General features: G+C 64.2%; 106 protein-coding genes and 1 pseudogene (2 of these 107 cut by a window edge). 56 read left to right on the top strand and 51 right to left on the bottom strand.

Features of this window, described 5'->3' with window-relative positions; translation table 11 throughout:
* A protein-coding gene (locus tag V1280_RS42045; RefSeq protein ID WP_148778718.1) for a hypothetical protein crosses the window boundary here: on the bottom strand, positions 1-112 show its 5' portion. It extends 77 nt beyond the left edge of the window; the window shows 112 of its 189 coding nt (coding positions 1-112); it begins with the start codon at positions 110-112; its stop codon lies beyond the left edge, outside the window.
* A 252-nt stretch (positions 113-364) separates the two neighbouring features.
* On the opposite strand from V1280_RS42045, the gene V1280_RS42040 reads away from it, so the two are divergent.
* Positions 365-1,342 (top strand): DUF2336 domain-containing protein, encoded by a 978-nt coding sequence (locus V1280_RS42040; protein WP_334536729.1) that lies wholly within the window; start codon positions 365-367, stop codon positions 1,340-1,342.
* Between the two features lie 185 nt (positions 1,343-1,527).
* Here V1280_RS42040 and V1280_RS42035 read toward each other — a convergent pair whose 3' ends face one another.
* The 5 genes from V1280_RS42035 to V1280_RS42015 all read right to left on the bottom strand — a co-directional run bounded on the left by V1280_RS42035 (position 1,528) and on the right by V1280_RS42015 (position 5,053).
* On the bottom strand, positions 1,528-1,872 hold the full coding sequence (locus tag V1280_RS42035) for a DUF1491 family protein (RefSeq protein ID WP_334536728.1): 345 nt from the start codon (positions 1,870-1,872) through the stop codon (positions 1,528-1,530).
* Positions 1,873-1,875: 3 nt separating this feature from the next.
* The gene (locus V1280_RS42030; RefSeq protein ID WP_334536727.1) at positions 1,876-2,169 is read right to left on the bottom strand and encodes a BrnA antitoxin family protein; all 294 of its coding nucleotides are present in this window, start codon (positions 2,167-2,169) and stop codon (positions 1,876-1,878) included.
* Positions 2,150-2,410: a BrnT family toxin gene (locus tag V1280_RS42025; RefSeq protein WP_334536726.1), complete on the bottom strand. Its 261-nt coding sequence runs from the start codon at positions 2,408-2,410 to the stop codon at positions 2,150-2,152. The genes V1280_RS42030 and V1280_RS42025 overlap by 20 nt, the downstream gene beginning before the upstream one ends.
* A 107-nt stretch (positions 2,411-2,517) precedes the next feature.
* The gene (locus tag V1280_RS42020; RefSeq protein ID WP_334536725.1) at positions 2,518-3,231 is read right to left on the bottom strand and encodes a peptidoglycan-binding domain-containing protein; all 714 of its coding nucleotides are present in this window, start codon (positions 3,229-3,231) and stop codon (positions 2,518-2,520) included.
* A complete protein-coding gene (locus V1280_RS42015; protein ID WP_334536724.1) occupies positions 3,224-5,053 on the bottom strand; it encodes a PAS domain-containing sensor histidine kinase in 1,830 nt (609 codons plus the stop codon). The genes V1280_RS42020 and V1280_RS42015 overlap by 8 nt, the downstream gene beginning before the upstream one ends.
* Before the next feature lie 407 nt (positions 5,054-5,460).
* On the opposite strand from V1280_RS42015, the gene V1280_RS42010 reads away from it, so the two are divergent.
* Both V1280_RS42010 and V1280_RS42005 read left to right on the top strand, forming a co-directional pair.
* Positions 5,461-5,904 (top strand): DUF5330 domain-containing protein, encoded by a 444-nt coding sequence (locus V1280_RS42010; protein ID WP_334536723.1) that lies wholly within the window; start codon positions 5,461-5,463, stop codon positions 5,902-5,904.
* A 69-nt stretch (positions 5,905-5,973) separates the two neighbouring features.
* The gene (locus V1280_RS42005) at positions 5,974-6,402 is read left to right on the top strand and encodes a SufE family protein (RefSeq protein WP_334536722.1); all 429 of its coding nucleotides are present in this window, start codon (positions 5,974-5,976) and stop codon (positions 6,400-6,402) included.
* A 132-nt stretch (positions 6,403-6,534) separates the two neighbouring features.
* Here the strand turns inward: V1280_RS42005 and V1280_RS42000 are convergent, their stop codons facing one another.
* Complete coding sequence (locus tag V1280_RS42000) at positions 6,535-6,948, bottom strand: MucR family transcriptional regulator (RefSeq protein ID WP_148778724.1); 414 nt, start codon at positions 6,946-6,948, stop codon at positions 6,535-6,537.
* Positions 6,949-7,109: 161 nt separating this feature from the next.
* Positions 7,110-7,982, bottom strand: coding sequence for a DUF308 domain-containing protein (locus V1280_RS41995; RefSeq protein WP_334536721.1), 873 nt, complete (start codon positions 7,980-7,982; stop codon positions 7,110-7,112).
* A gap of 313 nt (positions 7,983-8,295) precedes the next feature.
* On the opposite strand from V1280_RS41995, the gene V1280_RS41990 reads away from it, so the two are divergent.
* Together V1280_RS41990 and V1280_RS41985 are read left to right on the top strand one after the other, a co-directional pair.
* Positions 8,296-9,945, top strand: a complete 1,650-nt coding sequence (locus V1280_RS41990) for a glycosyltransferase family 39 protein (protein ID WP_334536719.1) — start codon at positions 8,296-8,298, stop codon at positions 9,943-9,945.
* Between the two features lie 220 nt (positions 9,946-10,165).
* Entirely contained in the window at positions 10,166-10,945 is a 780-nt protein-coding gene (locus tag V1280_RS41985) for a class II aldolase/adducin family protein (protein WP_200468899.1), read from the top strand.
* Positions 10,946-11,164: 219 nt separating this feature from the next.
* On the opposite strand, the gene V1280_RS41980 is transcribed toward V1280_RS41985, so the two are convergent.
* From V1280_RS41980 to V1280_RS41970, 3 genes are all read right to left on the bottom strand, one after another.
* Positions 11,165-12,583, bottom strand: coding sequence for a M20/M25/M40 family metallo-hydrolase (locus V1280_RS41980; protein WP_334536718.1), 1,419 nt, complete (start codon positions 12,581-12,583; stop codon positions 11,165-11,167).
* A gap of 25 nt (positions 12,584-12,608) precedes the next feature.
* Positions 12,609-13,937 (bottom strand): glycosyltransferase family 87 protein, encoded by a 1,329-nt coding sequence (locus V1280_RS41975; protein WP_334536717.1) that lies wholly within the window; start codon positions 13,935-13,937, stop codon positions 12,609-12,611.
* A 141-nt stretch (positions 13,938-14,078) separates the two neighbouring features.
* Entirely contained in the window at positions 14,079-15,701 is a 1,623-nt protein-coding gene (locus V1280_RS41970) for a helicase HerA-like domain-containing protein (protein ID WP_334538563.1), read from the bottom strand.
* A gap of 343 nt (positions 15,702-16,044) precedes the next feature.
* On the opposite strand from V1280_RS41970, the gene V1280_RS41965 reads away from it, so the two are divergent.
* From V1280_RS41965 to V1280_RS41885, 17 genes are all read left to right on the top strand, one after another.
* A complete protein-coding gene (locus tag V1280_RS41965; protein WP_334536716.1) occupies positions 16,045-16,410 on the top strand; it encodes a DUF2267 domain-containing protein in 366 nt (121 codons plus the stop codon).
* Positions 16,411-16,434: 24 nt separating this feature from the next.
* Positions 16,435-16,842 carry a DUF4332 domain-containing protein gene (locus tag V1280_RS41960; RefSeq protein ID WP_148776501.1) on the top strand — a complete coding sequence of 136 codons (408 nt, stop codon included), beginning with the start codon at positions 16,435-16,437 and terminating at the stop codon, positions 16,840-16,842.
* A gap of 229 nt (positions 16,843-17,071) precedes the next feature.
* Complete coding sequence (gene folP / locus V1280_RS41955) at positions 17,072-17,932, top strand: dihydropteroate synthase (RefSeq protein ID WP_334536715.1); 861 nt, start codon at positions 17,072-17,074, stop codon at positions 17,930-17,932.
* The gene (gene folB, locus V1280_RS41950) at positions 17,929-18,297 is read left to right on the top strand and encodes a dihydroneopterin aldolase (protein ID WP_027533885.1); all 369 of its coding nucleotides are present in this window, start codon (positions 17,929-17,931) and stop codon (positions 18,295-18,297) included. The genes folP and folB overlap by 4 nt, the downstream gene beginning before the upstream one ends.
* 1 nt (position 18,298) lies before the next feature.
* Complete coding sequence (gene folK / locus V1280_RS41945; protein WP_334536712.1) at positions 18,299-18,790, top strand: 2-amino-4-hydroxy-6-hydroxymethyldihydropteridine diphosphokinase; 492 nt, start codon at positions 18,299-18,301, stop codon at positions 18,788-18,790.
* 82 nt (positions 18,791-18,872) lie between these two features.
* Positions 18,873-20,744: a methylmalonyl-CoA mutase subunit beta gene (locus V1280_RS41940; RefSeq protein WP_334536711.1), complete on the top strand. Its 1,872-nt coding sequence runs from the start codon at positions 18,873-18,875 to the stop codon at positions 20,742-20,744.
* On the top strand, positions 20,741-21,205 hold the full coding sequence (locus V1280_RS41935; protein ID WP_334536710.1) for a GFA family protein: 465 nt from the start codon (positions 20,741-20,743) through the stop codon (positions 21,203-21,205). The genes V1280_RS41940 and V1280_RS41935 overlap by 4 nt, the downstream gene beginning before the upstream one ends.
* A gap of 24 nt (positions 21,206-21,229) precedes the next feature.
* The gene (locus V1280_RS41930; protein WP_334536708.1) at positions 21,230-21,421 is read left to right on the top strand and encodes a hypothetical protein; all 192 of its coding nucleotides are present in this window, start codon (positions 21,230-21,232) and stop codon (positions 21,419-21,421) included.
* On the top strand, positions 21,418-23,574 hold the full coding sequence (scpA, locus tag V1280_RS41925; RefSeq protein WP_334536707.1) for a methylmalonyl-CoA mutase: 2,157 nt from the start codon (positions 21,418-21,420) through the stop codon (positions 23,572-23,574). Before V1280_RS41930 ends, scpA begins: the two co-directional genes overlap by 4 nt.
* Before the next feature lie 217 nt (positions 23,575-23,791).
* On the top strand, positions 23,792-24,553 hold the full coding sequence (locus V1280_RS41920) for an RsiV family protein (protein WP_334536706.1): 762 nt from the start codon (positions 23,792-23,794) through the stop codon (positions 24,551-24,553).
* A gap of 108 nt (positions 24,554-24,661) precedes the next feature.
* Positions 24,662-25,651, top strand: coding sequence for a tripartite tricarboxylate transporter substrate binding protein (locus tag V1280_RS41915; protein ID WP_334536704.1), 990 nt, complete (start codon positions 24,662-24,664; stop codon positions 25,649-25,651).
* Positions 25,652-25,772: 121 nt separating this feature from the next.
* Positions 25,773-26,087, top strand: a complete 315-nt coding sequence (locus V1280_RS41910; RefSeq protein ID WP_334536702.1) for a nucleotidyltransferase family protein — start codon at positions 25,773-25,775, stop codon at positions 26,085-26,087.
* Positions 26,088-26,432, top strand: coding sequence for a HepT-like ribonuclease domain-containing protein (locus V1280_RS41905; protein WP_334536700.1), 345 nt, complete (start codon positions 26,088-26,090; stop codon positions 26,430-26,432).
* Positions 26,433-26,453: 21 nt separating this feature from the next.
* A complete protein-coding gene (gene meaB, locus V1280_RS41900; RefSeq protein WP_334538562.1) occupies positions 26,454-27,440 on the top strand; it encodes a methylmalonyl Co-A mutase-associated GTPase MeaB in 987 nt (328 codons plus the stop codon).
* A complete protein-coding gene (locus V1280_RS41895) occupies positions 27,437-28,093 on the top strand; it encodes a pyroglutamyl-peptidase I (RefSeq protein ID WP_334536698.1) in 657 nt (218 codons plus the stop codon). The genes meaB and V1280_RS41895 overlap by 4 nt, the downstream gene beginning before the upstream one ends.
* 201 nt (positions 28,094-28,294) lie before the next feature.
* Entirely contained in the window at positions 28,295-29,665 is a 1,371-nt protein-coding gene (locus tag V1280_RS41890; RefSeq protein ID WP_334536696.1) for a TIGR03808 family TAT-translocated repetitive protein, read from the top strand.
* A gap of 237 nt (positions 29,666-29,902) precedes the next feature.
* Complete coding sequence (locus tag V1280_RS41885) at positions 29,903-30,211, top strand: GIY-YIG nuclease family protein (protein ID WP_334536694.1); 309 nt, start codon at positions 29,903-29,905, stop codon at positions 30,209-30,211.
* Positions 30,212-30,336: 125 nt separating this feature from the next.
* Here V1280_RS41885 and V1280_RS41880 read toward each other — a convergent pair whose 3' ends face one another.
* The 4 genes from V1280_RS41880 to V1280_RS41865 form a co-directional block, all read right to left on the bottom strand.
* A complete protein-coding gene (locus V1280_RS41880) occupies positions 30,337-30,978 on the bottom strand; it encodes a TIGR03809 family protein (RefSeq protein WP_334536692.1) in 642 nt (213 codons plus the stop codon).
* A gap of 480 nt (positions 30,979-31,458) precedes the next feature.
* Positions 31,459-33,141: a S8 family serine peptidase gene (locus tag V1280_RS41875; protein ID WP_334536690.1), complete on the bottom strand. Its 1,683-nt coding sequence runs from the start codon at positions 33,139-33,141 to the stop codon at positions 31,459-31,461.
* Positions 33,142-33,157: 16 nt separating this feature from the next.
* A complete protein-coding gene (locus tag V1280_RS41870; RefSeq protein ID WP_334536689.1) occupies positions 33,158-33,850 on the bottom strand; it encodes a hypothetical protein in 693 nt (230 codons plus the stop codon).
* Positions 33,847-34,416, bottom strand: coding sequence for a sigma-70 family RNA polymerase sigma factor (locus V1280_RS41865; protein ID WP_187437318.1), 570 nt, complete (start codon positions 34,414-34,416; stop codon positions 33,847-33,849). The genes V1280_RS41870 and V1280_RS41865 overlap by 4 nt, the downstream gene beginning before the upstream one ends.
* A 438-nt stretch (positions 34,417-34,854) precedes the next feature.
* Here V1280_RS41865 and V1280_RS41860 point away from each other — a divergent pair, with 438 nt between their 5' ends.
* Both V1280_RS41860 and V1280_RS41855 read left to right on the top strand, forming a co-directional pair.
* Positions 34,855-36,012, top strand: a complete 1,158-nt coding sequence (locus V1280_RS41860; protein WP_334536685.1) for a GGDEF domain-containing protein — start codon at positions 34,855-34,857, stop codon at positions 36,010-36,012.
* Between the two features lie 63 nt (positions 36,013-36,075).
* A complete protein-coding gene (locus tag V1280_RS41855; RefSeq protein ID WP_334536683.1) occupies positions 36,076-37,176 on the top strand; it encodes a DUF2336 domain-containing protein in 1,101 nt (366 codons plus the stop codon).
* Here V1280_RS41855 and V1280_RS41850 read toward each other — a convergent pair.
* A complete protein-coding gene (locus tag V1280_RS41850) occupies positions 37,173-37,811 on the bottom strand; it encodes a DUF1109 domain-containing protein (RefSeq protein ID WP_334536682.1) in 639 nt (212 codons plus the stop codon). The genes V1280_RS41855 and V1280_RS41850 overlap by 4 nt on opposite strands.
* 2 nt (positions 37,812-37,813) lie before the next feature.
* Positions 37,814-38,359, bottom strand: a complete 546-nt coding sequence (locus V1280_RS41845) for a sigma-70 family RNA polymerase sigma factor (protein WP_334536681.1) — start codon at positions 38,357-38,359, stop codon at positions 37,814-37,816.
* 289 nt (positions 38,360-38,648) lie between these two features.
* On the opposite strand from V1280_RS41845, the gene V1280_RS41840 reads away from it, so the two are divergent.
* Positions 38,649-39,344: a hypothetical protein gene (locus tag V1280_RS41840; RefSeq protein ID WP_334536680.1), complete on the top strand. Its 696-nt coding sequence runs from the start codon at positions 38,649-38,651 to the stop codon at positions 39,342-39,344.
* 136 nt (positions 39,345-39,480) lie between these two features.
* A complete protein-coding gene (locus tag V1280_RS41835; RefSeq protein WP_027533908.1) occupies positions 39,481-40,260 on the top strand; it encodes an enoyl-CoA hydratase in 780 nt (259 codons plus the stop codon).
* A gap of 4 nt (positions 40,261-40,264) precedes the next feature.
* Here the strand turns inward: V1280_RS41835 and V1280_RS41830 are convergent, their stop codons facing one another.
* Positions 40,265-42,124, bottom strand: coding sequence for an acetyl-CoA hydrolase/transferase C-terminal domain-containing protein (locus V1280_RS41830; RefSeq protein WP_334538561.1), 1,860 nt, complete (start codon positions 42,122-42,124; stop codon positions 40,265-40,267).
* 227 nt (positions 42,125-42,351) lie between these two features.
* On the opposite strand from V1280_RS41830, the gene V1280_RS41825 reads away from it, so the two are divergent.
* On the top strand, positions 42,352-43,782 hold the full coding sequence (locus V1280_RS41825) for a TolC family outer membrane protein (RefSeq protein WP_442895196.1): 1,431 nt from the start codon (positions 42,352-42,354) through the stop codon (positions 43,780-43,782).
* A gap of 447 nt (positions 43,783-44,229) precedes the next feature.
* Here the strand turns inward: V1280_RS41825 and V1280_RS41820 are convergent, their stop codons facing one another.
* Entirely contained in the window at positions 44,230-44,793 is a 564-nt protein-coding gene (locus V1280_RS41820) for a TetR/AcrR family transcriptional regulator (protein ID WP_334536678.1), read from the bottom strand.
* A 128-nt stretch (positions 44,794-44,921) separates the two neighbouring features.
* Between V1280_RS41820 and V1280_RS41815 the strand changes: the two genes are divergently transcribed.
* From V1280_RS41815 to V1280_RS41780, 8 genes and pseudogenes are all read left to right on the top strand, one after another.
* Positions 44,922-45,620, top strand: a complete 699-nt coding sequence (locus tag V1280_RS41815) for a glutathione S-transferase family protein (RefSeq protein ID WP_334536677.1) — start codon at positions 44,922-44,924, stop codon at positions 45,618-45,620.
* A 55-nt stretch (positions 45,621-45,675) separates the two neighbouring features.
* Positions 45,676-46,050, top strand: coding sequence for a tautomerase family protein (locus V1280_RS41810; protein WP_334536676.1), 375 nt, complete (start codon positions 45,676-45,678; stop codon positions 46,048-46,050).
* Between the two features lie 449 nt (positions 46,051-46,499).
* Entirely contained in the window at positions 46,500-46,676 is a 177-nt protein-coding gene (locus V1280_RS41805; RefSeq protein WP_442895195.1) for a hypothetical protein, read from the top strand.
* Positions 46,664-46,860: pseudogene (locus tag V1280_RS41800) on the top strand (TolC family outer membrane protein); the annotation flags it as partial. The gene V1280_RS41805 and the pseudogene V1280_RS41800, both read left to right, overlap by 13 nt.
* A 109-nt stretch (positions 46,861-46,969) precedes the next feature.
* The gene (locus tag V1280_RS41795; protein ID WP_334538560.1) at positions 46,970-47,260 is read left to right on the top strand and encodes a type II toxin-antitoxin system RelE/ParE family toxin; all 291 of its coding nucleotides are present in this window, start codon (positions 46,970-46,972) and stop codon (positions 47,258-47,260) included.
* A complete protein-coding gene (locus V1280_RS41790; RefSeq protein ID WP_442895269.1) occupies positions 47,260-47,613 on the top strand; it encodes an addiction module antidote protein in 354 nt (117 codons plus the stop codon). Before V1280_RS41795 ends, V1280_RS41790 begins: the two co-directional genes overlap by 1 nt.
* A gap of 29 nt (positions 47,614-47,642) precedes the next feature.
* Positions 47,643-48,200 (top strand): hypothetical protein, encoded by a 558-nt coding sequence (locus V1280_RS41785; RefSeq protein ID WP_334536672.1) that lies wholly within the window; start codon positions 47,643-47,645, stop codon positions 48,198-48,200.
* A 40-nt stretch (positions 48,201-48,240) separates the two neighbouring features.
* A complete protein-coding gene (locus V1280_RS41780; protein ID WP_334536670.1) occupies positions 48,241-49,152 on the top strand; it encodes an amidohydrolase family protein in 912 nt (303 codons plus the stop codon).
* 162 nt (positions 49,153-49,314) lie between these two features.
* Here V1280_RS41780 and V1280_RS41775 read toward each other — a convergent pair whose 3' ends face one another.
* From V1280_RS41775 to V1280_RS41765, 3 genes are all read right to left on the bottom strand, one after another.
* Positions 49,315-52,431 carry an efflux RND transporter permease subunit gene (locus tag V1280_RS41775; protein ID WP_334536669.1) on the bottom strand — a complete coding sequence of 1,039 codons (3,117 nt, stop codon included), beginning with the start codon at positions 52,429-52,431 and terminating at the stop codon, positions 49,315-49,317.
* A gap of 27 nt (positions 52,432-52,458) precedes the next feature.
* Positions 52,459-53,703, bottom strand: a complete 1,245-nt coding sequence (locus V1280_RS41770; protein WP_334536668.1) for an efflux RND transporter periplasmic adaptor subunit — start codon at positions 53,701-53,703, stop codon at positions 52,459-52,461.
* Between the two features lie 140 nt (positions 53,704-53,843).
* Positions 53,844-55,247 carry a CoA transferase gene (locus V1280_RS41765; protein ID WP_334536667.1) on the bottom strand — a complete coding sequence of 468 codons (1,404 nt, stop codon included), beginning with the start codon at positions 55,245-55,247 and terminating at the stop codon, positions 53,844-53,846.
* 113 nt (positions 55,248-55,360) lie between these two features.
* Here V1280_RS41765 and V1280_RS41760 point away from each other — a divergent pair, with 113 nt between their 5' ends.
* Positions 55,361-55,648 carry a hypothetical protein gene (locus tag V1280_RS41760; RefSeq protein WP_234681297.1) on the top strand — a complete coding sequence of 96 codons (288 nt, stop codon included), beginning with the start codon at positions 55,361-55,363 and terminating at the stop codon, positions 55,646-55,648.
* A gap of 33 nt (positions 55,649-55,681) precedes the next feature.
* On the opposite strand, the gene V1280_RS41755 is transcribed toward V1280_RS41760, so the two are convergent.
* From V1280_RS41755 to V1280_RS41740, 4 genes are all read right to left on the bottom strand, one after another.
* On the bottom strand, positions 55,682-56,383 hold the full coding sequence (locus V1280_RS41755) for a hypothetical protein (RefSeq protein ID WP_334536664.1): 702 nt from the start codon (positions 56,381-56,383) through the stop codon (positions 55,682-55,684).
* Between the two features lie 137 nt (positions 56,384-56,520).
* Positions 56,521-59,895, bottom strand: a complete 3,375-nt coding sequence (locus V1280_RS41750; protein WP_334536662.1) for an error-prone DNA polymerase — start codon at positions 59,893-59,895, stop codon at positions 56,521-56,523.
* Entirely contained in the window at positions 59,892-61,472 is a 1,581-nt protein-coding gene (locus V1280_RS41745) for a Y-family DNA polymerase (protein ID WP_334536660.1), read from the bottom strand. Before V1280_RS41745 ends, V1280_RS41750 begins: the two co-directional genes overlap by 4 nt.
* The gene (locus V1280_RS41740; protein ID WP_334536659.1) at positions 61,372-62,175 is read right to left on the bottom strand and encodes an ImuA family protein; all 804 of its coding nucleotides are present in this window, start codon (positions 62,173-62,175) and stop codon (positions 61,372-61,374) included. The genes V1280_RS41745 and V1280_RS41740 overlap by 101 nt, the downstream gene beginning before the upstream one ends.
* 162 nt (positions 62,176-62,337) lie before the next feature.
* Between V1280_RS41740 and V1280_RS41735 the strand changes: the two genes are divergently transcribed.
* The 3 genes from V1280_RS41735 to V1280_RS41725 all read left to right on the top strand — a co-directional run bounded on the left by V1280_RS41735 (position 62,338) and on the right by V1280_RS41725 (position 66,753).
* On the top strand, positions 62,338-63,573 hold the full coding sequence (locus V1280_RS41735; RefSeq protein WP_334536657.1) for a putative DNA modification/repair radical SAM protein: 1,236 nt from the start codon (positions 62,338-62,340) through the stop codon (positions 63,571-63,573).
* Positions 63,573-65,015 carry a UdgX family uracil-DNA binding protein gene (locus V1280_RS41730; RefSeq protein ID WP_334536655.1) on the top strand — a complete coding sequence of 481 codons (1,443 nt, stop codon included), beginning with the start codon at positions 63,573-63,575 and terminating at the stop codon, positions 65,013-65,015. Before V1280_RS41735 ends, V1280_RS41730 begins: the two co-directional genes overlap by 1 nt.
* A gap of 115 nt (positions 65,016-65,130) precedes the next feature.
* Positions 65,131-66,753, top strand: a complete 1,623-nt coding sequence (locus V1280_RS41725) for an inorganic phosphate transporter (RefSeq protein WP_334536653.1) — start codon at positions 65,131-65,133, stop codon at positions 66,751-66,753.
* Between the two features lie 76 nt (positions 66,754-66,829).
* Here the strand turns inward: V1280_RS41725 and V1280_RS41720 are convergent, their stop codons facing one another.
* Entirely contained in the window at positions 66,830-68,002 is a 1,173-nt protein-coding gene (locus tag V1280_RS41720) for a M20 aminoacylase family protein (protein WP_148776535.1), read from the bottom strand.
* Between the two features lie 175 nt (positions 68,003-68,177).
* On the opposite strand from V1280_RS41720, the gene V1280_RS41715 reads away from it, so the two are divergent.
* From V1280_RS41715 to V1280_RS41690, 6 genes are all read left to right on the top strand, one after another.
* A complete protein-coding gene (locus V1280_RS41715; protein WP_334536650.1) occupies positions 68,178-69,797 on the top strand; it encodes a GMC family oxidoreductase in 1,620 nt (539 codons plus the stop codon).
* A 12-nt stretch (positions 69,798-69,809) separates the two neighbouring features.
* Positions 69,810-70,694: an alpha/beta fold hydrolase gene (locus tag V1280_RS41710; RefSeq protein WP_334536649.1), complete on the top strand. Its 885-nt coding sequence runs from the start codon at positions 69,810-69,812 to the stop codon at positions 70,692-70,694.
* A 178-nt stretch (positions 70,695-70,872) separates the two neighbouring features.
* Positions 70,873-71,817, top strand: coding sequence for a metallophosphoesterase family protein (locus V1280_RS41705; RefSeq protein WP_334536647.1), 945 nt, complete (start codon positions 70,873-70,875; stop codon positions 71,815-71,817).
* Positions 71,818-71,841: 24 nt separating this feature from the next.
* Positions 71,842-72,171, top strand: coding sequence for a cupredoxin domain-containing protein (locus V1280_RS41700; RefSeq protein ID WP_334536645.1), 330 nt, complete (start codon positions 71,842-71,844; stop codon positions 72,169-72,171).
* A 139-nt stretch (positions 72,172-72,310) separates the two neighbouring features.
* A complete protein-coding gene (locus V1280_RS41695; protein WP_334536643.1) occupies positions 72,311-72,859 on the top strand; it encodes a sigma-70 family RNA polymerase sigma factor in 549 nt (182 codons plus the stop codon).
* Positions 72,856-73,620 carry an anti-sigma factor family protein gene (locus V1280_RS41690; protein WP_334536641.1) on the top strand — a complete coding sequence of 255 codons (765 nt, stop codon included), beginning with the start codon at positions 72,856-72,858 and terminating at the stop codon, positions 73,618-73,620. The genes V1280_RS41695 and V1280_RS41690 overlap by 4 nt, the downstream gene beginning before the upstream one ends.
* Positions 73,621-73,743: 123 nt before the next feature.
* Here the strand turns inward: V1280_RS41690 and hpnO are convergent, their stop codons facing one another.
* Positions 73,744-75,135, bottom strand: a complete 1,392-nt coding sequence (gene hpnO / locus V1280_RS41685; protein ID WP_334536639.1) for an aminobacteriohopanetriol synthase HpnO — start codon at positions 75,133-75,135, stop codon at positions 73,744-73,746.
* A gap of 142 nt (positions 75,136-75,277) precedes the next feature.
* On the opposite strand from hpnO, the gene V1280_RS41680 reads away from it, so the two are divergent.
* Positions 75,278-75,916 carry a DUF2147 domain-containing protein gene (locus V1280_RS41680; protein WP_334536638.1) on the top strand — a complete coding sequence of 213 codons (639 nt, stop codon included), beginning with the start codon at positions 75,278-75,280 and terminating at the stop codon, positions 75,914-75,916.
* Here the strand turns inward: V1280_RS41680 and V1280_RS41675 are convergent.
* Entirely contained in the window at positions 75,884-78,472 is a 2,589-nt protein-coding gene (locus V1280_RS41675; RefSeq protein WP_334536636.1) for an MMPL family transporter, read from the bottom strand. The genes V1280_RS41680 and V1280_RS41675 overlap by 33 nt on opposite strands.
* A gap of 460 nt (positions 78,473-78,932) precedes the next feature.
* On the opposite strand from V1280_RS41675, the gene ispH reads away from it, so the two are divergent.
* Together ispH and hpnH are read left to right on the top strand one after the other, a co-directional pair.
* The gene (gene ispH / locus V1280_RS41670) at positions 78,933-79,859 is read left to right on the top strand and encodes a 4-hydroxy-3-methylbut-2-enyl diphosphate reductase (protein WP_334538559.1); all 927 of its coding nucleotides are present in this window, start codon (positions 78,933-78,935) and stop codon (positions 79,857-79,859) included.
* Between the two features lie 35 nt (positions 79,860-79,894).
* Positions 79,895-81,055, top strand: coding sequence for an adenosyl-hopene transferase HpnH (gene hpnH, locus V1280_RS41665; protein ID WP_334536634.1), 1,161 nt, complete (start codon positions 79,895-79,897; stop codon positions 81,053-81,055).
* Between the two features lie 782 nt (positions 81,056-81,837).
* Here the strand turns inward: hpnH and V1280_RS41660 are convergent.
* On the bottom strand, positions 81,838-82,509 hold the full coding sequence (locus tag V1280_RS41660; protein WP_334536632.1) for a transposase: 672 nt from the start codon (positions 82,507-82,509) through the stop codon (positions 81,838-81,840).
* Positions 82,510-82,746: 237 nt separating this feature from the next.
* On the opposite strand from V1280_RS41660, the gene V1280_RS41655 reads away from it, so the two are divergent.
* A complete protein-coding gene (locus V1280_RS41655) occupies positions 82,747-83,343 on the top strand; it encodes a tetratricopeptide repeat protein (protein WP_334536630.1) in 597 nt (198 codons plus the stop codon).
* 37 nt (positions 83,344-83,380) lie between these two features.
* Here V1280_RS41655 and V1280_RS41650 read toward each other — a convergent pair whose 3' ends face one another.
* The 7 genes from V1280_RS41650 to V1280_RS41620 all read right to left on the bottom strand — a co-directional run bounded on the left by V1280_RS41650 (position 83,381) and on the right by V1280_RS41620 (position 91,420).
* Positions 83,381-85,063 carry a methyl-accepting chemotaxis protein gene (locus tag V1280_RS41650; protein WP_334536629.1) on the bottom strand — a complete coding sequence of 561 codons (1,683 nt, stop codon included), beginning with the start codon at positions 85,061-85,063 and terminating at the stop codon, positions 83,381-83,383.
* 201 nt (positions 85,064-85,264) lie between these two features.
* Positions 85,265-86,014: a phosphorylase gene (locus tag V1280_RS41645; RefSeq protein ID WP_334536627.1), complete on the bottom strand. Its 750-nt coding sequence runs from the start codon at positions 86,012-86,014 to the stop codon at positions 85,265-85,267.
* Positions 86,011-87,963, bottom strand: a complete 1,953-nt coding sequence (gene shc, locus V1280_RS41640; protein WP_334536625.1) for a squalene--hopene cyclase — start codon at positions 87,961-87,963, stop codon at positions 86,011-86,013. The genes V1280_RS41645 and shc overlap by 4 nt, the downstream gene beginning before the upstream one ends.
* Positions 87,964-88,026: 63 nt before the next feature.
* Positions 88,027-89,283, bottom strand: a complete 1,257-nt coding sequence (gene hpnE, locus V1280_RS41635; protein ID WP_334536623.1) for a hydroxysqualene dehydroxylase HpnE — start codon at positions 89,281-89,283, stop codon at positions 88,027-88,029.
* Positions 89,283-90,122: a presqualene diphosphate synthase HpnD gene (hpnD, locus tag V1280_RS41630; RefSeq protein ID WP_334536621.1), complete on the bottom strand. Its 840-nt coding sequence runs from the start codon at positions 90,120-90,122 to the stop codon at positions 89,283-89,285. Before hpnD ends, hpnE begins: the two co-directional genes overlap by 1 nt.
* Positions 90,112-90,996, bottom strand: coding sequence for a squalene synthase HpnC (gene hpnC / locus V1280_RS41625; protein WP_334536619.1), 885 nt, complete (start codon positions 90,994-90,996; stop codon positions 90,112-90,114). The genes hpnD and hpnC overlap by 11 nt, the downstream gene beginning before the upstream one ends.
* Before the next feature lie 190 nt (positions 90,997-91,186).
* A complete protein-coding gene (locus V1280_RS41620; RefSeq protein WP_148774503.1) occupies positions 91,187-91,420 on the bottom strand; it encodes a hypothetical protein in 234 nt (77 codons plus the stop codon).
* Positions 91,421-91,901: 481 nt separating this feature from the next.
* Between V1280_RS41620 and V1280_RS41615 the strand changes: the two genes are divergently transcribed.
* Both V1280_RS41615 and V1280_RS41610 read left to right on the top strand, forming a co-directional pair.
* Complete coding sequence (locus V1280_RS41615) at positions 91,902-92,399, top strand: hypothetical protein (protein ID WP_092229874.1); 498 nt, start codon at positions 91,902-91,904, stop codon at positions 92,397-92,399.
* Positions 92,400-92,575: 176 nt separating this feature from the next.
* Complete coding sequence (locus V1280_RS41610; protein WP_334536617.1) at positions 92,576-93,322, top strand: hypothetical protein; 747 nt, start codon at positions 92,576-92,578, stop codon at positions 93,320-93,322.
* A 10-nt stretch (positions 93,323-93,332) separates the two neighbouring features.
* Here V1280_RS41610 and V1280_RS41605 read toward each other — a convergent pair whose 3' ends face one another.
* The 5 genes from V1280_RS41605 to V1280_RS41585 form a co-directional block, all read right to left on the bottom strand.
* Positions 93,333-94,124, bottom strand: coding sequence for a class I SAM-dependent methyltransferase (locus V1280_RS41605; RefSeq protein ID WP_334536615.1), 792 nt, complete (start codon positions 94,122-94,124; stop codon positions 93,333-93,335).
* A gap of 57 nt (positions 94,125-94,181) precedes the next feature.
* Positions 94,182-96,548 (bottom strand): efflux RND transporter permease subunit, encoded by a 2,367-nt coding sequence (locus V1280_RS41600; RefSeq protein WP_334536613.1) that lies wholly within the window; start codon positions 96,546-96,548, stop codon positions 94,182-94,184.
* A gap of 207 nt (positions 96,549-96,755) precedes the next feature.
* Positions 96,756-97,538 (bottom strand): ethanolamine ammonia-lyase subunit EutC, encoded by a 783-nt coding sequence (eutC, locus tag V1280_RS41595; protein WP_334536612.1) that lies wholly within the window; start codon positions 97,536-97,538, stop codon positions 96,756-96,758.
* Complete coding sequence (locus V1280_RS41590; RefSeq protein WP_334536610.1) at positions 97,535-99,121, bottom strand: B12-binding domain-containing radical SAM protein; 1,587 nt, start codon at positions 99,119-99,121, stop codon at positions 97,535-97,537. The genes eutC and V1280_RS41590 overlap by 4 nt, the downstream gene beginning before the upstream one ends.
* A 171-nt stretch (positions 99,122-99,292) precedes the next feature.
* Entirely contained in the window at positions 99,293-100,675 is a 1,383-nt protein-coding gene (locus V1280_RS41585; protein ID WP_334536608.1) for an ethanolamine ammonia-lyase subunit EutB, read from the bottom strand.
* Positions 100,676-100,950: 275 nt separating this feature from the next.
* Between V1280_RS41585 and V1280_RS41580 the strand changes: the two genes are divergently transcribed.
* From V1280_RS41580 to V1280_RS41565, 4 genes are all read left to right on the top strand, one after another.
* Positions 100,951-102,681 (top strand): methyl-accepting chemotaxis protein, encoded by a 1,731-nt coding sequence (locus tag V1280_RS41580; RefSeq protein WP_334536607.1) that lies wholly within the window; start codon positions 100,951-100,953, stop codon positions 102,679-102,681.
* A 333-nt stretch (positions 102,682-103,014) separates the two neighbouring features.
* Positions 103,015-103,152 carry a hypothetical protein gene (locus V1280_RS41575; RefSeq protein ID WP_334536605.1) on the top strand — a complete coding sequence of 46 codons (138 nt, stop codon included), beginning with the start codon at positions 103,015-103,017 and terminating at the stop codon, positions 103,150-103,152.
* A gap of 105 nt (positions 103,153-103,257) precedes the next feature.
* Positions 103,258-103,713 carry an arsenate-mycothiol transferase ArsC gene (locus tag V1280_RS41570; protein ID WP_334538557.1) on the top strand — a complete coding sequence of 152 codons (456 nt, stop codon included), beginning with the start codon at positions 103,258-103,260 and terminating at the stop codon, positions 103,711-103,713.
* Positions 103,714-103,792: 79 nt separating this feature from the next.
* Positions 103,793-105,283: a M81 family metallopeptidase gene (locus V1280_RS41565; protein WP_334536603.1), complete on the top strand. Its 1,491-nt coding sequence runs from the start codon at positions 103,793-103,795 to the stop codon at positions 105,281-105,283.
* 262 nt (positions 105,284-105,545) lie between these two features.
* Here V1280_RS41565 and V1280_RS41560 read toward each other — a convergent pair whose 3' ends face one another.
* The 3 genes from V1280_RS41560 to V1280_RS41550 all read right to left on the bottom strand — a co-directional run bounded on the left by V1280_RS41560 (position 105,546) and on the right by V1280_RS41550 (position 107,872).
* Positions 105,546-106,064, bottom strand: a complete 519-nt coding sequence (locus V1280_RS41560; protein WP_334536601.1) for an AAA family ATPase — start codon at positions 106,062-106,064, stop codon at positions 105,546-105,548.
* Positions 106,065-106,200: 136 nt separating this feature from the next.
* Positions 106,201-106,620 (bottom strand): (R)-mandelonitrile lyase, encoded by a 420-nt coding sequence (locus tag V1280_RS41555; RefSeq protein ID WP_334536599.1) that lies wholly within the window; start codon positions 106,618-106,620, stop codon positions 106,201-106,203.
* A 22-nt stretch (positions 106,621-106,642) separates the two neighbouring features.
* Positions 106,643-107,872 carry an MFS transporter gene (locus V1280_RS41550; RefSeq protein WP_334536598.1) on the bottom strand — a complete coding sequence of 410 codons (1,230 nt, stop codon included), beginning with the start codon at positions 107,870-107,872 and terminating at the stop codon, positions 106,643-106,645.
* A gap of 132 nt (positions 107,873-108,004) precedes the next feature.
* Here V1280_RS41550 and V1280_RS41545 point away from each other — a divergent pair, with 132 nt between their 5' ends.
* On the top strand, positions 108,005-108,913 hold the full coding sequence (locus V1280_RS41545) for a LysR family transcriptional regulator (protein WP_334536596.1): 909 nt from the start codon (positions 108,005-108,007) through the stop codon (positions 108,911-108,913).
* A gap of 8 nt (positions 108,914-108,921) precedes the next feature.
* On the opposite strand, the gene V1280_RS41540 is transcribed toward V1280_RS41545, so the two are convergent.
* The 6 genes from V1280_RS41540 to V1280_RS41515 form a co-directional block, all read right to left on the bottom strand.
* Positions 108,922-109,539, bottom strand: a complete 618-nt coding sequence (locus V1280_RS41540; protein WP_334536594.1) for a septal ring lytic transglycosylase RlpA family protein — start codon at positions 109,537-109,539, stop codon at positions 108,922-108,924.
* A 212-nt stretch (positions 109,540-109,751) separates the two neighbouring features.
* Positions 109,752-110,423: a hypothetical protein gene (locus V1280_RS41535; protein ID WP_334536592.1), complete on the bottom strand. Its 672-nt coding sequence runs from the start codon at positions 110,421-110,423 to the stop codon at positions 109,752-109,754.
* A 45-nt stretch (positions 110,424-110,468) separates the two neighbouring features.
* Positions 110,469-111,698 (bottom strand): acyl-CoA dehydrogenase family protein, encoded by a 1,230-nt coding sequence (locus tag V1280_RS41530; protein WP_334536590.1) that lies wholly within the window; start codon positions 111,696-111,698, stop codon positions 110,469-110,471.
* Between the two features lie 193 nt (positions 111,699-111,891).
* Positions 111,892-113,103 (bottom strand): ABC transporter substrate-binding protein, encoded by a 1,212-nt coding sequence (locus tag V1280_RS41525; RefSeq protein ID WP_334536588.1) that lies wholly within the window; start codon positions 113,101-113,103, stop codon positions 111,892-111,894.
* A gap of 117 nt (positions 113,104-113,220) precedes the next feature.
* Positions 113,221-113,796, bottom strand: coding sequence for an HdeD family acid-resistance protein (locus V1280_RS41520; protein WP_334536586.1), 576 nt, complete (start codon positions 113,794-113,796; stop codon positions 113,221-113,223).
* 108 nt (positions 113,797-113,904) lie between these two features.
* Positions 113,905-114,126: the 3' end of an FAD-dependent oxidoreductase gene (locus V1280_RS41515; RefSeq protein ID WP_334536584.1), read on the bottom strand. 1,302 nt of this gene lie beyond the right edge of the window; 222 of the gene's 1,524 nt are visible here — the last part of the coding sequence; its start codon lies off the right edge, out of view; its stop codon occupies positions 113,905-113,907.

Raw genomic sequence — 114,126 nt, 5'->3', positions numbered from 1 at the left:
GCTCGATACGGATGACGGGAAGGATCAAAATCGTCCCCATGTCCGCGCGCGGTGTGACGTCCCCCGACGAGCCCACCCGGCGACCGGCCGGAAATTCGATGATGGTCCCCATGTCAGCTCTCTCAATTGCCGCGCGACAAAATGCGCCCTGCAACATGCGGGTCATTAGGATCAGTTTATGGTTAACGGGGTGTAAACATGGCCTTTGGACCGTAACCCCACGGGCCGGCCCGCGCGTCCCGCTGCGACACGAAAACGGCTGGAATGAGCGGGTTTGCTTCACACCTCGTTTTCCTTAACGAGCCTTTAAAGGAACCCCTGATAGGCTGAGGCAACAGTTTCTTCCAAGTTGCGTACGCCTCCAATGACCAAGTCGCTGTTTCCCGGATTCGACGGGCTGATGACCCTCTCCCGTCGCGAGGGCGTCGATGTTCGTCCGACGCTGCTGCGGGTGCTGACCGATCTGTATGTCCAGGCGCCCACCCACAGCGAGGACGAGCAGCGGCAATTCATCGAGCTCGCCACGCGGCTGATCGATCAGGTCGACGACGCGACACGCGCTTCCGTCAAGGCGAAGCTAGCGATCTATCCGCACACGCCGGTCCCAGTCCTCCAGAAGCTCGGGCTGGTCGCAGCGCAGGAAGGCCGCAGGGTGCCGCTGGCGCGCGAAATCCCGCGTGCCGGGTCCGCCCCCTCGCCTGCCCGCACGCCGACCGATGCCGAGCAGCGCATGGCCGCCAATATGGCGATGCAGCCGAAGGAAGCGGCAGAGATCCACGACATGTTCTTTGGCGCCGATGCGAACCAGCGCGCGCTGATCCTGCACAATCTGGCGCAGACCCCGCTGAAGGCTGCGCCGCGGATTCCGACCGTGCGCGCCAAGCGCGCGATCCAGATCCTGGAGATGGCCGCGATCGCGGGCGATGTCGAGAACTTCACCTATGAGCTCGGCGACAGCCTGATCCTGCCCTCGCGCGTCGCAGCAGAGATCGTCGACGACGCCGGCGGCGAAGCGCTCGCCATCGCCGCGCGCGCGCTCGACATGCCGAGCCCCAACTTCCAGCGCATCCTCTTGTTCTTCAAGCCGGAGATCGGCAATTCGGTCGATGCGGTCTACCGGCTGTCGCGGCTCTACGACCGCCTCAGCGACCGCTCCGCGCTGGTAATGCTCGCCGCCTGGCGCGGCTCGACGCTCGCCGTCACGCGTGCGAAATACCAGCCGTCGCTGCACGACAGCGACCGCCAGCGCGCTCGCGCGGGCGCAGGCCAGTCGCGGCCGAATGTGCAGCCGGGGTCGAGCCCAGCGGTGCGAACGAACTCAGGCGGGTCGACGGAGCGTTAGGTCACTCACGTTCAAACGCCGACGCTGAGCGTGAGGCGCGCGACGCGCCCCAAGCTCGTCATTGCGAGGAGCTCTTGCGACGAAGCAATCCAGAATCCCTCCGCGGAAAGACTCTGGATTGCTTCGCGGAGCCTGTCATCGGGCCGCGCTTCGCGCGGACCCGTTGGCTCGCAATGACGGATGGGCTAGGTCTTCGCCAGTTCCAGAAAATGCCGCCCCGCGCGGTCTTCGGTCTCGACGATCCAGGCATCGGGATCGAAGCGGAGCTCCTTGGTCAGGCGCTCCTCCACCGCGGATTCGGGTTGAGCTTGCGGCGCGGCCGGTACGAAGAAGCGATCGACCGGGCGACCGTCGTCATAAACGGTCTGCGGCGCCGGCACGTAGAGCATCGCGTTGCCGTCGAGCAGCGCGACCTTGACGAACACCGCCCCCGCCTCCTCGGCGCCGCGATGGCGCACGGCGCCGAACACGCCCTCGGTCTGGCACCGGCGCAAGTAAGCTGAGACCCAGATGTTCGATTTCAAACGCATGCGTTAGCCTGCGGCGGCGCTACGCTTGCGCTTCACCACCTTGACGAGGGCTTCGTCAATCCGGCTTTGCCAACCCGGACCCTCAGCCTTGAAATAGTCCACCACGGAAGGGCTCAGGCGCAAGGTCACCTGTCGCTTTGTGGGGGCCTTATTGGGACCGCGGCCCTTCCGCATGCCCGGGAAGACCTCGTCGAAAGTCTTGGCCCTGGCAAAGTCACCCTTGGTCCATTCCGGATTGTCGCTCACCGCACGCAGGTCGCGCGCCGTGTAACCCTTCTTAGCGGCGGCTTTTTTCATAGAGCTCCCTTTCCTTCTTGCTGGCAGGGCGCATGCTGACAATGCTGACGCCCTCGGTTCCGCGCGTTGCAAAGATAACCGAGACGACACCGCGACTATTGATGCCTATCGCACGCCAGCGGTTGCCATAAGTGGCCAAAACCAAAGCGTTGTCGAAGAAGGTCTCGTTGAGATCGGCGAAATCCATCCCGTGCTTGTCGAGATTGGCTCGGCGCTTTGGCTCGTCCCAAACGATCTTCACAAGACTATTTTGTAGCTACAAAATAGCCTGCGGTCAATTATAATCGCCCTCCGCCGTGCAAGGATCGCGAGGGCGAACAAGATGATGGGTGCGTGCAAGCTTGACGATTACTCGACCGGATGTCCGATCGCGGCGGCAAGTTCGCGCAGCAGGCGGTCCGACACCTGGCCGGTGACGGGCATCTTGCGCTGGCGCTCGAATGTCTGGATCGCCGACTGGGTCTCGCCGCTCATGGTGCCCGTGATCTTCAAATTCCCATAGCCGTATTCGGACAGCGCGCGCTGCACGCCGGCGAGGCGACGCGCCGCCGGGCTTTGCTGCACCGGGATCGGTGCCGGCGGACGTGCGACGGCGACCGCAGACGGTGCCGGTGTGGGCGTCGTGGCCTTGATGACCAGATTGGTCATGGGATCGCCCGCGCGCGGCGTCGAGGCCGTCGTCTCGGCAGGCTTTTCCGGCGCCTTCTCGACGGATTTCGGCTCGACGCGAAACTCGGTCGCCTTCGGCTCGAGCGGCGAGGTGTCGGCGCCGACGGGACGCGGACGCGGCATGGGATTGGCCAACGGCATGGACGACGGCGCGGGAAGATTGATCACGGTGCCGAACATCGGCGCAGGATGCCGGCCGGTCTGCAGGAACAGCGCATTCGCAACGATGGCGCTGACGGCCGCGGCGGCGACGAGGCCGGCCAGCGTGTCCTTGGGGCTGTGCAAGAGCACGCGCATCACGAGATTGCGCTCGGTCTCGACATCCACGACCGCGGCCTTGGCGCCACGGCGGCGCGGAGCAGGTTCGTCCTTTGCAGCAGACTTTCTAGGCACTTTTCTTCACCAGAGCAGGTTGGTCCTGAACTTCATGACGCAGCACCGGCGTCAGCGTCGCGATCTTGCTCTCCGCGGGTTTTGCCTGCGGCGGCGTGTAGACCAGCGGCAGCTTGACGGTGACGGCGGTGCCCTCGCCGAGCTTGCTTTGTACCGTCAATTCGCCGAGATGCAACGCCACCAGGCTCTTCACGATCGACAATCCGAGGCCGGTGCCCTCGTGACGACGCTGATAGGTCTTGCCGCACTGGAAGAACGGCGCGCCGATGCGCTTGAGATCGTCGGGCGCGATGCCGACCCCGGTGTCGCTGATGCGCAGCGTCAGCTGCGAAGCGGATGCCGCCGCAGACACCGTGACCTGGCCGCCGCGTTCGGTGAACTTGACGGCATTGGCAACGAGATTGAGCACGATCTGCTTGAACGCGCGCGGATCGCCGGTCATCACAGGCAGATCCTGCGGCGCGTCGGTGATCAGATCGACGGCGTTCTCGCGCGCCTTCAGCGCCAGCAGATTGCAGCAATGCATCAGCGAGGCGCGCGGCGCGAACGGCTCCGACGCAATCTCGAAATTGCCCGATTCCATCTTCGACATGTCGAGGATGCCGTTGACGACCGAGAGCAGATGCTGGCCGGACGCGTTGATCAGCTCGGCATATTCCTTGCGCTGGGGAGCGCCCAGCATCAAGGTCTGCTCCTGCGCGATCATCTCGGAGAAGCCGATGATGGCGTTGAGCGGCGTGCGCAGCTCATGGCTCATGGTGGCGAGGAAGCGCGTCTTGGCGGCGTCGGCGGCTTCCGCATCACTGCGGGCCTGATCGAGCGCCTGCTCCTGGAGCTTGCGATCCGTGACGTCGCGCATGACGCCGACGACTTCGGCCTCGCGCGCGTGATCACGGCCCAGGTCCTGATCGAGCGGCCGGCAGCGCATCTCGACCCAGATGAAATCGACCTGACCGCGCTCGGAACCGGTGGGCTCGCGCCGCAACCGGAATTCGACGCTGCGCACGTCACCGCGCGCGGCGTCCGACAGCGCAGTGAGATAGGCCGGACGGTCGGCGACATGGACGCGATCGAACAGGCCATGGCCAAGCATCTGCGCGACCGGCATGCCGAGCATCGCCTCCGCGGCCTGTGAGATGAACTGCACCGCGCCGTTGCGCTGATGCCGCGAGATCACGTCGCTCATGTTGCGCGCCAGGAGGCGATAGCGCTCCTCCTCGCGCGACAGCAGCGTCACGCTGGTGCGCGCGAGCGACTCGGCGCCGAAGGCGAGGCCCGCGGCATAGAGCGTTGCGGAGGCGACGCCGAACGCCATCATCACGCCGCGTTGCGCAGCGCTGACATGTTCGGACGGCAACCAGCCGAACTGGCTGACCAGGATCAATATCCCGGCGCAGGACAGCGCCAGCAGCGAGGCAAAGGCCGCGACGCGGCGCGAGGCCGACAGCGCGGCTTCGAGGGGAACCACGACCAGCCAGATCGCCGCGAATGATTCGATGCCGCCGGTCGTGCTCGCAATCGCCATGATCAGGCCGGCGAGCGCCAGCGACGACAGCACATGGGCGCCTTCGTAGCGGCCGGTGCGCGACAGGAACCAGGACAGCATGATCGGCGCGATCAGCCAGGCGAAAGCGGCGACCTCGATCGCGCTCGGCGCGCCACGCAGGACGAGATAGACGGGAAATGCGGCAAAGGCAGCCAGGCTTCCGAGAAGCCGCGGCGCCATGAAGGCACGATGGCGCGCACGCGTCAGCGCATCGTAACGCGCGGAGGGATGCAGCAGCGCATCGAGACAATCGCGGATGATACTCAAAACTGTCACGGGTCTCGCGCTTCGGCTCAATCGTCGTTGAAGACGTGCCGGAACGCCTCCTTGTCGTTGAGCCAACGTGTCAGAGCGACCTTAAACGAGTGCTAAGGCGATCCGGCCTGCGGCTCGACACCGCGTCATCGCGGAGATTTTTAGGCAATTTGGCGATGTCATCATCGGGGATGGTGAACACAGGGTTTCGCCTGCCCTGTCATGGTTTCGAATTGGTGGATGCGCGAGGTCCGGAACACCACGGGCGCAGCTATCAATCGAAAATTTACGAGACCTCACATCGCGAAGATTTTTGCGTAGATTTTCCGCGAATTAAGCGGAAGGCAATCACTTGCGATTTATCGAGAGTTGCTAGGTCCGACCTCGCGGAGATCGCCGCGACGGGATCTAACGTACAGGTTCGCAAGATGCGCTTTCTGCTCCGCATCACATTCTGGCTCGGGCTGGTGCTGGTGCTCCTGCCGCGGGACAAGTCACCCGAATCGGGCAAGCTGCCGAACATCGGCGCTGCCGACGCGGTGCAGGCTGCGACCGCGGCCGTCTCCGACATGAGCCAGTTCTGCAAGCGCCAGCCGGCGGCCTGCGAGGTCGGCGGACAGGCCGCGACCATCATCGGCCAGCGGGCGCAGGACGGCGCGAAGAAGATCTACCAGATCATCAACGACAAGAAAGACCAGATCACCAACGAGAAGAACGACAAACCCGACAAGCCCGACAAGAAGGCGCCCGACCACACCGGCTCGATCACGGTCGCCGGTGAAGGCGACGCCGCTGCGACCGAAGCACCGCGCGACACGCTGACCCAGGACGATCTCGCGCTGGAATGGCACGGACCGGAGACGGCGAATTAGGGCCCAAATCCTATCGATTTCGGCAGTCCCCGTCCCTATATTGGCGTGAACGGGAACCACGGGCCATCAATGACTGCGATTGACGAGATCAGGGACAATTTCGAGCTCCTCGAAGACTGGGACGACCGCTACCGCTACGTCATCGAGCTCGGCCGCACCCTGGAACCGATGCCCGAGGCGGAACATTCGGCCGAGAACAAGGTGAATGGCTGCGTCAGCCAGGTCTGGCTCCAGAAGCTGGTCGATCGCGGCAACGGCGCGCCGATCCTGCAATATCGCGGCGACAGCGACGCGCATATCGTGCGCGGGCTGGTCGCGATCGTGCTCGCGCTCTATTCCGGCCGCACGCCGCAGGAGATTCTCGCGACCGATGCGATCTCGGTGTTCGACGAGTTCGGCTTCCGCGACCATCTGACGCCGCAGCGCTCCAACGGCCTGCGCTCGATGGTCGAGCGGATCAAGACCGACGCGAAAGAGGCGCTCGCGGAAGCGTCGTGAGGACACGGGCCCGGCTGCCGTAGGGTGGGCAAAGCGTAGCGTGCCCACGACCTGAATGTGATTAACGAGAATTGGTGGGCACGGCGCAAGGGCGCCTTTGCCCACCCTACGGCAGCTCGCCGAATGGCCAGACTACTTCCGCTTCCGCTGCTGCTGTCCCAGGCCCATTTTCTTCGCCAGCTGCGAACGCGCCACCGCGTAGTTCGGCGCGACCATGGGATAGTCGGCCGGCAGGCCCCATTTCTCGCGATATTGCTCGGGCGTCATGCTGTACTGGGTGCGCAGATGGCGCTTCAGCGACTTGAAGCGCTTGCCGTCTTCCAGACACACCAGATAGTCCGGCGCGATCGACTTCTTCAGCGAGACCGCAGGCTTTGCCGGCTCGAGCGGCGCTTCGACGCGGCCCGACGACACCCGCGTCAACGCGCCGTGCACCTGGCTGATCAGGTTCGGAATCTCGGCGGCCGGCGTCGGGTTGTTGCTGACATAGGCCGAGACGATGTTGGCCGTCAGCTCGATGAAATTTTTAGCCCCGACATCCGACATGGGCTCGACCTCTCTCCAATGACTCCGTCGCATTGCATTGGCGGCGGTGAAGTATTCTCTGTCAACAATACGTTTGGCCGAAATACGACGACTGGAAAATATGAACCGATTACTGATCTCGCGACCACAATTGCGGGACTTTACTTGAACGCTGCGAAGCTTCAGCCGCGCTGGTCGAGATGGGAGCGCAGCTCGTCGATCGAGGCGAAGCGCATCATGCCCTCCGGCATCTGCGCCTCGATCGAGCCGTCTGAATAAAGCGAATAGGCCATGCCGTCGACGATGCCGGATTTGAGCACCGTCACCGGCGACTGTTCGGCCGGCGGCGGCTCGGGTGCCGGCGGAGGTGCGGCAGGCTGAGGTGCTGCAGGCTCGAAGGTCGACGCCGGCCGTGGCGGCGGGCGACGCACTGAGGGCGTCTCCGGCGGGCGCGCACGGTCGGCCTTCGGCCAGGCATCGTCAAAGCTCGCGGGCGGAGCCTCGTCGGGCTCCGCGGGCTCGATGTGCGGTTGCGGCGGCAGACCGTCCGCGGTCTTGGCCTCGGCACGCTCTCGCTCCTTGCGCGAGCTCGAGGCGAACAGCAGGTTGCGCCGGCGTGGCGTCTCCGGAGCTGCGGGCGGCGGTGGAGGCGCTTCCGGCTCAGCCGGTGCCTCGGCCCGCGGGCGCTCGCGTGCGGGCGCTTCGGCCTGCCATGGCGGTGCAGCGGCCGAAGGCTGTGGCTCGGCTCGCAGCGCCGGAGCCAGATCCGGCGCAGCCGCGCCTGGTGCATTTGGCGCAGCGAGGCCCGGCGGCAGCACCGGCCTCACGCGAACCTCCGACGGCGCGGCCGTTCCGGCCAGACGGCGGGCGATGCCTTGCAGCTCCAGCAGCACGACGTAGAGGCCGACCAGTAACATTCCGGAGCAGACGCCAATCGTTCCGCTCGTTATGAGCGTGCTGCCGAGGCTGAAATCCCTGATCGAATAGCCAAAAGCGACCGCAAGGAGGCCCGCCACCACGGCGAAAATCCCTACGATCAACAACGCCAAGCTCATCGAACCCATCCCCGTCCGCGCATCCGCGCGCGGCACCCGTTACGCCACGATACCGTCATACTGCGTTCCTCGCCAACGACCAATTACCGCCGCCGTTCCTAAAGGGAAGGATATCAGGGACTTATTCACATTCCCTTCAGCAACGGTCAGCTAGCTGTAATCTGCTCCCACGCTATCGGAAATTGCTGCGTCGCATCAGGAATTTAGCCATAATGCCCAATTACTTGGTAATGGAACTGCGCTATAGGGATTCCGGGGAACAGGCCCGCGCGCGCCAGCAGGGCCAAGAGGGGATTCCGGGTCACCAATAGCCATGACATCCATCACGACTTCGGCGATCGACACGCCTCTCGGGCGCTCGGTTGAACGGACTTGCGACGACCTCGCCATGCTGGTGCTGGCTGCCGTCGCCGTCATCGCTGGCCTGACCTTCCGCGACTACGGGCTCGGCTGGGACGACTATACCCATGCCGAATATGCCGACCTGCTGCTGCGCATGTACGGCTCCGGCTTCAGGGACATTTCTGCCCTCTCCTTCGCCAACCTCTATATGTACGGCGGCGGCTTCGACATGGTCGCAGCCCTCCTGCACAAGATTCTCCCGCTCGAGCTGTTCGAGACGCGACGCCTGGTCGGCGCGATCGTCGGTGTGATCGGGCTTGCGGTCACGTGGCGGCTCGGCCGCCGCATCGGCGGACCGCTTGCCGGCCTTGCCGCGCTCCTGCTGCTGGCGCTCTGCCCGATCTTCTACGGCCACATGTTCATGAACCCGAAGGATGCGCCCTTCGCGGTGGCGATGATCATCCTGATGCTCGGCCTGGTCCGGCTCGCCGAGGAATATCCAAAACCCTCGCCGCGCACGATCCTGATCGTCGGCCTCGGTGCCGGCTTGTCGATCGGCTGCCGCATCCTCGGCGGGCTCGCGCTGGTCTATGCGATGGTCGGCTTCACGCCGCTGTTCCTGGAAGAGCTGCGCACCGAGGGTGCGCGCGAGGCTATCAGGCGTTTCGCCCATGTCGTCTACGTGCTGCTGCCTGGGCTGGCGTTCGGCTATCTCGTGATGGGCCTGATCTGGCCGTGGTCGATCATGGAGCCCGGCAATCCCTTCGAGGCCCTGACCTATTTCTCGCACTTCTTCGAGAAGCCCTGGAAGGAGATGTTCGACGGCGCGATCGTGTCCGTGCCCGACATGCCCTGGTCCTATCTGCCGACGCTGTTCGCGCTGCAGCTGCCCGAAGTGATGCTGGTGTTTATGGCCGGCGCCGTGTTCAGCACCTTCGCGATGCTGCCGCGTCGCGAGGTTCCGGCGCGCCGCAAGACCATCCTGCTGATGCTGACGCTGGCGGCCACCCTGCCGCTCGCGATCGCGATGGTGAAGCGTCCTGCGCTCTACAACGGCATCCGCCATTTCGTCTTCGTGATCCCGCCGATGGCGGTGCTCGGCGGCGTCGCCTTCGCCTGGACCATGGAGCGCCTGCGCACCAACCACCGCGCCTGGCAGCCGGCCGTGCTCGCCCTGTTCTGCTTCGGCCTGGCGCTGCCGCTTGCCGAGATGATCCGGCTGCATCCCTATCAATACACCCACTTCAACCACATCGCCGGCACGGTGCGCGCCGCCGACGATCGCTACATGCTGGACTATTGGGGCCTCGCGCTGAAGCAGGCCTCCGACGAACTGCGTGAGCAGCTGGTCGAGCGCCAGGAAGTGCCGCCGCGCAATCGCAAATGGAAGGTCGCGGTGTGCGGTCCGCAGCGCCCGGCGCAGGTCGCGCTCGGCCCCGACTTCACCATCGGCTGGGATTCCAATGCGGCCGATTTCGCCATGACGCTCGGCGAATTCTACTGCAAGGGCCTCACCGCCCCCGTGCTGGTCGAGATCAAGCGCGATGACGTGGTGTTCGCCCGCGTCTACGACATCCGCGGCCGCGGCATTTCCAGCCTGCTGTCGATCCCCGCGCCGTGATAATTTTCTCCGGATCCGTAGCCCGGATGGAGCCAACGGGTCGGCGCGAAGCGCCGCCCGATGACAGGCTCCGCGAAATGCGGGATCTTTGTCACAGCCCCGCATTACGCTGCGCTCCATGCGGGCTACGCTTGGCTGCTTGCGATTTGACCGCCTTGCTGCCGACCTCACCCGAGACTAGGCTCCCTCCCCGCAACAACGAGGTTCGGAGAGATTTGCCATGTCACCAGCGGAAGCGCGCCTGAAGGAAGTACCGTCGAACATGACGGAGGTCGAGTGGCAGCAACGGGTCAATCTCGCCGCCTGCTATCGTCTCGTCTCGCTGTACGGCTGGGACGATCTGGTCGACACCCACATCTCCGCGCGCGTGCCCGGCCCCGACCATCACTTCCTGATCAACCCCTATGGGCTGATGTTCGACGAGATCACGGCCTCAAGCCTGGTCAAGGTCGATCTGCACGGCAACCAGCTCAGCGAGAGCGAATACAGCATCAACCCGGCCGGCTTCACCATCCATTCGGCGATCCACGAGGTGCGTGAGGACGCGATCTGCGTGCTGCATCTCCACACGCTGGACGGCACCGCGGTGTCGAGCAGCGCCGAAGGCCTGCTGCCGCTGAACCAGACCGCGCAGCTCGTCACCCACGACCTCGCCTATCACGACTATGAGGGCATCGCGCTCGATCACGACGAGCGGCCGCGGCTGCAGAAGGATCTCGGCGACCACAACCACATGCTCCTGCGCAACCACGGCACGCTGACCGTCGGCCGCTCGGTCGCTTCCGCCTTCGAGCGCATGTACCATCTCGAGCGCGCCTGCTCGATGCAGGTGCGCACCCGCGCGCTGGGCACGCCGGTCTATCCGGTCGAGGAAATCGCGATCGAGAAGAACACCGAGCTGCTCGCCAACCGCGACCGCGCCGAGCTGCGCGCGACCAACCTGGTGTGGCCGCCGCTGCTGCGCAAGCTCGACCGCGAGCTGCCGGGCTACCGCTCTTGAGATCTACGGAGTTTGGTGTAGACTAGCCGTCAACACCCTCTACACATTTCGGCATGAAACGCCGCCCAATTCCGGGCGGCGTTTTTATTTGCAAGGTCTCGTTACGGAAACGGAGCCGTAGGGTGGGCAAAGCGAAGCGTGCCCACGTCTTCTTTTTTCGTCATCACTGAGCGATGGTGGGCACGGCGCTGCGCGCCTTTGCCCACCCTACGGCACCGTCTACTTCACGTCCGCCAGCGCCGCGAGGATCCGCGCCCAGGAGCGGATGCCCTTCTGGAAGCTGCGCAGATCGTACTTCTCGTTCGGCGAGTGGATGTTATCGTCGTCCAGGCCAAAGCCGACGAGCAGCGAGTCCAGCCCAAGCGCGCGCTTGAAATCGGCGACGATCGGGATCGAGGCGCCGGAGCCCATCAGCACGGTCTCCTTGCCCCATTCCTCGGTCAGCGCCTGCCTCGCGGCGGCAAGCGGCTTCATGTTCCAGTCGAGCGCAACGGCAGGTGCTGAGGAATGGTCGCCGAACGCGACCTTGCAATCGCCCGGAATCCGGGCGGTCACGTAGTCGCGGAAGGCCTTGCGGATCTTCTGGGGGTCCTGCCCCTGGACCAGCCGGAACGAGACTTTTGCCGAGGCATGCGACGGGATCACCGTCTTGGAGCCCTCGCCGATATAGCCGCCCCAGATGCCGTTGACGTCGCAGGTCGGACGAGTGGAGGCCTGCTCGACCATCAGCCGCCCCTTTTCGCCGGCCGGGATCGACAGACCGACCGGCTTGAGAAACGAGTCCGGCGTGAAGTTGAGCTTCTTCCACTGCTCCAGAATCTCCGGCGGCGTGTCCTTCACGCCGTCATAGAAGCCGGGAATGGTGATGTGGTTGTCGTCGTCGAACAGTCCGCCGAGGATTTTGGTCAGCACGCGGATCGGGTTCATCGCCGTGCCGCCGAACACGCCGGAATGCAGATCGCGGCTGGCGGCGGTGATCTTCACCTCTTCATAGACCAGGCCGCGCAGCGCCGTCGTGATCGCCGGCGTCTCCGGGTCCCACATGCCGGTGTCGCAGACCAGCACGTAATCGGCCTTGAACTCGTCCTTGTTGGCCTCGACGAACGGCACGAAGTTCTTGGAGCCGACCTCCTCCTCGCCTTCGATCAGGAAGGTGACGTCGATCGGTAGCGAGCCCGTGACTTTCTTCCAGGCGCGGCAGGCCTCGACGAAGGTCATCACCTGGCCCTTGTCGTCCTCGGCGCCGCGCGCGACGATGATCTTGCGGCCGTCGGCATGATCGGCGACGGCGGGCTCGAACGGCGGACGGTGCCAGAGCTCGAGCGGATCGACCGGCTGCACGTCGTAATGGCCGTAGAAGATCACGTGCGGCCTTCCGCCCGCCTTGTCGTCCGCCGTGTCGCTCCCCTTGGACTTGCCGACGACGGCAGGATGGCCGGCGGTCGGCCTGACCTCGGTCGCAACGCCGATGCTCGCGATGTCCTTGGCCAGATGCTCGGCCGCCGCCTTGCAATCCCCGGCATAGGCCGGATCCGCGGAAATCGATTTGATCCGCAACAGCGAGAACAGGCGCTCGAGGCTGTTATCGAAGTCCTTGTCGATGTGGTCGAGCACGGATTGGAGCTGCGCATTGGCCATGGTCGGATGTCCCACTTTTCGAGGCTCAAGATGGTCGTGGTTTTAGCCCTGCCGCGGCCTTGGAGCTAGCCGCAACCGGCGGATGCCGGATGTGCCAGGCGAGCGTAACGGCGAGGACCGCCGTGGCGATGAGGTTGTTGCCCCAGGCCTGGATGGTGTTGGGGAACGGCGGCAGCGACAGCAGCATGAGAATGCCGACAGCGGCAAGCGCGAGCCAGGTTCCCAGCCGCACATTCGGCCGCAGGTCGAAGGCGGCCCGATGCATCAGCACCGTGAACGGCAGGAACAGCCACATGAAGTAATATTGTCGCGCCAACGGTGAGGCGACCGTCATCAGGCAGAACAGGATGCCGAGCTCCTCGGCGTCCGATCGCGCCGTTCGCTGCGCTTGCCGCGGCATGACCGCAATAAAGCCGAGCCCCAGCAACACCGATACCGCGAGCACGATCCAGTTCGCCGTCTTGTAATCGACGTCGATGATATTCATCGTGCGCACCGGCTTGCTGGGATCCTCCAGATTGTAGTTGATCGGCCGGACCAGCCGGTGCGTCACCGCGATGATGGACTGGTTGACCCACGACCAATTCTGCTCGTCGCGCTGGCCAAAGCCCTTTTCCGAACTCGAGCCGACCATGCCCTGGTACCAGGTTTTGAGCTCGGCCGCGTTACGCTCGAAGCCACGGATCGGCGCCGGCACCACGTAGAGCAGGACGCCGATGAAGGCGATCATGCTGACGGCGGCCGCCCACTGCCTCCGCCAAACCAGATAAGGCAGCACGGCGATTGGAAACACCTTGATGGCGGTGGCGAGGGCGAACATGAAGCCTGCCAACCAGGACCGCCGATGCTGGAGGCTCCAGAAACCGTAGAGCATCATCGCCAGCAGAACGAGGTTCGGCTGGCCGAGATCGAACATGTCGAACACGAAGGTCACGGTGGCGATCGCCGGCAGCGCTTCGAGCCACGGGCCCGGCTTGCGGTCCGAGCCGGTCATGGCATTGGAGAGAACGCCCGTGGAAAACCACGCCACCGCATTGAGGATCGACAGAACAACATAGAGCGGGATCTTGCCGAACCAACTCGGGATCGCCAGCAGGATTGCCGGCAGCGGCGGATAGATGAACTCGAACGGGCGATCCATATCGATGGGATAGAGCGCGCCGCCATGCAGCACCTGCTGCCCGGCCCAGTACCACAGCGAGTAGTCCTTGGTCTTGCCGCGGCCGAAGATCTCCGGACCGAGGACATCCGCGGTCAGGATCAAGCAGCAGACCAGGAAGAGCAGGTCGAGCGGCGCGCGCAGTGAGAGAGTTCGGAGCGCGCCGGGCTTATCTGATGGATTCGATAGAGTCACATGATGTCCTGTCGGAAACAAATAGCACGTAGCAGACCGACGGACGCTTGGAGAGTCCCCCTCACCCGAATTTGTGCCTTGCAAAGACCCCGATTCCCGCGCCACCGTGGCGGACCACTGGCCCGCAACCGGGCAGTCTGCCTACCTTCGCAGCAATCCGCCGAGCGCGCCGCGGACGAGCGCGCGACCGACCGAACCGCCGAGCTGGCCGCCGACCGATTTGCCGAGATCGGCCACGACGCCGCCGACCACCTTGCCGGCGACCGTGCGCGTGACGTCGCGCGCGATGCGCTGTCCCGTCGTCAGCCGGTTACGTCCGGTGTTGGTGCCGAAGATGGTGCCGACGATCGAGCCGATCTGGCCGAGGATGCCGCCACCGCCTGCACCCGCCTGGCCGTCGGCCGGCGCCGCGGTGCCGGCGATGCGCTTCTGGAGGATCTCATAGGCGGACTCGGAATCGATCGCGGTGTCGTATTTGCCCTTCACCGGGCTCGCATCCATGATCGCCTTGCGCTCCTCCGGGCTGATCGGCCCGATGCGGGCCGACGGCGGGCGGATCAGCACGCGCTCGACCATTGCCGGCGTGCCATTGCCTTCGAGAAACGACACCAGCGCCTCGCCCTTGCCGAGCTCCATGATCACCTTGGCGGTGTCGAGCTTCGGGTTGGGCCGGAAGGTCTGGGCCGCAGCCGCGACCGCCTTCTGGTCGCGCGGCGTGAAGGCGCGCAACGCATGCTGCACCCGGTTGCCCATTTGCCCGAGCACGCGATCGGGCACGTCGATCGGGTTTTGCGTGACGAAATAGACGCCGACCCCCTTGGAGCGGATCAGGCGGACCACCTGCTCGATCTTGTCCATCAGCGCCTTGGGCGCGTCGTTGAACAACAGATGCGCCTCGTCGAAGAAGAACACCAGCTTGGGCTTGGGAAGGTCGCCGACCTCGGGTAATTCCTCGAACAGCTCTGACAGCATCCACAGCAGGAATGTCGCGTAAAGCCGTGGGCTCTGCATCAGCTTGTCGGCAACGAGGATGTTGACCATGCCGCGGCCGTCGCGGTCGGTCTTCATGAAGTCCTTCAGGGTCAGGGCCGGCTCGCCGAAGAATTTGGTGGCGCCCTGGTTCTCCAGCACCAGGAGCTGGCGCTGGATGGTGCCGACGGTGGCCTTGGTGACGTTGCCGAACCCTTGCGCGGCTTTCCGGATCGGCCCGAGCGGATCGTCGTCCGCGTCCGGTCCCTTCTTGCCGCTGTCAGGCACGATCGCGTCGAGCAATGCCCGCAGATCCTTCATGTCGATCAGAGCGAGACCGTTGTCGTCGGCAACGCGGAAGGCGACGTTGAGCACGCCTTCCTGCACGTCGTTGAGATCGAGCATGCGCGCCAGCAGCAGCGGCCCCATCTCGGTGATGGTGGCCCGCACCGGATGGCCCTGCTCGCCGAACACATCCCAGAACACCGTCGAGAACCGGTCGGGCTGGAACGTCAGCCCCATCTCGGTGGCGCGCTTGACGATGAAGTCCTTTGCCTCCCCGACCTCGGAGATGCCGGAGAGGTCGCCCTTGATGTCGGCAGCGAATACCGGAACACCGGCCCGCGCAAATCCTTCCGCCATCACCTGCAGCGTGACCGTCTTGCCCGTTCCGGTCGCGCCGGTGACGAGGCCATGGCGATTGGCGAGCGCCAGCGTCAGCCAGGCCTGCTCGTCTCCCTTGCCGACGAAGATCTTGTCGTCGGTATCGCCGAGCTTGTTGTCCTGCGCCGTCATCATTCTCTCTATTGTTTGTTTCGCGTATTGAAACTCGAGCCCACCAGTTCCGTAGTTTAACGCATGTCGCAAGCCGATTGAAACCGTTCAAGGCGGCACCGACATGCGACATTGTCGGAGAAAGCGCACGCGGCATGCGCTGAAAGTCGGAGCGATGCATTCGCACCGCGGCAATTTCTCACGAATTCCTTCTTTGATCTTGCATCGCTGCAACACTTTTCGCGTCTTCGCGAATGAATCGGAACTTGCGTGCGTTCATCGCTTGTATTTCACATCGCACCGGCTCAAGATCATTTTTCGAAAATAATCTCCGGCATGTGAACCGGCTGAGGGGCAGGCCCATATGGACGAGCTGATCGGACGGCTGGCGACAAACGCCAGCATAGATAGTGCTGTCGCTGAAAAGACCGTCGGCATTATTCTGGGATTCCTCCGCAGTGAAGGTCCTTCCGACAGCGTGCAGGCCCTGATCGACCATATCCCTGGTGCAGAAGGGGCGATCGAAGCGTCCAAGAGCGGCGGCGGACTGTCGCGGCTGATGGGCGGCGGCCTGATGGCCGTCGGCACGCGCCTGATGGGCCTTGGGCTTGGCATGTCCGACATTCAGACGATTGCCCGTGAACTTTTTCGGTTCGGTCGAGACAAAATCGGAGCGGATCAGATGGGCAAGATCATCGCGGGCACGCCGGGCCTCAGCCAGTTCGCCTGAGCGACGCATTTCATATTGAGTATCATGACATATCCGATCTCCGAGATTGAGGGCCTGCCGGCCTTTGCCGCCAACAAGTTGAAGGCGCAGGGAATCCGCACCACCGACGCGCTGCTGGAAGCAGCGAGCACCGCCAAGGGCCGCAAGGCGCTCTCGGCCAAGACCGGCATCAGCGAGCAGCAGCTCTTGGAGTGGGCCAACGTCTCCGACTACATGCGCATTCCCGGCATGGGCCGGGCCAAGGTCGGCCTGGTCCGCGCCGCCGGCGTCACCACCGTGCGCGAGCTCGCTTATCGGAATCCGGCAAGATTGGCGCAGAGCATGCGCGAGGCCAACGATCGCAGGAAGCTCGTCCGCATCCTGCCGTCGGAGAAGTCGGTCGGCGATATCATCGCCAAGGCCAGGAAGCTGTCGCCGAAGATTACGTATTAGGGCGCAAACTCTCCCCGTCATCCTGAGGTGCGAGACGTGCGGCGCGTAGCGTCGCAGGGGGAGCCTCGAAGGATGCACGGCCACGCTACCTCTACACCGAGAGAGCCGGGCCGTCGCCCTTCGAGGGCCGCTGAAGAAGCGGCCACCTCAGGGTGACGGTTACAGAGTGGCGCATTTGCGCCCCTCTCCCGTCTTGACTCCCCCTCCCCGACCGCGCAAAGCCACGCGCATGAATGCCTCGCCCTCCCCATCCGTCCCGCCGGCCGGCTCGGCCGGGCTAGATGCGCTGCGGACACTGCTGGAACGGCCTCTGCCGGCGGTGATGGGCGTGCTCAACGTGACGCCGGATTCCTTTTCCGACGGCGGCGATTTCATCGCACCGAACCAGGCGCTGGCACGGGCGCGGGCGATGATCGAGGCCGGCGTCGACATCATCGATATCGGTGCCGAGTCCACCCGGCCCTACAAGGGCGCCCAGCCGGTGACAGCGGCGGACGAGCTTGCCCGGCTGAAGCCGGTGCTACCTGATATCGTCGCGCTCGGCGTCCCCGTATCGATCGACAGCATGAAGGCGGAGGTCGTGGCCTTCGCACTCGACCGGGGCGCGGCCATCGCCAACGACGTCTGGGGGTTGCAGCGCGATGCCGATATGGCGCCGGTGGTCGCTGCAAGAGGCGTCCCCGTCATCGTCATGCACAACCGCGACAGCGTGGATTCCACCATCGACATCGTCGCGGACATGAAGGCGTTCTTCCTGCGCTCGCTCGACATCGCCGCGAAGGCCGGCATCGCGCGCGAAAAAATCGTGCTGGATCCCGGCATCGGCTTCGGCAAGACAGCCGAGCAGAGCATGATCGCGCTGGCGCGGCTGCACGAGCTCGACATATTCGGCCTGCCAATCCTCGTTGGCGCCTCGCGCAAGCGTTTCATCGCGTCCGTGTCGCCGTCGGAGCCGAAGGAGCGGCTCGCCGGCTCGATCGCCGCGCATCTGATCGCAGCCCAAAAGGGCGCGAAGATCATCCGGACTCATGACGTCGCCGAGACCTTGCAGGCCCTGCGGGTCGCCAACGCAATCGAGAGCAAGCAATGACCGATACGATCTTCGTCACCGGCCTGTCGATCCATGCACGCCATGGCGTGATGGATCACGAAACCGAAGTCGGCCAGCGCTTCGTCATCGACCTCGAGCTCTACACCGACCTGTCGGAGCCGTCGCGCAGCGACCGCCTCGCCGATACCGTCTCCTATGCCGACGTGGTGGCGACCACGACGGCGGCGTTCAAGAACACCAATTACAAGCTGCTGGAGCGCGCGGCGGGCGCCGTCGCCGACGCGATCCTGTCGCACTTCCCGCGCATCCGCGCCGTGAAGATCACCGTGCACAAGCCGCATGCGCCGATCGCCGCGATCTTCGACGATGTCGGCATCATGCTGACCCGTTCGCGGCACCCCTGACATGGCGAGCGTGCTGATCGCACTCGGCGGCAATGTCGGCGATGTCCGCGCGACATTCCGCAAGGCGATCGCCCATATCTGCGGCATGGCGCAAGCCGCGGTGATCGCGCGTTCGTCGGACTATACCACGCCGCCCTGGGGCGACGAGGACCAGGATCCCTTCATCAATGCCTGCGTCGAGATCGAGACCGACCTCGATCCGCACGCGCTCTTGTTCGTCATGCAGAAAGTCGAGCAGAAGTTCGGCCGCACGCGCGACAAGGACCGGCGCTGGGGTCCGCGCACGCTCGATCTCGACATGATCGCCTATGGCGACGTCAGCCTGCAAGTATCCGATTTGATACTGCCGCATCCGCGGCTGTTCGAGCGCGCCTTCGTGCTGGTGCCGCTGGCCGAAATCGCGCCCGACCGCGTGATCTCGGGCATCCGTGTGCGTGACGGCCTCGCCAGCGTCTCGACGCAAGGCATTGAGCGGCTTTCGGATACCGGTTAACCAAAAACAACCGTTTGCAGGGAGGACCGGCCGTGGCAATTTCGCCTGCGTATAACGCGACGTTTTGGGAGCTCCTGGCCGTATGACCTCCGTGACTGACAATCTGCCGCTGGCGGCCGATTTTCCCAAGGCGACGGACGCGGACTGGCGCAAGCTGGTCGACGGTGTGCTGAAGGGCGCGCCGTTCGAGAAGCTGGTCGGCAAGACCTATGACGGCGTGAGGATCGAGCCGCTCTATCCGCGCGCCAAGGGTGCTGCGCCCGTGGTGGGACGGCCGGCGGCCGCGCCATGGCAGATCATGCAGCGGATCGACCATCCGGATGCGGCGGCCGCGAATGCACAAGCGCTGACGGATCTGGAGAACGGCGCCACGGGACTTTCGCTGGTGTTCGCCGGCGGCAATGGCAGTCACGGTTTCGGCCTGGAACCGACGGCCGACGCGGTCGCGAAGGTCTTGAAGGACATTCATCTTGATGCCGGCATCGGCATCGAGCTCCAGGTCGGTCCGCAATCGCGGATGGCGGCGATCCATGTCGCGGAATATGTGAAGAGCAGGGGCATTGATCCCGCCGCCTGCGATATCCGCTTCGGGCTCGATCCGCTTGCGGCCTGCGCGGTGTGGGGCAACAGCCCCTATAGCTGGGAGGAGATCGTTCCCGCCGTCACTGGTGGTATCAAGGGCCTTGCAGCGCTGGGCTTCCAGGGACCGTTCGCCTCGGCTGATGGACGCGTGATCCACGATGCCGGCGGCTCCGAGATGCAGGAGCTTGCCTTCGTGCTCGCCTGCGGCGTCGCCTATTTGCGCGCGATCGAGAGCGCCGGCGTTCCGCTCGAGCAGGCGCAGAGTATGGTGTATGCGCGACTAGCGGCCGATGCCGATCAGTTTTTGACCATGGCAAAGTTCCGCGCGCTGCGGTTGCTGTGGGCGTGCATCGAGACGGCGTGCGGGTTGACGCCAAAACCACTGTTCGTTGCCGCCGACACGGCCTGGCGCATGCTGACGCAGCGCGACCCCTACGTGAACATGCTGCGTGCAACCATGGCGACATTTGCGGCCGGGCTCGCCGGCGCCAATGCGATCACGGTGCTGCCGCACACGCTCGCGCTTGGGCTGCCCGATCCGTTCGCGCGCCGCGCGGCACGCAACACGCAACTTCTGCTTCTGGAAGAGAGCAATCTGGCCAAGGTCAGCGATCCCGCAGCAGGCTCCGGCGGAATCGAGACGCTCACTGCACAGCTCTGCGACGCCGCCTGGGCGCTGTTCCAGGAGAGCGAGAAAGCCGGAGGCGCCTTCGCGTCGCTTCAGCAGGGTCTGTTCCAAGGCAAGGTCGCAGCCGCACGGAAAGCACGTGACGCCAACATTGCCAGGCGCCGTGACGTGCTGACCGGTGCCAGCGAGTTTCCGAACTTGCACGAGCGCGAGACGACGGTGCTGAAAGCTACGCCCATCGCGCTCGCACCTTATGGCGAGCAGAAGTTCAAGTTCGATGCGCTGGTGCCGATGCGCCTCGCCGCGCCGTTCGAGGCGCTGCGCGACAAATCCGATGCGGCGCTGAAGGCGCGCGGAACACGGCCCAGCGTGTTCCTGGCCAATCTCGGCACGGCTGCCGATTTCACCGCGCGCGCGACATTCGCAAAAAGCTTCTTCGAGGCCGGCGGCATTTTGGCCGTCGACAGCGAGGGTTTTGGCGATCCCACCAAGCTGGCCGCTGCCTTCAAGGCCTCCGGCGCCGCGCTCGCCTGCCTCTGTTCCAGCGACAAGGTCTATGCGGAACACGCCGAGGCCGCGGCAAAGGCCCTGCAAACGGCGGGCGCACGACATATCTATCTCGCAGGCCGTCCGGCTGAGGCCGAGGCGACCCTGCGCGCAGCCGGTGTCATCGGCTTTGTGTTTGCCGGCGGCGATGCGCTCACCACGTTGCAGGACGCTTATTTGCGGATGGAGCAGGCATGACCGACGTCAGCAAACCCGTTCTCACCGGCGGCTGCCAATGCGGCGCGATCCGCTTTGCGATTTCGGCGGCGCCGAACAAGGTGTCGATCTGCCATTGCCGGATGTGCCAGAAGGCGAGCGGCGCGCCGTTCGCCTCATTCGCCGACATCAACCGCACGGATTTCGCCTGGACCAAGGGCGAGCCGTCGTTCTTCCGCTCGTCCTCGATCGCCGACCGCGGCTATTGCGCCGCCTGCGGCACGCCACTCAGCTTCGGCCGCATCGACGGCGACCGGATCGAGATCATGACCGGCGCATTTGATCGGCCGGACAGGCTGGTGCCGACGCGGCAATATGGAAGCGAATCCCGCCTCGGCTGGGTGGTCGGCGTCGCCAACCTGCCGAGTCAGACCACGCAGCAGAATTACGGACCGGAGAAGATGGCGACCATCGTCAGCCATCAGCATCCGGATCATGATTGAAGTCAACCCGTGATAGGCTATGCCATGCTTCAGGCGCTGGGAGAAATGCTGCTAGGCTTGATAGAGTGGAAGGCGAACGTCGGGAAGCTGCTCGCCCGGCTTCTGTGGAGCGGGACCGGCATGATGACTGAGAACCGGTCGGATGATCCCGCTTACAAGAAGAATTTGCAGAGGCTGATCGAGCATCACCGCAGGTTTGAGGAATCCAAGGAATGACCCGCATTCCCAATTTCGCCGATGTCGCCTTCGAGCGGACCGCAACCACCGCACCGTCAGGCAGCGCCGAGCCGTGGCTGACGCCGGAGGGCATTCTCGTAAAGCCCGCCTATGGCGAGGCTGATCTGGCCGGGCTCGATTTCCTCGAGACCTATCCGGGCATCGCGCCGTTCCTGCGCGGCCCTTACCCGACCATGTATGTCAACCAGCCCTGGACGGTGCGGCAATATGCCGGCTTCTCCACGGCGGAGGATTCCAATGCGTTCTACCGACGCAATCTGGCTGCGGGACAGAAGGGCCTTTCGGTCGCCTTCGATCTCGCCACCCATCGCGGCTATGACTCTGATCATCCGCGCGTCGGCGGTGACGTCGGCATGGCCGGAGTCGCGATCGATTCCATCTACGACATGCGCACGCTGTTTGCCGGGATTCCGCTCGACCAGATGAGCGTGTCCATGACCATGAACGGCGCGGTGCTGCCGATCCTCGCGCTGTACGTCGCCGCCGCCGGCGAACAGGGCGTCGCGCCGGAAAAGCTGTCGGGCACCATTCAGAACGACATTCTGAAAGAGTTCATGGTGCGCAACACCTACATTTATCCGCCTGCGCCCTCGATGCGGATCATCTCGGACATCTTCGCTTACACCTCGCAGAAGATGCCCAAGTACAATTCGATCTCGATCTCCGGCTACCACATGCAGGAAGCCGGCGCGACGCAGGATCTCGAGCTTGCCTATACGCTCGCAGATGGCGTCGAATATCTGCGTGCCGGTCTTGCCGCAGGCCTGGATGTCGACCGCTTCGCGCCGCGGCTGTCGTTCTTCTGGGCGATCGGCATGAACTTCTTCATGGAAGTCGCCAAGCTGCGCGCCGCGCGGCTGCTGTGGGCGAAGCTGCTGAAACCCTTTAATCCAAAGGATCCGCGCTCGCTGTCGCTGCGCACGCATAGCCAAACCTCGGGCTGGTCGCTGACCGCGCAAGACGTCTTCAACAACGTGATGCGCACGACGGTGGAGGCGATGGCGGCGACGCAAGGCCATACCCAATCGCTGCACACCAACGCGCTCGACGAAGCGCTGGCGCTGCCGACCGACTTTTCGGCGCGCATCGCCCGCAACACGCAGCTCTTCCTCCAGCAGGAGAGCGGCACCACGCGCATCATCGATCCCTGGGGCGGCTCGTATTATGTCGAGCGGCTGACGCGCGATCTCGCCGCGAAGGCCTGGGGCCACATCCAGGAGGTCGAGGAGCTCGGCGGCATGGCCAAGGCCATCGAGGCTGGTGTGCCCAAGCTGCGCATCGAAGAAGCCTCTGCCAAGACGCAGGCCCGGATCGATGCCGGCAAGCAGGCGGTGATCGGCGTCAACAAGTACAAGCCGACCGACGAAGCCGCCATCGACATCCTCAAGGTCGACAACACCAACGTACGCCGGCTTCAGATCGACAAGCTGACACGGCTGAAATCAGAGCGCAGCCAGAAGGACGTCGAGGCCGCGCTCGCCGCACTGACGCGCTCGGCCGGCGAAGGCAACGGCAATCTGCTCGCGCTCGCGATCGACGCGGCACGGGCCAAGGCAACCGTTGGCGAAATCTCTGACGCAATGGAGAAAGTGTTCGGCCGGCACCGCGCCGAGATCAAATCCATCACCGGCGTCTACAAGCGGGAGGCGTCCACCATGGGTAACCGGGTCGAGAAGGTTCAGGCGCTGATCGACGCCTTCGAGGAGGCCGAGGGCCGCCGCCCGCGCATCCTGGTCGCAAAGATCGGCCAGGACGGCCACGACCGCGGCCAGAAGGTGATCGCCTCTGCCTTCGCGGATATCGGCTTCGACGTCGACATCGGGCCGCTGTTTGCCACCGCCGACGAAGCCGCGCGCCAGGCCGTCGAGAACGACGTCCACATCCTCGGCGTTTCCTCGCTCGCCGCCGCCCATCTGACCGCTGTTCCTGAACTCAAGGCTGCGCTGAAGAAGCAGGGCCGCGAGGACATCATGATCATCATCGGCGGCGTCGTGCCGCCGCAGGATTACGACGCGCTCTATGCCGCCGGCGCCGAAGCGATCTTCCCCCCGGGCACGGTGATCGCGGAAGCGGCCGAGGAGCTGATCCGCAAGCTGAATGCCCGGCTCGGGCATAGCGAGGCGGCGGAGTAATTCCGCCGCCCCTTGGGCTCCCCGTATCAAACCGGCAGGCGAGCTGTTGCGACCAATCTTCACGTGTTGGTGTTGGCACCGCGCGTTCTGCGCCGGTTCATCTTGCGATCATTACGCTCACGCTGATGTCCGAACGCGTCGACGGCGATCGGATGCAAAATTGATGGATATTGAAGTGACATATCATCGTGCAAATGTGCGCGCAGGATTGCTCGCGATGCTTTCTGCCGTCGCTGCGATCGCCCTTGCCTCCCCCTCTCTCGCGGCCGATGCAAAGTCCGACGCCGTCATCAAGAACAGGAACATCGAGGCGCGTGTCTTCCTCGACGACAAGATCAAGGCCGACACGGCGCTGGCGGCCGATTGCCTGGCCGAAGGCAAGAAGTGGCTGGACAAGAACGCAGCCGACGCAGCCAGCTCGCGCAAGCAGGATCCGCAATTCTTCAAGGACGGCGGCTGGGATTTCGAGCGCAAATATTCGATCCGCTCGGTGGTTGCCGACCGCTATGTCAGCGTCCTGCGAGACGACTACATGGACACCCATGGCGCACATCCCAATTCGGACGTGAACACGGTCCTGTGGGACAAGTCCGAGAGCAAGCGCATCTCGATCCGCCCGTTCTTCACTGAGACCGCCGACAATGGGCCGACCATGAAGGCGATGATGAAGGCCGTGATCGCCTCGCTCAGAATCGAGAAGAAGAAGCGCGACACCAGCGAGACCGCGACCGAGGAATGGTTCAAGGGCCTCACACCGAGCCTGCTCAAGATCGGCGCCGCGACGCTCGCGCCGTCGACCGAAGCAGGCAAGAGCTCCGGCCTCACCTTCCACTACCCACCCTATGCGGTCGGCCCCTACGCCGAGGGCCAGTATGTCGCATTCATTCCGTGGGAGACATTGAAGCCCTATCTCACGCCGGAGGGTGCACGCATCTTCGGCGGTGCGCGGCCAAAGGGCGACGCTGACGAGCAGCAGTAAGTTGCCGTTGCTCACGGCGCCGTCGGGCGGCCGCTTGCGACATCCATGCAAAGCCGCGTAGCATATTGCATTGACGAGCCCGATTCCCGAGGGCCGCCGGGATCATTGATGCCAGGAATCACGCGCCGCATTTTCGCGGCCTCTTCGGTGGCCGCCGCCACGTCCGCCCTCCTCTCGCCCGCGCGCGCGCAAGCCTATCCGGCGCGGCCGGTGACCTTGATCGTGCCGTGGGGTGCGGGCGGCGGCTCGGATGCGACTGCGCGCATCGTCGCGACGCTGCTGGAGAAGGAGCTCGGCCAGCCGTTCAACGTCGTCAATCGCACCGGCGGATCCGGCGCCGTCGGCCACGCCGAGATCGCAGCCGCAGCGCCGGATGGCTACACGATCGGCATGCTGACCGTGGAAATAGCGATGCTGCATTGGCAAGCCCTGACGCAGCTGACGCCACGGAATTTTACGCCGCTGGCGCTGGTGAACGAGGACCCGCCGGGCATCCAGGTGTCCGCGTCATCGCCATACAGGACGGTGAAGGAGCTGATGGATGCCATCAAGCTGGCGCCTCCGGGACGGTTCAAGGCTTCAGGCACCGGACAAGGCGGCATCTGGCATCTCGCCCTCGTCGGCTGGATGCAGGCGATGGGATTGCCGGCAAACCAGGTTGCGTGGTCGGCGTCGAATGGCGCAGCCCCGGCCATGCAGGATCTCGTCGCGGGCAGCCTCGATCTCACCACCTGCTCGGTGCCGGAGGCGCGCGCCACCCTTGAGGCCGGCCGGGCCCGGAGCCTCGCGATCATGGCGCACGCGCGCAATCCGATCTTCCCCGACGTCCCGACGCTGAAGGAGACGCTCGGCGTCGATTTTTCCACCAGCTCATGGCGCGGCATCGGCGGCCCCAAGGGCTTGCCTCCGGACATCGCCGCCACGCTGACCGCCGCCTTGAAGAAGGTATACGACTCCCCTGCATTCAAGGACCTCATGACCGGACGCGGATTCGGCACCGTCTGGCGCGATGCCGGTCAGTTCGAGACCTTCATGGACCAGGCGGATAGCCAGATGGGTCAGGCGATGAGGGCGGCCGGATTTGCCAAGGCCTCTTGAGGTTTCGTGCTCAACGCGGAAACCGCCGCATCATCCTTTTGACCTCGCCTGGCCCGCTGGAGCGCCTAACAGGCCCTGACGGCGCTGGGCGGGTTGACGACCCTGTGCTAATATGTGGGCTATGACTGATGTCGTCGACATTCCGCTCCAGACGCTCGTCGGGAAGCTGAGGGAGCTTGCACCCGCCTTGAGGGCTTCGGGCATCACGCGCCTGTACCTGTTTGGATCCCGTGCGCGCGGCGACGCACGGCCCGATAGCGATCTGGACATCTTGGTCGAGACAACTTCGCGCGAGGAATCGCCGCGATTTGACTATTTCAAAGCTCTCCACTTGATTGAAGACCATCTCGACCTTCGGGTGCAAATATCGATGCGAGATTTGCTGAAACCGCGCATGGCAGAGCGGATCGCGGATGACCTGATCGAGGTCTTCTGAATGCCGCCGACCGTGGAAGACCGGCTGCGGGATATTCTGGAAGCCATCACTGACATCGAAAATGCCGTGAGGGACTTTACGTTGGATCAATTTGTCGCCGAGAAAACAACCCGGCTGGCAATCGAACGTCTCCTCGAAATCATCTGCGAAGCGTCGAGATTTATCCCCGACGATCTAAAGCGGGCCGAGCCAGAGATCGACTGGCGCAAGATGATCGACTTCGGAAACCTGCTGCGCCACGCCTATCATATGACGAAGGCCGAGATCGTTTGGGACATCGTTCAAATCCACCTTCCACCATTGAAATCTTGCGCTGAAAGACACATTCGCATGTCGGGCCGCTAGCGGCTGGATGCGAAGACCATGATGACCAATAGCAAGACCATCAATATCACCGCCCTTGCCCGCGACCTCCGCGCCGGCCATCGCGCGGCGCTGGCGCGCGCCATCACGCTGGTGGAGAGCCGGCGCGGCGATCATCAGGCGCAGGCGCGTGAGCTGGTGCAGATGCTCCTGCCCGATACCGGCAAGGCGGTTCGCGTCGGCATCACCGGTTCGCCCGGCGTCGGCAAATCCACCACCATCGATGCGCTCGGGACCTATCTGATCGAGCAGGGCAAAAAGGTCGCGGTGCTCGCGGTCGATCCGTCCTCGGCACGCAGCGGCGGCTCGATCCTCGGCGACAAGACGCGGATGGCGCAGTTGTCGGCGTCCGACGATGCCTTCATCCGCCCCTCGCCGTCGTCAGGCACGCTTGGCGGCGTCGCGGCCAAGACGCGCGAGGCGATGCTGCTGTGCGAGGCCGCCGGCTTCGACGTCGTGCTGGTCGAGACCGTCGGCATCGGCCAGTCCGAGACCGCGGTCTGCGACATGACCGATTTCTTCCTCGCGCTGATGCTGCCGGGCGGCGGCGACGAGCTGCAGGGCATCAAGAAAGGCCTCGTCGAGCTCGCCGACATGATCGCGATCAACAAGGCCGACGGCGACAATCTCAAGCGCGCCAACATCACCGCGGCCGACTATCGCGGCGCGCTGCATATCCTGGCGCCGAGGTCCGAACATTGGCACCCGCCGGTCGTAACCTATTCGGCGCTGGCCGGCACCGGCATTGGCGAGCTCTGGCAGAAGATCCTCGAACACCGCACGGCCATGAACGCATCCGGCGAGTTCGCCGCGCGCCGGCGCGACCAGCAGGTGAAATGGATGTGGTCGATGCTGGAGCAGCGCATGCTGGCGCGGCTGCGCAGCGAGGCATCGGTGCGGGCCAAGGTCCGGAAGATCGAGTCCGAAGTGGCCGGCGGCCATCTCACGCCGGCGCTCGCCGCCGGGCAGATATTGGAGTTGCTGCAATGAGCGACAAGCTCCGCATTCTCCTCACCGGCTTCGGCCCGTTTCCCGGCGCGCCGCATAATCCGACCCAGCCGCTGGTGGCGCGGCTGGCGCAATTGCGCCGCCCTGCGCTCGATGATGTCGCGCTATCGCGCCATATCTTTCCGGTGACTTACGCCGCGGTGGACCGGCAATTGCCGGAGGTGCTGGCGAAAGTGAGGCCGGATGCGCTCTTGATGTTCGGCCTCGCCGCGCGCACGCCTTACCTGCGCATCGAGAGCCGCGCGCGCAACGCCGTCACTATGCTCTGGCCCGATGCCGCCAACACCCGCTCGAGCAAGCGCGGCATCGCCGGCCATGCCGACGCCATGACCTTCGGCCCGCACACGGCAAGGCTCTTGCGCGCCGCGCGGCTCACCGGCATCGATGCGCAGCCCTCGCGCGACGCGGGCGCCTATCTCTGCAATTATCTCAGCTGGCGCGCGATCGAGAATGTCAGGGCGGGCGGGCCGGGGCTCGCGGCGTTCATCCACATTCCCCTGCTCGCGCGCAGCGGCGCCGTGCGGCGCAAGGGCGCGCCGCGGATTACGCTGGACGAATTGGTGGATGCCGGGGAAGCGATGCTGATGGAGATGGTGGGTTTGGCGAGGAAGCGGCGGAACACTCAGGTTTCGTAGGGTGGGCAAAGGCGCAAAGCGCCGTACCCACCACATGTCAGCGTTTGCAGCGAGAATGGTGGGCACGCTTCGCTTTGCCCACCCTACGGCACCTCCGCTGCGGTAAACATTTAACCCTACCGCGAACAATCCTCACGGCGCTCCCCCGCCCTGCGCTACCTAACGCTCGCGGACTCCCCCGCGTCCGCCGAAGGACGCGTCATGGACCTCAATCGCCGTCATCTCATTGGAGCTTCGACCGCCGGCATCGCCGGTGCGCTCGCCATGCCTGTTGACGCCGCGCGCGCAGCGCCGCTGACGTCACTGCTTGGCCGCGATGCGACCCAATATGGCGTGCGGCCCGGCAGCGGCGAAGATCAGACGCGCGCGCTCCAGCGCGCGATCGACGAGGCCTCGCGCGCGCAGATGCCGCTTGCGCTTCCGCCCGGACACTACCGAACCGGACTGCTGCGGCTGCCGAATGGCGCGCAACTGATCGGCGTGCGCGGCGCGACAAAGCTTATCTTCACCGGCGGGGCGTCTGCGATCCGGAGCGACGGATCGGACTCGATTGGACTGACCGGCCTCACCTTCGACGGCGGCGGCATTCCGCTGCCCACGCGGCGCGGACTGATCCATGTCCTCGGCGGCCGCGACGTCCGCATCACCGATTGCGAGATCACCGGTTCCGGCGGCAGCGGCATCTGGCTCGAGCAGGTCGCGGGCGATATCTCCAGCAACATTTTTAACAACATCGCTGTGACGGCGGTGGTCTCGTTCGATGCCAGGGGCCTCAGCGTGTCCCGCAACACCATCGTCGGCACCAATGACAACGGCATCGAGATCCTGCGCACCGCCATCGGCGATGACGGCACGCTGGTCGCGGACAATCGCATCGAGGACATCAAGGCCGGCCCCGGCGGCTCCGGCCAGTACGGCAACGCCATCAACGCCTTCCGCGCCGGCAACGTGATCGTGCGCGGCAATCGCATCAAGAATTGCGATTACTCCGCCGTGCGCGGCAACTCGGCCTCGAACATCCACATATCAGGCAACAGCGTCAGCGACGTGCGCGAGGTCGCGCTCTATTCCGAGTTCGCGTTCGAGGCCGCGGTGATCGCCAACAACATTGTGGATGGCGCCGCCGTCGGCGTCTCCGTCTGCAATTTCAACGAAGGCGGCCGCATCGCGGTGGTTCAGGGCAACATCATCCGCAACCTGATCCCGAAGCGGCCGATCGGGACCGCACCCGACGACAATGCCGGCGTCGGCATCTATATCGAGGCCGACACCTCGGTGACCGGCAATGTGATCGAGAACGCGCCGTCCTACGGCATCGTCGCCGGCTGGGGCAAATATCTGCGCGACGTCGTGATCTCGGGCAACGTGATCCGCAAGGCGCTGGCCGGCGTCGGCGTCTCCGTCGTGCCGGGCGCGGGCACCGCGCTCGTCAACAACAACATGATCTCGGAAACTCCGCGCGGCGCCGTGGTCGGCCTCGATCACGCGCGGGCCGTCACGGCGGACCTGTCAGCGGACGGCGCCCAACGCTTTGCGCAGGTAATGGTCGGCGGCAACGCGGTACGGCAGTAGGCAGGGCCGTGGCAGTCGGGCTGTTCATCCTTCGAGGCTCTCCAAGCGGCCCGGTGCGCCGCTTGGCTCGCACCTCAGGATGACGGATCGAAATGCTCAGTTCTAGGAAACCGCGAAATTCGACGACACACTCAAAAGTTGCTTCATCGCGCATTGACAACACGCACGCGGCCGTCATCCTGAGGTGCGAGCCCGGCGGTGCGCAGCACCGTCCGGGGAGCCTCGAAGGATGGTGTCGTGGGCATCTATGTCTACATGCTGCGATGCGCGGACGGTTCTTTCTACATTGGCAGCGCCACCGGTGAGGACACATCCAAGCGCGTCGATGGGCACAATGCCGGTGCTTATCCGGGATACACCTTTTCGAGACGTCCGGTCGTTCTGGTGTGGTCCGAATATTTCGACCGTATCACGGACGGCATCGCGGCCGAACGGCAACTGAAGGGCTGGAGCCGCGCCAAGAAGGAAGCGCTCATTCAGTCGGATTGGAAGGCCGTGCGCCAGTTTGCTCGGCGGCGGGCGGGAGCGCCTAGGCCGAAAGAGTGATCTCGGATACGGCTGCAGATGGGCCGTGCATCCTTCGAGGCTCTCCATAGGACGCGTTGCGTCCCATGGAGAGCACCTCAGGATGACGGGGTTGGAGAAGGCGCGGAGGCTTCCGAAGACAGGCCCTAGAACGTATTCCGCAGCAGCGGGTACTTCGCCTCGATGCCGTCGAGGCTGAAGGTGAATTCGACCACGCGCTCGGGGGCCGCGACGATTTCGGCGGCGGGTGGCGAGAAGGTCTGCAGGAACGAGGCAATCGACGCCACTGGCGCGGTCGGAGCGGCCGGTGCCATCCGAACGGCCGGTGCAGGCGGAGCGACCGGCGCAATCGGGGCGACCGGTGCGGTCGGGGCCTCCAGGATCTCGGCGAGCACGTCCAGCGTGGGTTCGAGCCCGACCGGAACGGCGGTCTCGGGCGCGATATGCACGGCCTTGGGCTGCATGGCCTTGGGCTGCAAGGTCTGGGGCTGCGTGGTCTGGGCCTGCTCGCGCGGAAACACGCGCGGCATGGTCGCGGGCGACCAGCCGAATGCGGAGGTCACGCTCGCGGCGGCCGCGGCGACGTCCCCGCCATTCGCAAGGGCGCGCCAGGTCTGGACCGCGCGCTTGGCTTCCTGGATGTTTTCGAGGAATGCGAGTTCGCTGTGATAGCGGCGCCAGCGTCCGGTCTCGAACATTTCGGACAGATGTTCCAGCCGCTGTTCGGCGAGAGCGCACCATCGTGTTGCAAGCTCGCGGCTTCCAGCCGCGCTGTGGCGATGAGTCATAAATCAGCCCGTCAGGAGAAAATACGGACGCGACGCAACGCACACGAATCAATTTAGGAGCGACATGAATATTTTGTGGAAAAGTTTTGACTTGTCCAGCAACGACACGGCCCTCGTCACAAAAGTCCGTAGTCGTGCGGAGTTTTCAGGGCTTTTCGAGTCAAGCTTCACGCAAGCATAGCGGACTTGCCACGCGCCGGCGCCGACCCATCACGACGATCGCGCCGACGGGCTCAACCGCAAGCTGATCTCGCATCACGCTTCAAGAAATCGGACGCCCAAAAAGAAAAGACCCGTCCGGGGGGACAACCGGACGGGTCGAGCCATATGGGCGCTTGGGGTGGATGGGCGCTCGCGCCTAATATGACTGATGGGGAGGGATGACCGCTCCCACATAAATTGGTCGTGGCAGCTGGCTGAACGTTCAAAGCGGCGTTCGATTTTTTAACCTTTGGCCGACGCGCAAGGTTGTCGCAGGCGCTATCGCCCCGCCGGCTTATCCGCCTGAGAAACCGTGGCTTTATCGCCCGCGCTCGACAGCGAAGGTTGTTCGATTGCGCGGCTGCCGGGATCGTCGCGACGCTTCTCGGCATCTTCACGTTTAGTTGTACCGGACGCAGCCGCGACCGGCGTCGTGCTGTCGACCGGAACGGCCATGACCGCGGCGAACGCATCGGGCTCGCCGTCGCCGAAGAGATCATCACGCCCGGGTGAACCGAGGTCACGCGCGGTCTTCGACAGTGTCATGCGCAGCGCTTCCGGCTTCAGGGAATAGTTGCGCTCGAGCAGCAATGCCGCGACGCCGGAGACATAGGCCGCCGAGAACGAGGTGCCCGACGTCATCTGGTATTTGCCGTCCGGCGCCGGCAGGAAGATGTCGACGCCGGGTGCGGCCAGCGCGATGTAATTGCCGCGGTTGGACGCGGTGAACAGTCTGTCCTGCTGGTCGGTCGCACTGACCGCGATCACGTTGGGATTGGCGGCCGGATAAAGCGGCGGCGATTTGGCGCCGGCATTGCCGGCGGCCGCGACCAGCACCAGGCCGCGCGCGGCAGTTGCCGCGATCGCCCGCTCGATCACCGCGTCCTTCGGACCGGCAAAGCTCATATTGACGATCTGGGCGCCGTGCTCGGCTGCGTAATTGAGCGAGCGCAGGATGATGTAGGACGAGCTCTCGGCGCTGCCGGTGGTGCCGCCGAAGGCGCGAATGGCGATGATGCGCGCTTCCGGCGCGCTGCCCATCAGCTTCGCATGCGCCACGATGGCCCCCGCAATGCCGGTGCCGTGGATATGGGGGCCCTCGCTGCTGCCGAGCGCGTCGAAATTGTCGGCGATGGAGTTGGCGAGTTCGGGGTGCCTGGCGTCGATGCCGGAATCGATCACGGCGACCGTGACATTGGCGCCGTGCGCCAGCGTGTGCGCCTGCGGCAGGCGCAGCTTCGCCAGCACGTATTGCGCCGGATCGCCCTCGGTCGGCACCGCCGACTTCTGGTCCTGGAGCACGTAGCGGAAGTTCGGCTGGAGCGAACGCACACTGCCGTCGGCGGCAAATTCGCGCCGCACCGTCTCATACGGCCGGCCGTCGGCGATGCGGAACAGGCCGACCGTGGCCCCGATCAGCGGGAAGTTTTCCGAAGAGACGCGCCTCAAACCGTGACGCCGCGCGAGCTCATCGGCCTCGGTCAGCGACAGCGCGCTGTCGATCTCGGCCACGAACTCGTTGGCGAAGCTGCGCAGATTGATGGCGACCGGCGTGTTGTTGCCCCGCCCCTTGCCGGCGCTCTTCCTGGCCGATTTGCCGGAGCCGTCGCCGCTTCCGTTCGCCTGTGCCAGGCACTCGCCGTCGGCGTCGCGATAGGCCGCCGTGCAGGCCGGATAGAGGTTCGGCGAGTAGCGCGCATAGGGCAGCACCGGGTTCGTCGCCATCCGCGCCGAGATCCGGGCTGTCGTCACCACGTGCGGACCGTGATCGACACTCACCGCCCTGGCAGAAATGCTGGGACTGATGGTCGGCGTCCGCGAGGGAACGCTGATGGTCGGCGTGCGCATGATCGCCTGAGCGTGCGCCACCTCGATGCCGAGGCAGGCGGCAAGCAGCAGCGCGGCTCCGACCGACGAAGCATAGGCCCCGGCTCGCAACTGACTCTCGGACTTGCGTGTCATTGGTGCAGCGGCGCGTTTAAGGCGCCGCCACGGCGAGGTTGACGAACTTCTCGCGCTGCATCCTGCCGAGCAGCACACTGAGTTCGTCCTGGCTCATCGCCTTGTCGAACTGCAGGCGGAACATGCCGCCCCTTGCATCGCCGATGATCGAAGCCTGGTAGCTATCGAGCAGCGCGGTGATGTCGGCGACGCGCGCCTCGGGCGTGAAGCGCACCAGCGCCCGCGAAGGTGCAGCCGCCCCGAGCTCGCGCGTGATCGGCGCGCCGGTCGAGAGCGATGCGGTCTGGAAGGTCGAGGTCTGGGTCTTCATCAGCACGGCGCCGATGATGCCGGCTTGGAGCAGCAGCGCGATGGCGCCAAGGCTCGCCGACCAGGCGAGCGTGCGCGGCGACAGGCTCGAGAAGAACGCAGCGATGCGCGCCGACAGCGGCAGCGAACCGGTCGCCTGCGCCGGCTCGGCGTCGATCGCGGCGAACAGCTTCTGCATCGCGCGCGCCGACGGAGCGCCCAGGCTCTCGTTCAAATGAATGGTCTCTTCGTATTCGCCGCGGATCGCCGCATATTGCCTGGCGAGCGCCGGATCGCTGGCGAGCGCTTCCTCGACGCGGCGGGCATCGCGGGCATTCAGCGTGCCGGCGGCGTGCCACGGCAGCAGCAATTCAATTTCACTGGGCTGTTGCTCCAGCATCTTCTTGCTCAACGCCATCATGGCCAGCCTCGCTCAATGCCGGCTGCCTTCAGCAGTTCGGCCAATTTCTTGCGCGCATAGAATAGGCGCGTCTTTACCGTGTTCTCCGGGATCCCGACGATCTCCGCCACCTCTTCCACGGACTTCTCGTGGTAGTAGACGAGGTCGACGATTTCCCGATGGTCCGCCGAGAGGCCCGTCAGACACTCCCGCAACGCTTCACTGGTATCCTTTTTCTGGACCACCGTTTCTGGATTGTCGGACGAATCCTCGATCGCATTGGCGGCCTCGTCGTCCAGTTCAAAATCCTTTCGGCGCCGAAGCGCAGACAGGGCCTTGAATCGGGTGATTGCCAGCAGCCAGGTGGAAACGGCGGATCGGCCCTCGAACTTGCCCGCTTGACGCCAGACGTCCAGAAATACCTCGCTGATGAGGTCTTCCGCCGTCTGCTCGTCCCGCACGAGCCTGAGCCCGAACCTGTAAACCCTGACATGGTGCCGCCCGTACAGCACCTGCATGGCAAGCCGATCACCTTGGGCGATCCTGGCGATAAGGACCTCGTCCGTAGCCGCCTGTGTCACGCTCAAAGGCCGTCTCGCAAAGTTTGTCGGGGCGATGCGGCGGACGGTTCGACGGGCGGGGTCAAATTCTTCAACCTACCGCAGTCATACGGGGAACTGTGTGATCTACCACACATACGCGCAATTTCCTTGTCCCACCCGTGGCGGTCGGCCGCTTCTCTGCAGAACGGTAACATAATACGGAAACACTCTCTCGCGGATTTGGCGTGAGCCCGCGTCGACGGCCCGGTCGAGCCCGGTCCTTGACGCGACCCTGTGCACCTTATGTCGCACGGAGCAGGCTTTGGTCCGCGATATCGCCTGCGATGCCTAACTGGCTGCAAAATTCCGCGCTGCACGAACCCCTCACTGTGCCGCGTTCCCCCGGATTCGGTGCAAAAGGATACCAAACCTAAAGGCTTGCCACGTAGATTTTTTCGGCTGACATCCACTATTGGCGGGACCATGAGCACGGCCGCGACGTCCTTTCCGGAGAGGAATGCCGCAGAGGTTGCGGATCTCGTCCTCACGTCCGGGGCGGCCGCACCCGAGGTGCTGGCGCGCCGGGTCCGCCAGCGCCGGCAGATGTATGTCGGCCAGGTCGTCAGCTACTCCCTCGGCGCCTCGGTCCTGCTGCTCTACGCCTATGACGGCGCCGTTCACATCAACGTTCCGTCGCTGTTCTGGGTCGGCGGCCTCCTGATCATCGGCATCTTCGTCGTGATGTCGGAGGCCGGCGTCGGCGACAAGCACAACGACCACTACCTCACGGTGTTCCAGATCTCGGCGCATATGGCGCTGCAGTTCGTGTTCCTGGTGTCGGTGCCGACGATCGGCATCGCTTTCATCAGCGTGCTGTTCCTGATCTTCGCATTCGGCACGCTGCGCATGACCTCGGCCCAGGCGATGCTCACATGGGCGATCGCGACCAGCGCGCTCGCGGCCGTGTTCCTCGCCTCCGATCTGCCGATCGGCATGCCCGTTGCGACGAGGCTGCAGCGGACCGCCGCGATGTTGTGTTTCGCGCTGGTGATCGGCCAGTGCGCCTTCCTCGGCCTGTTCGGCGCCACCCTGCGCAAGATCCTGTACCGGCGCAGCATCGAGCTGAAAGATGCCTATCAGCGCATCGAGGAGCTCGCCGAGCTCGACGAGCTGACCGGCTCCTACAACCGCCGCTGCATCATGCGACTTCTCGACGCAGAGATGGAGAAGTCGCGGCAGGCGGCCGCGCCTTGCGCCATCGCACTGATCGATCTCGACTGGTTCAAGCGCATCAACGACGCCCACGGCCATCCCATCGGCGACGAGGTACTGCGGACCTTCGCCATCACCATCTTCGCCAATATCCGGCCCGACGACCGTTTCGGCCGCTATGGCGGCGAGGAATTTCTGCTGCTGCTGCCCGGCGCCGCAAGCGAGGCCGCATCGCGCATGCTCGATCGACTGCGCAGCATCGTCGCCGAGCTCGACTGGAGCGCATTCTCGCCCGGTCTGCGCGTGACGATTTCCGCCGGCGTCGTGACGCTGCGCGACAACGATACCGCCGACACGTTTCTGGCGCGCGCCGATAGCGCGCTCTATTCCGCCAAGGCGCAAGGGCGCAACCGTATTGCAACCAGTTGACCAATCCATTTGCTGCCGGCGCGTGAGAAGACGCCGCCGGATCGAATGCTCCAGGACAGGGCCATGAGAACCAAATCCGTCAAGTCATCCGAGAATTTGCTCGAGGAATTGCAGTCGGCACTCTCGCACGGCACCGTCGCGCGCCGGGTCGAAACGCTGCGCCGGGTCACCGACCTCTTCGTCAACAACGCGGTGGATTATTCCGACGATCATATCCGCGTCTTCGACGACGTCTTTCAGTGCCTGATGGAGCAGATCGAGACCTCTGCGAAGGCGCTGCTCGCCGACCGGCTCGCGCCGATCCCAGCCGCACCGCCCAAAATCATCCGGACGCTCGCACTCGATGACGTCATCGAGGTCGCCGGTCCCGTGCTGACGAAGTCGGAACGGCTGGACGAGACAACCCTGATCGAGATCGCGCGCAGCAAGAGCCAGGCCCATCTCAGGGCGATCTCGTTGCGTCGGGTGCTTTCGGAGGCGCTGACCGACGTGCTGGTGGCGCGCGGCAACGAGGACGTCGTGCAGTCGACCGTCGGCAACCCGGGCGCGCAGCTCTCCGAGGGCAGCCTCACCGATCTCGTCACCCGCGCCGAACGCGACGACGATCTTGCCGCCTGCATCGGCGTGCGGCCCGACCTGCCGCGCCATCATTACCTGAAGCTGATCGCCAAGGCCTCCCTGAGCGTGCGCAGGAAGCTGGAGGCCGCACATCCGGAACTCGCCGACGAAGTGTCGAGCGTGGTCCAGGAAGCGGCGCAGCGAGTCCGTAACGCAGCCATGACCCGGCAGACCGAGTTGGCACGCGCGCTGGTGAAGTCACTTCACGACGACGGCCGTCTCAACGAATTCCAGGTCACGTCCTTCGCCGAGCAGGGCAAGTTCGACGAGACCAATGCCGGACTCGCAGCACTGGCCCGCGTCGCGGTCGAGACCGCCGAGAACATGATGATCGAGAGCCGCACCGAGGGCGTGATGATCCTCGCCAAGGTCGCCGGCATGCAATGGTCGAGCGTGCGCGCCATCATCGCCATGCGCGAAAAGCTCTCGGGCGGCTCGCAGACCGACATGCTGATGCTGCGCGATACGTACGAAGCCCTCCGCAGCTCCACCGCCCAGCAGGTGCTGCGCTTTCACCGCATGCAAAGCACGACGTCCGCAGCTTAATACCTCAAAACCCTCGACCCCACCGCAGCGCCGATCGCGGTCACCACCGCGGTCGCGATCGTGTACCAGGTCGCGACGAACAGCGGCGAGTCGTCGGTGCAATGCGAGGCGTAGAGCGTCGCGGCGAGCCCGGCCGACAGCAGGCCGGCGAGTGCACCCGCAAGCGCCGGCTGCGACGGCGCGCCGTGGCGCAGGCCGAACAATGCGCCCGCGAGCAGCGGCAGCGACATCGCGGGGATCGCCAACATGCACCACCGCGAGTTCTTGCCGACCAGCCGCATCGTCATCGGCATGGCCGGCGCCATCATCGCTTCGCTGCCGATCGCGACGGCAAGCAGCCCGACGGGAAGCAGCAGGAGCCAGCCCCAACCGCGCATCAAGGCTTCGGGCCGCGACAGATGCAGGCTGATGATGATAGCGGGGATCGCGAGCGACAGCGTGACTGCGAACTTCATGTCGAAGAACGGGTTGTGCATGGCGCTCATCACGTCGGGCCGCACGCCGAGGAACGTCGCGAAGATGAGGATCGACAGCGGCGCCGCCACGAGAAGTGCCATGGTCAGCATCGCGCCGACGCGCGGGGCGCGGTGGGCGTTGTCGGCCGAGAGCGTACGAATGAGTTGATCGGTGTCCATGACTAGTGGTCCCGTAGTTTGGCCGTCAGGGCCGCAAGGCCCCGGTGCAGTGCGACCCGCACTGCACCTTCGCTCATCGAGAATTTAGTCGCCGTATCCTTGATCGAGGCACTATCCACCGCGATCGACTGCAACACGTCACGCTGGCGCTGCGGCAGCGAATTGAGCTGCGCGGTGACCTCGCCCGTCGAGGCCGTCTCCTGCGGCGTCTCGCCGGGCAGCGTCTCGGCGAAATCGTCGATGTTGACGAAGACGCGCCGGCCGCGACGCCTCAGCGCATCGATCAGCTTGTTGCGGCCGATCGCAAACAGCCACGGCGCGAAGGGCGCTTCGCTGTCCCAGGTGTGCCGCTTCAGATGCACCGCCAACAAAATCTCCTGCACGATATCCTCGGCCTGATCGCGAGGCTGCCCAGCCCTCGCCAGGCCGCGCCTCGCGGCAGCGCGCAGCACCGGCGTAACCGCCCTCAACAGGCGATGATACGCCGCATCATCGCCTGCCATGGCCGACCGCATCAGGCCGGTCCACTCGTCCTCACGTCCGCGCACGCGCGCCCCTCACCATTGCAATTCGGCCGCTCTTTCAATTTGTTACGTCGGGACCCATGCGATCACGAAGTCGTGATCAACGCAGATCCCTGCCCCGAAGCAGCCGCAGAAACTCTGTCAGGGCTCATAACACCGATCGGTCCCTGCCGCATCCGGCCGCCGCTGCATCCGGCCGGTTTGCCCCGGTTTTGCCCGGTGTGGCCCGAAGATTCCCATTTTTTGCCCCGCTGTCGTCATGGGCCGGGGTCTCTGTTCGCCCCGGGACGGGTGAATTGGGGAGATCGTCAACATGATGAAAGCCAGCGGGCGCGCGGCATTGGTGGTTCTGACCGGACTATTGCTGCTGTTTGGAGCTTCGGTGCAGGCCGCGCCGAGCTCTGCGAGCACGAAGCCGGACGGCGCAAGCAAGCAGGCCGATACGGTCAAGCCGGACAAGCAGCGACGCCATTCGTCGCGCCGCCACACCGACAGCAAGACGGCGCAGAAATCCGACGACAAGGCTGACAAGTCGGATGCCACGCCGCAGGCCGACGAGGCCAAGACTGCCAACAAGACTGCCAACAAGGCTGGCAAAGAGGCCAGCACCGACGTCCCTGCCTCGAGCCAGATGCCGCCGGAAGTCGCCAATGCCAACGCGCAACTCGCCGCCACCGATACACCGCCTGCGGCCGCAGCTTCGGCGATGACGGGTCGCGCCAACGACAATGTGCAGGCTGCAGCCGACGGTCCCGCGGCGCCCGGCGCCGAAAACCAGGTCGTCCCGCCTGACCAGCTCAACGACCTCGATCGCGCCCTGCAGCAGGACAACCCGCCCGTGCAGAAAGCGGTCGTCGCCGCAACCGACGCGCAGCCGCGCCCGGCGCCGGTGATGGCAAGCAGCCAGCCGAGCTCGGCCTGGGACCAGAGCTCCCTGATCGGCAAGATCTTCATTGGCGTCGGTACGCTGCTGACGCTGGCCTCCGCCGCGCGAATGTTCATGGCCTAATTCTTGGCCACCTAATTCTTGGCCTGACGGCTCATTTCGGGGCGCGCCGTGTGCGCGTCCCGGCGGCCTTTGGCCCCCTTGAAGCCCACCCCGCCAGCGGGCACATTGCCCGCCCAATCAAACGCGTGGGTGGAGCATGAGCACGTTCGAACACATCATCGTCGAAAGCAAAGGCGCGGTCGGCATCATCAAGCTGAACCGGCCAAAAATGCTCAACGCGCTCTCCTTCGGCGTCTTTCGCGAGATCGCTGCCGCCGTCGACGATCTCGAAGCCGATGACGCCATCGGCTGCATCGTCGTGACCGGCAGCGAGAAGGCCTTTGCCGCCGGCGCCGACATCAAGGAGATGCAGCCGAAGGGCTTCATCGACATGTTCTCCGAGGATTTCGCCGCAATCGGCGGCGACCGCGTCGCGCGCTGCCGCAAGCCGACCATCGCGGCGGTCGCCGGCTACGCGCTCGGCGGCGGCTGCGAGCTCGCCATGATGTGCGACTTCATCATCGCCGCCGACACTGCCAAATTCGGCCAGCCCGAGATCACGCTCGGCACCATCCCCGGCATCGGCGGCACCCAGCGCCTCACCCGCGCGATCGGCAAGTCCAAGGCGATGGATCTCTGCCTCACCGGCCGCATGATGGATGCGGCCGAGGCTGAGCGCAGCGGCCTCGTCAGCCGCATCGTGCCGGCCGACAAGCTGATGGACGAGACGATGGCGGCCGCCGAGAAGATCGCCGCGATGTCACGGCCTGCGGTGGCAATGGCCAAGGAAGCGGTCAATCGCGCCTTCGAGACCACGCTCGCCGAGGGCATGAGCGTCGAGCGCAATTTGTTCCACTCGACCTTCGCGCTCGAAGACCGCTCCGAGGGAATGGCGGCGTTCATCGAGAAGCGCAAGCCGGTGAACAAGAACCGGTAAGGGCTTAAGCTGCGCGGCTCTCCACGAGGGCCGCGCTGACGAGCGCGCGATAGAAGCGCTCCGGCCAGGTTTTGGGGCGATCAAGGCCGAGGCGTGCGAGACACGCCTCGTCGTCTGTATCAGGCTTTCGCAACAATCCCTGCCACAGCAGACCCGCCAGCGCGCGCGATGAATGTTGCGCGGCTTGCAGGACCTCCAGCGCCGGAATGAGGCGCTGCTCCACCTCGGTGAAATCGCAGCCGAACGGGAACGACGGCAATAGCCCGGCGTCGCGCGCGGGCTTGAGCGCTGCGGCGATCCGCTCGGAATGGTTTTCGCGGTGGGCGGGCGGGATCTCGTAGCACCGCGGCAGTTTGCCGGAGTCCTTGGCGACCCGCGTCAGCTCGTCCTGGAAGCGGGAGTCAGCGATCTCGAGCATTCCCGCGATCACACCGGCGTCCGATTTTCCCCTGAGATCGGCAACACCGTATTCGGTGACGAAGACATCGCGCAGATGGCGCGGAATGGTCTCGTGTCCGTAGCGCCAGAGAATGTTGGATTTCAGCGCAGCGCCGGCCTGCCGCGTAGCCTCGAGCGTCAGGACAGATCGCGCGCCGTGAAGCGCAAAGGCCTGCGCCACGAAATTGTATTGCCCGCCGACACCGCTCACGACCTGGCCATCATCGAGACCGTCGGAGACCGCCGCGCCCAGCAGCGTCGCCATCATCGTGTTGTTGATGAAGCGTGCATCGACGCGGTCGCGGCGCTTTTGATCCTCGTCGCCGTAGAGCTCGTTCGTGAACGACACCGGCATCATCTGAATGCGCGCGATCTGGTCCGGCGGCATTTCGCGCAACGCGCGATAGAAGGATTTTGGACCAAGAAAGAAGGCCCCGTGCAGCACCACGCCGTCGACGGCGCGATCGAGAATGCCGGCGTCGATCAGGCCGATGAACGCCTCGGTGACCATCTCGCTGACGCCGTAGAGGCCGGCCTTGAAGGCGCCGGCTTCCTGCGCAACGGCCGGTCGCGCCGGAGACAGCCGCGTGACGACATCATGAAACGCTGCGCTATTGCGATGGCGCAGGATCAGGCCCTGCGCGAGCGCATCGCCGATCTGCCCGATGCCGATCTGAAGCGTACCGCCGTCGCGCACGAGGGATGCCGCGTTCAGGCCGATGGCGTATTTGGTATCGGAGATTGGCTCCGACGGCGGCGCAAACAAGGGAAAATCGGTCGCCGCGCTGTCCAGCACGGCGCAAAACTCCTCGGCCGGAAGATCGCCGAGGCCCGGCATGAACGGCAGCTCGGAATTCACCTGCGCGACCAGCTTGAACGACGCGCGTCCGGCGCGGCGCTCACGCAGCACATCCAGCGTCGTATCGGTGTTGCACGACAGGCTGTAGCGCGGCACGCCATCGACGACGCGCTTGGCCACCAGCTGTGTCACCACGTTCATCCCGCGCGCCAGCAGATAGCTCGCCGCATGGGTGTAGTTGGCCGAGATGTAATTCTGCTGCGCCGCCGGCACGTGCAGCCAGCGTCCGGCAAGAAGGAAGAATTCGACCAATTTGATGTTGGGCGGCAGCCGGCCCTCGCGCAGGGCGTCGGCATAGGCGAGATCCGGATAGCCGCCGAACAGGCGGTCGATCACGGGCGTGATGAACCGGCGCTCGATCAGGGCCTTCGGCCTCGGCTTTTCCAGTGTCAGCGCCGACAGCAATGTCAGCTTGATGTAAGGATCGGCACAGGCCCGCGCGTAGAGAGCGTTGACGACGTGATTGGCCTTGCCGAGGCCGAGCGGCAGACCGACCACCAGATCGGTTCCAACGTCGCGAATGATCTCCTCCGCGAGCGCATCGGGGTCGGAGAAGAATTTCGGCATCATCCGTGGGTCCGGACTGCATTGCAAAGGCGCCCGACGGAATTGGAAGGCGCCACGGGTCCCCCTATAGCGCATTCGAGGCGGAATCGCTGTGTGACGCACCTGCAACAAGCACGGATTTGATGGGGGTTTCCTCCGCGGCAGTTTGCCTGCGGGACCGGCGGTAGGTAAACAGTTAAGAGAGCCGCCATCGGCGGGGGCGGACAGCCGGGATTTTGCGGGAATACATGATTGGGCGTGCCGCCAGAGCTGGTCGCGTGATGACGCGGCGTCGATCGGGCGTGGGTCCTGTCCTGGCGACATGGACCACGGTAGCGCTCTGTTGCGTACTGCCCGCCGCGGCCTATGCGGAGGCCCTGCCGGAGGCGCTGGTCAAGGCCTACCAGACCAATCCGGCGCTCAATGCCGAGCGAGCGCGACAGCGCGCCACCGATGAGACCGTGCCGCAGGCGCTCGCCGGCTACCGGCCGCAGATCGTGGCGAGCCTGAGCGCCGGCCTGCAAGCGGTTCGGGATTTGCTGCCCAACAACACCATTCAGACCGCGAATTTGAAGCCGTGGACAATCGGCGTCACCGTGACGCAAACACTGTTCAACGGCTTCCGCACCGCCAACAGCGTGCGGGTCGCGGAACTCCAGGTGCAGTCCGGCCGCGAGGCGCTGCGCAATGTCGGCCAGGGCGTGCTGCTCGACGCAGTCACCGCCTACACCAACGTGCTGGCGAACCAGTCGCTGGTCGAGGCGCAGCGCTCCAACGTCGCCTTCCTGCGCGAGACGCTCTCCATCACCCAGCGCCGCCTCAATGCCGGCGACGTCACCCCGACCGACAGCGCCCAGGCCGAGGCGCGCCTCAGCCGCGGCCTTGCCGATCTCAATGCCGCCGAGGTCGCGCTTGCAGTAAGTCAAGCCACCTATTCCCAGGTGATCGGCAACGCGCCCTCGGCGCTTCGCCCCGCCGAGGTGGTCGACCGCTATCTGCCGAAGACCCGCGAGGACTCGATCGCGATGTCGATCCGCGAGCATCCGGCGGTGATGGCCGCGGGCTTCGACGTCGACGTCGCCTCGACCAATATCCGGGTTGCCGAAGGCGCGCTGCTGCCGAGCGCCAGCCTGCAGGGCAGCGTCAGCCGCAGCCGTGACAGCGACCAGACGCTCGGCACCTTCGCCACCGACCAGGCCTCGATCGTCGCCAACGTCACCGCGCCGATCTATGACGGCGGCCAGGCCGCCTCGCAGACCCGGCAGGCCAAGGAAGTCACGGCGCAGAGCCGGCTGGTGCTCGACCAGGTTCGCAACCAGGCGCGCACCGCCGCGGTCAGCGCCTGGGTCGCCAATGAAGGCGCCAAGATCGCGGTCTCGGCCTCGGAGTCCGAAGTGAAGGCCGCAACCGTCGCGCTCCAGGGCGTGCAGCGCGAGGCCGCCGGCGGACAACGCACCACGGTCGATGTGCTGAACTCGCAGGCCGATCTGATCCAGGCCAGGGCTCGCCTGATCGGCGCGCTGCGCGACCGCGTTATCGCCTCCTACACCCTGCTCAGCGCCGTCGGCCATCTCGACGTCAAGACGCTGAGCCTGAATACGCCGGACTATCTGCCCGAGGTGCACTACCACCAGGTCCGCGACGCCTGGCAAGGCTTGCGCACGCCGTCGGGGCAGTAACCCCTTTAGCCGCGCCAGCACCGCGCTGGACATGTTGGCTTTGGACGGCCGCGCTCTCCCTCGGCTTGAGCATGGTGAGAGGGGCTTCGGCCCGCCGCATTGCCGGCCATCAACGAAGATGTCGAAAACAACCCCATGCACAGTAGAAATGATTGGTTAAATTAGAAATTCGGCAAGACCGAATTTTGGGTTGACGCGTCGGGCAAAACAGGCGCACAATGACATCATCGCAATGTGTGGATTGCAGGCTGTGCAAAAACTTGATCAGGAGATGACGTCGCCAGGGCCGCTGTCTGGTAAGCCGACCTCCTGAAATTCGCTTGAGGGCGGAAACCTGCCGAAATGCCGGCTCGTCTCGCAGCGCCGTTCGGGCGGGCTTGGAGCCGTTTTTGGCGCGAACCGCCGGACGGCGCTGACACCGGTGCTGGGCCAGAAGCCTTGCTCAGTTTACCCTGGCAAAAGGCCCGCCGCGCGATAGCTCTCGATGAGCGAATCAAAGAGCGAGATGTTCGAGCGACTCCGCGCAACGATTTGAGCGCCCGCGACGGCAGCATAAATGGCGCGAGCCCTTGCCTCACTCTCCTTGGGCTTGACCACCTCCGCGGCGGTCAGTTGCTTGCTCAGCCAAGCGACATTGACGTCAGCAAAAGCCTGAACCTCCTTCAACACCGGCTCGGGAAGTTCGTCATATTCGGTCGCCATAAAACTGCTGAGGCAGATGCGATTGTCGCGCTCAAGCGACGCTCGGAAAATGTCCGGATAACGGCGTAAGGCGGCGATCGGGCTTTGAGCCGCAGCCGAGATCGCATCCAGGTCGCGGGCGATATCTTCCCAATAACGCTTCGCAACGGCCTCGCCGAGCGCGGCCTTGTTGGCGAAATAGTAGTTTATGCTGGCGGCCTTGATGCCCACGGTCTGCGCCAGATCGCGAAAGTTTATGCCGCCATAGCCGTAGGCCATCGCCGCTTCCCGCGCTGCCGTCAGGATCGCTTCCTTCGCATTCTCTTTCATCGTTCTCGCCATATTCGAATGTCACCTGCCATATGACAGATAGGGATTGACGGGGCAAGTTCTGAGGCGTAGTTATCTACCTGTCATCTGACAGGCAGGTGACTTGCCAGCACAAAGCGAGACACGCCATGACCGACAAACTCAAGCTCTTCACCTCCCCTTCGGCCTTTCCCAATCCGCAGCGTTTGCGCATCTTCATGCACGAGAAAGGCATCGCCGATCGGTTCGATGAAACGATCTACGATATGTCGCCGGTCGGCGAGCAGCGCGGCGGGAAACATCTCAGGATGAACCCGTGGGGCGAGACCCCGACCTTGGCGCTCGCGGACGGTTCCTTCCTCAGCGAGACCTCCGCCATTGCGCGTTACCTCGACGACACTTTCGACGGTCGAAAGATCATGGGTGCGACGCCTCACGAGCGGGGCCTCGACCAGATGTGGGACAACCGGGCGTGGGTGCACATCCTCTATCCAATCGTCACCGCCTTCCATGTGCTGCACCAAGGTCTCGGGCCGAAGCTGGAACTGACCAGCAATCCGGCGTGGGGCGAGCATTCCCGCAAGGTGGCGCTGACTCACGCGGCGCTTGTCGATCGCCATCTAGCCGATGGCCGCGAGTGGTTGCTGGGCGGCGAGGCACCGACGTTCTCGGATATCACGATGGCGACCGCGATCGCCTTCTCGAAGTTTCCGGTGAACGCCACGCCGCTCGATGAGCGCTTCGAGCACATCGACGCCTTCTGGCAGCGCTGGCAGCGCCGGCCGGCCTTTCTGGCCGCTTACGCCGACCGGAACAGTGGTGTGCCCGATCTCGATAACCGGGCCTGAACGCTCATCCCCTCGACCCACGCTCAATCCGAAACTCAATCTGAAGGAGGCTGCAATGCCGTTCGCACGTATCGATCTGATCCAAGGTAAAACCCCCGAATACCGCGCCGCCGTGGCCGACATCGTCTACAGGGGCATAATCGATATCCTCAAGGCGCCCGACGGTGACCGCTTCGTGGTTGTCGGTGAGCACACCGCCGACAACCTCATCTATGATCCCAAATTTCTCGGCTTCAGTCGGTCCGCCGACTTCATGCTGATCCAGGTGACCAGCACTGTCGGAAACCAAAGAGACACGAAGTTCGCCTTCTACCGGTTCGTCGCCGACGAGTTGAAAACCAAGCTGGCCGTCCGTCCAGACGACATCATGATCAACATGGTCTTTGTGGACAAAGAGGACTGGTCGTTTGGCGACGGCCAGCCCTGGTGATCGGCTGAATCTGAACTGTAACGGTGAAGACGGAGGCAGAGCCTCCTTCGTTCCATCAGGCGGCTCGCATTTCCTCGTCTTGGCGAATGCGGGCCGCTTAGCAGGCTGAGTTTTCCCAGAAGCTTCACGGTTTCATCGCGCGCGCCGATTGTCGAATTCGTTTCGTATCGACTGTCAGGTCGACAGTCTCGTTGGGATCCGCCGTCGTCGTATGGACCATGCCCGGCGACGAAGCTCGGCTAGTCGCAGTGGGAAAAGGCGTCGCACCACCGATGTAGCGGGCGGTGCGCCCACATTCCCGCGACCATTCATTCAGGAAGCGGACGCCGCTGGTGACGGTTCGGGGTCGATAGCGCGGCCCGCCTTCCTTCCGCGATCCGGACCTTCACGAGGTTCGCCTGTCAATCGGGTGGCGCCTCAGAAACGTTCCAAGCGGGCGGAGGCAAACTGTGAGCTTCATCGATGGCGACAGCCGAGATGAGATCAGTCTGCTGCCAGCATGCGTCGACGACTACGTGGCGCCAGATAGCCCCGTCCGTGTCGTCGATGCATTCGTCGCTAGTCTGGACCTGGCCGAGCTGGGCTTTAACCGGGCCGTGGCGGCGGCGACTGGCAGGCCGATCTGATCCAGGCCAGGGCCCGCCTGATCAGCGCGCTGCGCGACCGCGTCATCGCCTCCTACACCCTGCTTAGCGCCGTCGGCCATCTCGACGTCAAGACGCTGAGCCTGAACACGCCGGACTATCTGCCCAGGTGCACTACCACCAGGTCCGTGACGCCTCGCACGGCCTGCGCACGCCGTCGGGGTAGTAGTCGCTCGCGACACACTCGGATCCAGACCACCTCGGCCGTCGGTCGTCTCGGCGCGACACCCGCTTCTTTTGACATTCTGTAGCCCATGGACTACAGTGGCCTCACCATGATCGAGGTGAGACAAACCGAGCGCTTCTCGGCGTGGCTAAACCGTCTCAAAGATACCAATGCGGTTGCTCGCATCGCCGCCCGCATTCGTCGCATGGAGATGGGCAATCCCGGTGACAGCAAGAGCGTCGGCCGCAATGTCCGGGAAATGCGCATCGACCATGGTCCGGGCTACCGGATCTATTATGTGCATCGCGGAGCGCAGATCGTGATCCTGCTGTGTGGCGGTGACAAACGCACACAACGGCAAGACATCGAGCAAGCCCAGAAGCTGGCGGAGACAGTATGATGCCCAAGGCGACGTCCAAAGCCGTAGCCAAAACGGTCACTAAGACAACACGATTTGATGCCGCCGACTACCTCAACACTGAGGAGCGTCAGGCCGCCTATATTGCAGCAGCGCTGGAAACCGGCGATGCAGATTTCGTGCGTGATGCGCTTGGCCTCGTCGCACGGGCGCGCGGCATGAGCGAGATCGCGAAGAAAGCCGGCCTGAACCGCGAAAGCCTCTACAAGGCTCTCGGAGAGGCTGGAAATCCCGAGTTCGGGACCGTCATGCGCATTGTCGGGGCGTTGGGCCTGACCTTGTCCGCGCAGCCCGCAACAAGCGGACGACCGTCGAAGCGCAGCCGGGTCGCGTAGAGCCTGACTGGCGTTCCTGGAATGTGCACATGAAAAGCCGCCGCATCCATCTGTTGGGAGCGTCAGGTTCCGGCGTGACGACGCTCGGGCGTGCGCTTGCGGGCCGGCTGGCGCTGCCGCATCACGACAGCGACGATTATTTCTGGCTGCCGACGGCGCCGCCGTACCAGACGATGCGGCCCGCCGCAGATCGGCTGCGCCTGATGCGCGAAATGTTCCTGCCGCGTCTCGATTGGGTGCTGAGCGGAACCGTCACCGGCTGGGGCAACGAGCTCGTCCCGTTGTTCGATCTCGTCATCTTCGTGTCAACGCCGAGCGAGCTTCGGATGCAGCGCCTGCGAGCCCGCGAGACGACGCATTTCGGCGCCGATGCTGTCGCGCCCGGGGGCTGGCGTTACCAGGAGACGGAGTCATTCGTCGACTGGGCCTCACACTACGAAGCCGGTGATCGCGACGGCCGCAGTCTCGCAAAAGATGAGGCGTGGCTCGCGGGTCTGTCCTGCCCGCTCGTCCGCGTTGACGGCGCACGTCCGGTTGCGGAGCTGGTCGAGCAGCTATGCAGCGACGTGGCTCGACTGCCCGGCTGATGTGATATCGTTCCACGTCTTCCCCGCCGCCGGAGTAGCCATGACCGACAAGATCTACGCGCGCGCAGCGCAACCCGCGACGCCGATCAATTTCGACGTGCCGGCGCATGCCTGCGACTGTCACACCCACATTCATGGCGATGTCGCGACATTTCCGTTCTTTGCGGGCCGCGTCTATACGCCGGGACCGGCAAGCCCGGAAGAGATGGCAGCGCTGCACAAGGCGCTGCATATCGAGCGCGTCGTGATCGTCACGCCGAGCGTCTACGGCACCGACAATTCCTCCAGCCTGTTCGGGATGAAGGCGCGCGGCGCGACCGCGCGCGCCGTCGCCGTGATCGACGACAAGACCACGGAAGCTCAGCTCGACACGATGCATGCGGACGGCTTTCGCGGCATCCGCATCAATCTTGCAACCGACGGCGTCAACAATCCCGATGTCGGCCGCGCCCGCTTCACAGCCGCCATCGAGCGCATGAAGGCGCGCGGCTGGCATGTGCAGCTCTACACCACGCTGTCGATGATCTCGGCCATCAGGGATCTCGTGCTGGCCTCGCCGGTGCTCGCGGTGTTCGACCATTTTGGTGGGCTCGAGGCCTCGCTCGGACTGGAGCAGCCCGGCTTTGCCGACCTCGTCGCACTCGTCAAGTCGGGCCAGGCATACGTGAAGATTTCGGGCGCCTACCGCTCGTCGAACCTCGCGCCCGATTATCAGGACATGGCGCCCTATGCGCGTGCACTGATCGCCGCGAACCCGGACCGTATCGTCTGGGGCACCGACTGGCCGCATCCGGATTCGGCGCAGGTCGCCGGCCGTAAGGCCTCCGACCTCGCACCGTTCCACCAGATCGACGATGGCCGCCTGCTCAACCAGCTTCCGGTGTGGACGCCGGCTGCGGATGTGCGCAAGAAAATCCTGGTCGACAACCCGGCCCGACTGTACGGCTTCTGAGTCGCGACAAATCCGCTTAGGTTCAAACAAAAAGCGACACGTCGCGACCGCGCGGTCACGCCTGACGCCGCGAATGCTGTCATTGAGCAGCCGCTTCGCGAGCCTGATGCTGCTCGGGCTCGGCACCACGATGCTGCGGCGGATCGCGCAGCGCGCGTTCGGCTAGCGCGCGCGGCGCGAGAAGAAGGAAATCAGCACCGGCAGCGTCACCAGGATCACGATCGGCGCCAGCATCATGCCGGTGACGACCACGACCGCGAGCGGCTTCTGCACCTGCGAGCCGATACCCGCCGACAGCGCGGCCGGCAGCAGGCCGACGCCGGCGACGACGCACGTCATCAGCACGGGACGAAGCTGCAATTCGCCGGTGCGGATCACCGCGCTCACGCGGTCCATGCCTTCATCGATCAGCTGGTTGAACTGCGAGATGATGATGATGCCGTCCATCACGGCGATGCCGAACAGGGCGATGAAGCCGATCGCTGCCGAAACGCTGAACGCGGTGCCGGTGATCAATAGCCCGAGCACGCCGCCGAAGATCGCCATCGGAATCACGCTCATGGCGAGCAGCGTGTCGGTCATCGAGCCGAAATTGAACCAGAGCAGGATGGCGATCAGCGCCAGCGAAATCGGCACCACGATCGACAGCCGCCGGATCGCGTCCTGGAGATTGCCATACTCGCCGACCCATTCCATGTGCGAGCCCGGCGGCAACTGCACCTGGTCCGCGATCTTCTGCTGCGCCTCGCGGATGGCGCTGCCGAGATCGCGCTCGCGCACCGAAAACTTGATCGGCAAATAGCGTTCCTGCTGCTCGCGATAGATGTAGGCGGCGCCGGAGACGAGGCTGATCGTGGCAACTTCGCTGAGCGGAATCTGGGTGACGGAGCCGTTCGGTCCGGGCGCGCCGATCCGTATGTTCTGGATCGCCTCGGCGCTGCGGCGGTATTCCGGCGCAAGGCGAACGATGATCGGGAAGTGGCGATCGGAGCCCGGCTCGTAGATATCGCCCGCGGTGTCACCGCCAATCGCGACCTTGATGGTGGCGTTGATGTCGCCGGGAGCGAGCCCGTAGCGCGCGGCCTTGGCGCGGTCGATGTCGATCTGCACGGTCGGCTGCCCGAGCGAGGTGAAGACCGCGAGGTCGGTGACGCCCTGCACGGTCGCCAGCACCGACTTGATCTTGTTGGCGGTGTCGGTGAGCGCCTGGAGATCGCTGCCGAACAGCTTGATCGAGTTTTCGCCCTTCACGCCGGACACCGCTTCGGAAACGTTGTCCTGGAGATATTGCGAGAAGTTAAACTCGACGCCCGGGAAGCGATCATCGAGCTGCTTGAGCAATTGCGCGGTCAGCTCATCCTTGTCATGCGTGCCGGGCCACTCGCTCGCAGGCTTCAGCGGCGCGAAGAACTCGGCATTGAAGAAGCCGGCGGCGTCGGTGCCGTCGTCGGGACGGCCGTGCTGCGACACCACGGATTCGACCTCGGGCCGGGCGCGGATCACCTTGCGCATCTCGTTGACGTAAGTGTTGCCTTCCTGGAGCGAGATGGTCGGCGGCAGCGTGGCACGGATCCAGAGATTGCCCTCTTCGAGCTTGGGCAGGAATTCGAGGCCGAGCAGCCGGCCGAGCGCCACCGTCATCAGCACGAGACCAACCGCGGCGCCAAGCATGATGCTGCGATTGGCAACAGCCCAATTCAGAACCGGCATGTAGATCCGGTGCAGGATCTGCATCACCCTGGTCTCGGTCTCCTCGACATGCGCCGGCAGGATGATCGCGGAGAGCGCAGGCGTCACGGTGAAGGTCGCGAGCAGGCCGCCGGCGAGCGCATAGGCATAGGTGCGCGCCATCGGTCCGAAAATATTGCCTTCGACGCCGGACAGCGTGAACAGCGGCAGGAAGGCCGCGATAATGATCGCGGCCGCAAAGAAGATCGAGCGCGAGACGTCGGCCGCGGCGCTGAGGATGGCATGGCTCTTCATGCCGAACAGCGTCTCGGGCGACATCTGCTCGGATTCCGTCGGCGGCGTGGTCTGCGTCAGGCGGCGGAAGATCGCCTCCACCATGATGACGGTGGCATCCACGATCAGGCCGAAATCGATGGCGCCGACAGACAGCAGGTTGGCCGATTCCCCGCGCAGCACCAGGATGATCACGGCGAAGAACAGCGCGAACGGAATCGTGGCGCCGACGATCAGCGCGCTGCGCAGATCACCGAGGAAGATCCACTGCAGCAGCACGATCAGGAGGATGCCGACCACCATGTTGTGCAGCACGGTGTGGGTGGTGAGCTCGATCAGGTCACCGCGGTCATAGATGCGCTCGATGCGGACGCCGGGCGGCAGGATGCTGGACTCGTTGATAGTTTGAACGAGCTGGTGGACGCGCTTGATGGTTGGCGAGCTTTGCTCGCCGCGGCGCATCAGGACGATGCCCTGCACGATATCGTCGGAATCGTCGATGCCGGCGATGCCAAGACGCGGCTTCTGGCCGATGGTGACGGTAGCGACATCCTTGACCAGCACCGGATTCCCATTGGTCTGGGCGATCATCGTGTTAGCGAGGTCGTCAATCGACTTGATCAGGCCGACGCCGCGCACCACGGCCGATTGCTGGCCGATATTGACGGTGTTGCCGCCGACATTGACGTTGGAATTGCTGACCGCCTGGAGCAGTTGCGGCAGCGTCAGGCCGTTGGCGACCAGCTTGTTGTTATCGACCTGAAGCTCATAGGTCTTGCTCTTGCCGCCCCACCCGGTCACGTCGATCACGCCGGGCACGGAACGGAAGCGGCGCTGCAGGATCCAGTCCTGGATGGTCTTGAGGTCGAGCACGCTGTAGTTCGGCGGGCCGACCAGCCGATAGCGGAAGATTTCGCCGATCGGGCTCAGCGGCGAGATCTGCGGCTGTACGTTGCCGGGCAGCGGTGCGAGCTGCGCAAGGCGGTTCAGGACCTGCTGCAACGCCTCGTCATAGGTGTAGGCGAAGGAGAACTGCAGTTTGACGTCGGAGAGGCCGTAGAGCGAGATGGTGCGGATGGTCGTGAGGTTCTTCAGGCCCGCGACCTGGGTCTCGATCGGGATCGTGATGTAGCGCTCGATCTCTTCCGCCGACAGGCCCGGGCTCTGCGTGACGATGTCGACCATCGGCGGGGTCGGATCGGGATAGGCCTCGATGTTGAGCTGGTTGAACGCGATCAGGCCGCCGATGAACACGGCGACGAACATGCCGACCATCAGGAAGCGCCGGTTGACGGCTAGGGCGACGAGACGGTCCATTCAGGTTTTTCGCAGTTTCTTGGGTCGTCAGCTACCGGACGCCGCGCGGTCGATGAACAGGCTGCCTTTGACGACGATCTTCTCGCCCGGCTTCAGGTTGCTGGTCACCTCGACGAGGTTGCCGTTGATGAGGCCGATCTTGATCTGGCGGAGCTCGACCGACTTGTCCTCGCGCGCGACCCAGATGCGGACCTGGTCGCCTTCGTAGATCAGCGCCTGCTTCGGCACCGCAGGCGCCGCGCGGTCGCCGGCCGAATAGATCGTGACGTTGGCGAACATTTCCGGCTTGAGCAGGCCATCCTTGTTGTCGATGGTGGCGCGGACCAGCAGGCGGCGGGTATTGGGATCGATCGCGGCGGCAACGTAGTTGATCTTGGCGGTCAAGGGGCGGCCCGGCAGCGCCATCACGTTGACGCTGATGTCCTGCCCGACGCTGACTTGGGCAGCGTCGCTCTCGCGCACGAAGGCGGTGAGCCAGACCGTGGAGAGATCGCCGATCACGAAGACCGGATCGCTGGCGCCGGCGCTGACATATTGCCCGGGACCGATCTTGCGCTGCACGACTGTGCCCGAAATCGGCGCATAGATGGTGATTTCCGGATTGATCGTGCTCTTGGTCTGGAACGCCTTGATCGTCTCGTCGGTGAAGCCGAGGATGCGCAGCTTGTTGTTTGCGGCCTCCAGCGCCGTCACCGAAGAGCGCATATCGTTCTGCGCCTGGACCTGGGTCGCTTCCGCCTGCTGATAATCCTTGAGCGGAATGGCGCGGCCCTCGTAGAGATCCTTGGCGCGCCGGTACTGGATGTCGGCCAGCTCGAGTGCCGACTTTGCCTTGTTCTGCGACGTCATCGCCGCGATGAAATCGTTCTGGGCCTGCACGGTGTCGGCGGCCTCGATTGTGAACAGCGGTTGACCCTGGGTCACGCTCTCGCCGGGCTTGGCGAGCAGCTTGGTCACCCGGCCTGCATAGGGCGAGAACACCGGCGTCGAGCGGTCTTCATCGACCGCGACCTTGCCTTCGGTGACGTACTCGGCGCGGAAGGCCTTGGCATTGACCGGCTCGATCGTCAGCGTCGCCCATTCGGACGGTGTCGGCGTGAAATTCTGGGCGTTCCTGCGCGACTGGCTCGAGACCTCCGAGTGGCTCTTGTCCTTGGCGCCTGCAAACAGGAAGCCGTAGCCGCCAGCGCCGGCAAGCGCCAGTAAAACTACGGATGTGATCACCCGTTGTTTTGTAAGCACCTGCAATCGCTTGGTATTTTCAACTACCATGGGGCCCGGTCATGTCTGCGACGATCTCGGCAGACGGCTGCCTCATCGGTCGCGCTAATAGTGCCGAATTGGGATTTCAAACAACCTAAAAAACGCTGGCCGTCCTTCGGTTTGCGTTAAAATTTTGCGACACGTCAGCTTCACGTCAGCTTCGCCGGCCATTGCGGCGGATGGCTGCCGAGAGGCATGACCGGACGGCTCCATTGAGCCGGCGTCCGCGACAGCACGGCCGAATGGCGCACCGCCATCAACCTGCCGAAGCCAGATGACACTGTTTCCATGAACGCTGCATGTACAGCCTCGCCCGTAAGATCCGGGGTGTTGAGACCGCCTTTGAGCCGGCCGAGATTCCACAACCAGCGTCCGGTCTGTGCCAGCGACACGCGCACGTGCCAGCTGCCGCCTTCGCGGGCCTGGCGCGCCCTCGCCATCATCGCGCCGAACGCCATCAGATAGCCGGTGGCGTGGTCGAGCATCTGCGCCGGCAATTCCCTGGGACCGTCGATGCCGGCAGCCTTGCCTTCCGCGTCGTTGAAGCCGGTCGTGGTCTGCACCAGCGAATCGAAGCCGCGCCGCTCGGCCCATGGGCCGGCATGGCCGTAAGCCGACAGCGTGACGTAGACGATGCCGGGATTGATCTCCGCGGCCTGCTCAGGCGAGAAGCCGAGGGTGGCGAGCGCGCGCGGGCGATAGCCTTGCGAGACGATGTCGGCGTCCTTCAACAGCGTGCGCATCTGCGCCCTGCCCGCCTCGCTCTTCAGCTCGATGAAGGTCGTGAGCTTGCCGCGGCCGGTGTCGATGGTGAGCCAGGGAATGGCTGGCAAGTCGGGCCCCGAGACCAGCAGCACGTCGGCGCCGTGCGCAGCGAGCGTGCGGCCGGCGACGGGACCTGCAATGACGCGGGAGAGATCGAGCACGCGAAGACCTGCGAGCGGGCGATCGCCTTCAGGCCATGGTTTGGGCGCGGCGTCGCCGATCTTCTCGATCGAGATCAGCGGCAGCTCGGCGAGTGCGCGCGCTTGCGGCAGCACCGACCATTCGTCGTAAGAACGCATCAGAGCAACGACACCGCCGGCAGCATAGGCGGCCGTCTCAAAATCCTCGCCCTTCCATTGCATCAGCGCGGCCTGCACCTTCTCGCGCTCGGGTACGCAGCCAAGCACCTTGCAGACGGCGTCGCGATGATGCCTAAAGTTGGTGTGGCAGCGGACGAAGCGGCTGTCGCCGGTCTTGTAGACGCCGGCGATGGCGTCCCAGGCCGGTGGCGGCGGCTTGTCGTCGAGGCGCAGATAGCGCTCGGAGCGGCATTCGGCGACGGCGTGACGCAGGTCGACGCTCACGTCCTGCGCCTCGCCGCTGCGTTGCCGCCAGATTTCGGCGGCGGCAAGGCCGGCAGCGGCGATCGTTGTTTGCCCGGCGACGGCGACACGGAACGAGGACGGGATTTGCGGCTCGTCGCCGGTCAGGCGCACGCGCGCGAGCGCGGCCTTGTCGCCACCGGCGGAAGTCCAGATATCCTTGAGAATGTCGGCGGGGCTTTGCATGGCCTCTTCTCTCCCTTTCAGACTTGAGCATGATCTTTTCGGAAAACCGCTGCGCACTTTTCCGGATCATGCTGTAGCCTTTGCGACCATTCATGAGCACATAAGGAAATGCAATGGCCGCCATCGACCCCCTCACCGCAGGCGCTGTGTTCGTCGCAACGGCGGCCACCGACGCAGTCTATGTGATGTTCACCTCGGCCGTGATTGCGCGCAAGCGCGTGCCGGCGGCGAACTGGAGCGCAGTCTGGTATCTGCTCTCCTCCTATGCCGTGATCAGCTACACCGAAAACGCCTTCTATGTCGCTTTCGCGGCGATCGGATCCTGGGTCGGCGCGTATGCGTCGCTGACCTTCCTGCATCGTCCGCCCGGCGGGCCGCCGGTGGGGGCTTCGCCGGAGTGAAGGCACGCATTGCGGGGAGCCGTAATCGAAGACCTAAGACTCCGGCAACACAGACGCGCGCTGGCGCCGTCTGCGGATGAGCCACATCGCCCATCTGATCAGCCAGTTCGGGGCGTTCAGGTAGCGCAAGGTTTCCACCTCGCCTTCCTGACGTCGCCACCAAAAGTTCTTGTCAGAGTAAAAGTCGGGATCGCTGGTACACCACTCCAGCGCACGCACAATTTCATCCTGCAAGGGCTCGCTGTCAGGCAGCTTCGCGAGGAAACTCAACTCGCGCCGGAGACAGATCGATTCGATCCGAATGCGCATCGCCTCGAGATACTGGATGCCCCACCCTTCCAAGCGGGCGTGGGTCGCTTCATGAACGATGGTAGAGGCGATCTGCTCGAGCGTCATTGTCTCGTTGAGAACGTAGCGTTCATCGAGGGCGCAGGCGTTCAATGACCGATCATAGTGCGCCTGGGCGCTGGGGAGCAGGTGCACCCATATTCGGTCGAGATTGCGGGTGATACGGGAATAGTTGAGTGGGTCGTAACGTTTGATGAGCTGGAGGGCGTCGTCCACGCGATGCAGCGCCGGGTAAGGCTTGCTTTCGGTCGTCCCGATCCAAAGCCTGTCGATCGTGCTGCCCTTGGATAACCAGAGGCCCAGCCTATCGACGCGGGAGGGTCTTCGATCCGGCTTTACGGCGATGGCGAGACCGCGCGGTCGTTGCGGCGATTCCAGTTGCTGCAAGCATCACTCCGTCGTGTCCAAATCGGGCACGACGAAGGATATAGGCGTATCTCGCTTTCGGGTTGCTTAGAGACTTGATTCAAATCGTATTGATCGTTGAGCGGGATCAGCCGATCCCTGCGGTTGTTCGTGACTCCTCAATGGAAATCCCGCGACGGTGGCAGGATGCGGACGTTGCGGGGGTGGCGGATTTTTTGCGCCGGCATGTCCGCGTGGTCGCGGCGGTCGTCGTTGAGGGGCTCGATCACGTTGGCGCCTGCCGGCACCGGAGACTTGCGGCTCAGGGCATCGTTGGCGAGGCCGACCAGATCGTGCGAGCGGTCGATCATGCGCTGCGCGATCAGATGCGTCACCTTCTCGGGGCTGCTCTGGATATAGCCCTGTACCTCGATGAGGCGCGCCCCCATCACCTCCTTGCGGTACTGCTCCATGACCTTGGGCCACACCACGACATTGGCGATGCCGGTTTCGTCCTCCAGCGTCATGAACACCACGCCGCTGGCGCTGCCCGGCCGCTGCCGCACCAGCACCACGCCGGCGCAGCGGACGCGGCGCCGCTCGTTCTCATGACTGATCTCCTTGCAGGCGACGATCCGCTCGCGCGAAAACATCTCGCGCAGGAACTCCATCGGATGGCCTTTGAGTGACAGCCGGATGGTCTGGTAGTCGGCGACGACCTGTTCGGGACGCGGCATCACCGGCAACGGTTTGGCCTGCTCGTCCGGTTGCTCGCGCGCGGTGGCCGCTTCGAACAGCGGCAGCGCCACGTCGTCGGGCAGCCGTCGCACCTGCCACAGCGCCTCGCGACGGTCGAGCCCGAGCGAGCGGAATGCATCAGCGTCCGCCAGCAGGATCAGCGCGCGCTTGGGCAGGCCGGTGTCGCGGGCAAAATCCTCGAGCGAGGAAAACCGTTGGCGGTCGCGAGCCTTGATGATGCGGTCGGCCCAGTCTTCCTGAGTGACATATTCTTCGCCTCGCCGCTCTGCTTGCTTTTTCTTGAGCTTCTCCTCATCCGGATCGAGCCAGTGAAAGCCGTCGATCTGACGGAAGCCCAGACGAACAGCGCAATAGTCTCCATCCGGCTCTTCCAGCGTGCTCTGCGCGAAACTATGGGAAACATCGATCGCACGAACCTTGACCCTATTCTTGATCGCATCGCCGACGATCTGCGCCGGCGCGTAAAAGCCCATCGGCTGCGAGTTCAAGAGGCCGCAGCAGAAAGCGTCGGGATGATGGTACTTCAGCCATGACGAGATATAGACGAGCTGGGCAAAGCTCGCGGCATGGCTCTCCGGGAAGCCGTAGGAGCCAAAGCCCTTGATCTGATCAAAACAGCTTCTGGCGAAGTTTGCATCATAGCCGCGCGCGACCATGTTGCCGATCAGCTTTTCCTCGTATTGGCCGATGGTGCCGACATTGCGGAAGGTCGCCATCGAGCGGCGCAGACCGTTGGCTTCCTCGGGAGTGAATTTCGCCGCCTCGATCGCGATGCGCATCGCCTGTTCCTGGAACAGAGGCACGCCCTTCGTCTTGTGCAGCACATTGTAAAGCTCGTCCTTGTCGCCATGGTCCGGCGACGGAGACGGATAACTCACCTTTTCCTGACCGTTTCGCCGTCGCAAGTAAGGATGCACCATGTCGCCCTGGATCGGCCCGGGCCGCACGATCGCGACTTCGATGACGAGATCGTAGAACGTCCGCGGCTTCAGCCGCGGCAGCATGTTCATCTGCGCGCGGCTCTCGACCTGGAACACGCCGAGCGACTCGCCATCACACAGCATATCGTAAACCTTGGGATCGTCCTGAGGAACGCTCGCCAGAACCCAGCGCTCGCCCTTGTGCTGATCGATCAAATCAAAACACTTCCTGATGCAGGTCAGCATGCCCAACGCGAGGACGTCGACCTTCATCATGTTGAGCGCGTCGACGTCGTCCTTGTCCCATTCAATGAAAGTGCGGTCGTCCATCGCGGCGTTGCCGATCGGCACATAGGTGTCGAGCCGGTCTTGCGTGAGCACATAGCCGCCGACATGTTGCGAAAGGTGGCGCGGGAATTCGATCAGCTCGGTCGCGAGTTCGACCGCGAGGTTGATCATGGGATTTTGGGGATCGAGCCCGGCCTGCCTGACCTGCATGTCGTTGAGGCCCTTGCCCCAGCTACCCCAGACGGTGTCGGCGAGCGCCGCGGTGACGTCCTCGGTCAGCCCCAGCGCCTTGCCGACATCGCGGATGGCGCTGCGCGGGCGATAATGGATGATGGTGGCGATGATCGCGGCGCGGTGGCGGCCGTAACGGCGATAGACATATTGCATCACCTCCTCGCGCCGCGAATGCTCGAAATCGACGTCGATATCGGGCGGCTCCAGCCGCTCCTTGGAGATGAAGCGCTCGAACAGCAGATCGACACTGGTCGGATTGACCGAGGTGATGCCGAGCACGTAGCACACGGCCGAATTCGCTGCCGATCCCCGCCCTTGGCACAGAATATTCTGGCTGCGCGCGTAGTGGACGATGTCGTGCACGGTGAGGAAATAATGCGCGTATTTCAGCTCGGCGATCAGCGCGAGCTCCTTCTTCAGGGTGGCGCGCAGCTTGTCGTCGATATTCCCACCAAAATATGTGTCGACGCCCGCCCAGGTCAGATCCTCAAGATGTCCCTGCGCGGTCTTGCCCGGCGGCACCGGCTCATCCGGATATTGGTATTTGAGCTGGTCGAGCGAGAAGTCGATCTTGTCGGAAAGGCGCATGGTCTCCGCGACAGCCTCGGGAAAATCGCGGAACAGCCGCGCCATCTCGCGGGGCGTCTTCAGAAAGCGTTCGGCATTGGCTTCCAGCTTGCGTCCGACCGCCTCGATCGTGGTCTTTTCCCGGATGCAGGTCAGCACGTCCTGCAGCGGGCGGCGGCCGGGATCGTGATAGAGTACCTCGTTGGTCGCAAGCAGCGGCACGCCTGCTTTGGCTACGAGATCATCGAGCCGCGACAGGCGGCGGCGGTCGTCGCCGCGATAGATCAGGCTTGCGGCGAGCCACACGCCTTCGGCGCGGCTGGCCTTGAGCTGTGCAAGTACATCCAGCGCCTGCGCATCATCAAACCGATGCGGCAACGTCAGGATCAGGAGCTGGCCTTCCGAAAACTCCAGCAGATCGGCGAAGGTGAGATGGCACTCGCCCTTCTCGATCCGCGTGATGTCGTCGCCGCGTTTGCCTCTGGTGAGGAGTTGGCACAGCCGGCCATAGGCGGCGCGGTCGCGCGGATAGACAAAAATATCGGGCGTGCCGTCGATGAAGACGATGCGCGCACCGATCAGCAGCTTTGGCCTGTGCAGAACCTTGTCATTGTTGAGCTCCTTCCAGGCGCGCACCACGCCGGCCAGCGTGTTGTGATCGGCAATGCCGATCACGGGAATGCCGAGCTTGCTGGCCTGATGCACATAGGCGCGCGGATCCGAGCCGCCGCGCAGGAAGGAGAAATTGGTGGTGATGCCGATCTCGGCATAAGCGGGCGTAATCATGCGAAGAGACCGTGCACGTACCAGTGGGGCGGAGCGGGCTTGCCGTCGCCGTCGAACACCTCTCCCTCGTAAAGACCATCGCGAAAAATCCAGAAGCGCAGGCCTTCGGCATCCTCGATGCGGAAATAATCCCGCGTCAGCTGCTTGCCGTCCTGCCGCCACCACTCCATCGCGATGCGCTCGGGTCCTTCCACCCGCACCACCGCATGTTTTGCGCGCCGCCAGGTGAATTGATGCGGCGGGCCATCAGGCACGGTCGCGAACGGAACTGTGACCGGCTCCGGCTTGTCGAACAGCCGCAGGGGACGCAACGGCGGCTCGCTCTCGGCGCGCGCCGGCCATTCGGCCTGCATGGCGGCGGCGAGATGATGCTGCGCGGGCGCGGCCAGCACCGCGTGCTCAGGGATATGGGTGTCCTGCGGCAGATGCACAACGACGCGTTTTCCGCCGATGCGCGCGGCAATGCGATCGATCAGCGCGGCGAGCTCGTCATTGTCATGGACATGAGCGTCGAGATCGCGCTGCTCCTGCACCACGATCTCGGTGCGGCTCGCCGACAGGCGCACCATGTCGAAGCCGAAACCGGGATCGAGAGGATCGGCAAGCGCATCGAGACGCTCGCGAAACAGCCGGTCGATCACCGCGCTTCGCGTCACGGGACGTCCGGTCTCGACCATGATCGCGCGCACCACGCCGTCGGTACGGAAGAACGCGGCTTCCAGGCGTCGCGCGCCCTTGCCCTGCTTCTCCATGGAAGCGATCAGCGTGTCGGCCAGCCGCGACAGCGTCATCGCGATCATGGTGTCGGTCGCGATCGGCTCGGCAAAGCGCTTTTCCACGATGTAATCGGGCAGCGGTTTTCGCGGGCTGATCGGCGCATCGCCCTGCCCCAGCGCATGCGCGAGCAGCGTGGAGAACCGCGCGCCGAACCGCGCCGTGATTTCGCTCGGCGTGCGCGAGGCAACATCGCCGATCGTCTTCAGCCCGGCCCGGCGCAGGCCGGTGGTGATCGTCTCGTCCGCACCAAGCGCGGATACTGGAAACCGGTCGATCGCCGCGGCCTCCCCGCCATCGGCGACGATGCTGCCCGTAGCTTGCCGCGTCAGCGTGCGCGCGCAGACCGAGGTGCTGGCGATCGCGGCGCCGATCGCAAAACCCTGGCGCGCCAGCGCCCGAACCAGCGTCTGCAACAGCGCAGCCTCGCCGCCGAACAGATGCGCACAGCCGCTGATGTCGAGGAACAGCCCGTGCGGCGGATCGAGCGCCACCAGCGGTGTGAAGCGGTCACACCAATCGGCGATGTCGCTCAGCGTCTTCGCATCGGCCACGACATCGGCGTCGAACACTTTCAAGTCCGGACACATCGCTCGCGCATTCGCCAGCGGCTGGCCGATGTACAGACCGAGCCGCTCGGCGGCTTCGTCCAGCGCATGGATCACCAGCGCATTGTTGTCCTTGATGACGACGATGCTGGGCTCACCCAACGCGCCGTTGAAGAACCGCTGGATCCGATCGATGGGCAGGCGCGGCAGCCACAGGCTGAGGATACGCCGACGGTTCAGAGAACTGGCACTCATCACACTTCCATTCCATGATCCACCGGCCACACGGGCCATGACGGTTACGCAACAGCTCGACATCGAAACGCGGCGCGCCCCAGGCACTCCAAGGCGCCGCAGGCATTGAGGCCGAACCCGGCGGCGAATGCGCGGCGCGCAGCATCCATCGCGTCTCCGCAGTCGACGGCAAAGGTTGTGCGGCCATCCGCAGCAGCAAGCCGGTGACGCCGGACGACTGCGCGGCCAGCGTCAGCTTGCGGCTCGCGACCAGATCGAACTGCCTCGTCTCGCCCCAGAGCTCGAGCACGACGGCGCCGAGCGCATCGCAGGCGAGCGCATCGGCGGAGGTGCGCAGCGCGCTCTCTACGTCAGCCGCACGCACCATCACCACGCGGCGTGGATCGAGGCCGAGCTCGGCGAGCCCGCTCATCGACAACGCGCCGGTCTCGAGTTCCGAAAAATCCTGCCGCACCCACAGCAGCGGCCGGCGCACCGTGACGCGGCCCGCAAGCCCGGTGACAAAGCCCGTCGCGGCCGCACCCTGACGCCCCTCGCAAAACACCTCGTGGATCGCCGCGCGTGCGAGCCCGCCTTTCAAGGCGTGGTCCACCTCGCGGTGGCCGAGCGCGACGCGGTCGTGATGGTGCACGACCTCTGCGGTCTCGATCCGTTCGATCTGGCTGCGCAAGGTCGCAAGCGCGCTGATGCGTGCGCCGCTCATGCTCGCCGCTCCTCAAAGATTTGATGCCGTGGCTTTCAAAAGAAGAACCAGCGGCTGGCTCATTTGTTCATGATATGTTCTAATATAAAGCTAACGGCGGCCGGGGAGTCAATCGAATTGGTGTTCTGTTGGATTCATGAGCGGAATCAAAGGGATTCAATAATGGACGTGCAACGTAAGCTGGAGATTCTCGCAGACGCCGCCAAGTACGACGCGTCGTGCGCCTCCAGCGGCACCGAGAAGCGGGATTCCAGCGACGGCAAGGGCATGGGGTCGACCGCGCCGGGCATGGGCATCTGCCATTCCTACGCGCCGGACGGACGCTGCATCTCGCTGCTCAAGGTGCTGCTCACCAACGCCTGCAATTACGACTGCCTCTATTGCGTCAACCGCACCTCCTCCAACGTGCCGCGCGCCCGCTTCACCATCGACGAAGTGGTCAAGCTGACGCTGGACTTCTACCGGCGCAATTACATCGAAGGTCTGTTTCTCTCCTCCGGCATCATCCGCAGCCCCGACTACACGATGGAGCAAGTGGTCAGCGTCGCGCGAAAACTGCGCGAGGAGCATCACTTCCGCGGCTACATCCATCTCAAGACCATTCCGGAGGCCGATGACGCGCTGATCGCGGAGGCCGGCAAATATGCCGATCGTCTCTCCATCAATATCGAAATGCCTGAGGAGACCAGCCTGCAGCAATTCGCGCCCGAGAAGGACGTGCGCGCGATCCGCCGCACCATGGGCCGGCTGCGGTTGAAGCTCGACGAAGCCGAGGATATCAGCAGCACAAAGACGAAAGCAAAGCCGCAGCGTTTCGCGCCGGCCGGCCAAAGCACGCAGATGATCGTCGGCGCAGATGGCGCGAACGACCACACCATCCTCCGCACCAGCGCCAATCTCTACGGCTCCTACCGGCTGCGGCGCGTCTATTATTCAGCCTTCAGCCCGATCCCCGACGCCAGCCGCGCGTTGCCTCTGGTACAGCCGCCCTTGCTGCGCGAGCACCGGCTCTACCAGGCCGACTGGCTGATGCGCTTCTACGGCTTCGATGTCGGCGAGATCGTCGACGACAGCGCCATGCTGCCGCTCGACATCGATCCAAAGCTCGCCTGGGCGCTGCGCCACCGCGACCGTTTTCCGCTCGACGTCAACCGCGCCAGTCGCGAGGAGCTGCTGCGCGTGCCGGGCTTCGGCACCAAAGCGGTCGAGCGCATCATCGCCACGCGGCGCACCACCACGATCCGTCTCTCCGATCTCGCGCGGCTGCACGTGCCCCGCAACAAGGCGATGCCGTTCATCGTGCTCAGCGATCACCGGCCCATGCCGCATCGCCTCGACGAGGCGCGGCTGATCGAACGGTTCAAGCCGAAAGCAACACAACTGGGGTTTGGATTCTGATGCAGTACATCATCCTCGACACCGAAACCGATTTCGACGGTTGGCGCAAAGCCGCCCGCACGCTCGTGCTTCATCATGTGAAGCCCACCGATGTCACCTGGGCCGTGCAAGGCGGTGAAGCCGAGTTGTTCGCACCGCCTGCGCCGTCTCCGATCCTCGAGGTCAACGACGGCACCTTCAACGTATCAGGCAAATTCGTCGACCTCGCCCAGGCCGCCATCCTGCATCGCGATGTCAAGCGCTTTGCGATCCTCTATCGCCTGCTGTTTCGGCTGAAGGACAATCACGATCTCATCGAGGTCGCGACCGATCCTGACGTCGCGCTAGCTACAGCGATGGCGAGAGCGGTCCATCGCGACGAGCACAAGATGCACGCCTTCGTGCGCTTCCGCGAGATCGGCCGCGAACGTGACGCGCATTACGTCGCCTGGTTCGAGCCGGAGCATCACATCGTCGAGCTCGCCGCACCGTTCTTCGCCAAGCGCTTTGCCGACATGCCGTGGTCGATCCTGACGCCGGATCTCTGCGCGCATTGGGATGGCCACGCGCTTTCGTTCACGCCGGGCGTGAGCAAGAACGAGGCGCCGGGCGAAGACCGGCTGGAAGAAACCTGGCGGCGCTACTACGCCAGCATCTTCAATCCGGCGCGGTTGAAGGTGAAGGCGATGCAGACGGAGATGCCGAAGAAATACTGGAGGAACCTGCCCGAGGCCTCGATCATTAAGCCCCTGATCGAGGACGCCGAGCGCATGACCGGCGCCATGATCGCCAATGCCGCAACCGATCCGCACAAGCCTCAGAAGCGGCCGGAGGCTCCGATGACACGTAAACCTGCCACCAACGATCTCGACGCGCTCCGCGAAGAAGCTGCGCATTGCCGCGCCTGCCCGCTCTACAAGGACGCGACGCAGACCGTGTTCGGCGAAGGCCCGAAGGACGCCACCATCATGCTGGTCGGCGAGCAGCCCGGCGACAAGGAAGACCTCGCCGGCCATCCCTTCGTCGGCCCGGCCGGACAGATGCTCGACCGTGCACTCGCGGAAGCCGGCGTCGATCGCAAGAAGGTCTATGTCACCAACGCCGTGAAGCACTTCAAATTTCTGCCTCGCGGAAAAATCCGCCTGCACCAGAAACCGGCAACGCCGGAGATCAAAGCCTGCCGGCAATGGTATGAGCGGGAAGTTTCGGCAATCCAGCCCGAGCTCATCGTGGCGATGGGCGCCACCGCCGCACAAAGCGTGTTCGGCAAGATCACGCCCATCGGCAAAACCCGCGGCCGGATTATGGAGCTTCCCGATGGACGCAAAGCCCTGGTGACGGTGCATCCATCCTATTTGCTGCGGCTGCCCGATCCGGAGGCGAAGGTGCTGGAATATCAGCGTTTTGTCGAAGACCTGAAGATCGCGGCCGGTATGCAGAAGAAATCCGCCCACGCCGCCTGACGCCCTCCGCAACAGGCGGTAGAAAAGTTCCGCCTTATCAATAGTTTTTCAACCATTTCAACTGGCTGTCACACGCCGCGCGCAAAATCGGAGGCATTGGGAGAGGAGAATTCCGATGAGTGACGTTGCTTTACCCGGCTCCATCGAGCCGGCCTTGCGTAAGGGGCCAGACCTTGAAGGCGGATTCCATCCGCTGACCGGCATCATTTATATGGGAGTCATCGCTGCGGCGCTGCTCTTCGTTGCCTACAGCATCTGGGTCGACGTCGATGCGACCGGCACGCAGGTCAAGAGCATCGCCCCCTTCCTCATGCTCTTCGTCGCGCTTTTGATCGCGCTCGGCTTCGAGTTCGTGAACGGCTTCCACGACACCGCCAACGCGGTCGCGACCGTTATCTACACGCGCTCCCTGCCCGCCAACATTGCCGTGGTGTGGTCCGGCATGTTCAACCTGTTCGGCGTGCTGCTGTCTTCGGGCGCAGTCGCGTTCGGCATCGTCTCGCTGCTGCCGGTCGAGCTGATCCTTCAAGTTGGCTCCAGCGCCGGCTTCGCCATGGTGTTTGCGCTGCTGATCGCCGCCATCATCTGGAACGTCGGCACCTGGTATTTCGGCCTGCCGGCCTCGAGCTCGCACACCCTGATCGGCTCGATCATGGGCGTCGGCATCATGAACGCGGTCCTGCATGGCCGCAGCGGCACCTCGGGCGTCGACTGGTCGCAGGCAACCAACATCGGCAAGGCGTTGCTGCTGTCGCCGCTGTTCGGCTTCGCACTCGCCGCGATCCTGCTGTACATCCTGCGCAGCGTGCTGCTGCGCGCCACGCCAGCTTTGTTCGGCGAGCCGAAGGGCGACCAGCCGCCGCCGTGGTGGATCCGTGGCATCCTGATCCTCACCTGCACGCTGGTGAGCTTTTTCCACGGCTCGAACGACGGCCAGAAAGGCATGGGCCTCATCATGCTGATCCTGATCGGCACCGTGCCGACGGCCTATGCGCTCAACCGCGCGCTGCCGGCCACCGAGATCGAACATTTCGTCACGAACTCGGAAGCGGCCAGCAAGATCATCGAAGGCAAGGCTGCCGGTTACAACGTGCTGGGCAATCCGCGGCCCGCGGTGACCAGCTACGTCGCCACGCGCGAAGTCAACGGCGGCACGTTCCCGTCGCTTGCCGTGCTCGTGCGCGATATCGCCAAGCAGGTTACGACCTACGGCTCGCTGGCGAAGGTTCCGGCGGACGTCGTCGGCAACACCCGCAACGACATGTACCTTGCCTCGGAAGCGCTCCGCTTCCTGATGAAGGACAAGGAAGCCGAGCTCAACGCCGCCGACGTCGCTGTGCTCAACGCGTACAAGGGCTCGCTCGACAGCGCCACGAAGTTCATCCCGGGCTGGGTGAAGATCGCGGTCGCCATCGCGCTTGGGCTGGGCACCATGGTCGGCTGGAAGCGCATCGTCGTCACGGTCGGCGAGAAGATCGGCAAGACGCACCTGACCTACGCGCAGGGCGCCTGCGCCGAGATCACGGCGGCTGCCACCATCGCCGCCGCCGACATCTACGGCCTGCCGGTGTCGACCACCCACGTGCTGTCGTCAGGCATCGCGGGCACGATGGCTGCCAATGGTTCGGGTCTGCAATGGGCCACGATCCGCAACATCGCCATGGCCTGGGTGCTGACCCTGCCGGCCGCGATGATCATCTCGGGCTCGCTGTACTATTTCTTCTCTCACGTCTTTTGAGAGATCGCCCCTCGCTGACGTCAAAGGGCCCGTGCGATGCACGGGCCCTTTTTCATTTCTGCTCTGGCATCGAGGTTCAGGACGCCGCGAGCTGTTCCTCGACCAGCTTGACCCAATACGACGTGCCGAACACGATCGCCTCGTCGTTGAAATTGTAGGCGGGGTGATGCAGGCCGGCGCTGTCGCCGTTGCCGCAGAAGATGAACGCGCCGGGGCGCGCTTCCAGCATGTAGGCAAAGTCCTCGCCGCCCATCAGCGGCGACATCTCCAGCACATTGGCATCGCCAGCGACCTGCTTGGCGATGCGCGACGCGATCTCGGTCTCCGCCGCGTGATTGTTCACCACGGGATAGTTGCGCTTGTAGTGCAGATCGATCTTGGCGCCGGTGATCTGGGCGACGCCCGCCACGACTTCGCGCACGCGCTTCTCGACCAGCTTGCGCACCTCCGGCGTCAGCGTGCGGATGGTGCCCCGCAGAATCGCGGTTTGCGGAATGACGTTGCGGGCGTTGCCGGCGTGGAACTCGCAGATCGAGATCACGGCCGATTCCAAGGGATCGACGCTGCGCGCGACGATCGACTGCAACGCGGTGATCAGTTGCGCGCCGACCAGAACGGAATCCACGCATTTGTGCGGACGTGCGGCGTGGCCGCCGAGGCCCTCGATCATGAGGTCGACCTCGTCGGTCGCCGCCATGATCGGGCCGGGCCGGATCGCGAACGAGCCGATCGGAATGCCAGGGCCGTTGTGCATGCCGTAGACCTGCTCGATGCCGAAGCGCTCCATCATGCCGTCCTTGACCATGGCCGCGCCACCGGCGCCGCCCTCCTCGGCCGGCTGGAAGATCACGACGGCATCGCCGGCGAAGTTGCGGGTCTCGGCGAGATAGCGCGCGGCGCCGAGCAGCATCGCGGTGTGGCCGTCATGGCCGCAGGCGTGCATCTTGCCCGGAGTTTTGGAGGCGTAAGGCAGGTTGGTCTGCTCATCGACGGGCAGCGCGTCCATGTCGGCCCGCATGCCGATCACCTTGAGCCCCTCGCCGGCCGGCTTGTTGCCCTTGATCACGCCCACCACGCCGGTCTGGCCGATGCCGGTCACGACCTCGTCGCAACCGAACTCGCGCAGGCGATCCGCGACGAATGCTGCGGTGCGGTGGACATCATACAGCAGCTCGGGGTGCTGGTGGATGTCCCGCCGCCAAGCCTGGATATCGGGTTGAAGGTCGGCGACGCGGTTCACGATGGGCATGGAGGGGTCTCGAGCTTTGTTGAAATTGCAGGCCTGTCTACCATGCAAGCACCAGTCCACCCAACTGCCGGGGATCGGGTCTAGCTCTGCCGATGCGGCATGGCCGGACTTGTCCCGGTCGTCTCCGTCTGCCTATTAGGACGGAACGTTAAGGGACCATCCGGGTGGAAGCAGAATGCCAAGGCGGCTTGAAGGTGAGTTTGACTACATTGTCGTGGGCGCCGGAACGGCCGGCTGCATCGTTGCCAACCGGCTGTCGGCCGATCCTAAGAACCGCGTCCTCATTCTCGAGGCCGGCGGGGACGACAACTGGATCTGGTTCCATATTCCGGTCGGCTATCTCTTCGCGATCGGCAATCCGCGCTCCGACTGGCTGTTCAAGACCGAGGCCGAGCCGGGGCTGAACGGCCGCGCGCTCGCCTATCCCCGCGGCAAGGTGATCGGCGGCTCTTCGGCGATCAACGCCATGATCTCGATGCGCGGCCAGGCCGCCGATTACGATCACTGGCGCCAGCTCGGCATGACCGGCTGGGGCTATGATGACGTGCTGCCGCTGTTCAAACGGCTCGAGGATCACTTCCTGGGTGCAAGCGAGCATCACGGCGCCGGCGGCGGCTGGCGCATCGAGGCGCCGCGACTGTCCTGGGACGTTCTCGATGCCGTTGGTGATGCCGCCGAGGAAATGGGCATCAAGCGCATCCCGGATTTCAACACCGGCGACAACGAAGGCACGAGCTATTTCCACGTCAACCAGAAGCGCGGCCGGCGCTGGTCGTCTGCGCGCGGCTTCCTCAAGCCGGCGCTGAACCGGTCGAACCTGCGGCTCGAGAAGAATGTGCTGGTCGATCGTCTGATCATCGAGCAGGGCCGCGCCGCCGGTGTGCGCTTCATCCGGAACGGCGAAATCATCGAGGCGCGTGCAAAGCGCGAGGTGGTCCTCTCGGCCGGCTCGATCGGCTCGGTGCAGGTGCTGCATCGCTCCGGTATCGGGCCCGCTGACTGGTTGTCGCCGCTCGGCATCGACATCGTGATGGACAAGCCCGGCGTCGGCCACAATCTGCAGGACCATCTCCAGCAGCGCGCGATCTACAAGGTCGAGGGCGTGCGGACGCTGAACGAGACCTACTACAATCTGTTCCGCCGCGGCCTGATGGGCCTGGACTACGCCTTCCGCCGCCGCGGTCCGCTAACCATGGCGCCGTCGCAGCTCGGCATCTTCACGCGTTCCGACGCGACACGCGCGCGCGCCAACATCCAGTTCCACGTGCAGCCGCTGTCGCTCGACAAGTTCGGCGATCCCCTGCATCGCTTCCCGGCGATCACGGTGAGCGCCTGCAATCTGCAGCCGACCTCGCGCGGCACCGTACGGCTGCGCTCGGCGACGCCCGATGAAAAGCCGATCATCGCGCCGAACTATCTGTCGACCGATGACGACCGCCAGGTCGGCGCCGACGCCATCCGCACCACGCGCCGCCTGATGCAGCAGAAGGCGCTGGCAAAATATCGTCCGAGCGAATATCTGCCCGGCCCCACCGTCGGCGACGACGATGCCTCGCTCGCAAAAGCCGCGGGCGATATCGGCACCACCATCTTCCATCCCGTCGGCACGGCGAAGATGGGCGCGGCGAATGATCCCCTGGCCGTGGTCGACGAGCGTCTGCGCTTCTATGGCCTCGGGGGTCTTCGCGTCGTCGATGCCTCGATCATGCCGACGATCACCTCGGGCAATACTAACACGCCGACGGCAATGATCGCCGAGAAGGGGGCTGCGATGATCCTGGAGGATACGAAGTAGCATCCAATCACCATGATCAGTCAGCGCTTTTCCATCGGCCCGGCCGGCGCAGAGATCGCCATGTTGCAATGGGGCGACAGCGGCAAACCGCCCGCCCTGCTCGTGCACGGCACCGGCTTCGTCGCCGACGTCTGGAACGAGGTCGCGCGCGATCTCGCAGCGACCTACACCGTCTACGGGCTCGATCGCCGCGGCCACGGCGCCAGCCACAAGCCCCGCGCTTATCACTTTGCGGACTATGCCGACGACATCTGCCGGGTGATCGGCGCGCTGGGCTTGCGCGATGTCTACGGCATCGGCCACAGCGCGGGCGCAACCGATCTGTTGCTGGCAGCGAAGCTGCTGCCGGGATGCTTCACGCGCCTGTTCGTGATGGAGCCGACCGTGATGAACCCGCACGCGGCGCGCGATCCATCCGTGGGACTGAGCGAGCAATCGCTGTCCCGCGTGCAGGGTGCGCTGCGCCGGCAGGCGGAGTTCGACAGTCGCGATGCCGCCTTCAAGCGCTACCGTGCCGCGCCCGCTTTTGCGGATTGGACCGAGGCTTCGCTGTGGGCCTATGTGCGGCACGGTTTTACGCCGCTCGACAATGGCCGGGTGCGGCTTTGCTGCACGCCTGAGATCGAGTCGGCGATGCTGCGTCCGATCTACGAGGCGATGGAGCAGGTTTACCTCGGCGACGCGCGCGGCAATCCATTCGCCTGGTTTGGCGAGATCGCGTGCCCCGTGACGGTGACCACCGCCGAGACCTCGGGGCCGATCTACAAGGAGATGGCCTCACGTGCCATGGCGCTTATCCCGCACGCCCGGGCGCTTGCCTTCGAAGGCGCCGGCCACTGCGTGGCGCAGGAAGCCCCCGCCCTCGTGCTGCGGGCAGTCCGGGAATTTTCGGTGTAGATCCGCGTTCATCTCCTTGTCCCGGACGCAGCGCCACAGATTGCGCGCTGCCGTGCCGCGGGCTCAAACGGCGTGTGTGACCCCACCTCACGAAAACGTCATCGCCCCCCGCGAATAAACCCACCCCTCCCCCGATCACCTCCCAGACGGCCCAATTCCGGGCCAAAGGAGACGTGCGATGAGCGGACACGATCACGGGGAAGACGGCGTCAGCCGCCGCAAGGTGCTGGAATGCATGACATGGGCCGGCACCGGGGTGCTCTGGACCGTCACGGGCGGCGTGCCGCGCTCGCTCGGCATCATCGATTCTGCTGAGGCGGCAACCGCCGCCACGCCCGGCATGACCTTCCTCCAGATCAGCGACAGCCATGTCGGCTTCGACAAGCCGGCCAACCCCAATGCGCTGGGCACGCTGGAGGAAGCCGTCAACAAGATCAATGCGATGCCGGTCAAGCCGTCGTTCATGATCCACACCGGCGACATCACCCATCTGTCGAAAGCCTCCGAGTTCGACAACGCCGATCGCATCATCTCGCAGTCCAAGCTGGACGTGCACTACGTGCCCGGCGAGCATGATTTCCTCGATGAGGAAGTGAAGTTCTATCGCGAGCGCTACGGCCGCGGCACCAAGGGCCAGGGCTGGTACTCCTTCGACGCCGGCGGCGTGCACTTCGTCGGCCTCGTCAACGTCGTCGACCTCAAGGGCGGCGGTCTCGGCAATCTCGGCGCCGAGCAGCTGGCCTGGCTCGAGGACGACCTCCGCGGCAAGTCGAAATCCACGCCTGTTGTGTTGTTCGCGCATATTCCGCTCTGGACCGTCTATCCGGAATGGGGCTGGGGCACCGAGGACGGCGGCCGCGCGCTCGAATACGTCAAGGGTTTCGGCTCGGTCACCGTGCTCAACGGCCACATCCACCAGGTGATGCAGAAGGTCGAGGGCAACGTCACCTTCCACACCGCACGCTCGACCGCTTTCCCGCAACCGGCGCCGGGAGCTGCCCCATCGCCCGGACCGATGAAGGTCGAGGACGCCAAGCTCCGCTCGATGCTCGGGGTCGCCAGCATCAACTTCAAGCAGAACGAGCAGCGGCTCGCGATCATCGACACGCCGCTGCAGGGTTGATTCAGGGCTGAACGGAAGCTGACAATGAAGACACTCAATCGCCGCGACTTCGGGGTCGCCGTGGCCGCGGCCATCCTGCTACCCGTCACAACCGCCCGTGCCGACGACGCCAACATGGAGGTGCATATCGACAATTTCGTTTTCCAGCCTCCGGAGCTCAAGATCAAGGTCGGCACGACCGTAACCTGGACCAACCGGGACGACATCCCCCATACCGTGGTGTCGGCCGGCAAGTTCAGGTCCAAGACCCTGGATACCGACGACAAATTCACGTTCACCTTCACCAATGCGGGCGACTACAAGTATTTTTGTTCGTTGCACCCGCACATGACCGGGATGATCAAGGTTGAGTAACGTCTCCAACCAAGGCATCTCTGTCTTGCCCGGCCGGTGGTCCCACGCCGGCCGGGCTCGCGTGCCTTCGGTCAGGCCCAACGACGACACGAAGCACGCAACGACCTACGAAACGCAGCAAGAGGCAAAGCGAGAGGCGATGCCCGTCAGCGACGATTTCCAGAAGGCGCAGCGCTTCCGTGAGGCGGCGCTCCCCTATCTCGACGACGTCTACACGCTCGCACGCTACCTGCTGCGCGACGCCTCCGACGCGGAGGACGCGGTGCAGGAATGCTATTTGCGCGCGCTCAAGCACTTCGACAGCTATCGCGGCCCGGCGATGAAGCCGTGGCTGTTCGCGATCCTGCGCAATGTCTGCAACGCCGAATACGCCAGACGCGCGCACTCGCACGCCGCGATCGAGGACACGCCCGGCGCCGCCGACCAGACCCCGATGTGGCAGGAAAACGAGGCGGGCCCGGAGACCGAGGTGCTGCGCAGCCGCGACGCCGGCGCCATTCGCAAGATGATCGACGCGCTCGCCGAGCCGTTCAAGGAAACCTTCGTGCTGCGGGAGATCAACAACCTGTCCTATCGTGAAATTGCAGAAACTGTCGGTGCCCCCGTCGGCACCGTGATGTCCCGCCTCGCCCGCGCTCGCGCCATGCTGCGCGCGGCCTGGACGGCGGAAGAGGAGCACTCGAAATGACCTGCGACGAAGCACAAATCCTGCTTCACGCGCTGCTCGACAACGAGCTCGATGCCGGCCATGCGCGCGAGGTCGAAGCCCATATCGCCAGCTGCCCGGCCTGCGCGGCCGAGTTGGCGGCACAACGCGAGATGAAGCGCGTGCTGGCCGACACCAAGCTGCGCTACAGCGCTCCCGCTGGCCTCCGCGCCCGTATCGAAGCGTCGATGCCGCAAGCGCGGCCGCAGCCCAGCCGACGTTCGGTGCTGCGCGGTTTCGCGATGGGTTCGGCGGTCTCGGCCCTCGCCGCCTCAGGCGTCGTCGCCGTCGTTCTGCGTCAGGACGACCAGCAGCGCGTCCTCTCGGAGGTTGTCTCCGCGCATCTGCGCTCGCTCCAGGCCGGCCACCTCATTGACGTGGTCTCGACCGACCAGCACACCGTCAAACCATGGTTCAACGGCAAGCTCGATGTCGCCCCGCCCGTGATCGACCTCACCGCGCAAGGTTTTACGCTGGTCGGCGGCCGGCTCGACTATGTCGATGCGCGCGCGATTGGGGCGGTGGTCTACCGGCGCCGGCAGCACATCATCAATTTGTTCGTGTCGCAGACCGCGAGCACCGAGCATCGACCGCCGAAGACCCAGACCATGCAGGGGTTCAACTGCCGCCGCTGGGGCGAGCGCGGCCTGAACTTCTGGGCCGTCAGCGATATCGGCGGCGACGAGCTCACCGAGTTCGTCGACAAGTTCGAGGCGGCGATGAAGGCGAATGTGGAGGGATAGCGTTGCTGCGTCGTCATTGCGAGGAGCGTTAGCGACGAAGCAATCCAGGTTACCCCCGCGGAGACAGTCTGGATTGCTTCGCTTCGCTCGCAATGACGAATGCCGAGAGGCCTCGGCAAGTGATCAGGCCGACCTTCGCACCGCGTTATCCACCAGCGTCTTGCCAAGCGACCAGATCGCACCGGGGACCTTGTGGCTGCCGGCGATGACGTCGTCGAAGGCGCGCTCGATCCAGTTGCAGTCTTCTTCGGTGATGGTGAGCGGCGGAAGCAGCTTGATGGTGTGGCTGCCGTGACCGGCGACCTGCGTCAGGATCTTGTGATCCTTGAACAGCGGCACGGTGATGAGCTGGCAGAACAGGCCCTTGTTGGCGGCTTCCAGCACGTTCCAGGACGCCCGCAGCCGCAGCGATTTCGGCGGGCCGAACTCGATGCCGATCATCAGGCCCTTGCCGCGCACTTCCTTCATCAGCTCGTAGCCGGGCACCATGCGGGTGAGCGCAAGGCGAAGCTCGGCGCCACGCTTGGCGGCGGACTCGATCAGCTTCTCCGATTCCATCACGTCGAGCGTGGCGATGCCCGCGGCCATCGCCAGATCGTTCTTGGAGAAGGTCGAACCGTGCACCACCGCGCGGTCCATCTGGTTGAAGATCTTGTCGAAGATGTTCTTGCGCGTCAGCACGGCGCCAACCGGCACGTGGCCGCCCGACAGCGACTTCGACAGCAGCACCATGTCGGGCTCGACGTTCCAGTGCTCGACCGCGAGGAAGCGGCCGGTGCGGCCCATGCCGGTCTGGATTTCGTCGGCGACGAACAGCGTGCCGTACTTCTTGCAGAGCGCGGCCGCGCCAGGCAGGAACTCATCGGAGGGCATGTTGACGCCCTTGCCCTGGATCGGCTCGACCACGAAGGCGGCGACCTCGCGCGAGGCCAGCGCCTTCTCGAGCGCCGCGAGATCGTTGAACGGAACCGAGGTGCAACCCGGCAGCAGCGGCTCGAAACCGGTGCGGAAGTTCGAATCACCGGTCAGCGACAGCGCGCCATAGGTCAGGCCGTGATAGCCGTGGGCGCAGTAGACGATGCCGGGGCGGCCGGTGGCGCCACGGGCGAACTTGATCGCCGCCTCGACGCATTCAGCGCCGGAATTGGCGAAGAACACCTTGTCGAGATAGGGAACGTATTTCAGCAGCCGCTCGGCGAGCACGCCGGCCAGCACCGAGACGTCGAACTGGACGAGATTGGGCAGATCGGCGTCGAGCACGCTTTTCAGCGCATCGCGCATCACCGGATGGTTGCGCCCGATTGCGAACACGCCAAAGCCGGACAGGAGGTCGAGATAGCGCGCCCCCTCGCGATCGTAGAGGTACTGCCCCTGCCCCTTCTGGAAGCCGACGTCGTAGCCGATGGTCTTGAGAACCCGGACGAATTGCTCGTTCAGATACCGATTATGCAGGGTGCTGCGCTGGGCCTGACGGTCCGCGAACAACTGGGACATGTCTGGATTTGGACTGTTCATCCGCTACATACTTCGGTTGAGGGCCGCTTCGTCAACTGAAAACGGTCAGCAAACGGAAAAGGGTCTGTGCGGCCTTTTGCCCTTTTTCGGACCATCTTCGCAAGCACAGCTTTAAACCATGTTGCACTGCCAAGGAACACTCATGCGTTTGGCCATTTACACCGGAATAATACTGGCAGGCGGTTACGCCGGCCTGACACCGGCGCTCGCCGCCGATCCTACCGGCGACTGGCGGGTCGCCGATGGCGTTGCCAATATCCGCGTCGCCCAATGCAACGGCAGCATGTGGGGCGCGGTTTCCTGGGAAAAGCAGCCTGGAGGCCGCGACGAGAACAACCCGGATGTCTCAAAAAAGAACAGACCGACACTGGGCATGGCGACCCTGATCGACATGAAGAAGACGGCCGGCGCCGAGCAATGGGAAGGTCAGGTCTACAACGCGAAAGATGGTCAGATGTACAGTGCGACCATCACGCCTGTCGGCATCGACCAGCTCGAGATCAAGGGCTGCGTGCTCGGCTTCCTGTGCGGCGGCGAGACCTGGACCCGGGTCGGTCCGCCTATTCCTTTGAGCGCTTCTAATGCGATGGCCAAGGGTGCACCAAAAACCACCGGCGCGGCGCCAAAGGCCGCAACCACGCCACCCGCTGCAGCGCCTGCGCCCGCGACCACGGCACCGAAGAACGCTGCCGTCGCCGCCAAGCCCGGTCAGAAGACCGCAACCGCCGATCCCGTCGGCGACATCTGCCTACTCCCTGAGATTACGGGGTTTGCCCATTAGGGCCGGCTGAAACAGCAGCACTGCGGCAAGCGTCGTCACCAGAGAAAGTGCGAGCAGCTTGCCCATGCTGGACGTGCCCGGATGGCTCGACAGCCAAAGGCTGCCGAACGCGGTCGCCGTCGTCAGTGCGCTGAAAAAGATCGCGCGCGTCAGGCTGGTCTGAAGCAGGTTTGTCCTGCCGGACCGCCACGCCACGACATAATAGATCTTGAACGCGACGCCGACGCCGAGCAGCAGCGGGAACGCGACGATATTGGCGAAGTTGAGCGGCAGGCCGATCAACACGCAGATCTCGAGCGTCACGGCGCCCGCGACCAGAAGCGGCACCAGCGTCATCAGCACATCGACGATGCGGCGCAGCGTCAGCCACAGCAACAGGCCGATCACCAGCAACGCATAGATGCCGGCATGGATGAATGCATTCACGACGGTATCGCCGGACTTCAGGATCGAGACCGGTCCGCCGATCGCGGTCGGCTCGGCCGCGAGCACGGCTGCCGCAAATTTGCGCAGCGTGTCGTTATCGTTGGGATCACCCTTCGGCTGAGCTTCGACGCGGATGATTCCGTCCTTGCTCTTCCAGGCGTTCACCAGATCAGGCGGCAGGGACTTCAGGGTGACCGGCTCGGCCTGCATCGCGTTCCTGAGCTGGTCGAACACGATCTTCATCGGCGTGACGAACACGTCCTGCGCCTTGTTGCGGGTCGCCTCATCCGAATTGGCGAGCTTCTCGAGCGCGTCCGCGAGCCGGCGCGAAGCGACCGCACCCGGGCCTTTGGCGTCACCGGCGGTCCGGCGCAGATTGTCGACCGAGGATTTCAGCGCCTCGACGTTCTCCTGGTCCGACGGCGCCGCGTCGACCTGGTCCGGGTTGAGCGCGGGGTTCAGGACCTTGGCGCCCTGGGCGAGCAGCTTCAGCTTGGGCTGCTGGTCTTCCGGCACAAAACTGTCGAGCGACATCACGCGCAACACTTCCGGCACCTTCTCCAGCTTCGCTTCGACCTGCTTGGCCTGTTCTTCCGTGGTGACCATCACGTTGATGGCATTGGCGCCGGTGTTGGGATCCTTGCGCAGGTCGAGGAAGGTCGCGATCGATTCGGCCTTCGGATTGCGCAGATTCATCGGGTTGAAGTCGAACTTCAGGAAGTAGAGCAGCGGCAGGCCGGCGACCGCCAGCAGCAACGTGCCGCCGACGACCAGCACGCGGTGCTTCTCCAGGAAGTAATCGAGCGGCGCCAGGAAGGCATAGCCGACCGGCTCCATCTCGCCGGGCGGATTCAGCAGCTTCAGCATCGCCGGCAGTACGGTGATGCTGGAGACAAACGCCACCAGCATGCCGACGCCGGCAATCTGGCCGAGCTCGGAAATGCCCTTGTAGTCGGTCGGCAGGAAACAGAGGAAGCCGGCGGCCGTCGCCATCGCCGCCAGCGACAACGGCACCGCGGAGCGCTTCGCGGCAAGCACCAGCGCGCCGGAGAGATCGTCGTGCTTGTAGCGCTCGGAGCGATAGCGGACGCTGTACTGGATGCCGAAATCGACGCCGAGGCCGACGAACAGCACGGCGAACGCGATCGACAGCAGGTTGAACGAGCCGACCATCATCAGGCCGGCGGCGGTCGTCAGCGCAAGGCCGACGAAGAGATTGACGAACACCGCGAAGATGATCTTCGAGGAATGCAGCGCCAGCCACAGGATCAGGAGCACCACGACGACCGTGCCGACGCCGTTGACGACGGCGCCTTCTTGCACGGTGGCGTATTCCTCGTTGGCGATCGGCACCGGCCCGGTCAGGCGCACCCGCGCCTGGTATTTGGTCGCGAAATCCAGATCGACGGCGGCCTTGCGGATCGCGTCAGTGGCACCCTTGCCGGGCTCCAGCGCGTTGTAATCGAGGACCGGCTTGAACTCGATGAAGGCGCGCTTGTCGGAATCCGACAGTGGCTCGTCGCTGACGAGTTCGCGCCAGGAGAAGCTCGCATTGCCCTTGTTGAGCACGGTCTCGACCGTCCCTGCGATCTGGTTGAACGGCCGCGCGGTGCTGTCGAGCTTGACCTGCCCACGCTTCACGCCGGCAAGCCCGGTCTCCAGCGCACCGGTCAGACCGCGGATCGACGGATCGCCGGCCATGATCTCGATCAGGGGCGCGGCGGATTCGAACTGGCCGGTGGTCTTGCCGACTTCCTCGGTCGGCAGGAACAACAGGCCGTTCTTCTCGAAGAATTCACCGGTGCCGAGTTGCTGCATCGACTGGAATTCGGTCTTGTTGTCCTTCAGCTTGGCAAACAGCGCGTCCGCGGCTGCGGTGGCCATCTCCGGCGTCCTGGCCTCGACGACCGCGAGAATCGTCGCGTCACGGTCGAAGGCGCGGTCGAACTGCTGGTCGCGCTGGCGCCAGTCCAGATTCTGGGCAATCAGCGAATTGATGTCGGTGTTGATAACGAAGTGCTGGGACGTGTAATAGCCCGCCCCCACTGCCAGCAGGAGCCCGAGAACGACGACGAGGGAGGCAAACCGGGTGCAGGCCCTGACGATGGCAACGACTACGCTTTGCAGCACGTATTTTCTTTCTAGTGTTAACAGCCTGCCGGAAACGCCCGCTGTTTATCGGAGTTCCCAAGCGAAACCTATTGCTGTTTTGGGTCGCTCTCGCGGGAACAAGGTTCGAAGTAAACGCCGGGAGACCGTGGCAAAATCATGCGGGACGGCCGGTATAGCCGCGGAGATGAGGCGGTAAAGTGACGAAGGGGTGAGCACAAATGTCGCTGTCTTGCTCACGCGAATTGAAGTATTATAATACCTGATCTGGACTTGGCTTGGAACCCCGAGGCTTGTTCCACCTTTCCTTGTCGCCGATTTTTTGACACAAAGTGCTGTGCCTGCATGCGCCTGGGCCCAGATGGGGTGGGCGGTTACCGCGGTCGCGACACCAATGGTGCGGATATTGCAGCATTGGCCCGTATCAGGGTGCCGCCTGGGACAATGAGCGGATTGGTGCAACTTGCGTGATGGGCGTCCAATGGAAGTTTATCTAGCGCAGCCGCGCGGCTTTTGCGCGGGCGTGGTGCGCGCGATCGAGATCGTGGAGCGGGCCCTGGAGAAATACGGCCCGCCCGTCTACGTGCGCCATGAGATCGTGCACAACAAATACGTCGTCGAGAGCCTGAAGAACAAAGGCGCGATCTTCGTCGAGGAGCTGTCCGACGTTCCACCGAAGGCTGTCACCGTTTTCAGCGCCCATGGTGTCGCCCGCAGCGTCGAGGAAGAGGCCGCCGCGCGCGACCTTCCGGTGCTAAATGCCACCTGCCCCCTGGTCACGAAAGTTCACAATCAGGGGAAGCGCTACATCACCAAGGGCCGTACCCTGATCCTGATCGGCCATGCCGGCCACCCCGAGGTCGAGGGCACGATGGGCCAGGTTCCCGGGCCCGTCCTGCTGGTCCAGAGCGTCGAAGAGGCCAAGGCCCTGGCGCTGCCGGCGGATACGCCAGTGGCCTACATCACCCAGACCACGCTGTCGGTCGACGACACCAGGGACATTATCGGGGCTCTTCAAGCCAAATTTACAGATATTCAAGGCCCGGACATCCGGGATATCTGCTATGCGACACAGAACCGCCAATCTGCGGTAAGGGACTTGAGCAAGCTGGTCGACGTGATCTTGGTGGTGGGCGCTACCAATAGCTCGAACTCGAACCGGCTCCGCGAAATCGGCACTGAGGCCGGCGTCGCGAGTTATCTGATCGCCGATGGCCGCGAGCTCAATCCGGAGTGGTTGAAAGGTGCCAGAACCGTCGGCCTCACGGCCGGCGCGTCGGCGCCCGAGGTGCTGGTGGATGACGTGATCGAAGCGCTGCGGCGGATCGGACCGGTGACGGTCTCGGTGCTCCCGGGCCGCGAGGAAAACATCGAATTCCGGCTTCCGGCCCAACTGGCTGCAAGCTGACCTACCCGAATTTCAAGCCCAGAAAGAAACGTGTAATGGCAATCCCCTTCTTCAAGGAAATGCGTATCGGCGGCTATTTGCTCAAGCAGAAACTGCTTGGCCGCAAACGCTATCCGCTCGTGCTGATGCTGGAGCCGCTGTTCCGCTGCAACCTCGCCTGCGTCGGTTGCGGCAAGATCGACTATCCGGATGCGATCCTCAACCGCCGCATGACCGCGCAGGAGTGCTGGGACGCGGCCGACGAGTGCGGCGCGCCGATGGTGGCGATCCCCGGCGGCGAGCCGCTGATCCACAAGGAGATCGGCGAGATCGTGCGCGGCCTCGTCGCGCGCAAGAAGTTCGTCTCGCTCTGCACCAATGCGCTGCTGCTGGAGAAGAAGCTCGATCTGTTCGAGCCCTCGCCCTATCTGTTCTTCTCCGTGCATCTCGACGGCCTGAAGGACCATCACGACAAGGCGGTGTCGCAGAAGGGCGTGTTCGACCGCGCCGTCTCCGCGATCAAGGCGGCGAAGGCGCGCGGCTTCACCGTCAACGTCAACGCCACCATCTTCGACGGCCATCCGGCCGAGGAGATCGCAAAGTTCTTGGACCTCACCGTCGAGCTCGGTGTCGGCGTCTCGATGTCGCCGGGCTACGCCTATGAGCGCGCGCCGGACCAGGAGCACTTCCTCAACCGCACCAAGACCAAGAAGCTGTTCCGCGACGTCTTTGCGATGGGCAAGGGCAAGAAGTGGAACTTCATGCATTCCGGCCTGTTCCTGGACTTCCTCGCCGGCAACCAGGAATACGAGTGCACGCCGTGGGGCATGCCCGCGCGCAACATCTTCGGCTGGCAGAAGCCCTGCTATCTCCTCGGTGAAGGCTACGCAAAAACCTTCAAGGAGCTGATGGACACCACCGACTGGGAGACCTACGGCACCGGCAAGTACGAGAAGTGCGCCGACTGTATGGCCCATTGCGGCTACGAGCCGACGGCTGCGACCGCCGCGCTCAACAACCCGATCAAGGCGATGTGGGTGTCGCTGCGCGGCATCAGGACCACCGGCCCGATGGCGCCGGAGATCGACATGTCGAAGCAGCGCCCGGCGCAGTACATCTTCTCGGCCGAAGTGCAGAAGCGCCTGTCGGAGATTCGCAAGGACGAAGCCGCTGCCGCGCAGGAGAAGGCTGCTAGGAAGGCTTCGACTGCCGCGTAAGCGCGCCATCGACTTGTAGCCCGGATGGAGCGAAGCGAAATCCGGGACAGTCTCTCCGCGTTGCAAGGCCCCGGATTGCGCTTCGCTCCATCCGGGCTACGGACAGCGAAACAGAAAGGCCCGGTCGCCATTGGCGACCGGGCCTTTTCATTTGCCCAGCTCAAGCTCAAGGAGAATCCGGGGGCAACGCACGCGGCGCATTCGCTTCTCTCTTTGCAGGACCACGCCGGCTCGGCCTCCCAGCAAAAAGTGAAAAACAACCCCATGCACAGTAGAAACGCGCCGGCCGAACGGTACCACGCCCGTTCGGCTAAGCCATTGCGGTATCGCGTAGATCAGCGACAAACGGGCAACGGCCGGTGATTCCGCAGCGCTGCACCACAATTCGAGGCACGCCGTCAGTTCGAGCACAATCGAAGGTCGGCGCCTCTATTTCGTATTTCGCGAATTCCGTTTGACGCGTCGGGCAAAACAGTGGCACTATGCCATGCTAGCCCTTTCCGCAAATCATTTATCCAACGCGTTACGTTTGGCCCGTCGTTGGATTGGCGACTCGGCTCGATGAAAAACATCAAGCTAAGACGCGCCCCGACTTGTGCGGCTCATGACAGCTTTACCACTTCATCAATCAAAACGATAAAGTGATAGAGACACAATCTATATTTACAAGCAGAAGAACATCATCCTAGAGTAGCGACTTGACGCTAGGCCTACGTATGGGCGAGCATCTTGAAAGCGCAGATATGATGGCAGCAAATTTCGGTGACAGTGCACTAAATAGATCATCCGTCTTGCTGCACGGACGGCTTGGGTCCGCGCTTGGCTGGCTTGAGGACGCGCCCGGTCTGGCGCTCGATACGGGCGAGAAAGCGGTTGTCTCCGAGCGGCCGGCCGATGCTCTCCGCGGAACGCAGTGCGTTGAACAGATCGGCTTCCGGTTCGGTCGCCAGCAAGTCTGAGAACTCCGGAAAACGATCGCGGATCGGCGTCAGCGCGGTCAGGCCATCGTCCTTGCCGCGCAAATGCGCACGCGTGCTCGCCCAGCGCCAGTCTTGCGCCCGCTGCACCAGGCGCGCCCGCACCGGATTGAGCGACACGTAGCGCAGCGCCGCCGCGAGATGCTGTTCGTCCATGACGACGGCACCAAAACGGCCTTGCCAGAAATGACCGGTGCGCTTGCGTCGCGCCTGGATGGTCCCGGCATAGCTGCGGTGAACGCGCGCAAGCGCGTGGCGCAGCCCGTCGGGATCGGATGGCACCAGGATGAGGTGCACGTGGTTGGGCATCAGACACCAGGCCCACACCTCGACGCCGGCGGCCTTGCAATTTGCCGCGAGCAGGTCGCGATACAGCGCATAGTCGCCGTCCTCGAAGAACGTGCGGGCGCGACCGTTGCCGCGCTGGGTGACATGGTGCGGGTGGCCGGGAATGACGACACGAGCAAGACGAGCCATGCCGCATCATGGCTGCGAAGCTCTTCTGCGTCAATTTAGTGCACTGTCACCGTAATTGCACGTTTTGCGAGAAAGTCAGAGCGATTTGTCTGGCGATCATGTGCTATGTTACCGGCTCGACGCCGCCGCGGATCGAAATAACGCCACCAACAGGGCCCGTCATCACGGGATCAAAAGATCCGAAAAAATGACAACAGGGTTTTGCCGTTCGATTAACCGTCAATTGGATTACCGGTGATGAGTGGGTCCGACGTCGATGAGTTTCAGCAAGAGCCTGATTTGCCAGCGCTGTCGGCGGCCCACGAATTGTTGAAAGCGCACCCCGAAAGGGCGCTGCCTATGCTGGAAGAGTTGGCGGGCAGAGGATCATTGATGAGCATGGTATATCTGGCCGATGCTTATCGAAAAGGGTTAGGCGTCTCGCCTGATGTTGAACGTGCCAAGAGTTGGCTCAATCGCGCGACGAGCGAGGGATCGCGCGTAGCTCCACATCAACTCGGGTTGCTATGCTTGGATCTAAAAGAATACCAACGCGCGGAAGAGATGTTCCGCCTTGGAGCGTCTTGGGACTACCTGCCGTCGTTATACCGGCTTGGTATGATGTTTGCGGATGGCACCGGGGTAACTCCCCAGCCAGCTCTGGCCCGCGAATTTTTCGAAAGAGCATCCTCACTAGGGCACGTCTTTGCAAAACGGCGCCTGGCTGGCCTGTTGCTTCGAGGCAGGGGTGGACCCGTCGACCTCACTAGAGGCATCTGGTTGTTTGCCTCTGGGCTGGCTGAGGCTGTCATGGGTGCAGTCTCTGATCCGAAAGGTCAACGAATGAGAAGCTGATGGCGTGCGGGGGTATCCCTCACTCCTGTCACCGCAATCAGGCGGTCTTGATCGCTGTCAAAAAGGTTGCGACTTGCGATTGCAGGGATTTGGATCGGAGCGAGAGATCCGATGCCGCCTGCAAGACCTGGGCGGATGCCGTGCCGGATTCGCCGGCGGCACGGGTCACGTGGACCATGGTGTCGGCCATCTCCCGGGTGCCTGCGGCTGCCTGCTTGACGTTGCGACTGATTTCGTGGGTCGAAGCGCCCTGCTGGTCCATGGCGCCGGCGATGCGGGTCGAGATCGCGTTGAGCTCCTCGATGGTCGTGCCGATTCCCTGGATCGCCGACGAGGTTTCGCCGGAGACCTTCTGGACCGCGGCAATCTGCGTCGCGATCTCGTCCGTCGCCTTTGCCGTCTGGTTGGCCAGCCCCTTCACCTCCGCTGCCACGACGGCAAATCCCTTGCCGACCTCGCCGGCCCGGGCCGCTTCGATCGTGGCGTTCAACGCCAGCAGATTGGTCTGGGCGGCAATCGCCTGGATCAGCGTGACGATCTCCCCGATCTTCTGGGTGGCCTGGGTCAGGCCGACAACGGTGGTGCTGGTTCGCCGGATGTCGTCAGACGCGCGGTCCGCGATCTCCTTGGCGTATCCAACCTGGCTATTGATGTCGGCAATGCTGGTCGCCATCGCTTCGGCAGCCGATTCCACGCTTTGGACGTTGGTCGTCGTCGAGGCCGCTGCCGTGGCAGCAATGTTGGTCTGCTGGGCCGACTCCTTTGCGAGTGCCGACATGCTCTGGGCCGTCGAGTCGAGCTGCGTTGCCGCCGCGCCGAAGCTCGCCAGCGCGTCGGACGAGCGTGCGTCGAAGTCGGACACCAGGGCATCGATCATGCCGACCCTGCGGGTCTTTTCCGCTTCGTCCGCCCTTTGAACCGCGGCCAGCCTGTCGGCTTCGATGAGACCGCTCTTGAAGATCCCGACGGCGCGCGCCATCGCGCCGATCTCATCGCGCCGGTCCGCATCCGGAATCGTGACCTGCAGATCGTTGCCGCTCAACTGCGCCATCACGCCGGTCAACCGCCGGATCGGCGATGCCGTGGTCAGGACCGTCACCATGCCGGCGGCAAGCGCGATGCAGGTCGCCACAACCAGGGCAACAATGACGCCGAGGCGCGCGCGATCCGTCGCGGCATTGACCAGATCATAGGATTGGCGTCCCGCCCGCTCGTTCAGCTCGACGATCTTGGCAAGCGTCAGGTTGAGGGCGTCAAACTGGTTTCTATTTTCACCGACGTAGTATTTGCGAGCCGCGGCGTTGTCCCCGGCCTTCAGCGCATCCACGACCGAGACTGTGGATTTCTGGTATTCCGGCCAGGTCGAATCGAACTGGGCGATCGCCGTTTTTTCCTCGGCGGAATTGGGTTGATAGGTCTTCCTGACGTCGACGGCCTTCGTCGCGTATTTGTCCATCAGCCCTTCGCGATATCGCCCATCCTCAGGCGTCACGCTCAGGAGACGGTTGGCTTCCTCCCGCCGAAAATTGATGACCGCATTGAGCATCTCGCTGCTCTGGAACAATGCGGGCATAGCCTTGCCGCCGAGGTCGTTTGCCGCCCGGTCGACGACCGCGATTTGAACGAGCGCAAAGGAGCCGAGACCGATCGTGACGAGCAGGACCAATCCAAAAGCGATGAAAGTCCGGACGCGGATCGATATGTCGATAAGATGCGGCATGAATGATCCGGCGTGGATGGCTTCGGGAAGGGCATGCGTCGTCGAGACGTCGTCATCCCAACTCTAGCCGCGAAGTTTCAATCCTTCCTTAACCAGCATCCTGCCGGCGTCCCGGCCTCCCGGGCTGCGCACACCAAACGAAAAAGGGCCCGATCGCCAATGGCGACCGGGCCTTTTCCTTTGTCGGACCTAAGAAGCCGCTCAGGCCGCCTTGGAGGCCAGCACCTCGCTCTCCACGAGCTCGGTGCCGATCAGGAAGTCGCGGCAGCCGCGCAACGAGCGTAGCGCGCGGTTGAAGTCGATGCCGGTCGAGACCAGCGCATGCAGCGCACCCGGATTGCGTACGATGCCGCGGAGCACGGCGGCGAGGTCGATCTGGCCGTTCGGCTTGATGGCGGCACGCGCAAGCGCCGGCAGCGCGCGGTGGGCGGGATCGCTGATGACGCGGACCGCGGCGAACGGCAAGCCGGCCTCGGCGGCGTAGGCGGCCGCGATGTGGCTTTCCATGTCGACGGCGGAGGCGCCGGTCTCCGAATGCAGCGCCGCCTTCGAGGTGCTGCCGGTGACCACTTGCTCGGCGCCGGCCAGGGAACCGCGCACAACCCGGCGGCGGCCGGAGGTCAGCTTGTCGATGAGGTCGTCGCTGAGCGACAGGCCAGCGGCCCAGCGGGTATCGCCCGCGAGCACCTCGGTCGCCACCACGACGTCGCCGGAGCGCAGCGTCGGGTCGAGCCCGCCGGCCACGCCGAACGAGATCACGCCACGAATCGTCTCGGGATCCACCACCGTCAGAAGTGCGCGCAACTGGGTCGGGCTGCTCGACGAGCAAATGACCGCCATTCCGGGCCCGGCAGCGATGCGGGCCTCCTGAACCAGTCCGGTCACGATCAATATCGGGCGCGGGTCAATAGCTTGCCCCGCGGTAACATAGTCCCCCATCCCCAAAGTCACATCCCGACCCCTACCACCCTGCTGTTGGTGCTCCGCAAGTTCCGGTACCGCGCCAACGCCCACAGCGGGAAGAACTTTGGATAACCATGATACCGCAGATAGAACACGCGGGGGAAGCCTGTGGCGGTGTAGCGGCTCTCGTCCCACAGTCCTTTTTCGTTCTGTGTTGCAATCAGGTACTCCACCCCACGGGCGACGGCCGGGTGATCAACCTCGCCAGCAGCCATCAGGGCAAGCAAGGCCCATGCCGTTTGCGAGGCGGTCGAGGGAGCCGGTTCCCAGCCCTTGTAGTCCAGCCGGTAGCTGACAGCGTCCTCGCCCCAGCCGCCATCCTGGTTCTGGATCGAGGCCAGCCAGCCGGCCGCCTTGCGCATCATGGGATCGGTGTAGGGAACGCCGGCCATGTTGAGCGCGCAGAGCACCGACCAGGTTCCGTAGATGAAGTTCATGCCCCAGCGGCCGTACCAGGAGCCTTCCGGATGCTGGGTCTTGCGCAGATAGGCCACGCCGTCGGCGACGTGCTTGCTGGTCTTCGCGGTCTCGCCGAGCTGGGCCAGCATCGAGATGCAGCGCGCCGTGACGTCCTCGGTCGGTGGGTCGAGCAGCGCGCCGTGGTCGGAGAACGGGATGTTGTTCAGATAGTATTCGAGGTTGTTGACGTCGAAGGCAGCCCACCCGCCATCGTCGCTCTGCATGCCCTCGATCCACTCCCGGCCGCGGTCGATCGCAGCGTCATAGCCGGTCGCACCGTGTTCCCGGCGCATGCGATCCATCGACATCACCACCACGGCGGTGTCGTCGAGATCGGGGTAATGGGCATTGTTGTACTGGAACGCCCAGCCGCCCGGGCGCACGTCGGGCCGCTTCACCGCCCAGTCGCCCTTGACCTCGAACTCCTGCTTCGGGATCAGCCAGTCGAGGCCCTGCTTCGCAGCAGGCACCGCCTTGTCACCGCCGGCCTCGAGCAATGCGTGCGCGGTCAGCGTGGTGTCCCAGATCGGCGAGACGCAGGGCTGGCAATAAGCCTCGTCGCCTTTGATCACGAGCAGCTTGTCGATGCCCCGGCGCGTGATCGCGCGCGGCGGGAAGTTCTCGTCCTTGCCGAGCGCATCGTACATCATGACGATGTTGGCCATGGGCGGATAGATCGCGCCCATGCCGTCCTCGCCGTTGAGCCGCTCCTCGGTGAAAGCGAGCGCGGCGTCGATGGCGCGCTGGCGCAGGCGTTTCGGAAACATCGGCTCGACCACGCGCAAGACGCTGTCGAGCGCGCTGAACAGCACGAACCAGGCCTTGCTCTGGTGTGGCGCCCTCGCGGTCATGCCGATCGAGCGGGGATCCTGGAGAAACAGCTCGTCGATGCCGACGCCCTTCGGATTCTTCGCGCGCGGCTTCAGCGCGGCGATCACCATCAAGGGCACCATGGTGGTGCGCGCCCAGTACGAGATCTTGTTGATGTGGAACGGGAACCAGAACGGCAGCAGCATGATCTCGATCGGCAGCACCGGCGTCGCGCGCCAGGTCACCACGCCGAACGTCGCGAGCAGAAAACGGGTGAAGACGTTGCTGTTGATCGCGCCACCGTGCGAATGGATCGCCTCGCGCGCGCGAACCATATGCGGCGCATCGACGGAATCGCCGATCATCTTCAGCGCGAAATAGGCCTTCACGCTGGCGCTCATGTCGAACTCGCCGTCATGCACCAGCGGCCAGCCGCCATGGGCGCCCTGGACGCGGCGCAGATAGTTGCCGATCTTGGCCTCGAGCCCGGTGTCGACGGGCTCTGCGAGGTAATGGCGCAGCAGGACGTATTCGGCCGGGATCGTGCAGTCGGCCTCGAGCTCGAAGACCCAATGGCCGTCGGGTTGCTGAAAGCCGAGCACGCCTTGCGTGGCCGACGCAATGCTCGATTCCAAAGCTTCGCCGCTGGTCGCGTTCACGGAATCCATGTCGCTCGATTGCTCCGAATGTCGATTGAAAGTGACGGAGACATTGCCCGTCAGGGCCGCGTTTCAAGTTCCTTTGGCGGCCAAAACCAGATCGGCGGCGCGATCACCGGACCGAACCGATCCCTCGATCGTTGCCGGCAATCCCGTAGCAGTCCAGTCGCCGGCGAGGAACAGGTTTTTCAGCGCGGTGACCGGCGCCGGACGCAGGGCATTCTGTGCCGGCGTGGCCGCAAATGTGGCGCGGCGCTCGCGTACGATCTGCCAAGGAGGCAGTTCGCCGGAGACACCGCAGGCCTCGCAGACATCGTTCCAGATCGCCTGCGCGAGTTCCTCGCGCGGCATGTCGACGAGGCGGTCGCCATTGCTGATGGTGACGGAGAGCCGGTTCGGGAACGCAAACAGCCATTCCACGACGCCGCCGATCACGCCCAGGATCGGCGCCGAACCCGCCGGCGGTGTGATGCGGAAATGCGCGTTCACGATGGCGCGGAATTCGGTCGGCGTCTTCAGCCCGGGCAGCAGGCTCGCGGCGGAGCGCGGCGGCACCGCCATCACGATCACATCGCCCGCAGCAAGCTGGACCACATTCTCGCCGCCGAAATTCAGCGCGCTGACCTTGCCGTCACTGGTGACGAAGGAGCGCAGCTCATGGCCGAGCTGAACGGAGTGGCCGCGCTCAGCCAAGAATGTCACAGCAGGCTCGATCAGCACGGCGCTGAGGCCGTCGCGCGCGATCAGCGGACGGCAGGCCTGCCCGCCCGCCAGCAGCGTCTCGCGCACGATCGCGCCGGCAAGCCCGGCCGAACCCTCGGGCGGATCGACGTTGAGCGCCGCGAGCAGCAACGGCTGCACCAGGCGCTGATAGAGAATGCCTTCGCAGGGAATGGATTTGCCGACCAGCGTCTGTTCCGAGGCCCAGATCAGCGGCGCCAGCTTGAGGTAATCGGTGAGCCCGGTGTCGGGCACGCGGCGGCTCTCGTCGAGCACCCAGGTCGGCAGCCGGCCGGCGCCGAGATCGATCTGCCAGCGTTGCCCGGTCTTGATGTCGACGAAGGGAAACTGCGCAGTCTCAGGACCGACCAGGCCCGCCTCGGTGCCGATCGAGCGCGCATAGGCGCGCGCGTGGCTGTTGCCCGACAGCAGCAGATGATTGCCGTTGTCGATGGTGAGATTGGTGGCGCCGTCGAAATAAGAGCGGCAACGGCCGCCGGCCTGTTGCGTCGCTTCGTGCACGGCGACCTTGAAGCCGGCATTGGCGAGCCGCACGGCGGCGGAGAGGCCGGAAATTCCGGCGCCGATGATGTGAGCTGTGTTTTGCATCAGATGAAAGCGTAGCGGAACAGGATCGCGAAGCGTGTGACCTTCGACACACGCACCGGCTCGCGCGGCGCGTTGAAGCCGCGCGCGATCAGGAGGTCCAGAATGGCGTGATAGTACTTCGACATGATCCGCGGCGCGCGCACCGCGCGGCGCCTGTTGCGGTTCATGATCTCGTCCGACTTCTCGAAATGCGCCTTCGCGCGCTGCGTCAGCGGCAGGCAGGCTTTCGGCAACGCGCGCTCGGCGATCACGCGGTTCGGATCGTTGGAGGTGATGCCGGCATGCAGCAGCGCCTCGCGCGGCAGATAGAGCCGGCCGAGCGTTGCATCCTCGTCGATGTCGCGCAGGATGTTGGTGAGCTGCAGCGCGCGGCCGAGGTGGTACGCGAGCAGGATGCCGTCCTCTTCCGGCAGGCCGAACACCCGCACCGACAGCCTCCCGACGGCGCTCGCAACACGATCACAATACAAGTCCAGCATTGCCATGTCGGGTGCGCGGATGTCCTGCGGCACGTCCATTTCCATGCCGTCGACAATGGCGAGAAAATCCTCGCGCTTCAGCCCGAAGGTCTTCACCGAGGCGACGTAGTCCTTCAGCCGCGGCGGCGGATTGCCCTGGTAGAGCGCGTCGATATCGTTGCGCCATTCCTGGAGCGCGGCGAGCCGCTCGTCGCGCGGGCCGTCGGAATCGGCGATGTCGTCGACCTGGCGACAGAAGCTGTAGATCTGGAACATCGCCTCGCGCTGGTCGCGCGGCAGGATGCGCATCGCAGCGTAGAAGGAGCTGTTCGATGCGGACGAGCCATAATTGGCGCTGGGCGCGGTCGCCTCAAGCGTCATGGGCAGTCCCCGGATTCGAGATGGCCTTGCGGCCGATCGCACGGCGGCCGACTTCGCCGATCATGCCGGCGAGGCTAAAAATGAGCAGTTCAAATTTGTTCAGATGCACGCGCTCGCGCAGAGGATCGCGCACTTTCAGCAGGCGAACGATACGGTCTGCATAGGCCTGGATGACCGCAACGTCGACGCCGAGGCGGACATCCCGGATCTCCGCGGCTAACGACCTGCCCTCGTTGAGCAGCGCTTCGTTGCGCACGGCGAGCGCCTGAAGGCAGACCAGCATTGCCGGCGGCGAGGAGGTGAGCCCGAGCTGCTCGACGGAAGCGCCGCTCACGGCCAGCGCATCACGCGGCAGATAGACGCGATTGAGCTCGCGAAAATCCTTGCCGCAATCCTGGAGATGGTTGTTGATCTGCAGGCCCGCGCAGAGCGCATCCGACGCCGCCCAGGTCGAGGTGCTCTCGCCATGGACGTCGAGCATGAAGCGGCCGACCGGCATGGCCGAATAGCGGCAATAGTGGATGACCTCGTCCCAGTTCTCGTAGCGCAGCTTGGTCACGTCCATACGGAACGCGATGAGCACGTCCAGCGCGTGGCGCGGTGCCATGCCCCGCTCGGCCAGCGCGCGCCGCAGCGCGACGGCTTCGGCCTGGGTGTCGCCCTTGCCGAGCAGTTCCGCCTCGAACAGGTCGAGATAGCGAAGCTTTTCGTCCGCCGGCAGGGTCGCATGATCGGCGATGTCGTCGGCCGTGCGGACGAAATTGTAATACGCCAGGATCAGCGCGCGATGACGCGGATGAATGATCCAGGACGCGACGGGAAAATTCTCGTCGCGGTCACCCTTGCCGGATCGCAATTCGCTCGCAGAGGTCATCGAGGGCTGATCAACAATCGTTTGGACAGGAAGGGGCTTTTGCGCTCGCGCGGGCTCGTGCCGGCGCCGCCGCGGCCCCCATATAGGGGAATACGGCCGCAAAACCAATCCTGTCTCTCGATGGCAGCCCTTCCGGATCCGGCCTGAAAAAGGCGGCCCCGCGGCCGCCTTTGTGGGCCAGTGGCCGAGCTTACTGGTTGTGGTTCTTCAGGACCTGGTCGCAGGCCTGCGAGATCTTGGCCCGGTTCTCCTTGAGGCAGGCCAGGACGGTGAAATCGCCCTGGTCGATGACCGGACGGCAGAACTTCTGCACATCGCGCGTGCAGGCCTTCTGCTCGGCGTCCGTGCCGCGTCCTGCCTGGGCGAAAGCCGCCGTCGAAAGGGTTGTCGACAGCAGGGTGAGAGCGACGAGAAGCTTACGCATTGTATTCCTTCATTCTGACGGCAGAATCGCACCAATCCCGGACAGCACAGGGCGGACAACGGGAACGGATTGTTCTGATGGCAAGTTGCCGCGGGACAAGAGCGGCACCGGAGAAGGCACAAGCGCTGGTAAATGCGGCCAAATTGGCGCCGCGTCTGCCAAATCAGGTCTTCCCTTGGTCTTTCATTGCCAGATGTAAGGGGTTGATACTACGTCATAATTCGGGCACGGCGCGTTTTACTGCATACCTGTTGCAGAGCTGCATCTGTCCGACCGGCATTTCGGCCAGAAATACATGGAAACAGAGGGGATCCGGGGGTCAGCCCCTGGCAAGACCGCTTCGCCAGCCTGACATTGTGGCTGGTTGGGCTTTGAACCCGACGCAGGCTCTTGAACCTGACACGGGCTCGCAACACTAAACTTTCGATGTGGCGAGACGTCCTTTCCTGAACAGGCGTCGTTCCAAAACGGGATATTGATGATGAAATTCTTTGGGCGATCTGAACTGGCGATCAAGGCGGCCGGCATTGGTGCGGCGCTGCTCTTCTCAGTTGCGGCAAGCCACGCTCAGTCGTCCGGGCCGTTCGCCGGCTTCGACGGGGCGTGGACCGGCACCGGCACGGTGTCGCTGTCCGACGGCTCGACCGAGCGCATCCGCTGCAAGGCGGACTACAAGGTTGCCGGCACCGGCCTCAGCCTCAAGCAGGCCCTGCATTGCGCCTCCGACAGCTACAAGTTCGACCTCACCAGCGACGTGACCAGCCAGGGCGAGCGGATCTCCGGCAACTGGAGCGAGTCCAACCGCAACATCTTCGGCAATTTGCAGGGCACCGCCGGCGGCGGTCAGATCGACGTGTTCGTCGAGGCCAATGGTTTCGCCGCCAATCTGTCGCTGCGCACCAACGGGTCCAAGCAAACGGTGCAGATCTCGTCCAAGGGTGAGATCCGCGGCGTCAACATCACGATGACGAAGGGCTGACCGCCCTTCCCGCTTCCAAGAGGAACACGCCCCCGGTTTTCGCGAGCCGGGGGCTTTTTACTGACATGGACCGATCTCGCAGACAGCTGCTTTGGGGTTTTGGTTGGGGAGTTGCGCTCATCGCAACTCACCGCGCCTGGGCCAACGATCAATCGCTAACCCAAGGAGGACCGCAGATGCCGTCTTCGGCAGTCAAGCCACGCCACGTGCTCTGTTTCCTCGGCAAGGATGAAAGCCTGCTGCATCCGCCGAAAGCGGTCGCAAAGACGATCACCGATTTCGGTTTCGAGATCGACCGTACCTATTCGCAGGCGCAGCCCGATCCACACATGACGCGGTCGTTCGGGGTCTGCTGGGACCGGGTCTTTCCCAATGCGTGGTCCGCCGCTGACGAGGCCGCCGTCGCCAACCATAAATCCGTGCTCTACGTGCTGAGCCCGCCGATGGAGCAGCAGAAGGCGGTCGCCTATTCGGCCGCAGCCTTGCGCATCATCGAAGAATTGATCGAGGCCGGCGCGACTGCTGTGAAGGGCGAGAGCGCCGGCGTGGCTCATGGACTCGAGCGATGGATGCAGCTGGCCTCCGAGTGCAAGGCGGCGGCGAAGACGAACCAGGGCCTCGCGGTGACGACCGCCATGAGCCGGGCCTGTCGCCTCGCCTTCGCCAAGCGCCCGCTCGGCAGCGCGGCCTACAACGAGAGCGTCGGCTTCCACCTCGTCGGGCTGCCGGAGGTCTATGTCGCGAAAGCGCGCGGCAGCGATCGCGATGCGGCGCGTCTGATCGACGAGATCGCCGACGCCATGACTGAGCGCGGGATCGATGCGACGCTGGCCGATCGCACGCTCAGCCTCTCACGGACATCGGACTACCCCGAGGACGACTTCAAGTTCAATCCTTACGGCATCGTCCACGTCGAGGCGTGAGACAACCGGATCAGTCTTTGCGCGCGACGCATTCGCATCGGCATCTGAAATAGACCGCATCGGGATCGCGCCCCCAGGCATCCCATCCGGCAAGGGCGGCTTGAACTTCATCATCTGTCGCGAGCGCCTTGCTCTGAAGCTGCGGCGCGAGGCCGAGAAGGCTTCGCCTGGCATCCGCGACGGCCTCGGCGCGGCTTGCAGCATCGGCACTGTGGTTGACGTAGCTCGCGCCGGCCCAGACCGGCGTGAACTCGTGCGCGCGAAGGATCGAGCTCTGCCTGCGTCCGAAGCGGAGCGCCTTGGGATCGTCGTGCTCATACCAGCGCTGCCAGAGATCGAGCGCGAGGCGCACGCCGTCGAGCTCGGGATGAAGAATGTTGCCGCCGACATCGGCATCGCGCGTGCCCAGCAACCCGCCCGGCTTCAGCACCCGCCGCGCCTCCGCCAGCGCTCGCCTCAGCGTCGCCTCGCTCTGATGGTAGAGCACCGCGTGAAAGAACACCGCGTCGAACGTCTCGTCCTCGAACGGAAGCGCGGTCATATCGGCTTCGACAAAAGCGAGATTGGCGAGGCCGGCCCCTGTTGCAAGCCGAAGGGCGGCCGCGATTGCGTTCGACTCGATGTCGACGCCGATCGCCATGCCGACAATCCCGGCAAGCGCCGCCGTGATGGTCCCCGGACCGCAACCGACGTCGAGTAGGGTCATATCCGGCGTCAGAAAGGGCACAAAGAAGGCGGCCGAGTCGCCGCCTCGCTTCTGCTGAAACTCCGTGATGGAGCTATCGTGTCGCACATCCGGCATGGAGCCTCCGAATAGCAGCCAGAGTGCTGCGATTCGGTGGCCGCGTGATGACCCCGTTCAGATCGCGGGCTTGTCCGGCCCGTGCAGCTTGGCGTGCAGGTTGATCAGCCACATCGCCGTCGGCCGCAGGATGAAGAGGTCGGCGACCAGCGCGGACACCATCGAGAAGGCGCTGAGCCAGCCGAACAGCCGCAGCGACGGCAGGTCCGAGAACACGGTGACGACGAGGCCGCAGGCCAGCACCAGCGTGGTCAGGATCAGCGCCGGGCCGACCAGCACGGTCGCACGTTCCACCGCCAGCGCCGAGCCGACACCGGGCTTACTCTCCAATCGCAGGCGATTGAGGAAGTGGATGGTGGCGCTCAAGCCCAGGCCGAACGAGACGGTCAGCGCCACGACGCTGGCGAATTGCAGCCCCTCGCCCATCGCCCACAGCACCGTTCCCGACATCACCACCGGGAAAATGCCCGGCAGGATGCAGGCAAACATCACCACCCAGGAACGGAAGGCAAGGCCGATGAAGATCGCGACCAGCGCGAATTCGACGGTGAGGCCGCGGTTCAGCTTCTCGATCATGCCGGCCGAATTGCGCGCGGCGATGGCGGCGAGACCGGTGACGGCGACTTCATAGCCGGGGTGCTTCTTGCGGACAGCGTCGAGCTCGGAGTCGAGCTTGTCGACGATCGGCAAGAGCTGGCTGGAGTCCTTGTCCGGCACGCGGCCGGCCACGACCACGGCATCCTGCTCGGCATCGATGAAGCGTCGCACCAGATGCTCGGGGATGACGTTGACATATTCCTTCAGAGTCGCGACGTCGTCGCTGCCGGCCTTTTCGGCCAGCCAGCGGCGCAGCGTCTCCAGCGACCAGACATTGCCGACGCCGGCGGCCTTCTCCACGGTCGCATGTACGTCCGCGATGGTTTGCAGCGTCTCCGGCGAGTAGAGCGTTTCACCCTTGGGGAACTGGATCAGCACATTGACCGGATTGGCACCGGTCAGCTTGGCGTCGAGCCTATTGCTGGCGGCCACCGCCTGGCGCTTGTCCGGGACCTGATCGGCGAGCCGATAGCGAGGCTGAAGATTGGCGTAGACGACGCCGAGGCTGGCGACGAACACCAGTGCGATCAGGCTGAACAGGCCGGGCCGGCCGACCATGCGCACCGCGATCCAGTAGCAGAAATTGCGCAGCGCCTGCACGCCGGCATCCGCGCTCTGGAACTTGACCGCAAAGAGCTTCTCGTTGCGCACGAACAACACGCCGAACACCGGCACCAGCGACAGCACCGTGACCAGCGCGATGATGGTCGCGGCGAGACCCGCCTCGCCGAATTTGCGGATCAGGTCGGAGTCGGAGAACTGGAGCGCGATGAAGGAAATGCCGGCGGTGCCGTGCGTCAGCACGCAGGCCGGGCCGACTACAAGCACTGCGTTCTTGAACGCCGTGAACTTGTCCTGGCCCGCGATCAGCCGGTCGCGTGCGGCGAAGGTGAGCTGCATCGAGTCGGAGAACGAGATCACCATGATGAGCGGCGTCATCACGTTCAGGAACATGTTCAGGTTGAAATTGGCCCAGCCGAGCGCGCCGAGTGCGATCAGGATCGCGATCATCGGCGGGAACGCCGCCACCACCATGAACGAGATCTTGCGGAAGAAGATGATGGCGATGACGCAGCCGGCGAGAATGCCGAGGATGTTGTAGGTGAGGCCGTCGCGCTCGACCGCGTTGCGGATCTCGAGCTGCATCACCGGCACGCCGGAGAGCTGCACACTCAGCCCGGTGTCGCCGAGATCCTCCTTCATCAGCGCGCGGATGTCGCCGACGGTCTTGGTGAGCTTGTTGGAGGCGACCACTTCCGGATCGAGCGACAGCACGATCAGCGCGAGCGTGCCGTCCTCCGACAGCAGCTTGCCGCGGATGATCTCGTTGTTTTTGACGGTCTCGATGAACTGGTCATAGGCCGCGCCCTCGGGCAGCTCGGCCGGGAACAGCGCGGCCGGCAGCTTGCCCGGCGCCGGCGCCTGGCGCGCGGAGAACAGCGAGACCAGGCCGCGGGTGCCTTCGACCAGCTGCATGTCAGTGATGAAGTCGCGCAGCTTCTCGAGGTTGTTCCGCGCCAGTAGGGTCTTGCCCTCGACCACGACGAGAACGTCGAACTCCTCGGCCGGGAACTTCTTTGTCACCGCCTCATACTGGCGGAATTCCGGTGTGTTGGAGCGAAACAGCTGGGACAGCGAATCGTCGATCTTGATCCGATAGATGCCGAACACTGCGCCGACGATCAGCGCGAGCAGGATGATGCAAGAGACGATCGGCGCGCGGACTGCGATCAGCCCGATACGCTCCAGGCCGAAGGCGATGGAGGACGTAGGCCCCTGCTCGACCTTGTCGACATGAACCTCATTCTCGCGGTGCTTTTCGAGCATGCCTTGTCCAGTTCCTAAATCGGTTCGGTCAGCGAGCTTATGTGCCCCGCATAACGGCTTGAAAACGCCATACAAATGGGAGGCTTGCCCTTTGAAAAAGCGCGGGAAATCGCCGCGACGGGTTTAGCAGGTCCAAACGCCCTCTCGCAAGCGCGCGCAAGCGCACAAATTGGATCAACATGCGGCGATTTCGGCCCCTGATATCGGTCATTGCGGCGAGATCGTCCCGATTCGAGCCGGGGGATCGCCGCTCTCGTCCTTGAGCGCCACGCCCGTGACTTCCCGCGCCAGTCCCTCGCGGATGAGCCAGGCGATCTTGAAGGCCGCCTCGTCATGGCTCAACCCCGCGTGGTGGATGTTCGAGACACAGTTACGCTCGGCGTCGGTCATACCCGGTTTCGGCGCGAAGGTCAGATAGGCCCCGAGGCTGTCGGGCGCGGACAGGCCCGGCCGTTCGCCGATCAGCATCAAAACCATGCGGGCGCCGAGAATGGCACCGATCTCGTCGCCGAGCGCAACCCGCGCGCCTGAGGCGACGACGACATGGCCGATCGTGACAGGGTCGCCCTCGCCGAGCAGCGGCAGCAGGCTTTGCAGCAGCGCGACGGCATGGGCATGAACCGCCGCCGCCGACAATCCGTCACCGATAACGATCGCAAGCTGACACGGCGCGGTGGCGCGATCCGCCAGTGCCGCGGCGGAGCCGGCGTCGAGCTGCCGTCCGAGATCCGGCCGGCGCAGATAGTCCCTGCGATCGGCGGCCAAGCTCCTGACCTCGGTCGCACCAAGGCCGAGCGCCCCCACCCCGGCAACCAGAGCCGGCGCGTCGAAGGCGGCGTGCACGGCATCGCGGGCGCGGGCATGCGCCAGCGTGAAATCAAGCAGCGGTTTGGTCGGCAGGCTCGCGCCGCTGCGCCCGAGCGCGACGCGCGCGGGCGTGAACGATCTCAGGTCGACGGTCGGGCGCGCCGGAACGGGCTTGTCGCTCATTCGGCGGGAACGGACGCTTCGCGCAGCCGGATCGAATAGTTCGACGCGTTCTGCCTGCCGCTGGTGGCTGCCCGCGCAAAGGTGATGAGATGATGCGCGATCAGGGTGCAGCCGATCAGGCCTTCCATGTCACCGCGGCGGATCCGCCCGAGCGCGAATTTCCAGAACACGCGCCTGTAGTCGCCGAGCACGCCGACCTTCCAGAAGATGTTGCGCATCATGACGAGGCCGCGCCGGATGTTGGCCCAGGTCTTCATCTCATCCGGCACCGGCATCTTGAGGCGATGGGGATAAACCTCGTCGCATTGATACTGGAAGCGCGCATAGACCTTCTCGGGCTCGTAGGCGACGCTCATGGCGTGCTTCCAGGATGCGACGACCTCGTCATAGGGCAGCAGGAAATTGACGTTGGAATCGCGGCCGTCGTCATCGACCAGGCGCCCTTCCTTCTCCAACCGATCCCAAAGCGGCGTCTTCGGCAGCGCCTGAAGCAGGTTGATCGTGAGCAGCGGAATCTTGGACTCCTCGACGAAGGCAAGCAGCGCTTCCGCTGTGTTCGGCTTATCGGTGTCGAGCCCCATGATGATGCCGGACACCACCTCCATGCCGTAGGAATTGATGGTGCGCACGCCCTCGAGGATCGGGACCATCATGTTGTGGTCCTTGTGCATCGCCTTCAGCGCGTCCGGGTCCGGCGTCTCGATGCCGCAGAAGATCGTAATGAAATAGGCCTCGCGCATCTTCTTGAGAATCTCGGGACGCTTGGCGATGTTGAGCGTCGCCTCGCAGGCGAGCCGCACGACGTAACCGGTCTTCTTCTGCCACTCGATCAGATGCGGCAACAGGTCCATCGCCGCTTTGCGGTTGCCGATGAAATTGTCGTCGACGAAATAGACCGTGTCGGTCATGCCGCATTCGCGCAGGCGGTCGAGCTCGGCGATGATCTGCTCAGGCGATTTGAGGCGCGGGTTGCGGCCGTAGAGGCCGGGGATGTCGCAGAACTCGCACTCATACGGACAGCCGCTGGAATACTGGATGCTGCCGAGGAAATAGCGCTTCACATCGGCGAGCTCGTAGGCCGGGATCGGAAACTCCGTCATCGGCACGCGGTCCTTGGTCGTCAGCACCACCTGCTGCTCGGGGCGCGACGTATCGCGCGACAGGATTTCGAGCAGCTGATTGGTGGCGTCGCCGAGCTCGCCGACATGGAGATAGTCGAACGAGGGGTAATAGTCCGGGCAGGCGCTGACCGACGGACCGCCGAGCGCCACCGGCAGGTCGAACTCATGGGCGCGGCGGCAGATGTCGTTCATCTGCTGGCGCTGGATGTGCATGCCGCTGACGAAGACGGCCTCCGCCCATTCGAACTCTTCCTTCGTCGCACGGCGAAGATTCTCATCGACGAATTTGACCTGCCACTCCTTCGGCAGATAGGCCGCGAGCAACAGCAGGCCCTGCGGCGGCATGAAGGCGCGGACGCCGTCGGTCAGCGGATAGGAATGCTCGAAGGTGCCGAAGGACGACGTGTAACGCGGGAAGACACAGAGAATATGCCGGCTCGTTCCGTTGCTTTCAGCGCGCATCGAACTTCCCCCAACCACGTTCTACGAACGGTACTGACGAGGTCTCCAGACACATAGCGTAACGCTGCAACCGGATTTCCTCAATATTGTGGCACCGAACTAATTCGTGAGACGCACCAATGGTTTCCCCGGTTCAAGCCGGCAGATGGGGTTTTTCGCGCCAGTTTCCCATCAAGCGATCAGCCGTGAGGCGAAATCGGGCAATAGGCCCGCGTCACCGGCAAGTCGGAAGTCGGCCCCCGTAATTCCGGTCTGGGCCAGCCAATCGTCGAACTCCGGCGCGCGGGCCGCGCCGAAGACGTCGCGGACATAGAGCGCATCGTGGAAGGAGGTGGACTGGTAGTTCAGCATGACGTCGTCGGCGCCGGGCACCCCCATGATGAAGGTGACGCCGGCAGCCGCCAGCAGCGTCAGCAGATTGTCCATGTCGTCCTGGTCCGCCTCGGCATGGTTGGTGTAGCAGATGTCGATCCCGAGCGGCAGGCCGAGCAGCTTGCCGCAGAAGTGATCCTCCAGCCCCGCCCGGATGATCTCCTTGCCGTCATAGAGATATTCCGGACCGATGAAGCCGACCACGCTGTTGACCAGCAACGGCGCATAGGCACGGGCCACCGCATAGGCACGCGCCTCGCAGGTCTGCTGGTCGACGCCGTGATGGGCATTGGCCGACAGCGCCGAGCCCTGCCCGGTCTCGAAATACATCACGTTCTCGCCGACCGTGCCACGCTTCTGCGACAGCCCGGCCTCCTGCGCCTCCTTCAGCAAAGCGAGGTCGATGCCAAAGCTGCGATTGGCGGCCTCGGTGCCGGCGACCGACTGGAAGACGAGGTCGACCGGCACGCCCTGCCCGATCAGCGCCAGCGTCGTGGTGACATGGGTCAGCACGCAGCCCTGGGTCGGGATTTTCAGCCGCGCGATGACCTCGTCCAGGAGCCGCAGCAATTGCGCGATCACGGCCGGATCGTCGCTGGCCGGGTTGATGCCGATGCAGGCATCGCCGGCCCCCAGCAGCAGGCCGTCAAGGATCGAGGCGGTGATGCCCCTGGCATCGTCGAGGGGATGGTTGGGCTGCAGCCGCGTGCTCATCCGGCCCTTCAGGCCGATGGTGTTGCGGAAAGCGGTGACGACCTCGCATTTCCGCGCCGCCAGGATCAGGTCCTGGTTGCGCATCAGCTTGGACACCGCGGCCGCCATCTCCGGCGTGAGGCCGGGCGCGAGCTTGCGCAAGGCCTCCGCCGTGGCGGCGTCCGACAGCAGCCAGTCGCGGAAGGCCCCGACCGTCAGCGAGGCCACGGGGGCGAACGCCCTGGCGTCATGGCTGTCGATGACGAGGCGGGTGACCTCGTCGGCCTCATAGGGGATGACGGCCTCGTTCAGGAATTGACTTAAGGGGACGTCCGCCAGCGCCATCCGCGCGGCAATCATCTGCTCGGCGCTGCCTGCGGCAATGCCGGCCAGCCGGTCGCCGGAGCGCGGCGGCGTCGCCTTGGCGAGGAGGTCGCGCATGTCCGGGAAGGTGTAGGTCGTGGCGTCGATGGCGTGGCGGTAGACCAAAGGCCCCTCCGGGTTCGTCGGCCAGTGAATACGCGCTTGGCGGCGCGGGTGCACGCCGATGTTTGGGGCATTCCGGGCGATCCCCGGGGGCGCCCTTGCCGGGAACCGATAGAACTGCCCCAAATCCCTGAGATGGCTCGCCTTTCCTGCGACCTTTGGCGCACATCCCTGACTTGCGCGTTAACGCTGCGTCCATCTTCATTCTGCATAGTTTTGCATCAATTTGAGAAGACCGCGCTGTCCGGCCGCTCCTGGCCATTCGGGCCCCGAACACCATGCAAACCGACCGATCTGGGAATGCCGCCGGCCTGGCGGGCCGTTTCACGCTGGCCACCAAGCTCTATGCGATCTTCGCGCTGTTCGCCCTGCTCACCGCTGGGATCGCGATGCTGTCCGACTACAACAGCCGCCGCAGCGCCGAGCTGACCAGTGCGATCGAGACCGCGAATGCGGCCGCGCTGAACGTCGAGCGCGTCAACTCGCTGGTCTATGCGGTCGTGATGGAGTCGCGCGGCGTCTACATGTCGACCGAGCCGGCCGTCGTGAAGAAATACGGCGAGGGCCTGCTCAAGTTCAACGAGCAAACCCTCAATGTCGTGAAAGGCTGGGAGACCATCGTCAGGTCTGACGATGCCGAGCAGTTCGCCACCTTCAAGAAGCGCATCGAGCAGTTCGTCGACTTCCGCAAGGAGCTGGTGCGCCGCGGCGTCGAGATCAATGCGGCCGCGGGCCGCGAATGGGGTGACAACGACGCCAACCGCGCCGTGCGCTCGGCGCTGAACAAGGATCTCGAGGCGCTCTCCAAGGTCTATGCCGGGCGTGCCAGGCAGATCGCGCAGGAGACCGAGACCAACCGCACGCTGTCCTTCGTGCTGACCTGCCTCGGCGGCGTCGCGCTGGCGCTGGTCGTGATCGGCATCATCATCATCGCCCGCTCGATCGCGCGGCCGCTCGCCGCGATCACCGCGACCATCAAGCAGGTCGCCGACGGCGCCGAGAATGTCGTGGTGCCGCACGCCGGCCGTGCCGACGAGATCGGCGCGCTGGCCCGCGCCATCGAGGTGTTCCAGGACGCGATGGGGCGCAACCGCAACCTCGCCTCGCAGGTCTCGCAGGATTCCGCGGCACGCGAACAGCGCGCACACCACATCGAGCAGTCCGTCGAGGCGTTCCGCGAGGCGATCGGCGCGATCATGCGCGGCCTCAGCGACAACGCCTCGGTCATGCGCGAGACCGCGCAGACCATCACCCGCGTCACTGCGGATGCGAACAGCCGCGCCGGCACGGCGGCCAACGCCACCGAGCAGGCCTCGCACAACGTCACTGCCGTAGCCAGTGCCGCCGAGGAGCTGTCGGCCTCGGTGGAAGAGATCGGCCGCCAGGTGCGGGCTTCCGCGGGCGCGGTCGAGCAGACCGGCCAGCGCACTGAAAAATCGATCGCCGAGATCGAGAGCCTTGCCGCGGCCACGCAGCGCATCGACGGCGTGCTGACCCTCATTCAGACGATCGCCGAGCAGACCAACCTGCTCGCGCTCAACGCCACCATCGAAGCCGCGCGTGCCGGTGACGCCGGCCGCGGCTTTGCCGTCGTCGCGCACGAGGTCAAGGCACTGGCGGGACAGACCGCGAAGGCGACCGCCGACATCAGCGCGAACGTCGCGATGATCCAGTCCTCCACCCGCAACGCGGTCGATGCCGTGCGCGAGATCGGCGGCGCGGTGCGCGAGATCAACGATGTCACCTCCGCGATTGCCGGCGCCGTCGGCCAGCAGGACCAGGCGACGCGTGAGATCTCGTCCAACGCGCAATCGGCCGCGCAGGGCAACGAGACGCTGGTCGCCAACATCACCTCGCTGCGCGACGCCATCGGCGAGACCGACACGGCGGCGACCTCCGTGCTGACGGCGGCGAGCAGCCTGACCGCGACGGCGGACACGCTGTCGCGCGAGGTCGAAAAGTTCTTCCAGAATTTGCGCTCGGACAGCCGCACCGCCAAGGCGGGGTGATCGCGCGCGTCTGCCGCCGTCCGCAGGGCAGGCCCGCTTGACCCAAAAATGCGAAAACAACCCCATGCACAGTAGCCGGTGACAGCTTTATCAATGGCTTGACCGCCGTCGCCACATGACTACGGATTTTACGAATTTTATTTGACACGTCGGGCAAAACACCGGCATGATGTCATCATGGCGATGGCTCCGAACCGAACCTCAGGGGCACCCAGGGACGATCAGGACACGCGTACAGCGGACGTATCCAACGACTACTTTGTCATCCGAGCCCAGCCGCGCCGCACACAATCGTGAACTGAAACGCCCCCTCCGCACGTAACGGGCCCGGGAGTGCGGCCGTACTCAACCGACCCGATGGCCTGGAATCTGGCAGGTGAGTTCCTGTTCAAGGACATTGTGCTGTTTTGCGGCTGCGTCGTGCTGCTGCTGGCGTCACTGCCACAGGTCGTTACGCGGCTGCGCTGTTAAGAAGCCACGTGTCTTTCGGCACGAAGTCGTGTTAGCTTCTTCGAATTGCGGGACCACATGACATGCCTATGGCATGTGGCAGATCGTTGATGGAAATACGACTTGATGAACAAGACCAATCGCGTGCTGTTTCTCTGCACGGGCAACTACTATCGAAGCCGCTACGCCGAGGAAATTTTCAACCATCAGGCCGGGCTCGAAGGGCTGGGTTGGCAGGCCTTCTCGCGCGGCGTCGCCGAAGATCTTCACTTTCCGGAAAACGTGGGGCCGATGTCGCCCTACACGGTGAATGCCTTGCAAGCCAAAGGCATTGTGCCTGAAGGCGCTGCGCGCGATCCGGTGCTCTGCACTCTCCACGACTTTGCGCAAGCAGCCCTTGTGGTCGCGCTGAAGGATGCCGAGCATCGCCCCATGATCGAGCGCCGCTTTGCCGGTGAGGCCCATCGCGTCGAATATTGGAACGTGGACGATATCGAATTCCTCGATCCGCCGACGGCGCTGGGCAAGATCGATGAGCTGGTTGGGCGGCTGATCGGGAGCCTGCAGGGTCGCGAGCGATAGCGGCAAGCAGGAGATCAGCGCGTGTCGGCGCGGCTGAACTTTCGTCAGATTGTATAAAGCAGGACCAAAAAGGAATCTCATGAGTCAGACGCGGCGCGTTCTCTCGGCGCAAGTCGCCCACGAGACCAACACCTTTTCGATCGTTCCGACGACGCTCGAGGACTATCGCAAGCGACTGTTTCTGCTTGATGCCGAGGTCGCCGCGGCGCTGCATCTGGCCGCAGCCAAACGTTACGGCTGGACCCTGGTGCAGCCGGTCGCCGCCGCGGCCACCCCATCCGGAAAGGTGACGGCCGAGTGCTGGGCCGAATTGCAGCGCCTGGTCTTTGATGCCTGCGAAACCGGGCCGTTCGATGCCGTCATCCTCGCGTTGCACGGCGCGATGGTGACCGAGACCGACGACGACGCCGAGGGGGCGCTGCTCGAAGGATTGCGCAAGCGCCTGGGCGACACGATCCCGATTGCAGTGACGCTCGATTTGCATGCCAACGTCACTGAACGCATGGGCCGGCTGGCCAACATCATGCTGCCCTACCGCACCTACCCGCACATCGACCAGTATGAGACGGCGTTCCGCGCCGCTGAACTGCTGCAGTCGGCGATGGACGGCACGATCCGCCCCAGGGTATTCCGCCTGCAGGGACCTCTGCTCGACGGATGCAATCACGGACGGACCCAAGGCGGGGTGATGAGCGACTTGCTGGCGCGCGCCGCGGACATGCAGGCGCAAACGCCTGGCCTTTTGTCCGTCGATGTCTGCGCGGGCTTCAGCCGCGCGGACATTGCCGAGGCCGGCCCCAGCGTTCAGATCACCTATGATGCCTCCCACAACGCCGCCGAAGCGGCCGCGCGGCAGGCCGCGGCCGCGCTCCAGGACGAGATGGTCCGCCGGCGCGCCGAAGTCACCGTCACGCCGCTCGATTTGCCGACCGCAACAAAGCTTGCCGCCGCAGCCGCAGAGGATGTCGCGGATACCCGTCCCCTCGTGATCGCCGACTTCAGCGACAACCCGGGTTCGGGCGCCTACGGCGATGGTGTCCGCCTGCTGGAGGCGCTGCTGCAGGCTGAAATCCGAAGCGTGCTCTTCGGCGTCCTCGGCGACCCCGAAGCAGCGGCTCGCTGCCATGCCGCTGGCCTTGGGACCAGCCTCGATGTCGTTGTCGGCGCCAAGCGCCATCCCACCAGCTACGGACCTCCGCTTACGCTGACCGGGCGGGTGACCGGCCTGTCGGACGGCGCCTTCGTATGCGAGGGGCCGATGAATGCCGGTCAGCCCATGACGCTCGGGCCTACGGCCTTGCTCGAGGTCAACGGCATCTCCATCGCGATTTCGACCAACACGCTGCAGACCTACGATCAGGAAATGTTCCGAATTCTCGGCGCAGAACCGGCTCAATTCCGGATCGTCGCAGTCAAGTCTGCGCACCACTTCCGGGCTGCCTTCGGGCCGATGGCCAAGGAGGTGATCCTGGCTGATAGCGGCGGCCTTGCCACCAACGATCACAGCAAGCTTTCCTACCGAAAAGTCCGCCGTCCCATCTGGCCGCTCGACGAAATCCCGACAGGTTGAACCTTGCCGCTCGGGCTTTGCCAGTTTTCGGAGTCCCGTGAGCGCCACGGAACGCGCAGCATGAATCGCTGAGCCCCGCTTCGTTTGGTATTTCGGCTCATCCCGCGATGCCAGACGAAAAGCCCCGGCACGAAGGCCGAGGCTTGCGATGCAGTCCGCGTACATCCGGCGAACCAATCGTCGATATGAACACTAGCAATGGAATTTGAACGGATAATGACGGGGTTGAGTCGACAAGATGTCGCTGTGGGTCGGAACCAGATCACCTGATCCCGTCGCGAAGATAGATCTCCACCCGTTCGAGCAGGTGCTCGATCGAATCATCGGCGGTGTCGAGCACCAGATGGTCGCGATCCCACGGTTCATAATGCCGGCCGACGATGTCCTGCCAGCTCGGCAGTTCGAGGCCGGCGATGTCGGATTTGCGCGCTTCGGCACGCTGCCGGTGCAGAGCCGCGTCGCTGCAGATCACTTCGATCTCGGCGATGCGCGCCGATGCTTGCATGGCCGTTTGCCGCCAGCCGTCACGGCTTGCCGGGACCGGATTGACGCAGTCCGCGACAACCACCCGGCCGAGCCGGAGGTTCTCGGCCGCCAGTGCATTGGCGATGACGTAGCCCATCGGGCCGACATCGTGGCCTGCCGCACGCAACGTCTGTTCGATCGCGTCGACGCGGATATAGCTTGCCGCGAGCCGCCGCGTCAGTTCGCGCGAGAGCGTAGTCTTCCCGGTGGCGGGAAGGCCGCCGAAGACGATGAGAATGGGTTGCCCGCTGGTCATGCCTCATCATTCATCGGCATGCTGCGGCCTGCAATGGGTGTCGCAGAGCCGGAAGCAATATTCGCCCTCACACCATCAACACCGTCTTGATCGCGCGGCGCTGACCATGGCCTTGGGCCGCAGAGGACGGTCGCCTTTATTGTTGTTCTCCGTTGATCGCGGACGCGCCATATTGCTCGTCGGTGACCTTTTCCATCCAATCGACGGGGTTGCCGTTGAGCGCTTCCTGGATGGCGATGTGGCTCATGGCCGTCGTTGGCACCGCCCCGTGCCAGTGTTTCTCACCAGGCCCGAACGACACCACGTCTCCCGGGCGGATGTCTTCGACGGGGCCGCCCCAACGCTGCACGCAGCCGCGGCCCGACGTCACGATGAGGGTTTGACCGAACGGATGGGTGTGCCACGCCGTACGGGCGCCGGGCTCGAAGGTGACGTGATTGCCGGCGACGCGAGACGGATCGGCGGCCGGAAACAGGGGATCGATACGGACCGTGCCGGTGAAGTACTCCGCCGGGGCGCGGGTTGACGGTTGGGAGCCTGCTTGCCGAATTTGCATCTGTTGTCTCCTTTGAGTTGCGTTACGGAGTGGCGCTCGCCGGCACGCACGCGGCGCATTGCGAGTCTGCTTCGGTCTTGCGACGCAGCGCTCCGATCAGAATGACGGTCGACGAGAGCGCGAGGACGACGGCGCTGAACAGGAACGTGGCGCGATAGCCGCTGCCGTCGAACAGCACGCCGCCGCCCGCAGCGCCCGCTGTGATGGCGAGCTGAACCACAGCGACCATCAGACCACCGCCCGCCTCCGCGTCGTCTGGCAGGGCGCTGCTGAGCCAGGTCCACCAGCCGACGGGCGCCGCGGTGCCGACGAAACCCCACAGGAATATCAGCGCCGTCGTGGCGCCAAGCGAGCTGCCAAACACCGTGAAGGCGACTGCCATCGCGGCCATTGCGAACGGCATGACCACGAGCAACGTGTAAAGACGTTGCCGTACGATCATCCCGATCAGCGACGTGCCGACGAGACCGGCCACGCCCATCACGAGCAGCAACGCCGAAATGGTCGTGACATCGACGCGCGTGATCGTTTCGAAGAACGGCCGCAGATAGGTGAACAGTGCGAACTGCCCGAGGAAGAACAGCGCTGCTGCGAGCATGCCATACGGCACCTCGGGGCGACGCAGGACCTTGAAGGCGGCTGCCGCGCTTGCACGCTCCTGGCTCGGCATCCTGGGCAGCGTGAGGAGTTGCCAGACAAAGGTCAACGCAGCGACGGGAACAACGCAGAAGAACGCGCCGCGCCAACCGATATACTGGCCGAGGAAGCTGCCGAGAGGCGCGGCAATCGTGGTGGCCAGAGCATTGCCGCCGTTGAGAACCGCAAGCGCGCGCGGCACGTCCTTGCCCGGCACGATGCGGATCATCGTAGCGGCAGACATCGACCAGAAGCCGCCGACGGCCATGCCGACCAGAGCGCGCCCGATCATGAAGACCGAATAGTTGGGCGTGAAGGCCACGACGACCCCGGAGACCAGCGTCACGCCCGTGAGCCACAGCAGCACGCTGCGCCGGTCGATCCCGCGCGTCGAAGCCGAGATGAAAAGACTGGTGAGGATGGCGAACAGGCCGGAGATGGAAATGGCTTGCCCGGCCTGCCCTTCGGTCAGTTGGAGACCGTCCGCGATCGGCGTGAGCAGGCTCACGGGCATCCACTCGGTTGCGACAAGCGTCGAGGCGCAAAGAGACACCGCGAAAACCGCGCTCCATGCGGCCGTCGGCTGCGCCGTTGTCTGATCTGTCGTGACGTCCATGGGGGTTCCGTATGTCGCAAAGCGCCCAAGCCCGGGGCTGTTCATGGCAACACATAGAGCCGCGCGCGGCGTTCGATTAGCCGATATAATTTGCTTGCATTAATCGATATGGGCCATGAATAGTGGCGGGCCATGGCAGCTCAGGATTTCAACGATCTGCTGGCCTTCGTGGCCGTCGCCCGCGAGCGCAGCTTTACCAAGGCCGCGGCGAAGCTGGGCGTCGTGCAGTCGACGCTCAGCCACACCATCAAGCGGCTGGAATCGCAGATGGGACTGCGGCTGCTGACGCGCACGACGCGAAGCGTCGGCCTGACCGAGGCAGGCGAGCGGCTGCAGCAATCGGTCGCACCGCGCATCGAAGAAATCGAGCGCGATATCGCCGCGCTGATGTCGTTGCGCGACACGCCGTCCGGCACCATCCGGATCACGCTCTCGGACCACGCGCTGGACAAGGTGGTCTGGCCGAAGCTGGCGCCGGTGCTGAAAAAGTACCCCGACGTCAAGGTCGAGTTCAGCCTCGACACGGCCTTCCGCAACATCGTCGAAGACGGCTTCGATGCCGGCATCCGCCTCGGCGAGAGCGTCGAGAAGGACATGATCGCGGTGCGCGTCGGCCCGGATTGGCGGCTGGTCGCTGTCGCCTCGCCTGCCTATCTGAAAGAGCATCCCAAACCGAAGCATCCGCAGGATCTTCTCGATCACGTCTGCATCAAGCGGCGTGCGGCGGCCGGCGGTCATTACGTATGGGAGTTCGCCCGGAATGGTCCTGACCTCAGGGTGCGCGTCGAAGGGCAACTGACCTTCAACGACTCCCGCGCCATGATCGAAGCCGCCGTCAAAGGCTTCGGCATCGCCTATCTTCCCGAAGACATGGTGACGCCGCACGTCCGGTCCGGCGAGCTTGTCATCGTGCTCGACGACTGGTCGCCGAAGTTCGACGGCTACTACATCTACTATCCGACCTCGCGGCAGAACTCGGCGGCGTTCAAGGTGATCGTCGATGCGCTGCGGCATCACGACGCGCGGAGAAAACGCGGCTAGCGCCGCTGCTATCCAACCGGCCCAGGCGTCCAATCGTCGCCGGACAGCGGCCTGACCGTGACGTCGGGAATCACTCCAAGCTCCATGCTCGGATCGAAATGGCGCATCGTCCGCTCATTGAGATCGATGATGCGACCGGGCCTGAGCGGCCCGACATCATTGATCTTGACGATGACCTTCTTGCCGACGGCCTCGACGAGCGCAAATTTCGGTCTCGCTCCGAACTGAACCCCGCCAAATTTCCGACGCAAGCTCGTCTTGATCGCGGCTGTCCACACCTCGGGATCATAACGCTCGCCGGAGGCTGTTCTCGGGCCGCCCTCCTCCTTGCCGGGCTTGAACGGATTATACGTGGATGCTGCGCCAGCGATCGCATCTCCACAGGCGGCATCGACGACGGTGCTTGAATGAACCCCGCTTGTTTCACTGCGGGCAACGGTAACGGACACGGCAAGCGTAACCAGGGCGCCGCAAATTGCGGCGCTCGAGCGGAACACCATCAGATCTCCTTTGATTTTTCGTGCGGTTCCCGATGCCGCAGAACTTGGCCAAGCGAACGCGTCAGCGTTTTCGCACTTGCGCCAGTCTCTTGCGGATTCGCGCCAACCCTTGAGCTGCGGAACCATTGCGAGAACCTGAGCGGTTCCCGCGTCGTGTTTTCGTTGTCGCCGTCTAAGACAGGGAATGAGTCAGCAACGTGACCTCTGGAGTCATTGGGTCTTGATCCCCGGAGTCTTACGCGCTCAGCGCGTGGGAGCCATTGCGTAACGCCCATGAAAACCGCAATGGCGCGGAACTTCAGGACATTTGCATGTCGTGGTTTTGCAACAGGGGGACTTTAGTCGCGACTCGTCAGGGCGTGAGACCTCTGCCTCATCGCGTCGTTTTCGAGATAGACGATCCCGTTCGGGGCCGCACCGTCGATGAATTCAGCGACAAAGGCGCGCCCAATATCGTCCTGCTCGATCGTGCCGAAGCGTCCGGGAACAAGACGCCCCAACCAGGCGACGTAACCCGGCGTGTGAACATTGCCCGCGATGATTCCGGGGCGAAACATCGCGAGGCGCTGGAAGCCAATATTTTGGACTGTCTCTTCCTTCAGGCCCATAATTCGCACATAGCGGATTCTGCTTTTCGCGGTGCTTCCCACAGCCGAGAGCAGCGAAAACCGCGTGATGCCGCCGGCATGACAACCGCGCGCAAAGCCGCCGACGACGCCGATTTCGAGGGCTGTCAGCTCCTCCTCGCTCCACTTCGTGCTGCCTTTGCCGACGCCGACACAGGACGCCCCGTAGACGGGATCACCTTGCGCAACCATGCCCTGCGCAAGCCTGGTCACTTCCGCCGGAAACTGAGGAGATGCCGTATCCAGGACCACCTGCCGCACGCGGGAACCAGCGTTGAGAGACGCCGATCTGCGATTGACCATCACGATTTCGGTGCACGACGGCTCCGCCGCCAGTGCACGCACCACCGCATCGCCGACCTGTCCGGTGCCGCCGATGATCAAGACGCGAAATGCCATTTTGAGCCTCTGTCGAAGATGCCGTAGCGCCTACCCTATCACCCCGCCGCGCTTGATCAGCTCCTTGCCGACGGCGGCAAGGTGGACCTGGTCCGGGCCATCACCGATGCGGATGAAGCGGGCATAGACATAGGCGCGGGCGAGGAAGGTGTCCTGCGAGACGCCGGCTGCGCCGTGGATCTGGATGGCGCGGTCGATGACGCGGGCGGCCATGCTGGGGACCACGATCTTGGCCGCGGCGATCAGATCGCGCGCGGCCTTGTTGCCTTCGCGGTCCATCTTGTCGGCGGCTTGCAGCGTGAGGAGCCGCGCCTGCGCGATCTCGCAGAAGGAGTGGGCGATGTCCTCGCGCACCGAGCCCTGTTCGGCGAGCGGCTTGCCGAAGGTCACGCGCGAGACCGACCGCTGGCACATCAATTCCAGCGCGCGCTGGGCGCAGCCGATCAGCCGCATGCAATGATGGATGCGGCCCGGGCCGAGCCGCCCTTGCGCGATCTCAAAGCCGCGGCCTTCGCCGAGCAGCATGTTCTCGGCGGGCACGCGGACATTCTCGTAGAAGATCTCGGGATGGCCGACCGGCGCGTCGTCATAGCCGTAGGTCAGCATGTCGCGGACGATGCGGACGCCGGGCGTATTCTTCGGCACCAGGATCATGGATTGCTGGCGATGACGGTCGGGATGGTCAGGCGCGGTCTTGCCCATCACGATCAGGATCTCGCAATCCTCGTTCATCGCGCCCGAAGTGAACCACTTGCGGCCGTTGATGACGTAGTCGTCGCCGTCGCGCGTGATCGCGCACTGGATGTTGGTGGCATCGCTGGAGGCGACCTGCGGCTCGGTCATCGAGAAGCCCGAGCGGATACGCCCTTCCAGCAGCGGCTTCAGCCAGCGCTCCTGTTGCGCCTTGGTGCCGTAGTTCGCCAGCACCTCCACGTTGCCGACATCGGGCGCCGAGCAGTTGAACACTTCGGGCGCCCAGAGAATGCGGCCCATGATCTCCTTCACAGGCGCATATTCGAGATTGGTCAGGCTTGGATTAGTAAGGTCTGGACCGTGCTCGCCTGACAGAAACAAATTCCAGAGCCCCTGCTCCCGCGCCAGCCGCTTCAGATCTTGCAAGACGACCGGCGTCTTGTAGCGCGCGGCCTCCGGTTTCACCTGCTCGTAATAGAGCTCCTCGACCGGCTCGACATGCGCCCGCATGAACTGGCGGACGCGCTCCTGCAGCTCCAGCGAACGGGCGGAGTGTTGAAAATCCATAGGGGTCTCCTTCTTCCCTTCTCCCCTTGCGGGAGAAGGTGGCGCGAAGCGCCGGATGAGGGGTTGCTTCAGCGAGCTCCGAAGCGAGAGGTTCACGCGCGGAGAGAAACCCCTCACCCGGCTTCGCTATCGCGAAGCCACCCTCTCCCACAAGGGGAGAGGGTACACCGTCTCCGTCGCTCGCTCATCCCCCTCACGTCCCGCGCAGCAGTTCGCTCGCCACGATCCAGTCGTTGCCGTCGAACTGGAGCATATAGCCGTCCTTGATCGGGCGAAAATCTTGCGGCGTGGTGTTGAGGGTGATGCCGGGCAGCAGCAGCGACAGCGGCACGCTCTTCAAGTTCGACGCCTGCGCCATGATGTTGTCGCGCGTCAGATTGTCCTTGCACTGCTTCAGAACCACCACCAGCGCCTCGGCGACCGTATAGCCGTAGAGCGCGGCGACGTTGTTGATATCGGCATTGGGCAGGCGCCGCTTCATGAAATCGATATAGGCCGACATTGCCGGATCATCCTTCGGCTCGGCCGTGAACGGCTTGAGCGAGCCGAGCGACAGCACGCCCTTGCCGGCATCGAGGCCCGCCGGCGCCATCACGGTCGCCTTGTTGGCACAACCGGAGGCGAGGAAGCGCGTCGGCTGCCAGCCGACCTCATAGGCCTTGCGGATTGCCTGCGCGCAGGCGCGCGGCGTCACCGAGTAGATCATGAAGACATCAGCCTTGGTGTTGGCGAGCGTCAGCACCTGGGAGTCGACGGTGGGATCGGTGACCTCGAAGCTCGAGGCCAGCGCGATTGCCTTGTCGGCGTCAGTGCCGAGCGCTTCCTTGACGCCGCGAAGATATTCCTTGCCGGCGTCGTCGTTCTGGTAGAGCACGGCGAAACGGGCATTCGGGTTCTTGGCGCGGGCGTAGGCGACGTCGATCGCGGCCTCGCTGGTGTAGTTCGGCGCCCAGGGCAGCGCCATCGACCACGGCATGTTGGCGGGATCGTTCCACTTCGAGGCCGAGCTGATCAAAAACAGCTGCGGCACCTTGTTGCTGTTGAGATATTTTGCGATCGCCGAGCTCGGCGCCGTGCCCATGGTCGCGAAGATGAAGGCGACGCCGTCGCCCTCGACCAGCCGGCGTGCCGCTTCCATGGTTTTCGGCGGCGAGAAGGCGTCGTCGAGCGAGAGCAGATTGAGCTTGCGGCCGTTGACGCCGCCCTTCTCGTTGATCTCTTCAAAATAGGCGGCGAGCACCCTCCCGGTGATGCCGAGCGGCGACGCCGGCCCGCTATAGGGCATGGTGTTGCCGATCTTGATCTCGGTGTCGGTGACCCCTGGACCGTAGGATTTCTGCGCGAAGGCAGGCGCGGACAGACAGGCGGCAGCCAGCGCTGCGGCCAGGACCAAAGCGGCTTTCATGGTTTCTCCCCGGAGCTTCATCGTCCGCGCGAGGCGACCACGCGGCGTGCTGCCTTTTGCCAGCACGTCAGATCAGCGGAGTTCCGCAAGATGGTCTTGCGTCGAGTTGCTGGTGGTCTAGCCGCGCCGCTTCAAGGCGAAGCCCAGGCTGATCCAGCCGGCGCCGGCCATGATCAGGTCGATGCCGAGGAACAGGCCGAGGATGTAGACGCTGTTGACCGGCCAGCGCGCCAGGATCAAGAGCCCGAGCAGCAGCGTGACGATGGCCGACAGCGCCACCCAGACCCACGGGCTTTCGCGCTTCATGCTGAAGGCGAGAAACAGCCGCACCGCGCCGGAGGCGAGCAGCGAGGCACCGAGGAACAGGGTCAGCAGCGCTGCTGCAAACAGCGGGTTCTCGAAGGTCAGGAAGCCCGCGATGATGTAGAGCACGCCGAGCAAGGCCCAGAGCACGAACTTGCCCCAGCTCTTCATCTGGAAGGCGCCGATCACCTCGGTGAACCCTGCGACGACCATCATCGCGCCGACCACGAGCACGCTCGCCACCGTGGCCATCACCATGCTGCCGAGCGCGATGAAGCCAGTGACGAGATAGACGACGCCAAGGGCGACGATCCAGCCCCATTTGGCGTGCAGCGCGGCGATGCCTGAGCCCAGGCCGAGGTTGGGAGACGTATCCGAAGCGCTTGTCATGACGGCACCTCCTGCATGTTAAGCCCCCAAGCACATCTCAGGATAGCACTGATAGCACCGGGACGACAGCCAGCAGATCAGGCCGGCGGCCACCAGCGTTGACGCAGATCAAGCGCGCGACCGCTCCATCTCGAGCTCGGCCTTGAGACTGTCGAGATCGCGATAAATTGAGGCGACCGCCAGCACACGGCCGTCCTTGCGATATCTGAGCAGGCAGTCCTTATCCCTGATGCTGCCGGCGATCGCGATGTCGTCAAAGCTCTCGGCGTGGCCGACATAGTTGATCGGGACGTCGTAATGCTGGCTCCAGAAAAACGGCACGGCGTCGAA

The sequence above is a fragment of the Bradyrhizobium sp. AZCC 2230 genome (assembly GCF_036924495.1).
Taxonomy (GTDB): domain Bacteria; phylum Pseudomonadota; class Alphaproteobacteria; order Rhizobiales; family Xanthobacteraceae; genus Bradyrhizobium; species Bradyrhizobium rifense.
This window is presented reverse-complemented; position numbering and strand designations above follow the sequence as displayed.

Coding starts and splice junctions, on each gene's coding strand:
- V1280_RS42040 (WP_334536729.1), top strand. CDS start 365: ATGACCAAGTCGCTGTTTCCCGGATTCGACGGGCTGATGACCCTCTCC.
- V1280_RS42035 (WP_334536728.1), bottom strand. CDS start 1,872: ATGCGTTTGAAATCGAACATCTGGGTCTCAGCTTACTTGCGCCGGTGC.
- V1280_RS42030 (WP_334536727.1), bottom strand. CDS start 2,169: ATGAAAAAAGCCGCCGCTAAGAAGGGTTACACGGCGCGCGACCTGCGT.
- V1280_RS42010 (WP_334536723.1), top strand. CDS start 5,461: ATGCGCTTTCTGCTCCGCATCACATTCTGGCTCGGGCTGGTGCTGGTG.
- V1280_RS42005 (WP_334536722.1), top strand. CDS start 5,974: ATGACTGCGATTGACGAGATCAGGGACAATTTCGAGCTCCTCGAAGAC.
- V1280_RS42000 (WP_148778724.1), bottom strand. CDS start 6,948: ATGTCGGATGTCGGGGCTAAAAATTTCATCGAGCTGACGGCCAACATC.
- V1280_RS41995 (WP_334536721.1), bottom strand. CDS start 7,982: ATGAGCTTGGCGTTGTTGATCGTAGGGATTTTCGCCGTGGTGGCGGGC.
- V1280_RS41990 (WP_334536719.1), top strand. CDS start 8,296: ATGACATCCATCACGACTTCGGCGATCGACACGCCTCTCGGGCGCTCG.
- V1280_RS41985 (WP_200468899.1), top strand. CDS start 10,166: ATGTCACCAGCGGAAGCGCGCCTGAAGGAAGTACCGTCGAACATGACG.
- V1280_RS41980 (WP_334536718.1), bottom strand. CDS start 12,583: ATGGCCAATGCGCAGCTCCAATCCGTGCTCGACCACATCGACAAGGAC.
- V1280_RS41970 (WP_334538563.1), bottom strand. CDS start 15,701: ATGACGGCGCAGGACAACAAGCTCGGCGATACCGACGACAAGATCTTC.
- V1280_RS41965 (WP_334536716.1), top strand. CDS start 16,045: ATGGACGAGCTGATCGGACGGCTGGCGACAAACGCCAGCATAGATAGT.
- V1280_RS41960 (WP_148776501.1), top strand. CDS start 16,435: ATGACATATCCGATCTCCGAGATTGAGGGCCTGCCGGCCTTTGCCGCC.
- folP (WP_334536715.1), top strand. CDS start 17,072: ATGAATGCCTCGCCCTCCCCATCCGTCCCGCCGGCCGGCTCGGCCGGG.
- folB (WP_027533885.1), top strand. CDS start 17,929: ATGACCGATACGATCTTCGTCACCGGCCTGTCGATCCATGCACGCCAT.
- folK (WP_334536712.1), top strand. CDS start 18,299: ATGGCGAGCGTGCTGATCGCACTCGGCGGCAATGTCGGCGATGTCCGC.
- V1280_RS41940 (WP_334536711.1), top strand. CDS start 18,873: ATGACCTCCGTGACTGACAATCTGCCGCTGGCGGCCGATTTTCCCAAG.
- V1280_RS41935 (WP_334536710.1), top strand. CDS start 20,741: ATGACCGACGTCAGCAAACCCGTTCTCACCGGCGGCTGCCAATGCGGC.
- V1280_RS41930 (WP_334536708.1), top strand. CDS start 21,230: ATGCTTCAGGCGCTGGGAGAAATGCTGCTAGGCTTGATAGAGTGGAAG.
- scpA (WP_334536707.1), top strand. CDS start 21,418: ATGACCCGCATTCCCAATTTCGCCGATGTCGCCTTCGAGCGGACCGCA.
- V1280_RS41920 (WP_334536706.1), top strand. CDS start 23,792: ATGCTTTCTGCCGTCGCTGCGATCGCCCTTGCCTCCCCCTCTCTCGCG.
- V1280_RS41915 (WP_334536704.1), top strand. CDS start 24,662: ATGCCAGGAATCACGCGCCGCATTTTCGCGGCCTCTTCGGTGGCCGCC.
- V1280_RS41910 (WP_334536702.1), top strand. CDS start 25,773: ATGACTGATGTCGTCGACATTCCGCTCCAGACGCTCGTCGGGAAGCTG.
- V1280_RS41905 (WP_334536700.1), top strand. CDS start 26,088: ATGCCGCCGACCGTGGAAGACCGGCTGCGGGATATTCTGGAAGCCATC.
- meaB (WP_334538562.1), top strand. CDS start 26,454: ATGACCAATAGCAAGACCATCAATATCACCGCCCTTGCCCGCGACCTC.
- V1280_RS41895 (WP_334536698.1), top strand. CDS start 27,437: ATGAGCGACAAGCTCCGCATTCTCCTCACCGGCTTCGGCCCGTTTCCC.
- V1280_RS41890 (WP_334536696.1), top strand. CDS start 28,295: ATGGACCTCAATCGCCGTCATCTCATTGGAGCTTCGACCGCCGGCATC.
- V1280_RS41880 (WP_334536692.1), bottom strand. CDS start 30,978: ATGACTCATCGCCACAGCGCGGCTGGAAGCCGCGAGCTTGCAACACGA.
- V1280_RS41875 (WP_334536690.1), bottom strand. CDS start 33,141: ATGACACGCAAGTCCGAGAGTCAGTTGCGAGCCGGGGCCTATGCTTCG.
- V1280_RS41870 (WP_334536689.1), bottom strand. CDS start 33,850: ATGATGGCGTTGAGCAAGAAGATGCTGGAGCAACAGCCCAGTGAAATT.
- V1280_RS41860 (WP_334536685.1), top strand. CDS start 34,855: ATGAGCACGGCCGCGACGTCCTTTCCGGAGAGGAATGCCGCAGAGGTT.
- V1280_RS41855 (WP_334536683.1), top strand. CDS start 36,076: ATGAGAACCAAATCCGTCAAGTCATCCGAGAATTTGCTCGAGGAATTG.
- V1280_RS41850 (WP_334536682.1), bottom strand. CDS start 37,811: ATGGACACCGATCAACTCATTCGTACGCTCTCGGCCGACAACGCCCAC.
- V1280_RS41840 (WP_334536680.1), top strand. CDS start 38,649: ATGATGAAAGCCAGCGGGCGCGCGGCATTGGTGGTTCTGACCGGACTA.
- V1280_RS41835 (WP_027533908.1), top strand. CDS start 39,481: ATGAGCACGTTCGAACACATCATCGTCGAAAGCAAAGGCGCGGTCGGC.
- V1280_RS41830 (WP_334538561.1), bottom strand. CDS start 42,124: ATGCCGAAATTCTTCTCCGACCCCGATGCGCTCGCGGAGGAGATCATT.
- V1280_RS41825 (WP_442895196.1), top strand. CDS start 42,352: ATGATTGGGCGTGCCGCCAGAGCTGGTCGCGTGATGACGCGGCGTCGA.
- V1280_RS41820 (WP_334536678.1), bottom strand. CDS start 44,793: ATGAAAGAGAATGCGAAGGAAGCGATCCTGACGGCAGCGCGGGAAGCG.
- V1280_RS41815 (WP_334536677.1), top strand. CDS start 44,922: ATGACCGACAAACTCAAGCTCTTCACCTCCCCTTCGGCCTTTCCCAAT.
- V1280_RS41810 (WP_334536676.1), top strand. CDS start 45,676: ATGCCGTTCGCACGTATCGATCTGATCCAAGGTAAAACCCCCGAATAC.
- V1280_RS41795 (WP_334538560.1), top strand. CDS start 46,970: ATGATCGAGGTGAGACAAACCGAGCGCTTCTCGGCGTGGCTAAACCGT.
- V1280_RS41790 (WP_442895269.1), top strand. CDS start 47,260: ATGCCCAAGGCGACGTCCAAAGCCGTAGCCAAAACGGTCACTAAGACA.
- V1280_RS41785 (WP_334536672.1), top strand. CDS start 47,643: ATGAAAAGCCGCCGCATCCATCTGTTGGGAGCGTCAGGTTCCGGCGTG.
- V1280_RS41780 (WP_334536670.1), top strand. CDS start 48,241: ATGACCGACAAGATCTACGCGCGCGCAGCGCAACCCGCGACGCCGATC.
- V1280_RS41775 (WP_334536669.1), bottom strand. CDS start 52,431: ATGGACCGTCTCGTCGCCCTAGCCGTCAACCGGCGCTTCCTGATGGTC.
- V1280_RS41770 (WP_334536668.1), bottom strand. CDS start 53,703: ATGGTAGTTGAAAATACCAAGCGATTGCAGGTGCTTACAAAACAACGG.
- V1280_RS41765 (WP_334536667.1), bottom strand. CDS start 55,247: ATGCAAAGCCCCGCCGACATTCTCAAGGATATCTGGACTTCCGCCGGT.
- V1280_RS41760 (WP_234681297.1), top strand. CDS start 55,361: ATGGCCGCCATCGACCCCCTCACCGCAGGCGCTGTGTTCGTCGCAACG.
- V1280_RS41750 (WP_334536662.1), bottom strand. CDS start 59,895: ATGATTACGCCCGCTTATGCCGAGATCGGCATCACCACCAATTTCTCC.
- V1280_RS41745 (WP_334536660.1), bottom strand. CDS start 61,472: ATGAGTGCCAGTTCTCTGAACCGTCGGCGTATCCTCAGCCTGTGGCTG.
- V1280_RS41740 (WP_334536659.1), bottom strand. CDS start 62,175: ATGAGCGGCGCACGCATCAGCGCGCTTGCGACCTTGCGCAGCCAGATC.
- V1280_RS41735 (WP_334536657.1), top strand. CDS start 62,338: ATGGACGTGCAACGTAAGCTGGAGATTCTCGCAGACGCCGCCAAGTAC.
- V1280_RS41730 (WP_334536655.1), top strand. CDS start 63,573: ATGCAGTACATCATCCTCGACACCGAAACCGATTTCGACGGTTGGCGC.
- V1280_RS41725 (WP_334536653.1), top strand. CDS start 65,131: ATGAGTGACGTTGCTTTACCCGGCTCCATCGAGCCGGCCTTGCGTAAG.
- V1280_RS41720 (WP_148776535.1), bottom strand. CDS start 68,002: ATGCCCATCGTGAACCGCGTCGCCGACCTTCAACCCGATATCCAGGCT.
- V1280_RS41715 (WP_334536650.1), top strand. CDS start 68,178: ATGCCAAGGCGGCTTGAAGGTGAGTTTGACTACATTGTCGTGGGCGCC.
- V1280_RS41710 (WP_334536649.1), top strand. CDS start 69,810: ATGATCAGTCAGCGCTTTTCCATCGGCCCGGCCGGCGCAGAGATCGCC.
- V1280_RS41705 (WP_334536647.1), top strand. CDS start 70,873: ATGAGCGGACACGATCACGGGGAAGACGGCGTCAGCCGCCGCAAGGTG.
- V1280_RS41700 (WP_334536645.1), top strand. CDS start 71,842: ATGAAGACACTCAATCGCCGCGACTTCGGGGTCGCCGTGGCCGCGGCC.
- V1280_RS41695 (WP_334536643.1), top strand. CDS start 72,311: ATGCCCGTCAGCGACGATTTCCAGAAGGCGCAGCGCTTCCGTGAGGCG.
- V1280_RS41690 (WP_334536641.1), top strand. CDS start 72,856: ATGACCTGCGACGAAGCACAAATCCTGCTTCACGCGCTGCTCGACAAC.
- hpnO (WP_334536639.1), bottom strand. CDS start 75,135: ATGAACAGTCCAAATCCAGACATGTCCCAGTTGTTCGCGGACCGTCAG.
- V1280_RS41680 (WP_334536638.1), top strand. CDS start 75,278: ATGCGTTTGGCCATTTACACCGGAATAATACTGGCAGGCGGTTACGCC.
- ispH (WP_334538559.1), top strand. CDS start 78,933: ATGGAAGTTTATCTAGCGCAGCCGCGCGGCTTTTGCGCGGGCGTGGTG.
- hpnH (WP_334536634.1), top strand. CDS start 79,895: ATGGCAATCCCCTTCTTCAAGGAAATGCGTATCGGCGGCTATTTGCTC.
- V1280_RS41660 (WP_334536632.1), bottom strand. CDS start 82,509: ATGGCTCGTCTTGCTCGTGTCGTCATTCCCGGCCACCCGCACCATGTC.
- V1280_RS41655 (WP_334536630.1), top strand. CDS start 82,747: ATGAGTGGGTCCGACGTCGATGAGTTTCAGCAAGAGCCTGATTTGCCA.
- V1280_RS41650 (WP_334536629.1), bottom strand. CDS start 85,063: ATGCCGCATCTTATCGACATATCGATCCGCGTCCGGACTTTCATCGCT.
- shc (WP_334536625.1), bottom strand. CDS start 87,963: ATGGATTCCGTGAACGCGACCAGCGGCGAAGCTTTGGAATCGAGCATT.
- hpnE (WP_334536623.1), bottom strand. CDS start 89,283: ATGCAAAACACAGCTCACATCATCGGCGCCGGAATTTCCGGCCTCTCC.
- hpnD (WP_334536621.1), bottom strand. CDS start 90,122: ATGACGCTTGAGGCGACCGCGCCCAGCGCCAATTATGGCTCGTCCGCA.
- hpnC (WP_334536619.1), bottom strand. CDS start 90,996: ATGACCTCTGCGAGCGAATTGCGATCCGGCAAGGGTGACCGCGACGAG.
- V1280_RS41620 (WP_148774503.1), bottom strand. CDS start 91,420: ATGCGTAAGCTTCTCGTCGCTCTCACCCTGCTGTCGACAACCCTTTCG.
- V1280_RS41615 (WP_092229874.1), top strand. CDS start 91,902: ATGAAATTCTTTGGGCGATCTGAACTGGCGATCAAGGCGGCCGGCATT.
- V1280_RS41610 (WP_334536617.1), top strand. CDS start 92,576: ATGCCGTCTTCGGCAGTCAAGCCACGCCACGTGCTCTGTTTCCTCGGC.
- V1280_RS41605 (WP_334536615.1), bottom strand. CDS start 94,124: ATGCCGGATGTGCGACACGATAGCTCCATCACGGAGTTTCAGCAGAAG.
- V1280_RS41600 (WP_334536613.1), bottom strand. CDS start 96,548: ATGCTCGAAAAGCACCGCGAGAATGAGGTTCATGTCGACAAGGTCGAG.
- eutC (WP_334536612.1), bottom strand. CDS start 97,538: ATGAGCGACAAGCCCGTTCCGGCGCGCCCGACCGTCGACCTGAGATCG.
- V1280_RS41590 (WP_334536610.1), bottom strand. CDS start 99,121: ATGCGCGCTGAAAGCAACGGAACGAGCCGGCATATTCTCTGTGTCTTC.
- V1280_RS41580 (WP_334536607.1), top strand. CDS start 100,951: ATGCAAACCGACCGATCTGGGAATGCCGCCGGCCTGGCGGGCCGTTTC.
- V1280_RS41570 (WP_334538557.1), top strand. CDS start 103,258: ATGAACAAGACCAATCGCGTGCTGTTTCTCTGCACGGGCAACTACTAT.
- V1280_RS41565 (WP_334536603.1), top strand. CDS start 103,793: ATGAGTCAGACGCGGCGCGTTCTCTCGGCGCAAGTCGCCCACGAGACC.
- V1280_RS41560 (WP_334536601.1), bottom strand. CDS start 106,064: ATGACCAGCGGGCAACCCATTCTCATCGTCTTCGGCGGCCTTCCCGCC.
- V1280_RS41555 (WP_334536599.1), bottom strand. CDS start 106,620: ATGCAAATTCGGCAAGCAGGCTCCCAACCGTCAACCCGCGCCCCGGCG.
- V1280_RS41550 (WP_334536598.1), bottom strand. CDS start 107,872: ATGGACGTCACGACAGATCAGACAACGGCGCAGCCGACGGCCGCATGG.
- V1280_RS41545 (WP_334536596.1), top strand. CDS start 108,005: ATGGCAGCTCAGGATTTCAACGATCTGCTGGCCTTCGTGGCCGTCGCC.
- V1280_RS41540 (WP_334536594.1), bottom strand. CDS start 109,539: ATGGTTCCGCAGCTCAAGGGTTGGCGCGAATCCGCAAGAGACTGGCGC.
- V1280_RS41530 (WP_334536590.1), bottom strand. CDS start 111,698: ATGGATTTTCAACACTCCGCCCGTTCGCTGGAGCTGCAGGAGCGCGTC.
- V1280_RS41525 (WP_334536588.1), bottom strand. CDS start 113,103: ATGAAAGCCGCTTTGGTCCTGGCCGCAGCGCTGGCTGCCGCCTGTCTG.
- V1280_RS41520 (WP_334536586.1), bottom strand. CDS start 113,796: ATGACAAGCGCTTCGGATACGTCTCCCAACCTCGGCCTGGGCTCAGGC.